General features: G+C 68.8%; 111 protein-coding genes and 2 tRNA genes (1 of these 113 only partly in view). 53 read left to right on the top strand and 60 right to left on the bottom strand.

Annotation, left to right across the window (positions count from 1 at the left end):
• Positions 1-963: the 3' end of an FAD-binding and (Fe-S)-binding domain-containing protein gene (locus ACNS84_RS10590; protein ID WP_435074836.1), read on the top strand. The gene continues 2,139 nt to the left of window position 1, outside the view; 963 of the gene's 3,102 nt are visible here — the last part of the coding sequence; the start codon falls outside the window, past its left edge; it ends in the stop codon at positions 961-963.
• 122 nt (positions 964-1,085) lie between these two features.
• On the opposite strand, the gene ACNS84_RS10585 is transcribed toward ACNS84_RS10590, so the two are convergent.
• On the bottom strand, positions 1,086-2,831 hold the full coding sequence (locus ACNS84_RS10585; RefSeq protein WP_435074835.1) for an L-lactate permease: 1,746 nt from the start codon (positions 2,829-2,831) through the stop codon (positions 1,086-1,088).
• Between the two features lie 257 nt (positions 2,832-3,088).
• Between ACNS84_RS10585 and ACNS84_RS10580 the strand changes: the two genes are divergently transcribed.
• Positions 3,089-3,259: a DUF8101 family protein gene (locus tag ACNS84_RS10580; protein ID WP_435074834.1), complete on the top strand. Its 171-nt coding sequence runs from the start codon at positions 3,089-3,091 to the stop codon at positions 3,257-3,259.
• Between the two features lie 40 nt (positions 3,260-3,299).
• Here ACNS84_RS10580 and ACNS84_RS10575 read toward each other — a convergent pair whose 3' ends face one another.
• Entirely contained in the window at positions 3,300-3,764 is a 465-nt protein-coding gene (locus ACNS84_RS10575; protein ID WP_435074832.1) for a DUF8743 domain-containing protein, read from the bottom strand.
• A 61-nt stretch (positions 3,765-3,825) separates the two neighbouring features.
• Between ACNS84_RS10575 and ACNS84_RS10570 the strand changes: the two genes are divergently transcribed.
• Together ACNS84_RS10570 and ACNS84_RS10565 are read left to right on the top strand one after the other, a co-directional pair.
• Positions 3,826-4,992: an ABC transporter ATP-binding protein gene (locus ACNS84_RS10570; RefSeq protein ID WP_435074831.1), complete on the top strand. Its 1,167-nt coding sequence runs from the start codon at positions 3,826-3,828 to the stop codon at positions 4,990-4,992.
• Positions 4,989-5,825 carry an ABC transporter permease gene (locus ACNS84_RS10565; protein WP_435074830.1) on the top strand — a complete coding sequence of 279 codons (837 nt, stop codon included), beginning with the start codon at positions 4,989-4,991 and terminating at the stop codon, positions 5,823-5,825. Before ACNS84_RS10570 ends, ACNS84_RS10565 begins: the two co-directional genes overlap by 4 nt.
• Positions 5,826-5,863: 38 nt before the next feature.
• On the opposite strand, the gene ACNS84_RS10560 is transcribed toward ACNS84_RS10565, so the two are convergent.
• Positions 5,864-6,313, bottom strand: a complete 450-nt coding sequence (locus tag ACNS84_RS10560; protein ID WP_435074829.1) for an acyl-CoA thioesterase — start codon at positions 6,311-6,313, stop codon at positions 5,864-5,866.
• A gap of 90 nt (positions 6,314-6,403) precedes the next feature.
• On the opposite strand from ACNS84_RS10560, the gene ACNS84_RS10555 reads away from it, so the two are divergent.
• From ACNS84_RS10555 to ACNS84_RS10540, 4 genes are all read left to right on the top strand, one after another.
• Positions 6,404-7,021, top strand: a complete 618-nt coding sequence (locus ACNS84_RS10555; RefSeq protein WP_435074828.1) for a uracil-DNA glycosylase — start codon at positions 6,404-6,406, stop codon at positions 7,019-7,021.
• Between the two features lie 148 nt (positions 7,022-7,169).
• Positions 7,170-7,829, top strand: coding sequence for an imidazole glycerol phosphate synthase subunit HisH (gene hisH, locus ACNS84_RS10550; protein WP_435074827.1), 660 nt, complete (start codon positions 7,170-7,172; stop codon positions 7,827-7,829).
• Positions 7,830-7,837: 8 nt separating this feature from the next.
• The gene (locus ACNS84_RS10545; RefSeq protein WP_435074826.1) at positions 7,838-9,961 is read left to right on the top strand and encodes a hydantoinase/oxoprolinase family protein; all 2,124 of its coding nucleotides are present in this window, start codon (positions 7,838-7,840) and stop codon (positions 9,959-9,961) included.
• Positions 9,961-11,613, top strand: coding sequence for a hydantoinase B/oxoprolinase family protein (locus ACNS84_RS10540; protein WP_435074825.1), 1,653 nt, complete (start codon positions 9,961-9,963; stop codon positions 11,611-11,613). Before ACNS84_RS10545 ends, ACNS84_RS10540 begins: the two co-directional genes overlap by 1 nt.
• A 9-nt stretch (positions 11,614-11,622) precedes the next feature.
• On the opposite strand, the gene ACNS84_RS10535 is transcribed toward ACNS84_RS10540, so the two are convergent.
• The 4 genes from ACNS84_RS10535 to ACNS84_RS10520 form a co-directional block, all read right to left on the bottom strand.
• On the bottom strand, positions 11,623-12,636 hold the full coding sequence (locus tag ACNS84_RS10535) for an aldo/keto reductase (RefSeq protein WP_435074824.1): 1,014 nt from the start codon (positions 12,634-12,636) through the stop codon (positions 11,623-11,625).
• Positions 12,637-12,726: 90 nt separating this feature from the next.
• Positions 12,727-14,241, bottom strand: coding sequence for a glycerate kinase type-2 family protein (locus tag ACNS84_RS10530; protein ID WP_435074823.1), 1,515 nt, complete (start codon positions 14,239-14,241; stop codon positions 12,727-12,729).
• A 92-nt stretch (positions 14,242-14,333) separates the two neighbouring features.
• The gene (locus ACNS84_RS10525) at positions 14,334-14,906 is read right to left on the bottom strand and encodes an endonuclease dU (RefSeq protein ID WP_435074822.1); all 573 of its coding nucleotides are present in this window, start codon (positions 14,904-14,906) and stop codon (positions 14,334-14,336) included.
• 7 nt (positions 14,907-14,913) lie between these two features.
• Positions 14,914-15,096, bottom strand: a complete 183-nt coding sequence (locus tag ACNS84_RS10520) for a DUF5786 family protein (protein ID WP_435074821.1) — start codon at positions 15,094-15,096, stop codon at positions 14,914-14,916.
• A 151-nt stretch (positions 15,097-15,247) separates the two neighbouring features.
• Here ACNS84_RS10520 and ACNS84_RS10515 point away from each other — a divergent pair, with 151 nt between their 5' ends.
• On the top strand, positions 15,248-15,889 hold the full coding sequence (locus tag ACNS84_RS10515) for an MBL fold metallo-hydrolase (protein ID WP_435074820.1): 642 nt from the start codon (positions 15,248-15,250) through the stop codon (positions 15,887-15,889).
• Between the two features lie 128 nt (positions 15,890-16,017).
• Here the strand turns inward: ACNS84_RS10515 and ACNS84_RS10510 are convergent, their stop codons facing one another.
• The 4 genes from ACNS84_RS10510 to ACNS84_RS10495 form a co-directional block, all read right to left on the bottom strand.
• On the bottom strand, positions 16,018-18,936 hold the full coding sequence (locus tag ACNS84_RS10510; protein WP_435074819.1) for a DEAD/DEAH box helicase: 2,919 nt from the start codon (positions 18,934-18,936) through the stop codon (positions 16,018-16,020).
• A 372-nt stretch (positions 18,937-19,308) separates the two neighbouring features.
• On the bottom strand, positions 19,309-20,718 hold the full coding sequence (gene kynU / locus ACNS84_RS10505; RefSeq protein WP_435074818.1) for a kynureninase: 1,410 nt from the start codon (positions 20,716-20,718) through the stop codon (positions 19,309-19,311).
• Positions 20,719-20,789: 71 nt separating this feature from the next.
• Positions 20,790-23,462 carry a leucine--tRNA ligase gene (gene leuS / locus ACNS84_RS10500; RefSeq protein ID WP_435074817.1) on the bottom strand — a complete coding sequence of 891 codons (2,673 nt, stop codon included), beginning with the start codon at positions 23,460-23,462 and terminating at the stop codon, positions 20,790-20,792.
• Positions 23,463-23,581: 119 nt separating this feature from the next.
• Positions 23,582-25,807: a hypothetical protein gene (locus ACNS84_RS10495; protein ID WP_435074816.1), complete on the bottom strand. Its 2,226-nt coding sequence runs from the start codon at positions 25,805-25,807 to the stop codon at positions 23,582-23,584.
• 170 nt (positions 25,808-25,977) lie between these two features.
• Between ACNS84_RS10495 and ACNS84_RS10490 the strand changes: the two genes are divergently transcribed.
• Positions 25,978-26,373 carry a hypothetical protein gene (locus tag ACNS84_RS10490; RefSeq protein ID WP_435074815.1) on the top strand — a complete coding sequence of 132 codons (396 nt, stop codon included), beginning with the start codon at positions 25,978-25,980 and terminating at the stop codon, positions 26,371-26,373.
• Between the two features lie 4 nt (positions 26,374-26,377).
• On the opposite strand, the gene hisE is transcribed toward ACNS84_RS10490, so the two are convergent.
• The 3 genes from hisE to ACNS84_RS10475 all read right to left on the bottom strand — a co-directional run bounded on the left by hisE (position 26,378) and on the right by ACNS84_RS10475 (position 27,539).
• Complete coding sequence (hisE, locus tag ACNS84_RS10485) at positions 26,378-26,704, bottom strand: phosphoribosyl-ATP diphosphatase (protein WP_435074814.1); 327 nt, start codon at positions 26,702-26,704, stop codon at positions 26,378-26,380.
• Positions 26,701-27,294: a pyridoxal 5'-phosphate synthase glutaminase subunit PdxT gene (pdxT, locus tag ACNS84_RS10480; RefSeq protein ID WP_435074813.1), complete on the bottom strand. Its 594-nt coding sequence runs from the start codon at positions 27,292-27,294 to the stop codon at positions 26,701-26,703. Before pdxT ends, hisE begins: the two co-directional genes overlap by 4 nt.
• 83 nt (positions 27,295-27,377) lie before the next feature.
• Entirely contained in the window at positions 27,378-27,539 is a 162-nt protein-coding gene (locus tag ACNS84_RS10475) for a preprotein translocase subunit Sec61beta (protein WP_435074812.1), read from the bottom strand.
• A gap of 171 nt (positions 27,540-27,710) precedes the next feature.
• Between ACNS84_RS10475 and ACNS84_RS10470 the strand changes: the two genes are divergently transcribed.
• The 5 genes from ACNS84_RS10470 (at position 27,711) to ACNS84_RS10450 (ending at position 30,567) form a co-directional block, all read left to right on the top strand.
• Positions 27,711-27,980, top strand: coding sequence for a thioredoxin family protein (locus ACNS84_RS10470; RefSeq protein WP_435074811.1), 270 nt, complete (start codon positions 27,711-27,713; stop codon positions 27,978-27,980).
• Positions 27,981-28,080: 100 nt separating this feature from the next.
• Positions 28,081-28,230: a 50S ribosomal protein L40e gene (locus tag ACNS84_RS10465; protein WP_092562207.1), complete on the top strand. Its 150-nt coding sequence runs from the start codon at positions 28,081-28,083 to the stop codon at positions 28,228-28,230.
• Between the two features lie 136 nt (positions 28,231-28,366).
• Positions 28,367-28,927: a metallophosphoesterase gene (locus tag ACNS84_RS10460; protein WP_435074810.1), complete on the top strand. Its 561-nt coding sequence runs from the start codon at positions 28,367-28,369 to the stop codon at positions 28,925-28,927.
• A gap of 333 nt (positions 28,928-29,260) precedes the next feature.
• Entirely contained in the window at positions 29,261-29,389 is a 129-nt protein-coding gene (locus ACNS84_RS10455; RefSeq protein ID WP_254922009.1) for a DUF7859 family protein, read from the top strand.
• Complete coding sequence (locus tag ACNS84_RS10450; protein WP_435074809.1) at positions 29,389-30,567, top strand: inorganic phosphate transporter; 1,179 nt, start codon at positions 29,389-29,391, stop codon at positions 30,565-30,567. Before ACNS84_RS10455 ends, ACNS84_RS10450 begins: the two co-directional genes overlap by 1 nt.
• Positions 30,568-30,585: 18 nt before the next feature.
• Here ACNS84_RS10450 and ygfZ read toward each other — a convergent pair whose 3' ends face one another.
• The 3 genes from ygfZ to ACNS84_RS10435 all read right to left on the bottom strand — a co-directional run bounded on the left by ygfZ (position 30,586) and on the right by ACNS84_RS10435 (position 32,675).
• On the bottom strand, positions 30,586-31,737 hold the full coding sequence (gene ygfZ / locus ACNS84_RS10445) for a CAF17-like 4Fe-4S cluster assembly/insertion protein YgfZ (RefSeq protein ID WP_435074808.1): 1,152 nt from the start codon (positions 31,735-31,737) through the stop codon (positions 30,586-30,588).
• Positions 31,738-31,809: 72 nt separating this feature from the next.
• Positions 31,810-32,109, bottom strand: a complete 300-nt coding sequence (locus ACNS84_RS10440) for a DUF6432 family protein (protein ID WP_435074807.1) — start codon at positions 32,107-32,109, stop codon at positions 31,810-31,812.
• A 44-nt stretch (positions 32,110-32,153) separates the two neighbouring features.
• A complete protein-coding gene (locus tag ACNS84_RS10435; protein ID WP_435074806.1) occupies positions 32,154-32,675 on the bottom strand; it encodes an archaemetzincin family Zn-dependent metalloprotease in 522 nt (173 codons plus the stop codon).
• A gap of 39 nt (positions 32,676-32,714) precedes the next feature.
• On the opposite strand from ACNS84_RS10435, the gene ACNS84_RS10430 reads away from it, so the two are divergent.
• Together ACNS84_RS10430 and ACNS84_RS10425 are read left to right on the top strand one after the other, a co-directional pair.
• Positions 32,715-33,206, top strand: a complete 492-nt coding sequence (locus ACNS84_RS10430) for a UPF0146 family protein (protein ID WP_435074805.1) — start codon at positions 32,715-32,717, stop codon at positions 33,204-33,206.
• A 64-nt stretch (positions 33,207-33,270) separates the two neighbouring features.
• Positions 33,271-34,134 (top strand): TIGR01548 family HAD-type hydrolase, encoded by an 864-nt coding sequence (locus tag ACNS84_RS10425; protein ID WP_435074804.1) that lies wholly within the window; start codon positions 33,271-33,273, stop codon positions 34,132-34,134.
• Between the two features lie 50 nt (positions 34,135-34,184).
• Here the strand turns inward: ACNS84_RS10425 and ACNS84_RS10420 are convergent.
• Together ACNS84_RS10420 and ACNS84_RS10415 are read right to left on the bottom strand one after the other, a co-directional pair.
• Positions 34,185-34,260: transfer RNA gene (locus ACNS84_RS10420), tRNA-Ile, on the bottom strand.
• 116 nt (positions 34,261-34,376) lie between these two features.
• Positions 34,377-34,449 (bottom strand) — tRNA-Asn (locus tag ACNS84_RS10415).
• A 162-nt stretch (positions 34,450-34,611) separates the two neighbouring features.
• Between ACNS84_RS10415 and cca the strand changes: the two genes are divergently transcribed.
• Positions 34,612-36,030 (top strand): CCA tRNA nucleotidyltransferase, encoded by a 1,419-nt coding sequence (gene cca, locus ACNS84_RS10410; protein ID WP_435074803.1) that lies wholly within the window; start codon positions 34,612-34,614, stop codon positions 36,028-36,030.
• 30 nt (positions 36,031-36,060) lie between these two features.
• Here the strand turns inward: cca and ACNS84_RS10405 are convergent, their stop codons facing one another.
• The 4 genes from ACNS84_RS10405 to ACNS84_RS10390 all read right to left on the bottom strand — a co-directional run bounded on the left by ACNS84_RS10405 (position 36,061) and on the right by ACNS84_RS10390 (position 38,313).
• The gene (locus ACNS84_RS10405) at positions 36,061-36,420 is read right to left on the bottom strand and encodes a hypothetical protein (RefSeq protein WP_435074802.1); all 360 of its coding nucleotides are present in this window, start codon (positions 36,418-36,420) and stop codon (positions 36,061-36,063) included.
• A 69-nt stretch (positions 36,421-36,489) separates the two neighbouring features.
• The gene (locus ACNS84_RS10400) at positions 36,490-36,846 is read right to left on the bottom strand and encodes a fluoride efflux transporter FluC (protein ID WP_435074801.1); all 357 of its coding nucleotides are present in this window, start codon (positions 36,844-36,846) and stop codon (positions 36,490-36,492) included.
• Positions 36,843-37,190, bottom strand: a complete 348-nt coding sequence (locus ACNS84_RS10395; RefSeq protein ID WP_435074800.1) for a fluoride efflux transporter FluC — start codon at positions 37,188-37,190, stop codon at positions 36,843-36,845. The genes ACNS84_RS10400 and ACNS84_RS10395 overlap by 4 nt, the downstream gene beginning before the upstream one ends.
• A gap of 19 nt (positions 37,191-37,209) precedes the next feature.
• Positions 37,210-38,313, bottom strand: a complete 1,104-nt coding sequence (locus ACNS84_RS10390) for an ATP-binding protein (protein ID WP_435074799.1) — start codon at positions 38,311-38,313, stop codon at positions 37,210-37,212.
• A 114-nt stretch (positions 38,314-38,427) separates the two neighbouring features.
• Here ACNS84_RS10390 and ACNS84_RS10385 point away from each other — a divergent pair, with 114 nt between their 5' ends.
• Positions 38,428-38,904, top strand: a complete 477-nt coding sequence (locus ACNS84_RS10385; protein ID WP_435074798.1) for a DUF7382 domain-containing protein — start codon at positions 38,428-38,430, stop codon at positions 38,902-38,904.
• A 26-nt stretch (positions 38,905-38,930) separates the two neighbouring features.
• On the opposite strand, the gene ACNS84_RS10380 is transcribed toward ACNS84_RS10385, so the two are convergent.
• The 5 genes from ACNS84_RS10380 to ACNS84_RS10360 all read right to left on the bottom strand — a co-directional run bounded on the left by ACNS84_RS10380 (position 38,931) and on the right by ACNS84_RS10360 (position 43,242).
• Positions 38,931-39,704 carry a protein-L-isoaspartate O-methyltransferase family protein gene (locus ACNS84_RS10380; RefSeq protein ID WP_435074797.1) on the bottom strand — a complete coding sequence of 258 codons (774 nt, stop codon included), beginning with the start codon at positions 39,702-39,704 and terminating at the stop codon, positions 38,931-38,933.
• Between the two features lie 76 nt (positions 39,705-39,780).
• Positions 39,781-40,473 (bottom strand): protein-L-isoaspartate(D-aspartate) O-methyltransferase, encoded by a 693-nt coding sequence (locus tag ACNS84_RS10375; RefSeq protein ID WP_435074796.1) that lies wholly within the window; start codon positions 40,471-40,473, stop codon positions 39,781-39,783.
• 180 nt (positions 40,474-40,653) lie between these two features.
• A complete protein-coding gene (locus ACNS84_RS10370) occupies positions 40,654-41,088 on the bottom strand; it encodes an Hsp20/alpha crystallin family protein (protein WP_435074795.1) in 435 nt (144 codons plus the stop codon).
• A 110-nt stretch (positions 41,089-41,198) separates the two neighbouring features.
• Positions 41,199-41,660 carry an Hsp20/alpha crystallin family protein gene (locus ACNS84_RS10365; protein ID WP_435074794.1) on the bottom strand — a complete coding sequence of 154 codons (462 nt, stop codon included), beginning with the start codon at positions 41,658-41,660 and terminating at the stop codon, positions 41,199-41,201.
• Between the two features lie 73 nt (positions 41,661-41,733).
• A complete protein-coding gene (locus ACNS84_RS10360; RefSeq protein ID WP_435074793.1) occupies positions 41,734-43,242 on the bottom strand; it encodes a stage II sporulation protein M in 1,509 nt (502 codons plus the stop codon).
• Between the two features lie 353 nt (positions 43,243-43,595).
• On the opposite strand from ACNS84_RS10360, the gene ACNS84_RS10355 reads away from it, so the two are divergent.
• The gene (locus ACNS84_RS10355) at positions 43,596-44,024 is read left to right on the top strand and encodes a gamma-glutamylcyclotransferase family protein (RefSeq protein WP_435074792.1); all 429 of its coding nucleotides are present in this window, start codon (positions 43,596-43,598) and stop codon (positions 44,022-44,024) included.
• A gap of 258 nt (positions 44,025-44,282) precedes the next feature.
• Positions 44,283-45,494 carry a threonine ammonia-lyase gene (ilvA, locus tag ACNS84_RS10350; RefSeq protein ID WP_435074791.1) on the top strand — a complete coding sequence of 404 codons (1,212 nt, stop codon included), beginning with the start codon at positions 44,283-44,285 and terminating at the stop codon, positions 45,492-45,494.
• Positions 45,495-45,617: 123 nt separating this feature from the next.
• Here the strand turns inward: ilvA and ACNS84_RS10345 are convergent, their stop codons facing one another.
• The 3 genes from ACNS84_RS10345 to folP form a co-directional block, all read right to left on the bottom strand.
• The gene (locus tag ACNS84_RS10345) at positions 45,618-46,688 is read right to left on the bottom strand and encodes an NAD(P)/FAD-dependent oxidoreductase (RefSeq protein WP_435074790.1); all 1,071 of its coding nucleotides are present in this window, start codon (positions 46,686-46,688) and stop codon (positions 45,618-45,620) included.
• Between the two features lie 99 nt (positions 46,689-46,787).
• Positions 46,788-48,224: a DHH family phosphoesterase gene (locus ACNS84_RS10340; protein WP_435074789.1), complete on the bottom strand. Its 1,437-nt coding sequence runs from the start codon at positions 48,222-48,224 to the stop codon at positions 46,788-46,790.
• A gap of 36 nt (positions 48,225-48,260) precedes the next feature.
• Positions 48,261-50,915, bottom strand: coding sequence for a dihydropteroate synthase (folP, locus tag ACNS84_RS10335; RefSeq protein ID WP_435074788.1), 2,655 nt, complete (start codon positions 50,913-50,915; stop codon positions 48,261-48,263).
• A 132-nt stretch (positions 50,916-51,047) separates the two neighbouring features.
• Here folP and ACNS84_RS10330 point away from each other — a divergent pair, with 132 nt between their 5' ends.
• The 3 genes from ACNS84_RS10330 to ACNS84_RS10320 all read left to right on the top strand — a co-directional run bounded on the left by ACNS84_RS10330 (position 51,048) and on the right by ACNS84_RS10320 (position 53,147).
• Complete coding sequence (locus ACNS84_RS10330) at positions 51,048-52,094, top strand: ABC transporter ATP-binding protein (RefSeq protein WP_435074787.1); 1,047 nt, start codon at positions 51,048-51,050, stop codon at positions 52,092-52,094.
• Positions 52,091-52,846 (top strand): ABC transporter permease, encoded by a 756-nt coding sequence (locus tag ACNS84_RS10325; RefSeq protein WP_435074786.1) that lies wholly within the window; start codon positions 52,091-52,093, stop codon positions 52,844-52,846. Before ACNS84_RS10330 ends, ACNS84_RS10325 begins: the two co-directional genes overlap by 4 nt.
• A gap of 148 nt (positions 52,847-52,994) precedes the next feature.
• Positions 52,995-53,147 carry a DUF7560 family zinc ribbon protein gene (locus ACNS84_RS10320; protein ID WP_435074785.1) on the top strand — a complete coding sequence of 51 codons (153 nt, stop codon included), beginning with the start codon at positions 52,995-52,997 and terminating at the stop codon, positions 53,145-53,147.
• An 88-nt stretch (positions 53,148-53,235) separates the two neighbouring features.
• Here ACNS84_RS10320 and ACNS84_RS10315 read toward each other — a convergent pair whose 3' ends face one another.
• The 3 genes from ACNS84_RS10315 to ACNS84_RS10305 form a co-directional block, all read right to left on the bottom strand.
• Positions 53,236-53,691 carry a pyridoxamine 5'-phosphate oxidase family protein gene (locus tag ACNS84_RS10315; protein WP_435074784.1) on the bottom strand — a complete coding sequence of 152 codons (456 nt, stop codon included), beginning with the start codon at positions 53,689-53,691 and terminating at the stop codon, positions 53,236-53,238.
• Between the two features lie 109 nt (positions 53,692-53,800).
• Positions 53,801-53,956, bottom strand: coding sequence for a DUF7560 family zinc ribbon protein (locus ACNS84_RS10310; RefSeq protein WP_435074783.1), 156 nt, complete (start codon positions 53,954-53,956; stop codon positions 53,801-53,803).
• Positions 53,957-54,047: 91 nt separating this feature from the next.
• Positions 54,048-54,683: a helix-turn-helix domain-containing protein gene (locus ACNS84_RS10305; protein WP_435074782.1), complete on the bottom strand. Its 636-nt coding sequence runs from the start codon at positions 54,681-54,683 to the stop codon at positions 54,048-54,050.
• Between the two features lie 180 nt (positions 54,684-54,863).
• Between ACNS84_RS10305 and ACNS84_RS10300 the strand changes: the two genes are divergently transcribed.
• From ACNS84_RS10300 to ACNS84_RS10280, 5 genes are all read left to right on the top strand, one after another.
• A complete protein-coding gene (locus tag ACNS84_RS10300) occupies positions 54,864-55,253 on the top strand; it encodes a helix-turn-helix domain-containing protein (protein WP_435074781.1) in 390 nt (129 codons plus the stop codon).
• Positions 55,254-55,323: 70 nt separating this feature from the next.
• Positions 55,324-57,051: a PAS domain-containing sensor histidine kinase gene (locus ACNS84_RS10295; protein ID WP_435074780.1), complete on the top strand. Its 1,728-nt coding sequence runs from the start codon at positions 55,324-55,326 to the stop codon at positions 57,049-57,051.
• 202 nt (positions 57,052-57,253) lie between these two features.
• Positions 57,254-59,368 (top strand): acetate--CoA ligase family protein, encoded by a 2,115-nt coding sequence (locus tag ACNS84_RS10290; protein WP_435074779.1) that lies wholly within the window; start codon positions 57,254-57,256, stop codon positions 59,366-59,368.
• Positions 59,365-60,426, top strand: a complete 1,062-nt coding sequence (locus ACNS84_RS10285) for a phosphotransacetylase family protein (protein ID WP_435074778.1) — start codon at positions 59,365-59,367, stop codon at positions 60,424-60,426. Before ACNS84_RS10290 ends, ACNS84_RS10285 begins: the two co-directional genes overlap by 4 nt.
• Positions 60,427-60,533: 107 nt before the next feature.
• Entirely contained in the window at positions 60,534-61,547 is a 1,014-nt protein-coding gene (locus ACNS84_RS10280) for a cell division protein CdpA domain-containing protein (RefSeq protein ID WP_435074777.1), read from the top strand.
• A 66-nt stretch (positions 61,548-61,613) separates the two neighbouring features.
• Here the strand turns inward: ACNS84_RS10280 and ACNS84_RS10275 are convergent, their stop codons facing one another.
• Entirely contained in the window at positions 61,614-62,741 is a 1,128-nt protein-coding gene (locus ACNS84_RS10275; protein WP_435074776.1) for a DUF373 family protein, read from the bottom strand.
• A gap of 110 nt (positions 62,742-62,851) precedes the next feature.
• Positions 62,852-63,571 (bottom strand): DUF6517 family protein, encoded by a 720-nt coding sequence (locus ACNS84_RS10270; protein ID WP_435074775.1) that lies wholly within the window; start codon positions 63,569-63,571, stop codon positions 62,852-62,854.
• A 218-nt stretch (positions 63,572-63,789) separates the two neighbouring features.
• Between ACNS84_RS10270 and ACNS84_RS10265 the strand changes: the two genes are divergently transcribed.
• The gene (locus ACNS84_RS10265) at positions 63,790-64,788 is read left to right on the top strand and encodes a radical SAM protein (RefSeq protein ID WP_435074774.1); all 999 of its coding nucleotides are present in this window, start codon (positions 63,790-63,792) and stop codon (positions 64,786-64,788) included.
• Positions 64,789-64,894: 106 nt separating this feature from the next.
• Complete coding sequence (locus tag ACNS84_RS10260) at positions 64,895-65,191, top strand: DUF7130 family rubredoxin-like protein (protein WP_435074773.1); 297 nt, start codon at positions 64,895-64,897, stop codon at positions 65,189-65,191.
• Between the two features lie 156 nt (positions 65,192-65,347).
• On the opposite strand, the gene ACNS84_RS10255 is transcribed toward ACNS84_RS10260, so the two are convergent.
• The 3 genes from ACNS84_RS10255 to ACNS84_RS10245 form a co-directional block, all read right to left on the bottom strand.
• Positions 65,348-65,653, bottom strand: a complete 306-nt coding sequence (locus tag ACNS84_RS10255; protein WP_435074772.1) for a preprotein translocase subunit TatA — start codon at positions 65,651-65,653, stop codon at positions 65,348-65,350.
• Between the two features lie 64 nt (positions 65,654-65,717).
• On the bottom strand, positions 65,718-67,052 hold the full coding sequence (locus ACNS84_RS10250) for an Nre C-terminal domain-containing protein (protein ID WP_435074771.1): 1,335 nt from the start codon (positions 67,050-67,052) through the stop codon (positions 65,718-65,720).
• 97 nt (positions 67,053-67,149) lie between these two features.
• The gene (locus ACNS84_RS10245; RefSeq protein ID WP_435074770.1) at positions 67,150-68,142 is read right to left on the bottom strand and encodes a transcription initiation factor IIB; all 993 of its coding nucleotides are present in this window, start codon (positions 68,140-68,142) and stop codon (positions 67,150-67,152) included.
• A 116-nt stretch (positions 68,143-68,258) separates the two neighbouring features.
• Between ACNS84_RS10245 and rnhA the strand changes: the two genes are divergently transcribed.
• Both rnhA and ACNS84_RS10235 read left to right on the top strand, forming a co-directional pair.
• The gene (rnhA, locus tag ACNS84_RS10240) at positions 68,259-68,855 is read left to right on the top strand and encodes a ribonuclease HI (protein ID WP_435074769.1); all 597 of its coding nucleotides are present in this window, start codon (positions 68,259-68,261) and stop codon (positions 68,853-68,855) included.
• A complete protein-coding gene (locus ACNS84_RS10235) occupies positions 68,842-69,510 on the top strand; it encodes a DUF7108 domain-containing protein (RefSeq protein WP_435074768.1) in 669 nt (222 codons plus the stop codon). Before rnhA ends, ACNS84_RS10235 begins: the two co-directional genes overlap by 14 nt.
• A gap of 163 nt (positions 69,511-69,673) precedes the next feature.
• Here the strand turns inward: ACNS84_RS10235 and ACNS84_RS10230 are convergent, their stop codons facing one another.
• The gene (locus tag ACNS84_RS10230) at positions 69,674-70,033 is read right to left on the bottom strand and encodes a PadR family transcriptional regulator (RefSeq protein ID WP_435074767.1); all 360 of its coding nucleotides are present in this window, start codon (positions 70,031-70,033) and stop codon (positions 69,674-69,676) included.
• Positions 70,034-70,397: 364 nt separating this feature from the next.
• On the opposite strand from ACNS84_RS10230, the gene ACNS84_RS10225 reads away from it, so the two are divergent.
• Entirely contained in the window at positions 70,398-70,934 is a 537-nt protein-coding gene (locus ACNS84_RS10225) for an inorganic diphosphatase (protein ID WP_435074766.1), read from the top strand.
• A gap of 138 nt (positions 70,935-71,072) precedes the next feature.
• On the top strand, positions 71,073-71,240 hold the full coding sequence (locus ACNS84_RS10220) for a hypothetical protein (RefSeq protein ID WP_435074765.1): 168 nt from the start codon (positions 71,073-71,075) through the stop codon (positions 71,238-71,240).
• Positions 71,241-71,251: 11 nt separating this feature from the next.
• Here ACNS84_RS10220 and ACNS84_RS10215 read toward each other — a convergent pair whose 3' ends face one another.
• From ACNS84_RS10215 to ACNS84_RS10205, 3 genes are all read right to left on the bottom strand, one after another.
• Positions 71,252-72,049 carry a helix-turn-helix transcriptional regulator gene (locus ACNS84_RS10215; RefSeq protein ID WP_435074764.1) on the bottom strand — a complete coding sequence of 266 codons (798 nt, stop codon included), beginning with the start codon at positions 72,047-72,049 and terminating at the stop codon, positions 71,252-71,254.
• A gap of 45 nt (positions 72,050-72,094) precedes the next feature.
• Positions 72,095-72,343 carry a hypothetical protein gene (locus ACNS84_RS10210; protein ID WP_435074763.1) on the bottom strand — a complete coding sequence of 83 codons (249 nt, stop codon included), beginning with the start codon at positions 72,341-72,343 and terminating at the stop codon, positions 72,095-72,097.
• Positions 72,344-72,416: 73 nt separating this feature from the next.
• Entirely contained in the window at positions 72,417-73,763 is a 1,347-nt protein-coding gene (locus tag ACNS84_RS10205) for an MFS transporter (RefSeq protein ID WP_435074762.1), read from the bottom strand.
• Positions 73,764-73,930: 167 nt separating this feature from the next.
• Between ACNS84_RS10205 and ACNS84_RS10200 the strand changes: the two genes are divergently transcribed.
• The gene (locus tag ACNS84_RS10200) at positions 73,931-74,062 is read left to right on the top strand and encodes a DUF7503 family protein (RefSeq protein ID WP_435074761.1); all 132 of its coding nucleotides are present in this window, start codon (positions 73,931-73,933) and stop codon (positions 74,060-74,062) included.
• Here ACNS84_RS10200 and ACNS84_RS10195 read toward each other — a convergent pair.
• Positions 74,045-76,180 (bottom strand): caspase family protein, encoded by a 2,136-nt coding sequence (locus tag ACNS84_RS10195; RefSeq protein WP_435074760.1) that lies wholly within the window; start codon positions 76,178-76,180, stop codon positions 74,045-74,047. The two genes, ACNS84_RS10200 and ACNS84_RS10195, sit on opposite strands and share 18 nt — an antisense overlap.
• A 188-nt stretch (positions 76,181-76,368) precedes the next feature.
• Here ACNS84_RS10195 and ACNS84_RS10190 point away from each other — a divergent pair, with 188 nt between their 5' ends.
• The 3 genes from ACNS84_RS10190 to ACNS84_RS10180 all read left to right on the top strand — a co-directional run bounded on the left by ACNS84_RS10190 (position 76,369) and on the right by ACNS84_RS10180 (position 79,508).
• Positions 76,369-77,325: a succinylglutamate desuccinylase/aspartoacylase family protein gene (locus tag ACNS84_RS10190; protein WP_435074759.1), complete on the top strand. Its 957-nt coding sequence runs from the start codon at positions 76,369-76,371 to the stop codon at positions 77,323-77,325.
• On the top strand, positions 77,325-78,527 hold the full coding sequence (locus tag ACNS84_RS10185) for a pyridoxal-phosphate dependent enzyme (RefSeq protein WP_435074758.1): 1,203 nt from the start codon (positions 77,325-77,327) through the stop codon (positions 78,525-78,527). The genes ACNS84_RS10190 and ACNS84_RS10185 overlap by 1 nt, the downstream gene beginning before the upstream one ends.
• Positions 78,528-78,602: 75 nt before the next feature.
• Positions 78,603-79,508: a ketopantoate reductase family protein gene (locus tag ACNS84_RS10180; protein ID WP_435074757.1), complete on the top strand. Its 906-nt coding sequence runs from the start codon at positions 78,603-78,605 to the stop codon at positions 79,506-79,508.
• Between the two features lie 148 nt (positions 79,509-79,656).
• On the opposite strand, the gene ACNS84_RS10175 is transcribed toward ACNS84_RS10180, so the two are convergent.
• A complete protein-coding gene (locus tag ACNS84_RS10175) occupies positions 79,657-79,875 on the bottom strand; it encodes a DUF7556 family protein (RefSeq protein WP_435074756.1) in 219 nt (72 codons plus the stop codon).
• A gap of 276 nt (positions 79,876-80,151) precedes the next feature.
• Between ACNS84_RS10175 and ACNS84_RS10170 the strand changes: the two genes are divergently transcribed.
• From ACNS84_RS10170 to ACNS84_RS10160, 3 genes are read left to right on the top strand one after another with little or no spacing between them, the layout of a single operon-like run.
• Positions 80,152-81,000 (top strand): CBS domain-containing protein, encoded by an 849-nt coding sequence (locus ACNS84_RS10170; RefSeq protein WP_435074755.1) that lies wholly within the window; start codon positions 80,152-80,154, stop codon positions 80,998-81,000.
• A complete protein-coding gene (glyS, locus tag ACNS84_RS10165) occupies positions 81,001-82,797 on the top strand; it encodes a glycine--tRNA ligase (RefSeq protein WP_435074754.1) in 1,797 nt (598 codons plus the stop codon).
• A gap of 1 nt (position 82,798) precedes the next feature.
• Positions 82,799-83,416: a dolichol kinase gene (locus tag ACNS84_RS10160; protein WP_435074753.1), complete on the top strand. Its 618-nt coding sequence runs from the start codon at positions 82,799-82,801 to the stop codon at positions 83,414-83,416.
• Between the two features lie 63 nt (positions 83,417-83,479).
• Here the strand turns inward: ACNS84_RS10160 and ACNS84_RS10155 are convergent, their stop codons facing one another.
• The 5 genes from ACNS84_RS10155 to ACNS84_RS10135 form a co-directional block, all read right to left on the bottom strand.
• Positions 83,480-84,463 (bottom strand): replication factor C small subunit, encoded by a 984-nt coding sequence (locus tag ACNS84_RS10155; protein ID WP_435074752.1) that lies wholly within the window; start codon positions 84,461-84,463, stop codon positions 83,480-83,482.
• Positions 84,464-84,533: 70 nt separating this feature from the next.
• Positions 84,534-85,472, bottom strand: coding sequence for a DUF5995 family protein (locus tag ACNS84_RS10150; RefSeq protein WP_435074751.1), 939 nt, complete (start codon positions 85,470-85,472; stop codon positions 84,534-84,536).
• Positions 85,473-85,553: 81 nt separating this feature from the next.
• A complete protein-coding gene (locus ACNS84_RS10145; RefSeq protein ID WP_435074750.1) occupies positions 85,554-86,501 on the bottom strand; it encodes an electron transfer flavoprotein subunit alpha/FixB family protein in 948 nt (315 codons plus the stop codon).
• Entirely contained in the window at positions 86,501-87,289 is a 789-nt protein-coding gene (locus ACNS84_RS10140; protein WP_435074749.1) for an electron transfer flavoprotein subunit beta/FixA family protein, read from the bottom strand. Before ACNS84_RS10140 ends, ACNS84_RS10145 begins: the two co-directional genes overlap by 1 nt.
• Before the next feature lie 105 nt (positions 87,290-87,394).
• Positions 87,395-88,702 carry a helix-turn-helix transcriptional regulator gene (locus ACNS84_RS10135; RefSeq protein ID WP_435074748.1) on the bottom strand — a complete coding sequence of 436 codons (1,308 nt, stop codon included), beginning with the start codon at positions 88,700-88,702 and terminating at the stop codon, positions 87,395-87,397.
• Positions 88,703-88,889: 187 nt separating this feature from the next.
• On the opposite strand from ACNS84_RS10135, the gene ACNS84_RS10130 reads away from it, so the two are divergent.
• A complete protein-coding gene (locus ACNS84_RS10130; protein WP_435074747.1) occupies positions 88,890-90,149 on the top strand; it encodes a DUF7094 domain-containing protein in 1,260 nt (419 codons plus the stop codon).
• A gap of 62 nt (positions 90,150-90,211) precedes the next feature.
• The gene (locus ACNS84_RS10125; RefSeq protein ID WP_435074746.1) at positions 90,212-90,748 is read left to right on the top strand and encodes a type IV pilin domain-containing protein; all 537 of its coding nucleotides are present in this window, start codon (positions 90,212-90,214) and stop codon (positions 90,746-90,748) included.
• A gap of 88 nt (positions 90,749-90,836) precedes the next feature.
• Here ACNS84_RS10125 and ACNS84_RS10120 read toward each other — a convergent pair whose 3' ends face one another.
• Complete coding sequence (locus tag ACNS84_RS10120; RefSeq protein ID WP_435074745.1) at positions 90,837-91,460, bottom strand: methyltransferase domain-containing protein; 624 nt, start codon at positions 91,458-91,460, stop codon at positions 90,837-90,839.
• A 130-nt stretch (positions 91,461-91,590) separates the two neighbouring features.
• Here ACNS84_RS10120 and ACNS84_RS10115 point away from each other — a divergent pair, with 130 nt between their 5' ends.
• Both ACNS84_RS10115 and ACNS84_RS10110 read left to right on the top strand, forming a co-directional pair.
• Positions 91,591-92,430 carry a DUF6663 family protein gene (locus ACNS84_RS10115; protein ID WP_435074744.1) on the top strand — a complete coding sequence of 280 codons (840 nt, stop codon included), beginning with the start codon at positions 91,591-91,593 and terminating at the stop codon, positions 92,428-92,430.
• A 177-nt stretch (positions 92,431-92,607) separates the two neighbouring features.
• Positions 92,608-92,877, top strand: coding sequence for a DUF7536 family protein (locus ACNS84_RS10110; RefSeq protein WP_496923257.1), 270 nt, complete (start codon positions 92,608-92,610; stop codon positions 92,875-92,877).
• A 118-nt stretch (positions 92,878-92,995) separates the two neighbouring features.
• Here the strand turns inward: ACNS84_RS10110 and ACNS84_RS10105 are convergent, their stop codons facing one another.
• Positions 92,996-93,277 carry an ArsR family transcriptional regulator gene (locus ACNS84_RS10105; RefSeq protein WP_435074742.1) on the bottom strand — a complete coding sequence of 94 codons (282 nt, stop codon included), beginning with the start codon at positions 93,275-93,277 and terminating at the stop codon, positions 92,996-92,998.
• Positions 93,278-93,623: 346 nt separating this feature from the next.
• On the opposite strand from ACNS84_RS10105, the gene ACNS84_RS10100 reads away from it, so the two are divergent.
• The 3 genes from ACNS84_RS10100 to ACNS84_RS10090 all read left to right on the top strand — a co-directional run bounded on the left by ACNS84_RS10100 (position 93,624) and on the right by ACNS84_RS10090 (position 96,124).
• The gene (locus tag ACNS84_RS10100; RefSeq protein ID WP_435074741.1) at positions 93,624-93,932 is read left to right on the top strand and encodes an EMC6-like membrane protein; all 309 of its coding nucleotides are present in this window, start codon (positions 93,624-93,626) and stop codon (positions 93,930-93,932) included.
• Between the two features lies 1 nt (position 93,933).
• Entirely contained in the window at positions 93,934-95,754 is a 1,821-nt protein-coding gene (locus tag ACNS84_RS10095; RefSeq protein ID WP_435074740.1) for a ribosome biogenesis/translation initiation ATPase RLI, read from the top strand.
• A gap of 103 nt (positions 95,755-95,857) precedes the next feature.
• Positions 95,858-96,124, top strand: coding sequence for an HAH_0734 family protein (locus ACNS84_RS10090; protein WP_435074739.1), 267 nt, complete (start codon positions 95,858-95,860; stop codon positions 96,122-96,124).
• A gap of 15 nt (positions 96,125-96,139) precedes the next feature.
• On the opposite strand, the gene ACNS84_RS10085 is transcribed toward ACNS84_RS10090, so the two are convergent.
• The 3 genes from ACNS84_RS10085 to ACNS84_RS10075 all read right to left on the bottom strand — a co-directional run bounded on the left by ACNS84_RS10085 (position 96,140) and on the right by ACNS84_RS10075 (position 97,716).
• The gene (locus ACNS84_RS10085; protein ID WP_435074738.1) at positions 96,140-96,802 is read right to left on the bottom strand and encodes an L-threonylcarbamoyladenylate synthase; all 663 of its coding nucleotides are present in this window, start codon (positions 96,800-96,802) and stop codon (positions 96,140-96,142) included.
• Between the two features lie 142 nt (positions 96,803-96,944).
• A complete protein-coding gene (locus ACNS84_RS10080) occupies positions 96,945-97,454 on the bottom strand; it encodes a redoxin domain-containing protein (RefSeq protein ID WP_435074737.1) in 510 nt (169 codons plus the stop codon).
• A gap of 1 nt (position 97,455) precedes the next feature.
• Positions 97,456-97,716 (bottom strand): glutaredoxin family protein, encoded by a 261-nt coding sequence (locus ACNS84_RS10075; protein WP_435074736.1) that lies wholly within the window; start codon positions 97,714-97,716, stop codon positions 97,456-97,458.
• Positions 97,717-97,860: 144 nt separating this feature from the next.
• On the opposite strand from ACNS84_RS10075, the gene ACNS84_RS10070 reads away from it, so the two are divergent.
• Complete coding sequence (locus ACNS84_RS10070) at positions 97,861-99,231, top strand: hemolysin family protein (RefSeq protein WP_435074735.1); 1,371 nt, start codon at positions 97,861-97,863, stop codon at positions 99,229-99,231.
• A gap of 56 nt (positions 99,232-99,287) precedes the next feature.
• Here the strand turns inward: ACNS84_RS10070 and ACNS84_RS10065 are convergent, their stop codons facing one another.
• Complete coding sequence (locus ACNS84_RS10065) at positions 99,288-100,019, bottom strand: DUF5781 family protein (protein ID WP_435074734.1); 732 nt, start codon at positions 100,017-100,019, stop codon at positions 99,288-99,290.
• Positions 100,020-100,100: 81 nt separating this feature from the next.
• On the opposite strand from ACNS84_RS10065, the gene ACNS84_RS10060 reads away from it, so the two are divergent.
• A complete protein-coding gene (locus tag ACNS84_RS10060) occupies positions 100,101-101,177 on the top strand; it encodes a WD40/YVTN/BNR-like repeat-containing protein (RefSeq protein ID WP_435074733.1) in 1,077 nt (358 codons plus the stop codon).
• 36 nt (positions 101,178-101,213) lie between these two features.
• On the opposite strand, the gene ACNS84_RS10055 is transcribed toward ACNS84_RS10060, so the two are convergent.
• The 4 genes from ACNS84_RS10055 to ACNS84_RS10040 all read right to left on the bottom strand — a co-directional run bounded on the left by ACNS84_RS10055 (position 101,214) and on the right by ACNS84_RS10040 (position 106,391).
• Positions 101,214-101,936, bottom strand: a complete 723-nt coding sequence (locus tag ACNS84_RS10055) for a queuosine precursor transporter (RefSeq protein ID WP_435074732.1) — start codon at positions 101,934-101,936, stop codon at positions 101,214-101,216.
• The gene (locus ACNS84_RS10050; protein ID WP_435074731.1) at positions 101,929-102,123 is read right to left on the bottom strand and encodes a ribbon-helix-helix domain-containing protein; all 195 of its coding nucleotides are present in this window, start codon (positions 102,121-102,123) and stop codon (positions 101,929-101,931) included. The genes ACNS84_RS10055 and ACNS84_RS10050 overlap by 8 nt, the downstream gene beginning before the upstream one ends.
• Before the next feature lie 104 nt (positions 102,124-102,227).
• Complete coding sequence (locus ACNS84_RS10045; RefSeq protein WP_435074730.1) at positions 102,228-104,696, bottom strand: efflux RND transporter permease subunit; 2,469 nt, start codon at positions 104,694-104,696, stop codon at positions 102,228-102,230.
• Positions 104,697-106,391, bottom strand: a complete 1,695-nt coding sequence (locus tag ACNS84_RS10040) for a COG1361 S-layer family protein (RefSeq protein WP_435074729.1) — start codon at positions 106,389-106,391, stop codon at positions 104,697-104,699. It lies immediately after the preceding gene.
• A 246-nt stretch (positions 106,392-106,637) separates the two neighbouring features.
• On the opposite strand from ACNS84_RS10040, the gene ACNS84_RS10035 reads away from it, so the two are divergent.
• Entirely contained in the window at positions 106,638-107,252 is a 615-nt protein-coding gene (locus tag ACNS84_RS10035) for a TetR/AcrR family transcriptional regulator (RefSeq protein ID WP_435074728.1), read from the top strand.
• A 557-nt stretch (positions 107,253-107,809) separates the two neighbouring features.
• On the top strand, positions 107,810-110,157 hold a 2,348-nt coding region (locus tag ACNS84_RS10030), incomplete at its 3' end, for a BGTF surface domain-containing protein (RefSeq protein WP_435074727.1).

The following is a 110,157-nucleotide window of genomic DNA, read 5'->3' as shown; positions in this document are numbered from 1 at the left end:
GCGATCGGGAGCGCGCTCGCGCCGGTGTCGAACGCGGCGGCGAAGCTCCCCGGCGCCCGAACCGTGATGGACGCGATCGCCGGGATCGCCCCGGACCGCGAGCTGCCGACCTTCCGCGCCGAGAGCTTCGAGGAGTGGTTCGCGTCGCGCGGCGGGTCGACGGTCGCCCCCGGCGAGGCCGCCGACACGGTGGCGCTGTTCCCCGACACGTACACCAACTACAGCTACCCGGCCGCGGGAAAGGCCGCCGTCGCGGTGCTGGAGTCGGCCGGCGTCCGCGTGGAGGTGCCGGACGACCTCGCGCCGTCGGGCCGCGCGGCGTTCTCGACCGGCTTCCTCGACGCCGCCCGCGAGCGCGCCGAGACCAACGTGGCGGCGCTCGCGCCCCGCGTCCGCGAGGGACAGTCGGTCGTCTTCATCGAGCCCTCGGACGCGGTGATGTTCCAGGACGAGTACCTCGACCTGCTCGACGGCCCCGACGTCGAGGCCGTCTCCGCCGCCGCCTTCGGCGTCCTGGAGTACCTCGACGCCGGCCGCGTCGACGAGCGCTTGGCGTTCGACGCGCCCTCGGAGTCGCTCACGTACCACGGTCACTGCAACCAGAAGGCGACGAACAAGGACCACCACGCGGTCGGCGTGCTCCGGCGCGCCGGTTACGAGGTGGACCCGCTCGACTCCTCCTGTTGCGGGATGGCGGGCTCTTTCGGCTACGAGTCGGAGCATTACGACCTCTCGAAAGCGATCGGTCGGATCCTCTTCGATCAGGTCGACGAGAGCGACGGCGAGACGGTGACGGCGCCCGGCGCGTCCTGCCGGTCGCAGCTCGGCGACCGCGACGGCGACGCCGAGAACCCGCCACACCCGATCGAGAAGGTCGCCGAGGCGGTGACGGGACCGGCGCCGGACGCCGTCGTTGAGGCGGGCGCCTCCGGAGCGACGAGCCCGTCGCCCGCCGACGACTGAGTCGCCGAGGTTGGGGAGGCGTGAGGCGCGGTACAGTGCCGTGCGGGGCTTTGGAGATGTTGGCTGTTGAGTCGGTGCTCGCTACTTATAAAAAAAGTCGCACCGCCGCACTGATCCCGCGCTCAGAACACGCCGGGGAACAGCACGTAGCTGAACAGCAGGCACAGCAGGCCGACGCCGGTCGAGTAGTACAGCAGCGGGATCATGTTCAGCCGCATCACCCGCCCCTCCTGTCCGAGGAGGCCGACCGTCGCCAGCGCGGCGACGAGGTTGTGGATCGCGACCAGGTTCCCGATGGCGCCGCCGACGGCCTGCGCGCCGACGATGATCGTCCGCGGGAGCCCGAGCTGCGTCGCGGCCTCGAACTGGAACGCGCCGAAGGTGATGTTCGAGACGGTGTTCGACCCGGCCATCGCGGCGCCGAGCGCGCCGATCAGCGCGGCCACGGCGGGGTACGCGACGCCGAGGATGTCGGCGGTCGTCTGCGCGAGCAGGACGATCATGCCCCCCACTTCGGGCGCGCCCGGATGCGAGCCGGACTGGAGCATCACCTGTACCATCGCGATGACGAAGACGAGCGCGATGAACGGCGAGACGATCTTCCGGGCGGCTTCCTTCCACGCGTCACTGACCTCCTCGCCGGACATACTGAATATCGGGATCGCGAGCACGGCGCTCACGAGCAGCCAGAAGCCCGGCACGTTCATCCACGCGACGGCGCCGCTGAGGTCGGTGCCGAGGATACCGCCCCAGTTGACGACGAAGACGTCGCGGTTGATGAAGTTCGAGATCGGTCCGACCGCGCGGGTGACGACCAGCAGGACCACGAGCAGGACGTACGGCGACCACGCCTTCAGCAGCGACATGTTCTCACCGCCGCTGAGGTCGGCCGCCTCCGCCTCGGGAGAGGCGCCCTCGTTCGATCCGTTGGACTGCCCCGGTTCGATATCGCCGACCCAGTGGTCCTCCCAGCGGTCGCGGTCGGGGAAATTCCATTCGTCGTCCGGCAGGAGGTACCCCGCGCGCAGGATGCTCAGGATGATCGCCCCGCCGACCATCGAGCCGATGAGCGACGGGAACTCGGCCGTCAGGAACCACGCGGAGATCCAGTACGGGACCGCGAAGGCGATCCCGGAGGCCAGACAGAGCGGCGCGACCTCCCAGGCCGGCGCCAGCGAGCGGTCGTCCGGGTCGCCGAAGAAGTAGACGACCATGCCGACCGCGAACAGTGGCATCACGAACCCGACCAAGGCGTGATACGTCGCCGCCCACGCCGCCACGTTGACGGAGAACTCCTGAACGGTCATCCCGCCCTCCTGGATCGCGGTGCGGGTGAACTCGACGCTCTCCATCGGGCTCTGGATCCCGACGACGATCGGCGTCCCCACCGCGCCGTACGTGACGGCGATGATGTGTCCGATGATCCCGGCGACGACCGCGGCGAGCGCCGGGAAGCCGAGTCCCAACAGGAGCGGGGCGACGACCGCGGCCGGCGTCCCGAAGCCGGCGGCGCCCTCGATGAACGTCGCCATGAAGAAGGCGATCAGCACGATCTGCACGCGCCTGTCGTCGCTGACGGTCGCGAACCCGCGGTTGATCCGGTCGAACGCCCCGGCCTCCATCAGGGTGTACAACAGCACGAGCGCCCCGAAGACGATCCAGAGAATCTCGATCGCGGTCATCACGCCCACGGCGGACGCCGCCGCGAGCCAGTTCACCGGCATGTTCCACGCGAAGTAGCCGACCCCGATCGCGGCGACCCACGCGACCGGCATGGCGCGGGTCGCCGGCCAGAGGAACCCGATCAGGAGGATCCCCGCGAGCAGAAGCGGGGTCGCGGCCACGGCGACGTCGATCCCGGTCGTCATGGGCTGCCTCCGCAGTCACTCTCGTTCACTCGATTCCGTCGACGACTCATGTCACAGGTTATCATCCACATGCGACGCGGAGTACATCACGTTCATTAATTATAAAAGGTCACTTTTTCGACCGGCCTCGTCCCGCGGGTCGTCCCCGTCCTGTGTCGCGAAAATTCCCCAGACCGATCCTTTTATCACTGATATTTTCCATATTAGGCCTTCAGGACGCTGACAACTCCCGCGGTCGCCCGTCCGACCGAGAAGTCGTGCCGCTCGCGTCACTACCTCGGATATGGACCGCAACGAACAAGCTCCCGCTGGGCGACCGCCGCGACCGGCTCCGACACGGTTGCCGAGAAGCGAGCGCGGCGCTCTCCGACGGCGCCCTCGCGGCCGCCTACGCCGACGCGGCCGCGGCCCGCCTCCCGAGCGAGTGAGTCGGGTGGCGGCGTCGAAACCGGCCGTCTCGCGATCCGTTCACTCCGTCCCGTCCGCCCGCGTCGAGAGCGCCGAGAGCGTGGCGGCGGCTCGCAGGTCGTCCACCGTGCAGTACCACGCCCCCCGCACTCCGTTCGCGTCGTTCTCGACCGGCGAGTCGAGCGGGACCAACTCGTCGAACTCGAAGACGACGACGACGTGCTCCTCCGAGAAGGGGTCGATCAGCGCCGCCCAGTCGGTCTCGTCCATCGGTCCGGGCTCGCCGCGGGTCTGCTCGGCCCGGTCGACGACGCGGGCGTAGTGGGTGATCGCCGACACCGGCGCGGTCCGGTAGAAGGCCATGTACTCGAAGTCGGCGCGGGTGCGGTCGTACGACCGCGGCGCGGGGTAAAACCCCTCGCGACAGCGCTCGAAGGTGTCCCGCCGGGTCGCGACGACGCAGACCCGCGCGTCGCCGGGCGCGTCGTCGTCGGGCGCGTCCGCGGCGAATCGGTCCGAGTCCATCGGCTGTCTTCCGATAGGCATCGGACGCGGGTATATCCGCGCTCGGCACGTATCGGAGATAATGCCACGCAGCGCGGCGAGCGGCCGTGAGGATCCCCGCGAGCGCGACGACGCCGGAGCGAGCGGCGACCCCTCGGGCCCCCCGGCGCTCGAAATCGAACGCGTCTCGAAGCGGTTCGGGAGCGGCGAGGAGTCGGTGCTCGCGGTCGACGACGTCAGCCTGACCGTCGAGCGCGGCTCGATCGTCGGGCTCCTCGGCCCGAACGGCGCCGGGAAGACGACCCTGATCAAGTGCGCGCTCGGCATCGTCCTCGCCGACGCCGGCACGGTTCGGGTGTTCGGGACCGACGTGGGCGACGGGCGCCGGGCGGCGTACGCCGACGTCGACGCGATGTTAGAGGGCGCTCGCAACGACTACTGGCGGCTCACCGTCCGCGAGAACCTGCGGTACTTCGCGACGATCGCCGGCGTCGACCCCGACTCGGTGCGGGCCCGGCACGACCGGCTGCTCGACCGCCTCGAACTGACCGACAAGGCCGACACACCGGTCCGAGAGCTCTCTCGGGGGATGAAACAGAAGGTGTCGCTGGCGAGCGTGCTCGCCGGGGGCGCCGACCTCGTCTTCCTCGACGAGCCGACGCTGGGGCTCGACGTGGAGAGCTCTCGGACCCTGCGCCGCGAACTCCGCCGACTCGCGCGCGAGGAGGGGCTCACCATCGTCCTCAGCAGCCACGACATGGGGGTCATCGAGGACGTCTGCGACCGTGTCGTGATGATGTCGAACGGGCGGATCGTCGCCGACGACACCGTCGCGGCGCTCCTCTCCGGGACCGAGCGCGACGTCGTCCGCGTCGTCAGCGCCGACATCGACGACGCGGTCGTCGCCACTCTCAGAGCGTCGTTCGACGTGCGGTCGGTCGAGGCCGGTCCCGACGCGAGCGACCCGACCAGCGTCGAGGTCGCCGCCGGGGGTGACGCCCTGTACGACCTGATGGACGCGCTCCGCGAGGCGGGCGTCACCGTGGAGAACATCGGCACGGTGCGTCCCGAGTTGGAAGACGTGTTCGTCGACCTCACCGGGATAGAGCCGGGCGGAGGCGGAGCGGTCAGGAACGGTGCGAGTGCGAACGGGGCGGTCGGGTCCGGAACGGCCGGGACCGGAACGGCCGGGACCGGAACGGCCGGGACCGATCGCCCCGAACCGGAACCGACGGGGCGGTCGTCGTGAGCCGGGACGCCGAGTCGGCGACCGCCGTTGAGGCCGCCGACCCCGACGAGGAGCCGCGTCCGGCCACCTACTTCCACCTCGCGCGGGCCGTCCTCTACCGCGAGTACCTGATCTTCGTCCGCTATCCCGCGAACGCGATCGGAGGGATCGTCGTCGCGCTGTTCTTCTTCGGCGTCCTCTTCTACGGCGGACGGCTGCTGGCCGGGCAAGCGCTGACGGACTCGCTTTCCGGGATCATCGTCGGCTACTTCCTGTGGACGCTGTCGGTCGGCGCGTACTCGTCGGTGTCGAGCGACATCGGCAGCGAGGTGCAGTGGGGGACCTTGGAGCGGCATATCACCACGCCGTTCGGCTTCGCGCCGGTGGCCCTCTTAAAAGGAGTCGCAAAGGTGATCCGGACGTTCCTCACGAGCGCGGTCGTCCTCGCGGTCATGCTGGTGCTCACCGGGACGCGGCTCAGCCTCGACCCGCTCACGGTGATCCCCGTCGCGGGGCTCGCGATCACCTCGGTGCTCGGACTCGGCTTCGCCGCCGGTGGCGTGACGGTGCTGTACAAGCGGATCGGTAACTGGCTCAACCTGCTGCAGTTCGGGTTCGTCGTGCTGATCTCGGCGCCCGCCCTCGACGCGCCGTGGACCCGCGTTCTCCCCCTGGCGCACGGGAGCGCGATGCTCCAGCGGGCGATGGTCGACGGCGTCCGGCTGTGGGAGTTCGGGCTCGCCGACCTCGCGCTCCTCCTCGCCGTCGCGGTCGGCTACCTCCTCGGCGGCTACGTCGTCTTCCACTACGCGACGCGGCGGGCGCGGCGCCTCGGCGTGTTGGGCGACTACTGAGTCGTCGATGCCCAACTGCTGAGGCTCGTCGCCTCCTCTCAGCGGTCATCCTCCGGCTCGCCCGCGAGCGCCTTCTCGCGGAGTTCCCGGCAGCGGTCGCCGGCGACTTCCAGCTCAGGCACCGGCGTCGGGGTCCCGTCGGCGTCGACGGAGACGAACACGAAGTACGACTCCGTCGTCAGCTCTCGCTCGCCGGTTCGGGGTGACTCGCGGAACGCGCGGATCCGGGTGCGGAGGCTCGTCCGGCCGACGGCGTACACGTACGACTCGACGATGCAGGTGTCGCCCTGTGGCACCGGTCGCTTGAAGTCAAGTCCGTTTATCTTGGCCGTGACGCACGTCTCGCCCGCGGCGCGCATCGCCGACATCGCCCCAATCTCGTCCATCCACTTGACGACGTTGCCCCCGTGGGCCGACTCGTAGTTGTTCGTGTGTGTCGGCTGGACCCGCTGGCGGTTCTCGATGTAGGTGTCGCTGACGGTCGGCATGACGGACCCAGGCCCCTGAGGGGCATAGGGGCGTCGCCCGGCCCGGTCGGAGCGAACGGACTTATGTCGCCCCCGACCGGATCGGATCGCATGACTGAGAACGGGGACGCGCTCGACGCCGACCTCCGCGTGCCGTCGTGCGAGCGCTGTCCGGCGCTCGTCGAGTCGCGAAGCCAGATCGTGGACGGCGTCGGCCCCACGGACGCCGACCTCCTGTTCGTCGGCGAGGGGCCGGGCGCGAACGAAGACGAACAGGGGGAACCGTTCGTCGGGCGGTCGGGTGACGTGCTCGACGAGGCGCTGCGCGACGCCGGCCTCGCGCGGGCGGACGTCCGGATCACCAACTGCGTGCGCTGTCGACCGCCGGACAACCGCGACCCCACGACCGAGGAGCTGGCGAACTGCCGCGGTCATCTCGAAAACGAAATCGACCGACTCGACCCCGAACTGATCGTGACGCTGGGGAAGGTGCCGAGCGAGCACCTGCTCGGCCGGTCGGTGGCCATCACCTCGGAGTCGGGCGACGTCGTCGACGCCCGGATCGCCGGCGGATCGCGTCGCGTGCTGCTCTCCGTCCACCCGGCGGCGACGCTGTACGACCGGAGCCAGCGCGACGGCTTCTTCGCGACGATCGCTCGGGCGAGCGAACTGAGCGGCGTCGGCGGGGTGACCGACGGGAACGGCCAGTCGCGGCTCGGCGACTACTGAGCACCTGGGCGACCGAGAGCGACGGTCGGGGGGAGTCGGCTACCGATCCGACCGCCGGGTCGCTGGTCGCGCGTCGCGGCCGGGTCGGTGACCGGCGTCCGACCGTCACAAGGGAAACCGCTTTTTCGGTCCCCCTCGCAGGGGACGTATGAGCACTTTCGAGCCGCCCGCGGAGACGCTGGCGGACGTCGTTCTGGTCGACTACGGGCTCGGGAATCTCCGGTCGGCGACCCGCGGACTGGAGCGCGCGGGCGCCTCGGTGGAGATCACCGACGATCCCGAGGCGTTCGCGGCCGCCGACGGCGTCGTCCTCCCCGGCGTCGGCGCGTTCCGCGAGGGGATGGATAACGCCGGTCCGCTGCGCGAGGCGCTGACAGACCACGCCGAGTCGGGCCGCCCCCTGTTCGGCATCTGTCTCGGCATGCAGATGCTCCTCACGTCCAGCGAGGAGGCCGACCACGAGGGCGAGGGCGAGGTGACGGGTCTCGACCTGATTCCCGGCACCAACGTCCGGTTCGACGTCGACCGCAAGGTCCCGCACATGGGGTGGAACGACCTACACGTCGAGCGCGACCACCCGCTGGTCGAGGGGGTCGACGGCGAGTACGCCTACTTTGTCCACTCGTACTACGCCGCGCCCGACGAGCCGAACGCCGTCGTCGCGACGGCCGACTACGGCGTCGACTTCCCGGCGGTCGTCGCCAACGAGGCGGGCAACGTGTTCGGCACGCAGTTCCACCCCGAGAAGAGCGGGGAGACGGGGCTCCGGATCCTCCGAAACTTCGTCGAATACTGCGCGGAGCAGTAGCGTCCTGCATGGTCGACGAAACCGACCCCGTCCGGATCGGCGTCGACGTGGGCGGCACGTTCACCGACGCCGCGCTCGTCGTGGGCGACGAACTCACCACGGCGAAGGTGCCGACGACGACTCCTCAGCACGAGGGCGTCCTCGACGGCGTCCGCAAGGCCTGCGACGCGGCCGGGATCGATCCGGCCGCCGTCGACGCCTTCGCGCACGCTACTACCGCCTCTGTGAACGCCCTCTTGGAGCGCGACGGCGCGCGCACCGCGCTCGTGACGACCGCCGGCTTCCGCGACGTTCTAGAGATCGGTCGGCAGACGCGACCGTCCCTGTACGACCTGCGAGCCGAGAAGGCGCCCCCGCTCGTCCCTCGACGACGGCGGTTCGAGGTCGACGAGCGCGCGACGACGGAGGGGACCGAGCGGGCCGTCGATCCCGAGTCGGTCCGCGACCTCGCCGCGGATATCGACGCGAGTGACGCCGAGTGCGTCGCCGTCTCGCTGCTGCACGCGTACGCGCACCCGGAGAACGAGACGACGGTCGCCGCGCTCCTCCGCGAGGAGCTGGACGTCCCCGTCTCCGCCTCCCACGACGTGCTCCCCGAGTTCCGCGAGTTCGAACGCACGTCGACGACCGTGGCGGACGCGTACCTGACACCGGAGCTCGACGCCTACCTCGGGCGCGTCGTCGCCGGCGCCCGCGACCTCGGGCTCCCCGCGCCGCGCGTGATGCGCTCGAACGGCGGTGTCGCCGACGCGGCCACGGTTCGCGAGAACGCGGTCACCACGGTCCTCTCCGGTCCGGCGGCGGGCGTCGTCGGCGCGGCCGCGGTGGCCGGCGGAGAGACGCTCGGTGGCGATCCGGGGGTAGATGCCGACTCGGCCGCCGGCTCCGCCGTCACCTTCGACATGGGCGGGACGTCGAGCGACGTGAGCCTCGTGCGCGACGGACGCGCCGAGCGCACCGCGGAGACGACGATAGCGGAGGTCCCCCTCCGCACGCCGACGGTAGACATCGAGACGGTTGGTGCGGGCGGCGGCTCGGTCGCGTGGACCGACGCCGGCGGCGCGCTCCGCGTCGGCCCGGCATCCGCCGGCGCCGATCCCGGCCCGGCCTGCTACGGGAAGGGCGGGACGGAGCCGACGGTTACCGACGCCGACGTGCTCTTGGGGTACATCGGGCCGGACGCAGCGCTGGGCGGCGACCTCACGCTCGACGTCGACGCCGCCCGCGAGGCGCTCGCCGACCTTGCGGCGGCGGCCGACGTCGCCGGAGCGGGAGACGTCGACGCCGCGACCGCGGCCGCCTGCGGCGCCCACCGCGTCGCCAACGCGACGATGGCGCGAGCGATCCGATCGGTCACGGTGGAGCGCGGCCGCGACCCCCGCGCGTTCGACCTCGTCGCCTTCGGCGGCGCGGGACCGATGCACGCCGCCGCGCTCGCCAACCGCCTCGACATGGACCGGGTGGTCGTCCCCGGGTCCGCCGGCGTGCTGTCGGCGTACGGGCTACTCGCGGCCGACGAGGCCCACGACGCGGCCCGGACGGTCCGGTTGCCGCTGGCCGACGCGACCGCGGCCGACCTCGACGACGTCTTCACCGCGCTGACCGAGCGCGTCCTGGACGACGCCTCCGACCCCGCGGCGGCCCGCGTCGACCGCGCGGCCGACTGCCGGTACGCCGGACAGAGCTTCGAGTTGACCGTCGACGCCGGAGCGGAGGCGACCGACGGGGCCGACGGGGTCGAAGCCACCCCCGCGCTCGACCCCGATTCCCTCGCGGAGCGCTTCGCCGCGGCGCACGAGCGAGCGTACGGGTACCGGCTCGACGCTCCCGTCGAGGCCGTCACGCTCCGGGTCACGGCGACGGTCAAGGTCGAGGCGCCGACCGTCAGCAGGACCGGGGCGACCGACGCCGAACAGGGGAATCGAGCGGTCGTCTTCCCTGACGAGGGAGCGGTGACGGCGACCGTGTACGACCGGGACGCGCTGGCCCCCGGCGCGACGCTCGACGGCCCGGCGGTGCTCGCCGGGACCGAGAGCACGACGGTCGTCCCGCCGGCGTGGGCGGGTCGCGTGCGGCGGGACGGAACGGTCGTACTGGAACGCGACGCGGCCAGGTCCGGGGGTGAGAAGTGATGACCGGCGCGGACGACGCCCCGGCCCCCGCCCTCGATCCGGTGACGCTGGAAGTGCTGCGGAACCAGTTGGAGGGCGTCGCCGAGGAGATGGGGCAGGTGCTGATACGCGGCGCCTACTCGCCGAACATCACGGAGCGTCAGGACTGCTCGACCGCCCTCTTCGACGCCGAGGGGCGGATGGTCGCGCAGGCGGAGCACATCCCGGTCCACCTCGGCGCGATGCCCGAGGCTGTCGCGGCAGTCCGGGAGCGCGACCCGAAGCCCGGCGACGTGTTCGCCCTCAACGACCCGTTCACGGGCGGGACGCACCTCCCCGACGTGACGCTCGTCTCGTCGCTCTCGCTCGACGGCGACGTGGTCGGATTCGCAGTCTCCAGAGCGCATCACGCCGACGTCGGCGGGATGGCGCCCGGGAGCATGCCGGCGGGCGCCCGCGAGATACAGCAGGAGGGACTCCGCATCCCGCCGCTCAGGCTCGTCGACGGCGGAGAGCGCGTCGACGACGTCCTCAACCTGATCTTCGCGAACGTGCGCAACCCGGCGGAGCGGCGCGCCGATCTGGAGGCGCAACTCGCGGCCAACGAGCGCGCGGGCGACCGGCTCCGCGAACTCGCGGACGAGCACGGTCGCGACCGACTCGAACGCGCATTCGACGCCGTGATCGACTACTCCCGCGAGCGGATGACCGCAGCCATCGACGACCTCCCGGACGGGACCTACGAGGCCGACGACGTCCTCGAGGGCGACGGTGTCACCGACGCCGACCTCCCGATCCGAGCCGCGGTGACGGTCGACGGCGGTTCGCTCGCGGTCGACTTTGCGGGGAGCGCGCCGCAGGTCGACGGGAACTGCAACGCGCCGCTGGCGGTTGCGAAGAGCGCGGTGTACTTCGTCGTTCGCTGCGTGACCGACCCGGAGATACCGCCGAACCACGGCTGCTACGAGCCGGTTTCCGTCTCGGTCCCCGAGGGGTCTATCCTCGATCCGGACCCGCCGGCGGCCGTCGTCGGCGGGAACGTCGAGACGAGTCAGCGCGTCACGGACGTCGTGCTCGCGGCGCTCGGCGAGGCCGTCCCCGACCGGGTGACCGCGGGGAGTCAGGGGACGATGAACAACCTCACTATCGGTGCGCGCGGCGGTGCGGAGTCGTTCACGTACTACGAAACGATCGGCGGCGGCTTCGGCGCACGCCCGGACGCCGACGGGATGGACGGGGTGCAGGTCGGCATGACGAACACCCTCAACACGCCGGTCGAGGCGATGGAGGCGGCGTACCCGCTCCGCGTGGAGCGGTACGCCTTCCGCCCGGACAGCGGCGGCGACGGGCGCCACCGCGGCGGGCTCGGTCTCGAACGTCGCGTGCGGATCGAGACGGCGGCGACCGTCTCGCTGTTGACGGAGCGGCGCCGTCACGCCCCCGCCGGCATCGAGGGAGGCGCGTCGGGCGCCACCGGTGTGAACCTGATCGACGGCGACCCGGTCCCCGCGAAGACGACCGTCGACGTGGACTCGGAGACGACGGTCACGGTCCGGACGCCGGGCGGTGGGGGCTACGGCGACCCAAGCGAGCGCGACCCGGCAGCGCGGGAGCGCGACCGCGCGGACGGGAAGGCGAGCGAAGCGGGAACGACCGAAGAGCGGGAGAACTGAGGGCGGGCCTTACAGCCCGTCGTACGGGCCGGGCTTCGCGGCGGTGAGGCGCTCGACCTGCTCGTCCGAGAGGTCGATCGACGCGGCCGCGAGGTTCTCCGCGAGCTGGTCGACGGTGCGGGCGCCCACGATGGGCGCGGTGACGCCGTCGCGGTGGGCGAGCCACGCGAGCGCGGTCTGCGCCGGCGAGGCGTCGACCTCGTCGGCGACGGCGTCGAGCTCGTCGTGGACGTCGAAGTTCTCCTCGGTGAGGTACGCCTCCTGGAAGCGGCTCGACTCGGCCGCCTTCGACTCCTCCGGGAAGTCCTCGTCGCGGTCGTACTTCCCGGTCAGGAAGCCCTGTCCGAGCGGGCTCCACGGGGAGAGGGCGAGGTCTTGTTGGCGGGCGAACTCCAGATAGTCCCCCTCGACCTCGCGGTCGACGAGGTTGTAGCGCGGCTGGAGCACGGTGAACGGCTCCCACCCCTCGCTCCGAGCGATCGCGTTGGCGCGGGCGACCTTCCAGGCGTTCGGGCGGAGCGTCGACGCTCCGATGTAGTGGACCTTGCCGGACTCGACGAGCCCGTTGAGGGTCTTCATCAGCTCACGGGCCGGCGTCTCGTCGTCCCAGCGGTGGATGTAGAGAACGTCGACGTAGTCGGTGCCGAGCCGGTCGAGGAGGGCGTCGACGCGGTGACGGACGTTCTTCCGGTTCGTCCCGCGGCTGTTCGGGTCGCCGTCGCGGATCTGCCAGTACACCTTCGAGGCGACCGTGTAGCGCTCGCGGTCGCGCTCGGCGAGCCAGTCGCCGATCCACCGCTCGCAGTCGCCGCCGCCGTACACGTCGGCGGTGTCGATGTACCGGCCGCCGGCGGCCTCGTAGGCATCGAGCAATTCGTGGGCGCGGGCCTCGTCGATCTCCACGTTCCCCGCCTCGGTCACGCGGCCGAACCGCCACGTGCCGAACTGAAGCTCGCTCGTTCGGAGGCCGGTCCGACCGAGCGGGACGGTGCCGAGGTCGATGTCGTCGAGTTCGGGCGTCATCTATCCGATTGTTGTCGCGGTCGCCGCAAAAACCCACAGCAATCGAATGCGACGCGTGAACGACTCGCACGCGACGGGCCAGGGCTCCGTCTACGGCTCGTCCGTCCGGTCGGGTGCCCCGATCACGAGCACGCGCAGATCGTTGACGTTCGTCCCGGTCGGCCCCGTGCGGAGCAGCGCGCCCGCCTCGTCGAGCAGGGGGTAGACGTCGTGCCGGTCGAGGGCGTCGCGGGCGGCGTCCGGGTCGAGCGTCGTCGCGTCGACGATCCCGCCCGCGGCGTCGGTCGGGCCGTCGATCCCGTCGGTGTCGGCGCTCGCGACGACCACTCGCGGGGCGTCGCGCTCTCGCCGCCCGCCTCCCGCGTCGCTCCCGCCGAGCGGTCCCTCCGCCAGCGCGAGGCCGGCGCTCGCCGCGAACTCCGCGTTCGGCCCGCCCGTCCCGTCAGCGTCGCCGAGCGTCACGGTCGTCTCGCCGCCCGAGAGCAACACGGCCGGCGGCTTGGCAGGCGATCCCCGGGCCGCGCACTCCTCCGCGATGGCGGCGTGGGTGGTCCCGGCGCCCCTCGCCTCCCCCCGAACTCCCGCGGCGAGCACCAGCGACTCGTACCCGCGCTCCGTGGCGGCGGCCGCGGCCGCATCGAGTGCGGTTCGTCCGTTGCCGACGACGAACGCCCGAGCGCGCTCGAACGCCGGGTCGTCCGCGGTCGGCGTCTCGGCGAGTTCACCGTCCGCGCCCGCTCGGAGTCGCTCGCGGACCGAGGTTGGCGCGTCGAGGTCGTAACGGTCCAGCACCGCCAGCGCCTCCGCGTAGGTGGTCGGATCGGGAACGGTCGGCCCACTCGCGACGGCGTCGAGCGGGTCGCCGATCACGTCGCTTATCGCGAGCGTGACGACGGTCGCGGGCGCCGCCGCACGCGCGAGCAGGCCGCCCTTGACCGCCGAGCAGTGTTTGCGAACCGCGTTGATCTCGTCTATCGACGCGCCGGAGGCGAGCAGTCCCTCGGTCAGTTCGCGGAGGTCGTCCGGAGTGATCGGGTCGGCGGGCGCCGCGAGCAGCGCGCTTCCGCCCCCCGTGATAACGGCGAGCACGAGGTCGCCCGGCCCGGCGCGCTCGGCCAGATCGAGCACGCGTCGCGCGCTCTCCACGCCCTCGTCGCTCGGGAGGGGATGGTCGCCGGGAAGCACCTCGACTCCCGGCGGAGACGGTCGGCTTCCGGGATCCTCGGTGACGACGACCCCCTCGTCGATCCCGCGGTCGCTCCCCTCGAACCTCTCGGTGAGCGCGGCGGCGACCTCGGCGGCCGCCTTCCCCGCGCCGAGCAGCGCCACGCGGTCGTAGTCGACGAGGTCGTACTCACCGACAGCGTCGGCGTCCGCGCCGGTCTCGACCCCCTCGATCCGGAGAACTCCGTCGCGCACCGAGACGGCGCTCGGGATCAGTCGATCCGGTCTCGCGGCCGCGATCCCGGCCGCGAGGCAGTCGAGGGCGACGCCGTGACCCGGCGTCCGAGCGAGGCGCTCGCGGTCTCGGAACGTCACTCCCGTCGCGTCGCCCGGCGCGCGGTCCTCGCCCACATCGCCGTCCGGTCCGACGTCGTCGTCCATGCGGCGGTCGTCGGCTGCGAGCGACATATATCCGGCGCGGGCGAGAGCGCCCGGGGCGGCGAGGCAGCCGGGACGGTGGGTCGTCGGCGACGTCACTCCGCGGCGATCGCTTCCCGGTGCGCGCTCGCCGCCATCGCGGCGATTCGAAGCGGCTCGGGGCGACGGAACCCGTTGCGAACTCCGTCACGAACGGCGGCGGCCGCGCGGTCGCCGTCGAGTCCGACCGCGCGGACGAAGAGCGGGTTGCCCGCGCGGTCGTCGTCGTCGAGTTCGACCTGCCTGCGGGGCGGAAGCGACCGGTAGACGTCGAGCCGGCGGTCGAGGTCGTCGCCGTCGAACGCCTCGCGGAGTGCGGGTTCGAGCCCGGGACTCGTCTCGTAGCTCACGGCGTAGACGGGGCGGTCGATGGTCTCGTGAAGCCGGCGCAGGTCGAGAAGGTTGAACCACGCCGGGGCGACGCCGGCGCAGGCGACGTGACGGACGTCCTCGCGGCCGAGCGCGTCGAAGAGGTCGATCACGGCGTCGGTGGCGTCGGTGCCGCCGACGGTGCAGCGCTCGAACGCAAGCCCGTCGAGGGTCCCGTCGGATCTGACGACGGCACCGGCTACGCGGCTGATTCGGTCGCCGTCAGAAAACGCGATGCCGAGCGTCCGGCTCGGCGCCATCCCTCCGTCAGTTCTCCTCTGCTTTGATGTCTTGGAGCCGGTCGAGAAGCTCGTCGTTGGAGGCCCCTGGCTCGTAGTCGACGGATCCCTCGTGTACCTCTTCGGCCGCCTGGACTCCGTCCTCGTCGTCGAAATCCGCGTCCAGGTCCTGGTTCTCCTGTTCGGATTCATCGTAACTTCCGAAGCCCATATGTGCGTGAGACTAACAGGGCAGGAGTCATAAATCCCCGGTTGCGATCGGTTTCGACGGGGTCGGCGACGCCTGCGTCGTCTCGACGGCGACGAGACTCCGTCTCGCCGCGGCGTACACGTTTTTAGGTCGCGACCGCCCTCGTACGTGTATGGAGCCGATCACCGTCACCGCTGACGCGGAGGAGTTCACCTGCAACGCGTACCTCGTGCCGGGCGAGGCGCCGACGTTGGTCGACGCCGGAACGATGCCGGGCGTCGACGACGTCATCGCCGACGCCCTCGCCGACGCCGGCGTCGAGGAGTTAGACCGGGTCGTGTTGACGCACCAGCACCACGACCACGTCGGCCAGCTCGACGCGGTGCTCGACCGCTTCGACGCCACGCTTTACGCGAACGCCTCGCACCCGCGGCGCGACGTGGCGATCGTCGACGGCGACGATATCCTGATCGGCGACGAGCCCTGCGAGGTCGTCGAGACCCCGGGTCACGCCGACGACCACGTCGCGTTCGTGGGTGAGGAACGGATCTACTCGGGCGACGTGGTCGTGTACAACGACGGCGCGTTCGACGACGGCTCGTTCGGTCGGACGGACATGGCGGGTCAGTCGCGCGAGGACCTGATCGAGAGCCTCCACACGATCCTCAACGTGCTCCCGGACACCGTCGAGGCGATGTATCCCGGTCACGGCGACGTCTACCGCGCGAGCGAGGGGTCGGACACGGTCCGCGAGGTCATCGAACGCGCGACCGAGCGCGCCGAGCGACGCGAGCCGAAGTACCCGGACGAGTAGACCGCCGCTCTCGAGGTCGACTTCGGCGATCATTTATAAGTGGACGCGGTGGTGCGCGCTCGTGGATTCGGCGCTGGTCACCGCATCCACGAACAGGTATCACGAACCGACTGCACCGCCGCCTCGATCTAATCCCAGAACGACTGCGTCCGCGCGTACTCGCGCTCCTGTCGGAGCACGTCGCGGTAGAACTCGTCCTCGTCCTCGCGGAGTTTGTTGATGATCCGCGCGGCGTTGTGCGGCCCCACGCCACGCGCCGCCAGCGCGATGACGGCTCGCTTCCCGTGCGTCTGGACGAGGCTCGCGGCGCGGTGGGCGCGCTTGGTGCGCCGCTCCTGCTCCTCGTCCTTCTCGGTCGCGCGAACCGCCGTCACCGTCTCGTCGTCCCACGGGTTCAGCGCGGCGACGCGGGTCGACCCGCAGTCGGGACACTCCGGCTGGTCGGGGACGCGTCGGACCTTCGTCGTGCGCCGCCAGTCGGCGCAGTGGAGGCAAAACAGGATCACGCGGTCGTTGCGGATGCGCTCGCGAATCGTCTCGATCACGTCGGCGTCGGCGTTCTCCGGGACCAGGAACTCGGTCCCCGCGGAGCGCCCGGCCGTGCCGAGAGGGGTGCGCTCGCGGGCGATGTCGAGGTCGAGCGCGCCACGCTGTATCTCCTCCAGTACGGTCGCGGTCTCCGCGACCGCGAGGTCGGCGTGGAACACCTCGCGGAGCGCCTCGTCGTAGACGGGCGTCCCCTCCAGCGCCGCGAGTAAGCGGTCGCCGCCGAATCGCCCTCTCCCCTCGCGGTAGCGCTTAACCGAGCCGAACTTCGCGGCGACCTGCGCGAGCGTGAACTTGAGCGCGTCCGAGTTCTTCAGGGCGAGTTCGAGGTACGCCTCCAGCCGGTCCGGATCGGTCGTCTCCAAGACCTCGCGGAAGACGCCCGGGCCGACGCCGCCGGGCACCTCGAACTCGATCCGATACGGGTCCACGTCCATCCCGACCGACGAGCCGGCGCGCTGGCCGACGAGCGCCGCGAGCAGGCGCGCGAGCGTTTCGTTGACCTCGTGGCCGAAGGCGGCGTTGACCGCGACGGTGCGGGCGCTCCCCTCGATCACGACCCGGCGGTCGGTGGGGACCGGGTGGCCGGCGTCGACGTGGTCGACGACCGGTTTCAGCGCGGCGGCGACCGTCCCCTCGTCGGTGGGGTAGCGCTCCGCGAGGTCGCCCGCGACCGCCTCGGGGGTCGACCCCGCTGAGAGCGCCTCCGCGGCCTCGCCGCGGATCCGCCCGACCTCCTCGGCGACGGGTTTCGGGACCGGAATCTCCTGGCCGATCCACGATGGCACCTCGCCCGCGGGGTCGGCTATTGGCGTGACGTTCACGCGCTCCTCGTCCTCGTCGACCTCGGTGATGCGCCACATCTCGCCGCGCTGGATGAACGTCTCTCCCGGGCCGGCGAAGTTGACGACGAACCGCTCGTCGAGGGTGCCGATCCCCCGCCGCGAGGACATGTCGTACACGTCGTAGGTGGACTCGTCCGGGATCATCGAGAGGTTCGCGTAGAAGTACTGCCACGTGCCGCCCGATTTTTCAAGGGTGTCCGACTCCTCGTCGAGCCACAGCAGGCGGTTGCCGTCGAGTTCGCGGACGACCTCCTGGAACTGCGGCTCCGAGAGGTCCCGGAACGGGTAGGCGCTCGTGACGACCTCGTACGCCACCCGGGCGTGGACGTCGCCCTCGTCCATCACGACGCCGACGATCTGGTTCGCGACGGTGTCGAGGCTCCCGTGATGGATCGCGGCCGGCTCGACGAGTTCGGCGTCGGCACGCCGAGCGATCGCGAGCGCTTCCAGCGTGTCGTCGCCGCCCTGCGTCACGACGGTCCCCTCCGAGATCAGATCGCGGCGGTGCCCCGCGCGCCCGACGCGCTGGAGCAGGCGGGCGACCTCGCGCGGACTCCCGTACTGGACCACGTGATCGACACGCCCCACGTCGATGCCGAGTTCCATCGAAGAGGTGCAGACGAGGCCGTCGAGGTCGCCCGACTTGAACCGATCTTCCACGTCGATCCGGACGTCCTTCGAGAGCGATCCGTGGTGGACTTCGATCTCGGTCGGGTCGTCGACCGCCCCGCCTTTCGCCTCCCGGGCCGCGAGCGTCTTGAACCGCGAGCCGAGCGCCTCGGCGGTCTGTCGCGTGTTGACGAAGATCAGGGTCGACTCGTGGGCGGCGACGATCCCCCGGATCGTCCTGACGTGGCTCGCGGTGGTCTCGTCGACCGCGAGCTCGCCGGCGAGGGTCGCGTCGCGGTCCGTGATCTCCGGGTCGAGCACGCGCACCTCGGTCCGCGTCCCGGCCGCGACCTCGACGATCTCGAACTCGCGGTCGCCGGGCCGGTCGGGATCGCGCTTTCCCGACCCGACGAGGAACTTGCCGACCTCCTCCGGGGTTCCGACCGTGGCGGAGAGCCCGACACGCTGGAAGGGTCCCGCGACCCGCCGGAGGCGTTCGAGTCCGACCGTGAGTTGGGCGCCGCGCTTCGCCGAGGCGAGCTCGTGGACCTCGTCGACCACGACGTGCGCCACGTCTTCGAGCGCGATCCGCATCTTCGATCCCGTCAGGATCGCCTGGAGGCTCTCCGGCGTCGTGATGAGCACGTCGGGCGGGTCGTCGGCCTGCTTGCTCCGCTCGTACTGCGTGGTGTCGCCGTGGCGCACCGCGACCTCGACGTCGAGCCGGTCGCCCCACCACTCCAGCCGGTCCATCATGTCGCGGTTGAGCGCGCGGAGCGGGGTGATGTAGAGCGCCGATATTCCCTCGCGGGGCGGGTCGCCGGGCGAATTGCGGGCGTTGACGATCGCGTCGAACACCGGGAGCATCGCGGTCTCCGTCTTCCCGGTGCCCGTCGGGGCGAGGACGAGGGCGTTCCGCCCCTCAGCGAGCGGCGGGATCGCCTCGCGCTGGGGTTCGGTGGGGGTGGAAAAGCCCTGCTCGGAGAGCGCTTCGCGGACCTCGCTCCCGAGGTGCGCGAATGCGTCCATGCCCGACGGTTCCGCCATTTTCTGATCGTCGGACGTTGGGCGCTCGGGCGATTAAGCCCGTCGCTATACGTGGTTTGTGTATTACTGGCCGGTGGCGATTCGTCTCCCTGTGGCTCTCGAACGACTGTGGGAAGTACCAACGTGCCAGCTGCTCGTTTATAAGTGAGTGCTGGTGGATCGGCGGCACCCGTCTCCACAGCCCCAGCGACCCTTTGCGTCCCGCCCACCCGCACAGCAACAGCACCCTCGCGCCTCCCCAGCCTCGTCAGTCGCCCTCCGCGTTGCTTCGGGCGACTGACTCCCTCGCGCACGCTCCTCGCGGCCGCCATGGGCGGCCACTCGGAGGCGCGCGCCGTCGCGGTTCTATTTATAAGTAGTTTCCCTCCGCCGCTACGTCACGCCCCCCTCGTTCGTCGCGTACTCCTCGTGAGCCCCCGAGTCGAGGATCGCCTCGATCTCGTCGACCACCTCCAGCACGTCGGCGAACGAGGTGTACGGCGCGGCCGGACACACCCGGACCACGTTCGGCGGCCGGAAGTCGACGACCACGCCGCGCGATTTGAGGGCCGCGCTCAGTCGCTTGGCGTCGGGGTGTTCGAGGGCGACGTGGCCGCCGCGGGCCGCGTGTTCTCGCGGCGTTCCGACCGAGACCGCCGGGAGGCGGTCGTCGATCAGCGCGATCAGGAAGTCGGTGAGCGCGAGCGACTTCTCTCGGAGCCGGTCGATGCCGGCCTCTCGCAGGAGTTCGATCGATCCCTCCAGCGGCGCGGCCGCGAGCAGCGGCGGCGTGCCGATCTGCCACGCGCCGGCGGAGTCTGCTGGGGTGTACTCCATGTTCATCTCGAACTGCGTCGCCTTCTCGTGCCCCCACCACCCCGCCAGCGCGGGCGTGAGCCCGTGGTGGCGCTCGGCGACGAACAGCGCGCCGATCGATCCCGGCCCGGCGTTGAGGTACTTGTAGGTACACCACACCGCGAAGTCGACGCCGGCCGCGCCGAACGCGTGTGGCACCGCGCCCGCCGAGTGAGCCGCGTCGAAGCCGGCGTACGCGCCCGCCTCGTGGGCCGCGTCGGCGATCCGATCGACGTCGAACAGCTGGCCGGAGCGGTACAGCGCGGTCGGCATCCACACGATTCCCACGTCGTCGTGCGCCGCCAGCGCGGCCTCGATATCGCGGGGGTCGATCGTCCGCCCGTCTCGGCTCTTGACCACTCGAAGCTTCTCGTCGGGGTCGATCCCCCGCTGGCGGAGTTGGGCGCGGATCGCGTAGTGATCGGAGGGGAAATCGAGTTCGTTGACGAGAACGGCGGGCTCGACGCTCCGATCCCACTCGCCGTCGGCCCGGTCTACCCCCTCTCGCTCCGGCCCGTTCCCCGCCAGCAGTTCGTCGAGGAAGGTGCCGATCAGGGTGTGGATGTTGACGGTGATCGAGTTTCCGACGACGACCTCCGCGGGCTCGGCGCCGACGAGCGGCGCGAGCGCGTCGCCGAGTCGCTCCCCGACCGAGAACCACGGCGGATCGGCGTCGGTCCACCCCGCGATGAGCCGGTCGCGCCACTCGTCGACGACGCGGTCGAGGCTCGCGAGGGCGGCGTCGCTGGCGGGGCCGAGCGAGTTGCCGTCCATATATAAAACGTCGTCGGGCACGCGGTACCGGTCCGCGAACGCGGAGAGCGGGTCGGCGTCGTCGAGGTGAGCGGCGAGAACGGCGGGGTCGTCGACATCGCGCGCGTCGCCGTCGCGCTCGCCGCCGGCCGAGCCGTCGAGGGCGGCGCGGGCGGGGGCGTAGGGGTCGTCCATATCCGATCGGGTGGCGCCGCTGACTAATCGCTTCCGGGCCGTCGGAGCCGTTTAAAAGGGAACGCGGGTCGCTACTCGACGATGTCTATCGCGGGCCGGCCCGGCTCTGCCTTCCGGACCACGCTGTCGTCGGCGTCCGCGGCGCGCTCGACGCGGACCGGGGCGTCGAACTCGCGCTCGATAAGCCATGCGGCCGCTCGCAGAGCGTCGTACTCGTCGCTGGCCGAGAGGGTGTCTCGAAGCGCCTCGCGGTTCGCCTGCAGGTCCTGTCCGTACGAGGCGGCGTCGTCCCCCTGCTCGCGGATGTGCGACTCCTGCATCAGCTCGGAGATCAGGTTGTCGGCGTCGCTGTCGATCGCGATCGAGAGGGCGTCGTACTTCCAGTCGGGCGCGACGACGACGTCGATCCGCTCGGGGTCCTCGATCCCGGCGACCTCGACGATGTCGCGCACGTCCTCGCGGGTGTTCGCCACCAGCCGGCGACGCTTCTCGACCGTCTCGCGATCGACCGCCGCGGTCGGCCAGTCGGCCTCGACGACGAACCCGTCGCGGCCGAGCGTGTCCCACAGCTCCTCGGCGAGGTGCGGGACGACCGGCGCGAGCAGACGCACGGCGACGTCGAGCCCGCGCTCGTAGGTGGCGGGGTGCGGGTCGGTGTGCCCGCGGTAGCTCCGCAGCGTCCCCACGAGGTCCTGCGCCTCGCGGAGCGCGACGTTGAACGTCAGGTCGTCGTACTCCGTGCCCGCGATGGCGACGGCGGCGTCGATCTCGTCGGCCACGTAGTCGTCGACCGTGTCACGCTCGGCGCCCGCGTCCGCGGTCTCCGCCGCTCCCGCGGCGTACCCCTCGACGAGGTCGCTCAGCCGCGAGAGGAACCGATGAGTGGACCTGACGCCCTCCTCCGACCAGTCGAAGTCTCGCTCGGGCTGTGCGGCCTGCATCATGAACAGGCGGGCCGTGTCGGCGCCGTACTCGTCGACGATGCGCTGGGGGGAGACGACGTTCCCCTTCGACTTCGACATCTTCTCGCCCTCTAGCTGAACCATCCCCTGCGCCAGCAGGTTCGTGAACGGCTCGCGGTGGTCCAGCCCCTCCTCGTCGGCCAGCACCTTGGTGAAGAACCGGGAGTACAGCAGGTGCATCACGGCGTGTTCGATACCACCGACGTACTGGTCGACCGGCATCCAGTCGTTCGCGCGGTCCAGGTCGAAGGGCGCGTCGTCGAGGTCCGGCGAGACGTAGCGCAGGAAGTACCACGAGGAGTCGACGAACGTGTCCATCGTGTCGGTCTCGCGGGTGGCCGGCTCGCCGCAGTCGGGGCAGGTCGTCGCCTTCCACTCCTCGGCGGCGTCCAGCGGGTTCCCGGTGGTGTTGATAAACTCGGGCAGTTCGACCGGCAGGTCCTCGTCCGGGACCGTCACCGGCCCGCAGTCGTCGCAGTGGACGACCGGGATCGGGGTGCCCCAGTAGCGCTGGCGGGAGATGCCCCAGTCGCGAAGCTGGTACTGCGTGCTCTCCTCGGCGCTCTCGATGTCCTCGGTGAGCCGCTCGCGGGCCGTCTCGCTGTCGAGGCCGCTGTACTCGCCGGAGTTGATCACGACGCCGTCGTCGGTGAACGCCGCCTCGCTCACGTCGGGTGCCTCGGGGACCGTCTCGCCGTCCCAGTCGTCCGGTTTCGGCGCGACGACCGGCTCGATGTCGACGCCCATCTTCGTCGCGAACGCGTGGTCGCGCTCGTCGTGGGCGGGCACCGCCATCAGCGCGCCCGTCCCGACGTCCGAGAGGACGAAGTCGGCGACGAAGACCGGAATCTCCTCGCCGGTAGCCGGGTTGGTGGCGGTCAGGCCGGTCTCGACGCCGTTCGGCTCGTCGCCGTCGGGGTCGGCCTCGTGGTCGATGAACTCGCGGACCGCGTCGTCCTCGGCGGCCAGTTCCTCGCTGATAGGGTGGTCCGGCGCGAGCGCGAAGAACGTCGCGCCGTACACGGTGTCGACGCGGGTGGTGAACGCCTCGACGGGACCGTGATCCTCCACGGTGAAGTCGAGCGTCGTCCCGTACTGGCGGCCGATCCAGTTGCGCTGCATCTGACGGACCGAGTTGGGCCATCCCTCCAGGTCGTCGATGGCCTCCAGCAGTTCGTCGGCGTACTCGGTGATTTCGAGGAACCACTGGTCGAGTTCGCGGGCCTCGACCGGGGTGTCACAGCGCCAGCACAGTTCGGCGTCGCCCTCGACCTGCTCGTCGGCGAGGACGGTCTCGCAGGAGGGACACCAGTTCACCTCGGCGTCGCGCCGCTCGACCAGCCCGGCGTCGGAAAAGCGGGTGAACAGCCACTGGTTCCACTTGTAGTACTCCGGGGTGCAGGTGGTGATTTCCCGGTCCCAGTCGTAGCCGAATCCCATCGACTTCATCTGGCCTCTCATCGTGTCGATGCAGTCGAACGTCCAGTCGCGGGGGTTGGTGTCGCGCTCCTTCGCGGCGTTCTCGGCCGGGAGGCCGAACGCGTCCCACCCCATCGGGTGGAGCACGTCGTCGCCGCGCATCCGGCGGTACCGGGCGTACGCGTCCGTGATGGTGTAGTTGCGGACGTGACCCATGTGGAGCTTCCCGGACGGGTACGGGTACATCCCCAGCACGTACGTCGGGTCGTCGGCCTCGTCCGGCGTGTGATACACGGAGGCGTCGTCCCACGCCTCCTGCCACCGATTCTCGACCGTGGTGTGGTCGTAACCCTCCTGAGACATCTGCTTATATACTTCTGGTCGGTTCGGCGTCGTATAGCTTTCCATCCAGTAGTGGAGGGTGGCACGCGGAGTCCCGAGCGCCGGACGCGCCGGCAACGCGGCGCGAACGGATCGACCGCCTACAGCTTTCCGGCGTTCTGCGCCTGTTCGACGCGCCGCGTCGCCTGCTCCACCCGCTTCCCGGTCGCGTTCGCGAGTCCGGGCGGGAGCCCCTCCCGCGCCGCCGCGAGCCGCTCCTCGATCCGGGCGATCCGGTCGGCGACGTTCGCCAACTGGCGCTCCGTCCCTTCGCCGTCGCCCTCGCGGGCGCGCTCCTCGGCCCGCCTCGCGGCCTCGACCGCGGCGGCGAGGGCCCGTTCGAGTCCGTTTATGGCGTTCGTCGAGCCGTCGTTCGAACCGTCTTCGCTCCCGGAGCTTCCCCCGCTCTCGCCGGTGGAGCCGCTTCCGTCGTCATCGCCGCCGTCGCCGTCGTCGGTCTCCGCGGCCACGGTCGCGACCGCGGCGCGGGTCTCCTCGGCCACATCGGCGACGTACCCCGCGAGGGAGGCCGCCCCGGTCTCCGGGCGCTCGATCCGGATCGGATCGCCCCCGTCGCCCGACTCGTCTCCGCCCCCCGCTCCCGGCGGGTCCGGGTTGACGCGGTACGCGCCCACCTCGTCGTCGGCGTCGCGGACCTCGGTCGTGTACGCCCCGCCGGCGTGGACGTACACCGCGTCGCTCCCCTCGACCGCGGAGTCGTAGATACGGCCGGCGAAGTCGTCTTCCACCGCCGTCCGGGTCACGTCGGTGTCGCTCTTCGCGTCCGAGAGCTCGATCTTCCGCGCGTTCTCGCGGGCGACGAGCGGAATCTCGCCCTCGGCGCCGGCAGCGGTTATCGGCTCGTCCGCCGAGACGGTCAGCGTTTCGCTGTGGGGGGTCTGCCCGGCGCCGTTGACGGTCAGCCGGTGGTCCCCCTCTGGGACCCCGTTCGCGACCGCGACCCCGCCGGCGAACGTCGGGACCGCCTCGGGGTCGCTCTCGATTAGGACGACCGACTCGACGGTCGACTTCGTCGTCGTCAGTCCCTCGCCGTCAGGCGCGTCGTCGCTCTCCGTCGCCTGCGTGACGCGGGCGACGACCGCGTCGAGCGCGCCGGCGGCCTCGGCCCCGAACGACTCGTCGTCGCCGATGACGTCGTACCGGGCGGCGAGTTCGGCGCGGTGGTTCCCGGCGGTGATGTCGAGCGCGGGGTTCTCGTAGCGCGGCTGCTCCCACGGGACGCCGGTGGTCGTGATATGGCTCGCGACGGCGTCCTCGACGACCTCGGGGACCGCGAACTCGAAGCTGAGTTGCGGCCCGGTGAACGCCGAAATATCCTCCAACTCGGCGGTCTCGACGAGTTCGTAGCCGATCACCTCGTCGACGGTGTCGTTCGCCAGCGGGTCCTCTCTGTCGGCGTGTCGGAAGGCGATCCCCGTCTCTCGGAGGGGGAGATCCGTCGGCGGCGACCGCAGCGCGTCGAGCGACCGAATGGTCAACGCGCCGTCGACGAGGGACTCCTCCGTCACCGACGGGAGGTCGGGGTGCTCGTAGATGGGCGCCCCCTCGTATTCGGGAACCACGAAGGGAAGCCGGGCGCCCTCGTCGCGGGGGAGCCCGTACGCGATGGGGATTCCGAGGAGGTCCTCGACGGTGTCGATGGTCGTGTTCGTGATGTCCGCGAGCAGCCCGTCCGCGCCGACGCGCTGGAACCGGTCGATGTCCTCGTTGAGCGAGAGGGTGCTGGAGTGCGACCCCAGTTCGGGGAGGACGCGAGGGATCGCGTCGGGATTCGGGTCGAGGTACTCGTTGTTCGGGACGCTCCGGGAGTGCGAGCTGGCGACGTACAGTTGGGGCTCGCCGGTGTCGAGGTCGACGAAGACGTGGAGCACCTCCCAGTCGTGCCAGTGGAAGTTCGCCGTGAACTGGTCGAACGCGGAGTAGAGCCAGAACTGGACGACCGCGAGCGACGACTCCTCGTACCGGACCCCGTTGTAGAACACGGTGGGGTTCGGCGGCTCGCCCGCCTCGTCGTATCGCTCGTGGTAGCCGTCGAACGCCGCGAAGCCGTCGACGACGGTCTCGCCGTCCGCCTCCGACGCGTACGGGCGAGGGTCGGTCGGAAACCACGGCTCCGCGGTGTCGAAGTACAGCGTCGGCGCGAACCGGGCGGCGAGTTCGTCGAGGCGCTCGGCGTCCAGTTCGGTCGTCGGGGCGTCGTTTGGCCCCGAGCCGGAACAACCGGCGACCGCGGCGGTCCCCGCGCCGGCGAGCGCCCCGAGGACGGTCCGCCGGTCTACCGGCCGACGGTCGAACTCCTCCGTCACGCTCTTCCCTCGTCGATCCGCGCGATGCGACTCTGTCGAACTCGTGGTTCGGGACCCATTTCTCAGTGTAACAGACACATCGAGGAATAAGTCTTCTGACGGGGCCGGGCAGGGCTCTCGGGTCGGACCGCGGCGCAAGGTATTTTCGCTCAGCCGCGCCACATCATGGTATGGACGGGAAGAAGGCCCTCTACTACGCCGTGATCGCGCTCGCGGTCCTGATCGGCGTCAGCGTCCTCGTCTCCGCCGTCTCTGCGATCCTGAGCATCGCGTGGGCGGTGCTCACCGGCGTCGTCACGCTCGCCGTGCTCGCCGGGCTCGTCTACGTCGCCTACCGAGTCGGTGCGTGGGTGTTCGGGGGCGACGACGCGTCCGTCGACGCGGACTCGGTCGGCGCCGCGTGGTCCTCGTCGACCGGCAGTGCCTCGGAGAGCCGGCAGGACCGGCTTCGGCGGCAGTACGTCGAGGGGCAGATCGGCGAGGAGGAGTTCGAACGGCGGATCGCCAGCGAACTGGAGGCCGAAGCGCCGGACGAGATAGACCGGGAACTCGAACGCGAGCGGTAGGCGGTCAGAAGCGCTCGCGGAGCTCGTCGCGGAGGTCGTCGAGGTCGAGGCCCTTCATCGAGAGCAACACCAGCAGGTGGTAGACGAGGTCGGCGCTCTCGTAGGTGAGTTCGTCGAGGTCGTCGTCTTTCGCCGCGAGGATGGTCTCCGTGGACTCCTCGCCGATCTTCTCTAAGACGGCGTTCTCGCCCTTCTCGTGGGCGAACAGCGAGGCGGTGTACGAGTCGTCGGGCAGCTCCGCCTTCCGCGACTCGATGGTAGCGAACAGCTCGTCGAGGACAGCGTCGTCCGCCGTCTCTTCACCCTCGTCGCCCGCGTCGGGGTCGCTCACGCGACCACCTCGCGCTCGGGGAAGAAGGCGAGGTCGTGGATCCGCGGGTCGTCGGTGAGCTCCGGGTGGAACGCGGTGGCGACGATCGGCCCGTCGCGCACCGCGACCGGCCGACCGTCGACGGTCGCGAGCACCTCGACGTCCGCGCCGACCTCGTCGATGAGCGGCGCGCGGATGAAGACGGCGTGGAACGGCTCGTCGAGCCCGTTCATCGGGATCTTCGCCTCGAAGGAGTCCTTCTGTCGCCCGAACGCATTGCGGTCGACGGAGACGTCGAGGAGCCCGAGTGCGTCCACGCGGTCGTCCTTCGCGTCCCGCGAGCAGACGATGAGCCCGGCGCAGGTGGCGAGCACGGGCTTCCCGCTCGCGACGTGGTCGCGGATCTCCGCCGCGATCCCCTCTCGATGGATCAGCCGCGAGATGGTCGTCGACTCCCCGCCCGGCATGAGGAGGACGTCGCAGTCGGGCACGATGCCGGCGTCGCGGACCTCGACGACCTCCGCGGGTTCGTCGTGAGCGGCCGCGGCGTTCCGGACGGCGGCGGCGTGCTCGGCCACGTCGCCCTGTACGGCGATGACGCCTGCTTTCATGTCTCGGGCTCCGTCGGGGACGGGCAAAAAGGGCGCGCTACGGGGCGGTCGGGAGAGTGCGATCGGCCGGCCGACGCGGGCCGTTACGCGACAGTCAGCGAGAGGATCTGCACGAAGACGCCGAAGAGGACGCAGAACGCGAGGACGGTCTTGGGGTTGATCGCGATCGCGTCCCGGTCCTGCGTGTCGAAGTAGCGGACCAGTCCCGCACTGGACATCAGCCCGCCGGAGTTGGAACCACTCATACCGAGAAGTGGTCCGCGCGGCGTTCTAAACGTTTCGCTCGCGGTCGACGCCCCCCGCTCGCGGTCGGTGCAGACGGGTCAATCGCACCACACTCACGGGCCGCGACGGCCCTCGATCCTCACCGCGTGGGAAACCCTTATGCGCGGTCCGACGGTAGAACCTGCCGGATAATGACTGTTCGACTGCTGGATTTTCACGCTGACTGGTGCGGCCCGTGTAAGACGCAGGACCCTATCCTGGAGGAGATCCAGGAAGATCTCGGTGACGCCTTCGAGCTGCAGAAGGTGAACGTCGACGAGGAGCAGGACGTCGCCAACCAGTACCAGGTCCGATCGCTGCCGACGCTCATCGTCGAAAACGACGACGGCATCGTGGACCGGTTCGTCGGGGTCACCCAGCGCGAGGACATCGAGGCCGCGCTGTCCGAAGCCGGCGCCTGACGAGCGACGCCCGCGACCCGGTCCCGAACGTCTGCCTATGGGGGCCGGACCCGCAGACACGTCTCGCAACCTTTTACAGCGTCCCCGTGACAGTAGCAGTATGGCCAGTTTCGACGCCGCGGAACGCCGCAACCTCGACCGGCAGATCTGCATGCGCTGTAACGCCCGCAACGCTCCCGATGCGAAGCGCTGTCGCAAGTGCGGCTACAAGAACCTCCGCCCGAAGGCGAAGGAACGCCGCGCGACGTAAGCGATCGCTCCGCGGCCGACGTTTTTCGAACCCGAATCGCTCCGCGAGCCGTGCGTCCGTTCGGTGCTTGCCCGACGCCTGCCCGGTGCTCACGGTGGGGCGCGTTTGTTAAACCGAACGGGCACGGACGGCGAGTATGCTCGTCGTCGTCTCCGACACCCACGCACGCGAGGAGTCGAAGCTTGAGGGCCGAACCGCGGAGGCGGTCCGCGCGGCCGACGTCGTCGTTCACGCCGGCGACTTCTACCGCGAACCGGTGCTCGACGCGTTTGACGCCGCCGCGCGAACTCTCCGCGGCGTGTACGGTAACAACGACGACGCCGCGATACATGACCGGCTACCGGAGGTCTGTACGGTCGAGTACGCTGGCGTGCGGTTCGCCGTCACACACCGCCACCGCAGCGGAGACACGGGGCTGGTCATGCTCGGTCGCGGCCGAGACGCGGACGCCGTGATCTGCGGACACAGCCACCGCCCCCGATTCGACGACTCTGGCGGACTGCCGATTCTGAATCCGGGGAGCCACGCCCAGCCCCGGGGGAACCGACCGGCGCACGCCGAGTTGGAACCGGTCTCGGGGCGTGACACGACGGACGCCGACTCCGACGCGGACGACCGGCACACGGCGACCGCGCTCGCGGGGCGCCTCGTCACGCCGGACGGCGAGGTGTTCGAGCGCTTCCGGATCGAGCCGTGAGGTCCGAGTCGTGAGGTCCGAGTAGTGAGAGCCGGCCCGCGAGAACGGGCCGCCCGCTGCGGGAGAGCGCGGACGGAATGTGACGCCCCGCGAACCGCGTTGACGGCGCAAGACGGCCGGTGAGGCAGGGAAGGAGCCACTGACCGTCGACGAACTCGTGCTCGACGAGGGGAGGGATGTGAGTGAGGGCCGAAGCGGGGGTCGCGCTTTCACGTTCCGTCGGTGCTTGCTTATACCTCGCTGAGGCACAAACGAGCGCTTTAGTCACCGTCGATTCACGGCTGCGGACGTGGCTGCCGAAACGCCTAACTCCGTTCCGACGGATTCGACTGTATGCTCTCGGTGGAACCGCTGTTCGTCATCATTCTCGTCGGCCTGCTCGGGCTCTTCTTCTTCGGATTCCTTCTCGTTCGTCGAACCCTGACCGGGCTCCGCGAAGGGTACGAGGACGGTCAGCGGTAATGGCCGTCATCACCGTCCTCACCCTCGGCGTCGCCGGCGCGGCGAGCCTCTTTATGGCCTGGTCGATCGGCGCCGGGTCGTCCGGGTCCACCCCCTTCGCGCCGGCCGTCGGCGCCAACGCCATCTCCGTGATGCGTGCCGGCCTGGTCGTGGGCGTGCTGGGACTGTTCGGCGCGATGCTTCAGGGCGCGAACGTGACCGAGGCGGTCGGTACCGAACTGATCGGCGGCGTCACGCTCACCGCCGGCGCGGCCATCGTCGCGCTGGTCACCGCCGCCGGACTCGTCGCGCTCGGCGTGTTCGCGGGGTATCCGATCGCGACCGCGTTCACCGTCACCGGCGCGGTCGTCGGCGTCGGCCTCGCGATGGGCGGAGACCCCGCGTGGCCGAAGTACCGGGAGATCCTCACGCTGTGGGTGCTCACCCCGTTCGTCGGCGGCGGCATCGCTTACGCCGTGGCGCGCTCGCTGATCGGCGAACGCCTCCCCGAGCGACCGCTCACCGCGGTGCTCGCGGGGCTCGTCGGCGCGATCGTCGCGAACGTCGGGTTCGCGCTGCTGGGGCCGCCGGGCGAACAGGCGTCGCTCTCGACGGCAATCGGTCCCCAACTCGGGATCGGGTCGATCGGCACGCCCCTCGTCACGGCCGTAGTGGCCGCGACCGTCACCGTCGCGGTGTACCTCGACCTCGGCCGCGACCGGGAGGGGGCCCAGCGGCGGTTCCTGCTGGCGATGGGCGGCCTGGTGGCCTTCTCCGCCGGCGGGTCGCAGGTCGGCCTCGCTATCGGCCCGCTCGTGCCCCTGTTCGTCGGTGACGCCGGCATCCCGCTGTGGGCACTGCTCGTCGGCGGCGGCGTCGGCCTGCTCGCTGGCTCTTGGACCGGGGCGCCGCGGATGATAAAGGCGATCTCGCAGGACTACGCCTCGATGGGGCCGCGGCGGTCGATCTCCGCGCTCATCCCCTCCTTCGCGATCGCCCAGACCGCGGTCGCGTTCGGGATCCCGGTCTCGTTCAACGAGATCATCGTCTCCGCGATTGTCGGCGCCGGCTACGCCGCCGGGGACGCGGGCGTGAGCCGGGCGAAGATGGGGTATACGGTGTTCGCGTGGATCGGTTCGCTCGTCGGCTCGCTCGCGCTCGGCTACGGGATCTACTCGCTGGTACGGATCGTCAGTTAAGAGACCGGTGCCCGCCGGCTACTCGGACGCGTACGACGGGACGCGTGCGGAGCGCGCGCTCCCGTCGACGAACGGGAGATCGGCGCGCGTCGCCGCGATCTCGTCGCCGTCGACGCGCACGGCGACCGAGTCGAGTTCGGCGTCGTATCGGACCAGCGCCAGCGCAATCGGGTCGCCGGAGGCGGGCCCGACCGCCGCGCGGGTCACTTCGCCGACCGCCTCGTCACCGGCGAAGACGGCCGCCCCGGGGGTCGGCAGGACCTCGTCGTACCCCTCCGGGTCGGCGTCGCCGTCGATCTCGGCGGTCACGTCGGCGAGCCCATCGAGCGCGAGTCCAACGAGTCGGCGGCTCGGTCGGCCCTGATTCTCGACGCGGGAGACGACCTCTTGACCGACGTAACACCCCTTCTCAAAGTCGAGGGCGTTGCGGAGACCCAGGACGTTCGGCACTGTCCCCTCCAGTTCGTACTCGAAGAGCGGCGTGCCGGCCTCGGCGGAGAGCGCGTCCCACGTCCGGTAGCCGAACGTGGCCGCGTTAAGTCCGCGGTTGATCAGCGTGTCGAACACCTGTTCGGCGTCGTCGGCCGCGCAGACGATCTCGTACCCCTCTTCGCCGAGGGGGGCGTCGGTCGCGATCACCGTGACGCCGGCGTCGACCATCGCGCCGCGCACGAACGAGAGCGGCTTCTCCGGGGCGCCCGGTCCGCCGAGCACCGAGGCGACTTTCTCGGTCGACTTCGGACCGTGGACGCCGAACACGCCGAACTCGTCCGAGGCGTCCTCGATCGTCACGTCCTGGATGAACACCTTGCTCGACCAGTCCTCGGCGACGGCCTCCGTGCGCTCGGGCGGCAGGAAGACGAGCAGTCGCTCGTCGGCGTTGTACACGTACATGTCCGTCTCGATGCCGCCCTGCGGGTCGAGCAGGAGCGCGTACACCCCCTGACCGTCCTCGGTCGGAACGCGGTTGGAGACGGCGTTGTCGACGAACTCGACGCGGTCGTCGCCCGCGATTGTGAGTATCCCGTACCCCATCTCGATCGTGCCAACGACGTTTCGGACCGCCTTCCCGACGCGCTCTGGCTTTCCGTAGTGGTCGACCACTCGGCGACCGCCGCGGTCGCGGTACGTGGCGCCGTGGGCGCCGTGCGTGCCGGAGACGAGACTCATGTCTGAATGGAGGTCGGGGAACGGCAAAAGGCCGCTGGGTTTCGACGGCGTTGCGGCGGGTCGATCGCGGGCTTACAGTCCGAGTCGGTCGCGGATCGTGTCGACGAGCCCGCCCGGCGGATCGTCGTCCGGCGCGTCGGGGTCGGGGATCACGCGTTCGTGCGCGTGGACGCGGACATGCTCCTCGCTCTCGACGGTAATGAGCGAGTCCGCCTTGAGCGACGACAGCGACTCCTCGACGGCGTCGATGTCGGCGTCCACGGCCGCACGAAGCTCCAACACCGTCATGCCCTCGTCGCCGCGGTCGACGAGCGCGTCCAGCAGCGCGACCTCGACGTCGGGACGGTCGCGGTATTTCGGCTTTGCGGCCATGGGCGTTAGTTGAACAGGACGGGGTTTACCTCTACCGGCGATCCCTACCGTACCAGCCGAGAGCAGGTGCCACAGAGGTTCTCCTCTTTGACGTCGACCTCGCGGACGGTCGGTGAGAAGGACATCACGCACTTGCTGTTGTCGCAGTGTTCCAACCCGAGCGTGTGGCCGATCTCGTGAACCACTTCCTTTCGGACGCGGTCGGCGAACACGTCGACCGCTGGTTTCGTGGACACGCCGCCGTCGGAGGACGTGCGGAGCCGGTGGGTCGAGATCACGGAGCCGTTCCCGTTGAGATACGCCAGCCCGAACACGTAGTTTCGGCGGCGGTAGTACAGGTCTTGAGGAGTGATTCCGATGTTCTTCTCGCCACCCCCGACCCGGCTGACGGTCTCGATAAGATCCTCGGCGCGGTACTGGTCGCGGCCCTCGTCGTAGGCGGTTTCGGGGATCGGCTGATCGTCGTGGATCGTGACGTCACAGTCGTACACCGATCGGAGCGCAGCGGAGGCCTCCCGTTTCACGCGGGGGATGACCTCCCCGACGGGAACGATATCCACGAGCATGGAACGACTTTTGACCGCCGCAGTCATAAAGCCCGCGCCGTGGTATCTCGCTCCCGTCAGGCGCTCGTCGAAGAACTCGCCCAGTACGATCGACTGTTGGAGATCGGTATCGGGAACCGCCCGACGGTCGCGCGCTCGCTCGCCGACCGCGGTCGCGAGGTCGTCGCGGTCGACGTCGCCGTCGGCGAGCGAACCCGAGCGGCCGCCGACGAGACCGACGAGGCGATGATTGCCGGCTCGCTGCGCGCCGTCGAGGGCGACGTACTCGTGCTCGCGGAAGCCGCGAACGACGAGCGCGGAGGCGGAACGGGGCTCGGCGAGTTCGACGCGGTGTACGCCTGTAACCTCCCGGCCGAACTCCAGCGCCCGACGGTGGCGCTCGCAGACCGCCTCGACGCCGCCTGCCTGTTCACGACCCTCGGCTTCGAGGAGCCGACGGTATCGGTCAGTCGGCGGTCGCTGCCGGGAACGACCGTCTACGTCGCCCGCGACGGGTTCAGAGGGCCCGACGCCTCTGATCCCGGTCGGTGACGGTGTTCCGGCCGAAACAGCCGCGAACCCGAACGTTCTTTCCCTCACCTGCCGGCGTACGGGTATGCAGGTTGACGCAGTCGTTCTCGACATCGACGGCGTCCTGGTCGACGTGGCGGACTCGTACCGGCGAGCGATACTCGAGTCCGTCGACAGGGTGTGCGGTAAGACGATCGACCGCGACGCGGTGCAGTTGTTCAAAGACGCCGGCGGATTCAACAACGACTGGGAGTTGACGGACGCGGCCGCATTGTACGTGCTCGCTCGCCGCGAGGGACTCGAGATGGACGTCGCGACGTTCACGGACCGGATCGCTGCGGCCGGCGGCGGGCTCGGAGCGGCGAAGGAAGTCGCCGGCGACCTCCCGCGCGTCGCACAGGCGCGGGTCCGCGACCAGTGGGACACCGAGCGCCTCCGCGACACGTTTCAGGCGCTGTACCTCGGCGAGGAGCTGTACCGCGAGCTCGAAGGCGGCGAGCCGCCGCTGTCGGCGCCGGGGTACATCCACGACGAACCGACGCTCGTCGACCCGGAGACGATCGCCGACCTGACCGCACGGTTCGACGTGGGCGTGCTGACGGGGCGGCCCGCCGCCGAGGCGGAGATTGCCTTAGAGCGCGTCGGCCTCTCGGTCCCCGAAGACAAGCGGTTCACGATGGACGACTGGGAGGAGGGGAAGCCCCATCCGCGGGCACTCGTCGAGCTCGCGGAGCGGTTCGACGCTGAGCGCGTCGCCTTCGCCGGCGACACCCTCGACGACGTTCGGACCGCACGCAATGCCGACGAAGCGGACGCTGAGCGCGTGTACTACGCTATCGGGGTCCTCACGGGCGGCTTGACCGGCGAGGAGGGACGTCGGAAGTACGCTGAGAACGGAGCTGACGCCGTCGTCGACGACGTGAACGAACTGGTCGAACTGCTGGAGTAGGCGGCGATCCGGTCGCGACAGCGGCTCGCAGAGCGGTTTTCCGGGGAGAATGGGCCTTGCCGGATTTGAACCGGCGATCACTCCGTTATGAGCGGAGGGCTTTGAGCCAGACTAAGCTAAAGGCCCGTAACTCGGGGTAACGGGGACGAACCCTTTAGCGTACCGAATTCACCCGATCACGAAGCGGCGATACGCGACCGGCCGATCGGACCATTATCTACGGGGGTGAGGAAACAGACAGGCGCCGAAGCCAGGACTCGAACCTGGGACCGCCTCGTTAACAGCGAGGCGCTCTACCAACTGAGCTACTTCGGCTCGATTCAGGATACTCGACTGGTTTTGATAGGGCTTTCGTTTCCGCCCGACTCGGGTGCGACGGACCGTCCGGCCGCGTCAGGTCGCCGGCGGCCGTTTCCCAGGCGGACCGGCGCACCCCGCGACCGACACGCTTTCGGCCGGACCGCGTGAGATCCGGCCATGGACGATCCCGAATCGGGCGATTCCGAGGTCGACGAACTCGACTCGGTGCTCGCCCGCGTTCGCGACCGGGTCCTTCCGGACCCAGCGGAGCGCGCCCGGCTCCGGGCCGTCGCGGACGAACTCATCGAACGCGCCCGCGACGCCATCGCCGACCTCCCCGTGGCGGCCGACGTGGTGCAGGTCGGATCGACGGCCCGGGGCACGTGGGTCTCCGGCGACCGCGACATCGACCTGTTCGTCCGGTTCGACGCCGACCTCGGCCGCGAGCAACTGGAGGAGTACGGGCTCGCGGTCGGACACGCCGTCCTGCCCGACGGCCACGAGGAGTACGCCGAGCACCCGTACGTGAAGGGAACGTACGAGGGGTTCGACGTCGACCTCGTCCCCTGTCACGACGTGGCGGCCGCGAGCGACCTCGTCTCGGCGGTCGATCGGACGCCGTTCCACGACGCGTACCTCTCCGCGCGGCTCGACGACGACCTCGCCGCCGACGTCGTGCTCGCGAAGGCGTTTTTAAAAGGGGTTGGCGCGTACGGCAGCGACCTCCGCACGGAGGGGTTCTCGGGCTACCTGACGGAGCTGCTCGTGTTAGAGTTCGGCGGGTTCGCCCCGCTCGTCGAGTCCGCTCGGAACTGGCACCCCCCGATGGAGTTCGACCCGGAGGGCCACGCCGCGGAGACGTTCGACGACCCGCTCGTCGTCGTCGACCCCACGGACCCGACTCGGAACGTCGCGGCCGTCCTCTCGGCCGCGAACGCCGCCCGCTTCCAGCACTACGCCCGCGAACTGCTCGCGTCGCCCCGCGAGGCGCTGTTCGAGCCGGACGAACCCACCCCGCTCGATTCGGCGGACGTCCGCGAGCACCTCGATAGGCGGGGGACGACCCCCGTCGCCGTCGTCTTCGATGCCCCGGACCTGGTCGACGACCAGCTGTGGCCTCAGCTTCGGCGCTCTCTCGACGGTATCGTTCGCGGGCTGGACGCGCACGGGTTCGACGTCTTGCGCGCCCAGGCTATGGTCGGCGACGACCGACCCGACGACGATTCGACCGACCCCGTCAGCGCCGCGCTGTACGCCGAGTTGGAGGTCGCCGAACGGCCAACGATCGAGCGCCACGAGGGGCCACCGGTCGCCGTGCGGAAACACGCGGCGAGCTTCTACGAGTCGTACGCCGACGACGTCGACCCGGAGACGTACGGCCCGTTCATCGACGGCGATCGGTACGTCGTCGAGCGGGAGCGGGAGTTCACGACGGTGCGGGCGTACCTGGAGAGCGACGCTGCGGACCGCGTCGCACTCGGCGCGCAGATCGATCAGGCGTTCGCCGAGCGCGACGTGCTGGTCGGCGACGCCGTCGCGACGCTGGCGCCGACGTTCGGGACGACGCTCCGCGAGTTCTACGAGCCCCACCCGTGAGCGCGGTCCCGGCTCGTCACCCTCGGGATGTCATCCCGAGATGCGATCCGAGACCAGGTACACGAGGACGATTATCGCGACCAGCACCGCGCCGACCGCGGACGTGAACGCGGCGACGCGCGGGAAGACGAGCCAGAAGGCGACGTAAAACGAGAACCCGAACGCGAGGAGCCCGACGATCACGACGCCTCGGGTCGGGTTCTGCACGGCGGCGACGAACACCCGCTGCGGCAGCGAGAGGTCGCCGAACGACGGCGCGTCGTCGCCGAACGCACCGGTCGAGGCTCGGGAGGCCGCGTCGCCCGCATCGGGGTTCGCAGGGTCCGGACCGCAGGCTCTGCGATCGGTGTCGGCGCCTCCGTCTCCCCGGCTCTCGGCCTCGTCTGTCACGCGTGGTGATACGTCACGGTGACCCCTGTACCTGTCGCTCTCGGGCGTCGCGTCGGAGGGACGGCGGCGTCACACGAGCGCGCCGACGAGCGCCGCTCCGGCGAGGAACGCGGTCAGCGCGGCCAGCAGATTCACAGCGGCGAACCCGGCCGCGACGCCGCCCTCTCCGTCGGCCGCGGTCGACACAGTCTCGACGGCGAACGACGAGAACGTCGTGAACGCGCCGCAGAACCCCACCGCGACGAGCGCGGTCGCCGCGTCACCGATCGGCGCCGCAAGCGCGACACCGAGTGCGAGGCTGCCGAGCGCGTTCACGGCGACGACCGATCGGCGCCCGTCGATCCGGAGCCCGACGACGTGTCTCGCCGTGGCACCGAACGCCCCGCCGACGCCCACGAGCGCGACCGCGAGGAGCGGGTCGGTCACGACCGCCCCCCGAGCCAGAGCCCCGCGACCGCGGCCGCGAATCCGACCGCGTAGCTCGCGGCGACGTACGCACCCCCGGAGAGCCCACCGAGCGCGACCGCGTCGCCGACGAACGTGCTGTAGGTGGTGAACGACGACAGCGCCCCGGTGCCGACGAACAGCTGCATTCGGGTCGTCGTCGCGCGGGACACCAGCACCCCGAGCACGAACGATCCGACGCCGTTGACGACGAGCGTCCCGGCGCCGGTGGGGTCGCCGACGGCGACGTCGACGCCGTACCGGGCGACGGCGCCGAGGAATCCGCCGCAGGCGACGAGGAGGAACCCGAACGGCGTTCGTTCCATGCAAACGCGTCGCCGGGCGTCACCTTGGGCCTTCGGGCTCGGTCGCGCCCGCGGCGTCCGCGTCGCTTGCCCGCGGGCTTCCGCCGCCGTGCGGTGTCCGTCGCTCGCGGACCCGGACGGTGTGGGCCGTTTCGGTCGCGTCGTCGACGACGAGCGCCTCACCGGTGCCGGTCGGGAGCCGGTCGGCGAGGTCGCCGGCGAGGTACGTCGCGTCCGCCTCCGCGAGTCGGGACACGTCGCGTTCGGCGGTGAGGCGGTGACAGACCAACAGGTCCGACTGAGAGACGGCGACGCTCGGCAACGCGCCGGGGCGCTGTGTCGCGCAGACGAGCGAGACGCCCGGTGCGCGGCCGCGGGTCAACAGCGTCCGCAGCGCGGGGTCGGCGACGCCGTCGAAGAAGGCGTGCGCCTCGTCGACGAGCAGCCACGGGAGCCGATCGAGGGTTCCGTCGACTCGAGCGTCGTACAGCCCGCGAGCGACCGCTCTGACGACGGCGGCCGCGGCGGCGTCGGGGGTGCCGGCGAGGTCGAGCACCGTGGGCGAAGGGCCGTCCGCGAAGGACGCGACCGCCGGCGCGTCGGCGTCGAACACCCCCCACGACGCCGCGAGTCGCAGGTGGTTCTCCGCGGCCCGGCGCGCGTCCGTCGGCGCATCGGCCCCGCCGACGCGCTCGCGAAGGTCGGCTATCGACGGGACGTCATTCCCCGCCTCCGGGGCCGACTCGCCCGCTGCGTCGGCGACCACCCGCCACACCAGCCCGCCCGGGCCGCTCGTCGGGTCGAGACCGAGCAGATCGGGCCACGCCGCGGCCGGGATTGCCGTCGGGCGGACCGACGGGTCGACCACGCGAGCCCCCGCGTCACTGAGTCCGTCGAAGACGCCCATCGGGTCGACGACGACGGGTGCGACGCCTCGGACGTCCGCGAGCCCCTCCGCGATGACGCCGAGGGTATACGACTTCCCGGTGCCGCGCTTCCCGAAGACGACGCCGGCGTGCGGGCGGTCCGCGTCGACGCCGACCGCGGCGCCGGCGCTGCCGTCGCGCGCGAGGAACGAGCCGAGGCGGACCGTCGGGAGCGCGGCGGCGCGGTCCCGTTCAGTCTCACGGCCGAGTACGTGCATAGCGTCGGTGGTCGCGGCATCACGCAAAAGGGGCTGGAAGAGGGGACGGACGCTCCGCAGGGACGCCCCCAGACAACCGATCGTTTATCAGTGATACCGCGGCCAGCGGGGCGTATGTCCGACTCGAAACGTGACGGACGCACCGCGAACAAGCGATCGTTCCGCACGGACCGGCGAGCGATCGAGGGGTTGCCGGTCAGGCTGGTGATCGCCCTCGTCGTCGGCGTCGCCAGCCTCAGTGTGATGATGGGGATGATCGGAGATATCGAGGGGCTCGCGGCGACGGAGGTCGACGCACAGCCACAGCCCGAGGTGACGACGCCGGGAGAGCAGTCCATCGACGTCGCGGTCCTCGACCCCGACGGGGCACGGGTCGCCGACGCCACGGTGATCGTCCGCAGCGGGTCGGCGCAGATCGACGGGGTCGCGACGGCGACGACGAACGAGGAGGGGGTTGCGACGGTCGACGTCGCGCCCGAACTGGGGCCGAACCAGCCGGACGGAACGCTCACGGTTGAGGTTAAGCCGCCGGCCGAGGGCGACTACGTCGACGAGCGAGAGAACACGGCTGTGCTCGTCGTCGAGGAGTGACAACGTGACGACTCGGCAAAATCCGCTCAGAGGCGGTCGTCCCAGTCGATCCACTCCTGCTCCCAGCCGTGTCGCGCGAAGTGTCCCTGATCGGCTCGTTCGGCGTCCTCGCGGCGCGTCCGGTTCCGTTCCACGCCGTGCTGCTCTCCGTCGACGAGCATCGGACGCAGACGAGCCGGCCCGGCGGTTTCGACGGTCCGAAAGCCCGCCGGAGCGTCGTCGTCCGGCTCCGTTGCTCCGTCCGGCGCGGCCTCTATCGCCGCGACGGTCTGGACCGCGTTCCCCCGTGGGTAGACGATCCGGCCGCCCTCAGCAAGCTGTTCCGTGAGTGCGCGCGGCGGCTCGAGCACCGCCGCCTCCAGGAGAATCCGATCGTACGGCGCGTACTCCCGGAGGCCGTTCGCGCCGTCGCGTCGGTCGACGAGAACGGCGTCGTAGCCGGCCGCGGAGAGGTTCGACCGCGCCAGCGACACCGCTTCGCGGTCGATATCGACCGCGTGTACGTGTCTCGCGCCGGTGATTTCGGCGATCATCGCGACCGAGTAGCCGACGCCGGCGCCGACCACGAGGACGTCGTCGCCCCCCGCGGCGTCCAGCGCGGTGATCAGCCGAACCGCCGTCGCCGGCGCGAGGACGCGCGTCCCGGCCTCGTCGCTCGCGGCGTTCGCGTACGGCGAATCGTCGACGAACGTCTCGCGTGGGACCCGTTGGAGGGCGGTCAGCACGTCGGCACCGAGTGGCTCGCCGAGTTCGTATTCGAGCCCCTCGATCATGTCTGTCCGCAGCGACGCCTCGTCCATGGTCGGACTCGGTGCTCGGTCGTCTAAAACCGCTCGTTCGTCGCGGCGCCGAAAGCCGTTAGCGCATCGGCAGCCGTTAACGCATCGGCACGAACCGCACCCCGCCGTGGTCTTCCCGGTCGACGCCGTCTTCGCGAACCGTCAGGCGAACGAGCCGCTGGCTCCCGCGACCGAGCAGACCGCCGCCGCCGACCGGCGCGACGATTCGGCCGCCGGGCCGAACTTGCTCGACGATCGGCTCGGGAACGCCGCCGGTCGGCGCACAGGTCAGGGACGCCGCGTCGAACGGTGCCTCGTCGCGGAACGCCTCGCGGCCGTCGCCCGATCGGACGGTCACGTCGAAGCCGAGCCGGTCGAGGCGCTCGCGGGCGTCGGCGGCGAGTTCGGGGACGTACTCGGCGCTGTAGACGTCCCCCGGTCCGACGAGATCGGTGAGGACGGCGGCGTGATACCCGCAACCGGTGCCCACTTCGAGGACCCGGTCGCCGCGTTCGACGTCGACGAGGTCCGCCATCACCGCGACCATGTGCGGCGCGCTGATCGTCTGATCGTGACCGATCGGGAGCGGGCGGTCGGCGTAGGCGTGCGCGCGATGCGGCTCGGGTACGAACTCGTGTCGGGGCACGGCGCCGATCGCCGACAGCGTCCGTTCGCTCACGTCCTGCGTCTCGCGGAGCCCGTCGACGAGGGCTCGGCGGTCGGCCGCGAAATCGGTGTCTCCGCCGCCTCCCGTTTCGTCTCCGCCGCCCGGTCCGTTCGCGTCGATCATGAGTAGTCATAGCACGGTGTCGGTGGAGAATGTGTCGCCGCGGAGGGTATGTACTATCGAAAAACGACTGTCGGAGGGAGATTTGGAGGGTTGAGGGAGGGTGGAGAGCGGATCGAAGCGAGAGGGGAGAGAGATATTGTTGGTCAACCGTTCGCTCTCGGAACGGCGCTCGTTGGGTCGCTACTCCACGTCGATCCGGTGACTGTCGTCGACGTCGGCGGTGGCCTTGGGAAGCGTCACTGTGAGGACGCCGTTCCGGTATGTCGCGCTCGCGTCCGCTTCGACGACCGAAGAGGGGAGGTCGACCGTGCGCGTGATAGACTCGTGGCGCCGCTCGCGTCGGAGGTATCGCCCCGCGTCGCTCTCTTCGGCTTCTTGATCGTCGTGCATCGTCTCGTCACGCTCTGCGGTGATCGTTAGCTGGCCGTCCGCGGCACGAACGTCGATGTGCTCGCGGTCGTATCCGGGCAGATCGGCCATGACGAGGAATTCGTCGTCGTATTCCGCGATGTCGACATCGGCTGTCCGCCGACCCTGTCCCCACGCTCGGTCGCCGCCGAACGGGCCGCGGCCGAAGAACTGCTCGATGTCGTCGAAGGGAGTGGATCTGTTCATGATATTCACCCTTAGAAAGGGGCTGTGAGCTATTAAACACGGATGGACGGTGGCTATCTCGTGACACGGCCGGCCGGAGACCGGACGGATATCCGGGCGGGCCTTCTCGCTCAACTCACGTCGATGCTGTGGCCGCCGCCGGTCTCGGAGCGCTTCTGGAGCGTGACCGTGAGCACGCCGTTCTCGTACGAGGCGGTCGCGTCGTCTGGCGTGACGGGCTCGGCGAGGGGAATTCGCCGCGAGACGGACCGCGAACGGCGCTCTCGGCGGTGGTATTGGACGTCGTCCGAATCGTCCCCGTCGACTTCGACGTCGCGCTCCTCTTCGCGGCTCGCCGTGATCGCGAGCGACTCCTCGCGGAGTTCGACGTCGATGTCGTCGTCTTCGAAGCCGGGGAGGTCGGCGAGGACCGTGATCGACTCGTCGTCCTCGAGCACGTCGACCGCGACGTCGCGGGCGCCGGGTAACTGGGGTGCGTCGGGCGTGCCCAGCGTGCCGCCCAGCTCCTCGAACTCTCTGCCCATCCGGTCGAGCAGTTCCTCGATTTCGGTGAACGGATCGCGTCGTGTCATACAGGACAGGATTCGTAGCGGAGCGACTTGAACGTAGGGGCGAGCGCGGAGCCCGCACACCCGCTCCCGAACGCTAGAGGAACGGTCGCCAGTAGTACGGACTCACGAACCCCTCGATGACCGCGGCGACGGCGATCAACAGCCCGACTCCGACCAGCACCCAGAACGCGTTTTCGAGCGCGTCGGCGAACTCAGCGCGCGAGCGCCGCCCGCGAAGCGTCCGCCACGAGACGATCCCGAGATGGACGCCAAGCGCGCCGGAGACGAACAGCGCCGGGATTTCGAGGAGTCCGTGGGGGACGACGAACGCCGCGAGTGCGACGAGATTCTCCTCCAACGCGGCCACGGCCCCGAGCGCGAACCCGTTGAACGCGATCGACGAGAGCGCCGGAATCACGAGCGCGACGCCCGCGAACGACGTCGCGATCGCCACCGTCCAGTTGTTCCCGAAGAAGGTGAGCGCCGCCACAGGGGGAATGTGCCCGACGAGCCGCGACTCGATCGACGTCGTGACGCTCCCGACGAACGGGTCCATGGCGAGCCAACCGAGCACGCCGAACCCGACGCCGACGACGATGACGAGCGCGTGCAGCCCCGGTGTCCGGCCGACGAACGCGGTCATCTCGCGCCAGCCGCGACGGACCCCGCCGGTGAGTTGCGATCGGACGGCCGCGTCCGGCGAGGCGAGCGGATCGACGGCGCCGCGGTAGTCACCGTAGAGGATGGTTTTGAGCAGGTCGAGCGCCGGCGCGGCGACGACCACGCTGACGAGCGCGACGACCGCACCGCCGCCGAGGAACGCCAACGCCGAGGCGGCCGACGAGATTCCGACGAGGACGCCGACCGCGACGACAAGGTACGCGGCGGCGTTCACCGGATTCGACCGAACGAACCCGCCCGCGCCCTCCACCGCGCCGACCGCGCCCGCGTCGTCGACGACGATGGCGGCCGGCGCGAACGCGAAGACCGCGCGCACGAGAACGAGCGCGACGAACCCGACGAGGAGGACGACCAGCGTGGCCGCGGCTCCGAGGAACGGGTTGACGACGAACGCGCCGCCGATCGCGAGTCCTCCGAGGAGGAAGACGCCGAGCCAACAGAGAAGCTCCGCGACGTAGATCCCGAGGAACGTGAGCCAGCGCCCCCGGACGCCTGCGATGCCCGCGGTGAGCCCGCGATCGCTGCGGAGGCGAGCGACGACGGCCGACATCTGCCCGGCCGACACCGCGGCGTAGGTCACGATGGCGATAGCCACCGTCACAGCCGTCCCGGCGAGGAGGAGGGCGACCGCGGTCGGCGACGCGAGCGGTTCGAGCGCCGGTGCGAGCGACTCGCTCCACGCCTGCAGCGCCTCGGGGTCTTGCGTGTTCGGGGGCGTCAGATCGGCTCCCCCGAGCGCTTCCCGGGCGACCGCGAGCCGGCCGGTGAGCTCGAAGTGGACGTACACGCCGGCGAGCGCGGCGAACAGCCCGACCCGGGCGATGACGGGGACCGCCGTTCCGAGGAGGTAGAACGGGATCAGGTCAGCGGGGCGCCGCCGGAGGGTGGAGACCGTGGCGGAGACGGCGGATGACAACTCCATGTGGGTCTGTTCGACCGTCCGACACTTAACCGGTCCGTGTCTCGCAGACGCTGCGGCTCAGTCCGTCGTCCGCATCGTGGTGCGGAGCGTCTGCACCGTCAAGACGGGCCACTTGAGTGCGAACACACGCCGCCAGATGCCTCGCAGCCGCGAGAGGTCCATGTACCGTGGGGAGGGCCGTGTACCGATTTTACGTGTCGGAGGCGGTCCGGACCGTCGGGGTCGGGACCGTCCACGTCGCTTCCGTCGGGTCGGGACCGTCCGAGTCGCTTCGCCGCCGCCGGCGCCGTCAGCGCCGTCGCATCATCGGTGAGGGCCCGAAGCTTCAAGCGTGTTAACGGCCCACACGACCTATGGACGTCTTCGTGTACGGGACGTTGACCGGACCGGAGCGCGTCGCTGCGGTGCTCGACTCGTACGTCTTCGTCGGCCCGGCAACGCTCACGGGGCTCCGGGCCGTGGAGGGTCGGTTCCCGACGCTCGCGCCCGGAGGAGAGACGGCGGGTCGACTCCTCCGAACCGACGAGACGGCCGCGCTCGACGAGTACGAGGGGGTCGACGACGGACTGTACTGCCGCGTCAGCGTCCCGCTCGACGCTCCGGCGGGCCATCCGGACCGCGCGGCCCTCTACGTGGGGGACCCCGACCGTCTCGACGCGGATGTGACGTGGCCGGACCTGACGGAATCGGACGGATCCTCGGGCGTCGACGACGGATTCGCGCGGCGGGTCGCGGCGTACCTCGAGCGAACCGACGTGCGGGTGCGACTGACCCCCGAATAACCCGTCTGACAGAGGGATGACGGCACCGCAGTCGTGCGGTTTCACTTTCGCTCCGCTAGCCCCACCTTTTTATATTCACTCTGCTTACGTTGACTTGCACGTCACACGCGTGCATTCCCCCCTTTCACAGACCGTGAGCCGTTCGCTCGTCCGTTTGATCCCCCTCGCCGCAGAGCCGTCGGTCCGCCGTCCGGCCGCGGCGGCACCGAGACGGATCGGACCGGAACCAATTAGCGGTCGGCGCGGCGACGGGACCGTATGATAACACTCTCCGACGTCGAGGCGGCCCGCGGGCGCGTCGAGGGCGTGGCCCGGCACACGCCGCTGGAGCGGTCGCGGACCTTCTCCGAAATGAGCGGCGCGGACGTTCGACTGAAACTGGAGAACTTCCAGCGCACCGGCGCGTTCAAGATCCGCGGCGCGATGAATCGGATCGCGACCCTCTCCGAATCCGAGCGCGAGGCCGGTGTCGTCACCGCGAGTGCGGGGAACCACGCGCAGGGCGTCGCCCTCGCGGCCCAGCGCGCCGGCGTCGACGCCACCGTCGTGATGCCGAAGTTCGCGCCCGTCTCGAAGGTGAAGGCCACGCGGGGGTACGGGGCGAGCGTCAGGCTCGAGGGCGTCGACTACGACGAGGCGCAGGCGGCCGCCCACGAACTGGAGCGCGAGGAGGGCCGAACGTACGTCCACGCCTTCGACGACCCCGTCGTGATGGCCGGGCAGGGAACGCTCGGGCTGGAGATCGCCGAGGACTGCCCCGAACTCGACACGGTCGTCGTCCCGATCGGTGGCGGCGGGCTGATCTCGGGCGTCGCCGTCGCGGTCAAAGAACGGCTCTCCGACGTGCGGGTCGTCGGCGTGCAAGCCGAGGGTGCGGCCTCCGCGGCGAAATCCCTCGAAGCGGGCGAAGTGGTGGAGATCGACAGCGTCGACACGATCGCCGACGGGATCGCCACGCGTTCGGTCGGCGAGCAGACGTTGGGAGTCATGGCGGAGTACGTCGACGAGGTGGTCGCCGTCGACGACCGCGAGATCGCCCTCGCGCTCACGCTGCTCCTCGAACGATCGAAGACGCTCGTGGAGGGCGCCGGCGCGGTCGCACTCGCGGCCGTCCTCTCCGAGGCGTTCGAGTACGACGACGGCGAGACCATCGTAGCCGCGCTCTGCGGCGGGAACATCGACCTCAACCGACTCGGGACCGTGGTCCGCCGGGGACTCGTCCAGATGGGGCGGTATCTCAAGATCACGATCGACCTGAAGGACCGACCCGGGGAACTCGAGCGCGTCTCCAGTATCGTCGCGCGCACCGGCGCGAACGTGTACGCGGTCCACCACGATCGCACCTCCCGCGACGTGGCCGTCAACGCCGCCGAACTCGAACTCGAACTGGAGACCGACGACGCCGAACACGCCGCCGACATCGTCGACGCGCTCGAAGCCGACGGCTACGAGGTCGAAATCGAGTCGTAGCGCGAGCGGCGGGCACTTATAAAGACGGGACGGTAGCAGCGGTCCGCTCGCCGTCTCTCACTTATAACTGCTGAAAACGGGACCGAGCGTTTCTTTATAAATACCCGCTCCGGCGAACGGTTCTCAGTCGTCTGCGGCCGCGGCGTCGACCTCAGCCTCGTACAGTTCGCCGGCACGCTCGCGCTCGGTGAGGTACTCGTCGGCGTCGAGCGCGGCCTTCACGCCCATGCCGCTCGCGGTCGCAGCCTGCTGGTAGTGGAAGTCGACCACGTCGCCGGCGCCGAAGAGGCCCGCGACATCCGTGGCCGTCTGACCGCCGCCGCGACCGCCCTTGGTGATCAGGTACCCCTCGTCGTCGGTCTCGATCCCCGTTCCCTCCAGGAAGTCCGTGTTCGGCGTGTGGCCGATGGCGAAGAAGACGGCGCCGACGTCGAAGTCGTATTCCTCGACCTCGTCGGCGGTTGCGGGGTCCTCGAGCCTCTCTTTCGGATGGCCGTCCGGGTGTTTCACGAGCGTCACGTGGTCGATGCCGTTCTCGGGCGTGCCGTGGATCTCGGTGAGCTCGGTGTTGAGGAGCAGTTCGATCTCTCCGGACTCGACCTTCTCCATGGTGCGGTCAATCCAGACGTCCTCCGCGCGGAACTCCTCGCGGCGGTGCGCGATGTACACCGTGTCCGCGAACTTCGTCAGGAAGTTCGCCTCCTCCATGGCCGCGTCGCCGCCGCCGACGACGAGCATGTCTTCGCCGCGGAAGAAGGCGCCGTCACAGGTCGCGCACGTCGAGAGTCCGTACCCCATCAGCTCGTCCTCGCCGGGGACGCCGAGCGTCCGGGCGCTCGCGCCCGAGGCCGCGATCACGGCGTCGGCGGTGTAGACGTCGCCGTTCGTGAGCTCGACGCGGAAGTGACCCGCGGGCTCCTTCGAGACGTCCTCGATGATCCCGTTGCGGGCCTCGGCGCCGAACTTCTTCGCCTGCTCTTTCATGTTGTTGATGAGCTGTGGCCCGGAGATCCCCTCGGGGAAGCCGGGGTAGTTCTCCACGTCGGTGGTGAGCGTGAGCTGACCGCCCGGCTCGTCACCCTCGATGAGCAGGGGGTCGTTGTTCGAGCGCGCGGCGTAGATGGCCGCGGAGAGCCCCGCGATCCCGGTGCCGGCGATGATGAGTCGACGGTGGTCGACAGTATTGTCAGTCATGTACCGTACTTCGCCACCGCGAAGTATGTAGGTTGCGCCATCGGACGCGGCCGACGGACGACCGCCGGAGGACACCTCGTCCGGCCGCGAATCGGTCTCTCAGCCGATCGGGAACTCCGGCACCGTGTTCACGGGCTGGGCCGGGGCATCGTCGAGCGCCTCGAAGAACCGGCCGGAGACGAACGCCTCGACGACCCCCGACAGCGACTCCGACTCCGAGACCTCCTCCAAGATGCCGAGCGGGACCTGCGCACCGGCCATGGTGGCGTGGCCGCCGGCGGAGCCGACCGGGTCGAGCGCGTCTCGGAGCAGTTCGCCCACGTCGAGGTCCGCGCCGCGCGACCGCGCCGAGGCGTAGATCACCCCGTCCTTGTAGCCGTAGACGAACGTGACGGTGATCCCGTCCATATCGAGGAGGCGCTCGGCCGCCTGCGCGAGGGTGTCTCGGTCGCTGATCTCACCGACGCAGGACGCCACCGTGGAGCCGCGCACGTCTCGTCCCTCGATGGCGCTCGCGAGCACCCGGAGGGTCTCCTGACTCACGCTCGGGCTCTCGACGCGCTCGAGCGTCGACTCGTCGGCGAGCGGCGACAGCGACGCCGCGGCCTCGAAGTCCGGGATCGACGTCAGCCGGGTGAAATCCTTCGTGTCGACGCGGATCCCGTACAGGAGGGCGGTCGCAAGCTGGCGGTCGGGCTCGATGCCGAGCCGCGAGAGGTACTCCTCGATCAGCGTGCTCGTCGCGCCGACCTCCGGTCTGATGTCGACGAACGACCCCGCGACCGGCCCGCGAGGCGGGTGGTGATCAACGACGATGTCCACCGGGTGTTCCTCGGGCAGGCTGTCGTTGATGCCCGCCCGCGAGTGGTCCACGAGAGCGACGCCGTCGTAGTCGTCGAGGTCGATACCGTCGAACGTGGACAGCGAGAGGTTGAGCAGGTTCACCATCGCGCGGTTCTCCTGGTGTGCGATCTCACCTCCGTAACAGGCGTCGGCGGGGACGCCGAGGGCGTCCGCAACCCGCGCCAGCCCGAGGGCGCTCGCGATGGCGTCCGGGTCCGGGTTGTCGTGGGCGACCACGAGCAGGGGGCCGGAGAGTTCGCGGAGCGTCGACAGTAGCCGCACCGGTCGCTCCTCGCTGTCGGCGCCCGTCGCGTGTCGGACGCGGGCGACCATCGCCTCGACCGGGTCGACGACGCGGTCGGCGACCGCCTCCAGCGCCGACCGCTGTGAGGCGGTCGGGTCCGTTCCGACGTGCGCGACGATCATCGCATCCGGGTATCGGCCTCGGGCGGCCTCCGCGGCGGCGACGTTGCGAGCGGGGTCGTCGCTCGCGATCAGCACGACCGACGCGTGGTCGGGGTACATCGAGGCGTCGGTCGGATCGGCCTCGACGGTGGTGACGTTGCGGTCGCGGAACGTCGACACCCACCCCGTGTCGTCGGTGATAGCGATAAGCTCGCCTCGCTCTTGGCGGGTGCGTTCGACGAGCGTGTTCCCGACCGCGCTACAGCCGAGCAGCAGACGCCGGGCCATACCGATGTGACGGGGTGCGAAAGGAAAACGCTGCCGTCATTCGTCGGAGATGTCCTCCGCGTGGGCGCCGTCCCGCCGATCCGCCCCGTTCACCGCGGCGGCCACGTCGACCGCGGCGCGGTTCTCCGCCACGTCGTGGACTCGGACGATGTCCGCCCCCCGATCCGCCGCGAGCGCGGTCGCGGCGACGGTGGCGTGCTCGCGGTCGTCCGGGGCGCGGTCGACCGCGCCGAACATCGATTTGTGCGAGTGGCCGACGAGCACCGGGCAGTCGAGCGCGGCGAACTCCCCGACGCGGTCGATCAACTCGAACGCCTCGGCCGCCGACTTCCCGAAGCCCAGTCCCGGGTCGACGATCACCTTGTCGCGGTCGATCCCGGCCGTGTCGGCGAGCGCCAGCCGTTCGCGGAGCGACGCGATCACGTCGCTCACCACGTCGTCGTACTCGGGATCGTTCGACGGGTCGACCGGCGCGTCGAGGCTGTGCATCAGGACGACCGGGCAGTCCGCATCGGCGACGACCTCGCGCATCTCGGGGTCCGCCAGTCCGGTCACGTCGTTGATGACGTCCGCCCCTGCCTCAAGCGCCGCCGTCGCGACCGGCGCCTTCCGCGTGTCGACCGAGATCAGCACGTCGCCGTCGGCGACCGCCGGCACCGACTGTATCGCCTCGATCGTCGGGACGACGCGATCGATCTCCTCCGCGACGGGGACCGGCTCCGCACCCGGTCGGGTGGATTCGCCGCCGACGTCGACGACGTCGACGCCCGCCTCGACCATGCGCTCGACGCCCGCGACCGCGTCTGCCAGCGCCTCGTGGCGCCCGCCGTCGTGGAACGAGTCCGGCGTGACGTTGAGTACGCCCATCACGGCCGTGCCGTCGGTCCACGGGTAGTCCGGGCCGGAGTCGCCTCCGGATTCGACCGCGACGCCGTCGCGCTCAAGCCGGCGAGCGATGTCCGCGGCGACGCCGTCGAGCCCGGTGCCCTCCCGAGCGCGCATGCGGTCGAGCAGGTCCCGGTACTCCGCGATCGTCGCGCCGAGGGTGACCGGGACTTGCTCGCCGTCCGGAACGCGCCCCTCTCCCGCCCCGAGTCCGCCGATCACCCCGTCGCCGCCGGCCTCGCGGACCGCGGCCGCGACGCGCTCGGCGCGGTCGCCGCGCAGCCGAAGCGCGAGGACCCGGTGATCGATCCCATCTGCCAGGATCGCGGCCCCGTCGGGCGACACCCCGCCCGCATCGAGCGCACGACGGGCGTCTGCCCCGGCTCGTTTCCCCGACTTGCCGACCGATCGCGGCGTCACGGTTCGAAGCCGGGCCGCCCGCGCCTCCGCGACCGCGAACAGCGACCCGAGGAGCAGCACGCAGTCGCCCGGGTCGGCGCGAGCGACCGCGTCGTCGAGGGCGGCGGCCACGTCGTCGCCGACGGTCACCCCGTCGACGCCTGCCGTCCGGAGCGCGGTCGCGAGCACTTCAGGATCCTCCGCTCGGTTGAGCGCCGGCCGGCAGGTGACCGCCGAGGCGGCGTCGGGAAGCGCGCTCGCGGCGCCCGCGTGGTCCTTGTCGTGCATCGCCCCGTAGACGAGGTGGAGGTCGTCGTAGTCGTACTCGTCGAGCGTCCGAGCGAGCGTTTCGCAGGCGGCGGGGTTGTGCGCGCCGTCGAGCACCGTCAGCGGCGCGGTGTCGATCACTTCGAACCTCCCCGGCCACGTCGCTTGAGAGAGTCCGTCGCGGATCGCGCTCTCCGGGAGGGGGTCGGCGGCCTCACTCTCGACCCCGTCAGCGTCGGATCGTTCGCCCACCGCCGCCGCAGTCCGTCGGGCCAGCGCAACGGCGACCCCCGCGTTCGTCGCCTGATGGTCGCCGACGAGCGGGATCCGGTAGGTGCCCGCGAGTTCGCCCGCGAGCGTCACCTCGGCGTCGGTCGGGCTCACCCGCCCGTCGTAGGTGACTGAGAGCGCGGGCGCATCGCCGTCATCGCCGTCGTCGCCGTCCGCATCCTTCTCGCCGTCCTCCCTTCGCTTCGCCCTCGCGACCGTCGCGACCGGCGCGCCGGCCTCGGCGGCGACCTCGCGGACGACGTCGAGCGCCTCGCCCTCGCAGGCCGTCACGAGGGGCGCGTCCGGCTCGGCGATCCGGGCCTTGGTGCGGGCGATCTCCGCGACCGTGTCGCCGAGGACCGCGGTGTGTTCGAGCGAGACGTTCGTCACGGCGGTCGCGACGGGGTCGACCGCGCTGGTCGCGTCGTACTCGCCGCCGAGGCCGACCTCCAGCACGGCGACGTCGACGTCGCGGCGCGCGAAGTCACGGATCGCCATCGCCGTGACGACCTCGAAGAAGGTGAGCGGCTCGCCGGCGGCCGCGCGCTCGACGAGCCACGGCTTCGCCTCCTCGACGAAGTCGACGATCGCCGCCTCGGTCATCTGGAGCCCGTCGACACGGACCCGCTCGGCCAGCGCGGAGAGGTGCGGCGAGGTGTAGAGGCCGACGGAGAGCCCGGCCTCGCGCAGGATCGATTCGGTCATGCGCGCCGTGCTCCCCTTCCCGTTCGAGCCGGTCACCTGCACGAACGGCACGTCGTCTTCCGGGTTGCCGAGTCGGTCGAGCAGCGCCTCGACGCGCTCGGTCCCCGGCCTGACCGAGAAGCGGCGGAGGTCGAAGAGGAACGCCGCCGCCTCGTGGTAGTCCATGTCCCGTGGGTCGGCGTCGCGTCGCTTAGGCGTAACGGACCGGGTCGACGCCGGCGGTTCCGGGCCTCCTCCGATCGCGGTTCGGCGGCCGCGAAGAGCAACTCTTAGGCGCGCGCCCGACCGATCGAACCCATGAACGAGACAGCGGCCGCGACGACGTCCGCGGCCGACGACGCCGACGGCGGCGCGGTGCTCGTCGGGGAGCGCGTCCGGCGGTCGTACGGCGACGTCGTCGCGCTCGACGGGGTCGACCTCCGCGTCGAGGCCGGCGAGGTGTTCGGGCTCATCGGCCCCAACGGCGCCGGCAAGACCACCCTCGTCCGCGCGCTGACGGGGACCACTGACGCCGAAGGCGACCTGCGCGTGTTTGGCGTCCCGCCCCGTGAGGTCGATCCGCAGCGAATCGGCCTCCTTCCGCAGTCGTTCGACCCTCCCGAACGACTCACGGCGCGGGAGCTGGTCGACTACTACGGCGGGCTGTACGACGAGGCCCGCGACACGGAGTCGGTCCTGCGGGACGTGGGCATGGCCGACGACGCCGACGCGTGGTACGAGACTCTTTCGGGGGGGCAACAGCGCCGGACCTGCGTCGCGACTGCCATCGTCAACGACCCCGACCTCCTCTTCCTCGACGAGCCGACCACCGGGATCGACCCGGCGGGCCGGCGGTCGATCCACCGCCTGATCGAACGGCTCGCCGACGGCGGCACGACGGTCTTCCTCACCAGCCACGCGATGGACGAGGTCGAGCGCCTCGCCGACCGCGTCGCCCTTCTTCGGGATGGCGCGGTCGTCGCCGTCGGCCGACCGGAGGAGTTGATCGCCGAGCACGGCGGCGCGCCCCGGTTGGACGTGAGCCTCGACGGTCCCGCGAGCGAACGGACCGCGGCGCGCGTCGGTGACCGCCTCGCGGGCGGCACCGCGGTCGAGTCGACCCGCGACGGACTCCGGATCCGCGGCGTTCGACCCGAGGCGATCGGCGACGCGGTCGACGCCCTTGACGCGGTCGGGGTCGCCTTCGAGTCGCTCGCGTGGTCCGAACCGTCGCTGGAGGACGTGTACCTTCGGCTCACCGGCGAAGAGTACTCGCCGCGAGAGGAGGTAATCCCGACGGCGCACAGCGACGGCGGCGACCCCGACGACCCCGACGCCGCAGTGCCGGACGGGGGAGACCAATGACGCGAATCGGTCGGATCCGTACCGAGGCGACGGCCGCGGCCCGGTCGTTCCTCCGCCGCCGAACGGCGGTGTTCTTCACCTTCTTCTTCCCGGTGATCCTCGTAGTGATCTTCGGCGCGTTGGTGCGAACCCAGCCGACCGGGGGCGGACTGTTCGCAGAGCCGGCGGGGTACTACATCCCCGGCTACCTCGCCGTGGTCGTCCTCTTCACCCCGCTGTCTCGGGTCGGCTCCGAGATCGCCCGACATCGAGACGGGGGTCGGTTCGAGAAGCTGGCGACGACGCCGCTCTCGCGGGCGGAGTGGCTCCTCGCGCACACGCTCGTGAACGTCGCGATCATCGGCGCGGCGAGCCTCCTGATCTTCGGGCTCGTGCTCGTGGTGACCGACGCCGATCCGGTCGTTTCGCCGGCGCTCGCCGCGTTACCTCTCTTCGTCGCCGTCGGCGTCGCGCTGTTCTGCGGGCTCGGAGCGGTGCTCGGCGCGCTCACGGACTCGCAGGACGGCGTGATCGCCGCGAGCAACACGGTCGCGCTCCCGCTGCTGTTCCTCTCGGAGACGTTCGTCTCCCCCGACCTGCTGCCGGCGTGGTTCCGCCCGGCCGTCGCCGCCTCGCCGCTGACGTACTTCGCGCGCGGGACGCGGGCCATCGTCCACGAGCCCGGCGCGTGGGTCGGCGACCTGGTCGTCCTCTCGGTCCTCGCCGTCGCGTTCCTCGCGCTCGGCGCATATGCGGTCCCGCGGACGGACTGAGACGCGCGGAGGTCGATGCAGACGACGGCGTGCGGCGTCCCGCTCGGAGGGTCGAAAGCGAGCGAACGGTCGCACGGTCGGGCCGATAGTCGGCGAAGCCGGTCATTTATATCGCCTGGTGTCCTCCCGGCGAGACGAGAGAGGGCCAGTGTTGACCACCGTTCAATTCACGTGTTCGGACTGTGCGCAGACAATCGAGGTCAACGAGGAGATGCGGAAGACGATCCTCGAGACGGGCTGTCCGGTCTGTACGACCAGCGTCACTGAGACCGACTTCTCCGGCGACTTCGGCGACGCGTAGCGCCGCATCGTCGGTCACCAGCGAGACCCTTCGGTACACGTTCAGTTTTCACTCACCTTCCGGGACAGAACCGATACCCGCCGACCGGTTACTCGTCGTCGCGGTCGACGACGACGGTCCGCCCGGTGAGTCGGTCGGGGACGAATCGATAGAGGTTGATGTCGAGGTCGGGTTTGCCGTCCGCCCAGATTTCGAACAGCGGACGGCGGGTCTCCCCGTACTGCGAGATGGTTTCGGGCGTGAGTTCGTCGAGGTCGACCCGGCGCAGCGTCCCGACGCCGACGACGCTGCCGTACGCGTCTCCGTTCTCTTCGTACACCACGATCCGCGCTTTCGGGCTCGACGCGAGGAACTCGCGCTTCTCGCTGTCGGGCGTCGAGACGAGTCGGAGGAAGGCGTCGCGCGACTCTTCGTCGAAGCCGTAGGAGATCGGGATCGCGTACGGGGTCTCTTCGCGTGCGAGCGAGAGTACGCCGGTCTCGTGTCGCGAGAGGAACGCGTCGACCTCCGCGTCGGTCATCTCGACCTCGCTGTTCATCGCCATACACCACGAGTCGGCGTACGCCGGGATAAAGGATACGAGACGGATCGTCCCCTGACGACGGTGCGGAGGCGTCCGGACACCGAGGGAGGCGGCGCGGACGGGGACGCCGCTACGCGGTCTGCGCGTCCACGATGTCGCTCTCCGTGACGGGCTCCCTGCAGACGACGCAGCCCGCGTCGAGCAACGTCGCCCGCATGGCGTCGTCCACCTCGATTGATCGACGACACTCCGGGCAGACGAAGGTGTGGGTCCCAGGGCTCGTCATAGATGCGGGTACGGTACAGACACTCATGAAGGATGGTTCGAATTCTTGCAGTTTCGGAATCCGATCAACGGCTCCGATCGCTCGCTGTCGCTCAGTCCAGCAGCGAGGAGAGAATCTTCCGCTGAGCGGCCGCGATGTGCTCGCTGAACGTCGACCGATCGATCCCGAGCGACTCGGCGACCTCGCCCGCGTTGGCCCCTTTGGGGTGATCGAAGTAGCCGGCGTCGTAGGCGGCGGTGAGGACCTCGCGCTGACGCTCGGTGAGGTCGCTCCGGTCGACGGTGACCAAGTCCGACTCCTCGGGTATCGAGGACGATTGCAGGAGTCGCAGCACCTCCATGTCGGAGGAGGCTTCCCGAAACGCGTCGAGCACAGACCGGAGCGCTGGGAGGTCGGTCGCGTGGAACGTCACGAGGAGTCGGCCGTCGCGGATCGTCAGTTCGGTGATCGGGAGCCCGTGGCGGTCGAGCACCGAGAACGGCGAATCCTCGGCGGGCACCGTTTCAAACCGGTAGGCCGTCTTGGGGCCGTAATCGAAGACGACGTCGACCCACTCGGGGACCGACAGGTCGGCGTCGGCGATGAACTCGAACACCGCGATCCCGCCGGTTTCGTTCGGCGCGCTTCGCGAGACGCTGTAAATCGGCGTCGACCCGTCGATGACTCCGTCGAACGGCGACGACGCTCCCGCCGGAAGCGATACCTCCGCTCTGATGCCGGATCCCATCTGCGTCCGACCGTTCTCGCCCCCAGTCAAAACGTTGACGCCGTGGGACTCCCCGCCTGCGGTCGGGGGCCACGGCGGGAGACAACGCGGTCCGAACGAGGCCGGTTCAGCCGGATGCTTATAAAACACCCCTCATATGCAGGGTCGGGATTCGGGTGGATAGCGACGTAACCTACATCCATGAAGCGACAGGCCTCGTACGCGACCGGACCGACGACGGTGACCGAAGGCGACGAGACGCTCGACGCGACCTTCGACGCCCTCGCCGACCCCGACTGTCGAGCGATCCTCGGCGCCGCCGAGACGCCGATGACGACGAGCGAACTGGCCGACGCCTGTGACATCGCGCTGTCGACCGCGTACCGGAAGGTCGAGCGCCTGAGCGAGACGCCGCTCCTGCGGGAGGGCGTCCGCTTCGACCCCGACGGGGACCACGCCGCCGAGTACACGCGCGGGGCCACCGACGCGGCGATCGAACTCGGCGACGACGGCGTTACGCTCACCGTCGAGGACGAGGCGACGGAGCCGATCGCCGCGGTCGCGGAGACCACCGGCGTCTCCGCCGACTGAGCTGAACGAGATTCGGTTCTGATAATCGGCCGGGCAGGCTTATCACTCTCCTTTGGAGAGTCCGGACTGTATGCGCGATGGACCGGACCCTGAAATCCTCTTGAACCTCACTCAAGACAAGGTCGCGGTTCTCGATGACGACGGGAGTTACCGGTCCCTGAACGCGGCGACCGTCGATCTGACCGGATTCGACCCGGACGAACTCGTCGGAACTGACGCGTTCTCGCTGGTTCACCCCGAAGACGAAACGCGGCTCCGCGAGGGGTTCGCACGGATCGTCGCCGGCGAACTGAAGCCGGACGATCCGATCGAGTACCGCTACGCGACCGCCGACGGCGGCTGGGTGTGGCTGCGGACGCAGGTCCACACGCCCGAGTCGACTGGGGTGGACGGTTACGTGTTGACCTCCCGCGACGTCACCCGAGAGGTGGAGTCGCGCCGGCGGCTGGAGACCATCGCGTCGGCGTCGACGGACGTGCTCTGGATGTTCTCTCCGGACTGGTCAGAGCTGCTGTTTATCAGCGGTGCGGTCGAGGGGGTGTACGACGTTTCGACGGAACGTCTCCGACGGGACCCGCAGGTGTTTCTCGACTCGATCCACTCCGACGACCGGCCGTACGTCGAGCAGGCGATGAGACGGCTCTCCGCCGGTGAGTCGATCTGCATCGACTACCGGATCGGGCAAGCCGACGAGACCACACGCTGGGTCCGAGTCCCCGGCGAACCGGTCGTGCGGAACGGCGAGGTGGTCGCCGTCACGGGCTTCGCTCGCGACGTCACCGAGGAGTACCGCCGCGACCGACAGCTCGCCGTGATGGACAACCTCCTCCGTCACACGATCCGCAACGACATGAACGTCGTCGACGGCACCGCTGAACGGATCGCCGACCGCGTGGCGAGCGCGGCGGCGTTCGACCCCGAAGCGTGGACGACCGCCGACGAGGACGCTGACGACGACGACACGGCCCCGCCGTGCGCCCCGACCGAACTCGCCGAGTTCGGTGCGGACCTGGTCGAGCACGCTGAGACGATACGGCGGATCGCCTCCGATCTGCTGACGACCGCTGAGAAGCAGCGCGGCGTCATCGACCTGCTCCGTCAGCGCGGCTCGCCGCAGTCGGTGGCGATTGCGCCCATGGTCGAGAAGGGACTCGACATGGCCGTCGAGGATTTCGGCGGGGCAGACGCCGTCAACGTCAGATATCGGGACCCTGACGGGCCCTCCGACGGCGAGGTATCGGTCGATGGGTCGGGCGACGGCGAGGCCGTCCCGACCGTTTCCGTCTCGTACTCCCGGGACGCACGGGCGTTCACGCACCCGGAACTCGACTACGCGATCGCCGAACTCGTCGAAAACGCCATCGAACACGCGGAGTCCACGCCACGCGTCCGGGTCGATGTGACCGAGACCGCGGAAACCGTCGAGATCTCGATCCGCGACAACTGCCCGCCGATTCCCACGGACGAGCGGTACGTCATCACCGACCGGTGGGAGATGGACGACCTGCGACACACCGGTGGGATGGGGCTGTGGCTCGTGTACTGGGTCGCGAAACGATCCGGCGGCGACCTCTCCTTCGACACCCACTCGAACGGGAACGTGGTCACGCTCGTCGTCCCGAGCGGCGGGCGGGACGCGAACGACGCCGAGCGCACGGTGACCGACTCACCGACCCAACCGCGAACGGTCGCGGCCCGCGCGAACGGCGGTGGCGACACCGAGAGAAGCGGCGACACCGAGAGTCGGGACGTCGCCGGCTCGAACGCGGGCGGCGGGGAGGGACTGAGCCCGGAGTGACCGAGGGTGCGGATCTCGCGGATCTCGTGGACCTCGCAGACCTCGAAGACCTCGCGGATCCCGAATATTTCAGTGATCGGTCGCCGTCGTCGGCGCTGCGCTGATCGATTCTGTGACTTCCAGATCGATCGTTCGTGATTGACTCGACTCGCGAACGCAATCCCACCGATCTTAAACATCCGGTTCGCGTAGTTGCACATTGATGGGTACGCTCAATGAGCTGTTCGACCCGGATCGGGTCGCCGTCGTCGGCGCGACCACTCGCGAGGGGGCCGTCGGTCGCGCGGTCACGTCGAATCTGCTCGACGACTTCGACGGCGTCACCGTTCCCGTCAACCCGAACTACGACGAGGTGCTCGGGACGCCGTGCGTCGACGAGGTGGCCGACGCCGACGCCGACGTCGCCGTGATCGTCGTGCCGCCCTCGATCGTGTTGGACGCGATCGAGGCGTGCGGCGCGGCGGGCGTCCGGAACGTCGTCGTCATCACCGCCGGGTTCGGCGAGACGGGGGAGGACGGGGCCGCGAGGGAGCGACGCCTCGCGGAGATAGCCGACGAGTACGACCTCAACCTCGTCGGCCCAAACAGCCTGGGGATTATGTCGACGCCCTCGGGCATGAACGCGACGTTCGGCCCGGAGAACGCGCTCCCCGGCGGACTCTCCTTCATGAGCCAGTCGGGCGCGTTCGTCACCGCGGTCCTCGACTGGGCCAACGACAACGGGATCGGCTTCAAAGACGTCGTCTCGCTCGGGAACAAGGCCGTCCTCGACGAGACCGACTTCGTCGATCACTGGGGGGCCGACGAGGAGACCGACGTGATCATCGGCTACCTCGAGGGGATAGAAGACGGCCGCGAGTTCATCGAGTCCGCCCGCGAGACGACCCAGGACACGCCTATCGTCGTCGTGAAGTCGGGGCGGACGAGCGCCGGTGCGCAGGCCGCCTCCTCGCACACCGGCACCCTCGCCGGCTCCGACAAGGCGTACGAGGCCGGCCTCGATCAGGCGGGCGTCATCCGCGCCGAGTCGGTCGACGAACTGTTCGACTCCGCCGGTATCCTCGGGAGCCAGCCGCTTCCGGACACCGACAGCGTCGCCATCGTCACCAACGCCGGCGGCCCCGGCGTGATGGCGACCGACGCCGTCGGCGACGCCGACCTCGACATGGCGTCGTTCACCGCGGAGACGAGCGACGCGCTGGCCGAGTCGATGCCCGAGGAGGCGAACATCCACAACCCGGTCGACGTGATCGGCGACGCCGACGTGGAGCGGTTCCGCGAGGCGCTGGAGATCACCGTCGCCGACGACAACGTCGGGGCCGCCCTCGTGCTGGCCGCTCCGACGGCGACGATCGATTTCGCCGACCTGGCGGACGCCATCGAGGCGGTCAGCGAGGAGATGGACGCGCCCGTCGCCGCCTGCTTGATGGGCGGCGACCGGACCCGCAAGCCGAAACAGCAGCTACAGGCGAAGGGAATCCCCTGCTACTTCGACCCCGCCCGTGGGATCGAGAGCCTCGCGACGCTGGCGGAGTATCGCGACGTCAAGGACCGGGAGTACGCCGACTCGATGTCGTTCGACGTCGACCGCGAGCGCGCTCGCGAGATACTCGAAACGGTGCGCGACCGCGACGACAACCGCCTCGGCGTGGAGGCGATGGAGCTGCTCGACGCGTACGGGATCGCGACGCCGGCTGGCGAAATCGTCGACTCACCCGAGCGCGCCGCCGCAGTCGCCGGCGACATCGACGGGGACGTGGTGATGAAGATAGTCTCGCCCGACATCCTCCACAAGTCCGACATCGGCGGCGTCGCCGTCGGCGTCGCGGACGAGGACGTCGCCGACACCTACGAGGACCTGATCACCCGAGCGCGTAACTACCAGCCGGACGCGACCGTGCTCGGCGTGCAGGTGCAGGAGATGGTCGACTTGGAGAACGGGGTCGAGACGATCGTCGGCATGAACCGCGACCCGCAGTTCGGACCGTTGCTGATGTTCGGGCTCGGCGGCATCTTCGTGGAGGTGATGGAGGACACGACATTCCGCGTCGCGCCCGTCTCGGAGCCGGAAGCCCGCGAGATGACCGAGGAGATCCAGTCGGCGCCGCTGCTCCGCGGTGCCCGCGGCCGCGCTCCGGTCGACGTCGACGCTGTCGTCGACACGATCGGACGGCTCTCACAACTGGTCACCGACTTCCCGGCCATCCTGGAACTCGACATCAATCCGCTCGTCGCACTGCCCGACGCTGACGGCGGCACGAACGCCGCCGCCGTCGACGTGAGACTTACGGTTGACCCGGAGGAACTCAACTCATGACAGACACACCCACGACACTCGTTACCGCGACCGGAGAAGGCGTCGGAAAGACAGCGATCACCATCGCGCTCGCGCGGCTCGCCGCCGACCGCGACCGCAGCGTCGGCTACATGAAGCCGAAGGGGACGCGGCTCCAGTCGAACGTCGGCAAGACGCTCGATCAGGACCCAATGCTCGCTCGCGAGGTGCTCGGGCTCGACGCCGAGATGCACCAGATGGAGCCGGTCGTCTACTCGCCGACGTTCGTCGAGGGTGCGATCCGCGGCACCGAGGACACCGACGCCCTTCGCGAACGGGTTCGCGAGGAGTACGAGGGATTGGCCGCCGACCGCGACCACATGTTCGTCGAGGGCGGCGGCAACTGGACCACCGGCGGGGTCGTCGACCTGACCGACGTCGACGTGGCCGAACTGCTCGACGCGCGGGTGGTGCTCGTCGCGGGGTACGGCTCGCCGAACGACCTCGACGACGTGCTCGCCGCCGCCGACGCCTTCGGCGACCGGCTCGCGGGCGTCGTGTTCAACAAGGTCTCCGACGACGCGTTCGATTCGCTCGACCAGGACGGGATCCCGTTCCTCGAATCGAAGGGGATCACGGTGTTCGGTGCGATCCCCCACGAGAAGGAGCTCGCGGGCGTCACCGTCGGAGAGCTTGCCGACGAACTCGGCGCCGAACTGCTCACGGACGCCCCGACCGACGGCTTCGTCGAGCGCTTCCTCGTCGGTGCGATGGGCGGCGACGAGGCGCTGCGGTACTTCCGGCGCGCCCGCGACGCCGCCGTCATCACCGGCGGTGACCGCGCGGACGTCCAGACCGCGGCGCTCGACGCCTCCGGCGTCGCGTGTCTCGTCCTGACCGGCGGCCACCGACCCTCCGGTGCGGTGCTCGGCAAGGCGGCCGACGCGGGGAAGCCCGTGCTCGCCGTGAACACCGACACCGTCACCGCGATCGATCGCGCCGAGGGGATCGTCCGCAGCGGCCGGACTCGGGACGCGCGCACCGTCGACCGGATGGCCGAACTGCTCGACGCGCACGCCGACATCGACGCGCTGGTGTAAGCGAGACCCCGTCGGCTCCCTCTCCGCCCCCCGTTTTCGCCGTCGCGTCGGCCGCCGGGGGCGAGCGTCTGACATACTGTTTTCACGGAGGACCACGTAGCCCAGCTATGACCAGTCTCTCGGAGACGTACGGTGGACGAGGGCGCTCCGAGACTGACCCGCGTCGGGTCACTTTGGGGGTGGGCGCCTTCGTCGCCGGAACGCTGCTGCTCGTCGCCGGGATCCTCGTCGCCGCGGAGGTCGTCCTTCCGAGCGGCTACAGCTCCGGCACGGCCCGGCGGCTCGGCGGTATCCTCGGCGGCGTCGGCGTTCCACTGCTGTTGCTCGGCGTGATGACCGTCCTCCCGGCGGACCGTAACACGCGCGCCGCCGCGGTCGTCGGGGCGGCCGTCATGTGTCTCGGCGTCGCGCTGTTCGCGTACGCCTACCCCTACCACTGGGTCGGCGGGCCGCGTCCGGAGCTCACGGACCTCACGCTGCCGACCGCGGGGCTGTACTTCGTCGGCGCCGCGACGACGATGTGGAGCGTCTTCGTCGGCGTCGTCAACTTCAAGACGCGGAACGACCCCGGCGGCACCGTCACGATGGAGGTGACGCACAAGGGCGAGACGAAGATCATCGAGGTCGGCCGCGACCAGGTCGACGGAATGGGCGGCGTCGGTCTGCTCGGTGGCGTCCCCGACGGTGAGGTGGAGACGCAGACGAACCGACCGGAGAACACCGGTCGAACCGACGCGCCGACGGGGAACGGCTCGCTGTCGGGCGCGGAGTTCGGTGACTCGACCCCCGCTGCCAGTACAAACTCGCCGGGGAGCGCCTCCGGCGGGAACGCGAGCGGGTCGGCCGGCCTGAGCGACGGCGGCGAGACCGACACCGACCTCCGGTCGCCCCTCGACGACGCGGGGCCGGCGAGCGGGCAGTCCGGCCCGTCCGGGCCTGCAGGGTCGACACCGGACGATCGGTCCACCGCCGCCGCGCGCGACGGCCCCGGCGACACGTACTGCGGGAACTGCACGCACTTCGACTACGTCCGGACCGACCAGGGAATGCAGCCGTACTGCGACCATCACGACGAACTGATGGACGACATGGACGCCTGCGACCAGTGGACGCCGCGGTAATCTCTGTAATCTCTCGACGGGCGTTCACTCGACGACACCGCGCTCCGCTGGAGTCGACACCTCCACCTATCCGCTTTTTCGCTCGCTGACGCCCGCCGCCGACGGGAGCTGTGACTCCGCGACGGCGAACGCGAGCGTGCTCAACACCGCCGTGAGCGTCCCCGCCGCGAGCGCCAATGCGAGATCCGGGAGCCCCAGCGAGGTGACGCCCGGCGCTTCCGGCAGGAAGAACCCCGAGACGGCGTACAGCACGACCGCGATGGACAACACGTAGAACGGGGCGTTGAGGTACCGCCACCGGAACCGACCGCCGAGGTACTCGTCGGTGATCTGCCCGAGGCTGGAGGTGACGCCGGCGACCGCCAGCCACTGGACGAACCCGTGGACGAACGCAGCGACCGTCACGCCGGTCGTCCCCGATCCGTCGCGAACCGCGTTGACGGTCTCCACCGTCTCCAGTCCCTGGACGCCGCCGACCACAATCAGCGCGAGCGCGACGACGTAGGTGACGAGGGTGACCCGCCCGGTGTACAGCACGTTCCGCACCCTCGAGGCGGCCCCGTCGACGCTCTCTTCCAGCCCGAGGCCGCGGAACAGCGAGTAGAGACCGACGAGCCCGGAGAGGATTCCGAGGACCGCCGCGCCCGCGACGTCAAAGAGGTTCGCGACGACGACCAGCGGGTAGATGAGGAGGAGGACGCCGAGCGGGACCAGGATCGTCCCGCGGGTCTCGGGGTCCGCGAGCACCTGCTTGATCGTGTAGTAGAGCGATTCGAGGTCCTGGGCCTGCCGAACGACGACGCGACGCATCCCGTCTATCGGCATCCGCGAGCGGATCACCGGGAGGACGGACTCGTCCTGTGCGCCGTCGGTGATCACCACGGCGGAGACTTCCTCGCCGGTCGACAGCTCGGCGAGGACGCGGTCGACCTCCTTCCCGACCGCGCGGTTCGCCTTCACGTCGGAACCGTCTATTCCGGTGACTGCGGCGACCTCGACGGCCTCGCCGGCGGCTGCCAGCTCGTCGTGCACGTTCACGCCCTGAAAGAGGACGTTCACGTCCGAGTCCTCCGGGTCGGCGGTCGCGAGCGCGACGGCGGCCTCGGTGACGTTCTCGGCGCCGATCACCGGGGTGGGGATCCCAGTCTTTCGGCCGAGGTCGTCGTCGAGGTCGACGCAGAGGACCAACAGCATCGTCTGACGCTATGCGAGGCGCCGGGATATGTTTTCGGCTCGGGGACGGCGGGTGATTGCGTCTCGATTCTTCACCGCGTTGCTCTCCGACCGTGGTTCCGATCGACCGCTCAGTCGTCGCTCGGCGCGGGCTCGTGTTGAATTCCGTTCAGCATCCGGCGGACGTTCTCGCCGTCGCCGAACACCGCCGGGTACGCAGCCAGCGGCACCACGTAGTCGCTGCCGACCTCTATCGCCTCGGCCACATGGAACTCGAGTTCGACGCTCACGCCAGTCCCCTCTATCTCCCCGTCGGCCGAGTACACGACGACGCCCGCGTCGGTGTCGAGGATTTCGGTCGAGTACTCCGAGCCGCGTTCGAGGTCGCTCACGCCCTCGTAGCGGTCCACGATCAGCTGCGCGCGCTCGTTGTCGTCGAGCTCTCCGACGGGGTTGAACGCCTGCCCCAGCACCTCGACGCGCGGGGTCGTCAGCACGGCGAACACCGCCGCCTGATACCGCTCTCCCAGTATCTCGACCGCCTTGTCGTACTCCGCGATCCGGCTCGTCACCTCCACTTCTTGGGTCGATCCGGCCACTTCGAACTCGCGGGTCTGGACGTCTTCGGTCACCTCGTTGAGCTCGTAGCCGCTCTCGGCGAGCGTCGCGTCCGCGACGGTTGCGGTGCCCGCCGTGAACTCAACCGTGTCGCCGGTCGCGAGGTCGAGGGCGGTGCAGCCAGCGAGGCCGGCGAGGCCGACCGCGCCGCCAGCGGCAAGCGCGCGACGACGGGTGAGGCCGTCGTTCTCGGTGGACTCGGACGACTCGTCTGCGATCGGTGCATCGCTCATGGCTCTCGCTCGCGTCCCCGGTGGTACATGCTTTGTGTTCGTTCGTCCGGCGGGATCGACGAGCGCCGTCGTCGTCCCCGACATCTGCCGAACGCGCCGAACGGGCCGGCGGCGGCAAACGCGACGCCCGCGACGACCTCGATGCCCGCGTGACAACAGTTCTCCCGGCGATACGGAGTTCGGACGCTTTTTGAGGCCGCGGCTGGTAGTAAGGGTAGATGATCTCCAAGGGCTGTGAACAGTGCGCCAAGGGCGGCAAGATGGTGCTGTTCGTCTACGGCTACTGCGACCAGCGGGACTGCTTCTACTGCCCTCTCGGAGAGAACCGGAAGAACGTCACGGACGTGTACGCCAACGAGCGGAAAGTCGAGTCCGACGAGGACGTGATCGAGGAGGCCAAGCGTATGAGCGCGCTCGGAACCTCGATCACCGGTGGCGAACCGCAAGAGGCGATGGCGAAGACGACGCGCTACCTCGAACTGCTGAAAGACGAGTTCGGCGAGGACCACCACACGCACCTGTACACCGGTATCCCGGGCGGGCGCGAGAACATGCGCCGCCTCTCGGAGGCGGGCCTCGACGAGATCCGTTTCCACCCGCCCCTGGAGCTGTGGGGCGACATGCACGGGACCGAGTGGGAAGAGATCCTGTATATCGCCCGAGAGGAGGGGCTCACCCCCGCCTTCGAAATCCCCGGCATCCGCGCCGAGTCGGAGTTCCTGGAGTTCCTCGACGAGGGCGCCGCGGAGTTCTGCAACATCAACGAGTTCGAGATGTCCGACGGCAATTACCGCCGAATGCAGGAGGAAGGGTTCGAACTGCAGGAGGGCCACATGTCGGCCGTCGAGGGGTCGAAGGACGACTCGATAGTCTCCGAGATGGCGAGCCACGAGAAGGTGTACTTCTGCACGTCGGTGTTCAAGGACGCCGCCCAGCACCGGAACCGGCTCAAGCGAATGGCGAAGAACATCCGGCGGGAGTTCGACGAGGTGACCGACGACGGCACGCTCGTCTACGGGAAGGCGTTCGCCGACCCCGAACGCTTCGAGGCGCTCGGCGTCCCCGAGGAGTTCTACACCGTCAAGTCGAACCACGTCGAGGTCGCGTGGTGGCTGTTAGAGGAGATGGTCGAGGGCGGCGACCTCGACCGCGGCGAAATCGTCGAGCAGTACCCGACCGCCGACGGAACCGTCGTCGAGCGGACCCCCGTGGCCTGAGCGGGCATTGTTACTCGGTCCTTTCCCCGTCGCGTCGGCGGTTCGCCCGCCGCGTGGTGTGTATTCGCATGTCATACTTATGTGGGATCGGCCCGTACTCGCGCGTATGACCTCCGAAGAACCCGTATTCGCCGACGTGAGCATCGGACAACCGGTGTACGACGAGGACGGCGACAAGCTCGGATCGGTCCGCGGCGTCGACGACGACGGCTTTTACGTCTCCTCGCCGTCGGGATCGGCGTCGTTGACCCTCACGGACGCGCGCGACCTGTTCGGGACCGCCTACGTGATGTGGCGCTGCTGGGAGTGCGGCGAGATGGGCGAAATCGGGGCGGAGCTTCCGGCCAACTGCCCGAACTGCGACGCGCCGCGTGAGGAGTTGTACTACTGGGTCGAAGACTGACAGCGGGCACGGACGCCGGCGTCGGTCACACTGATCGGCGCCGTGTTGGGTACTCTTGACCCTGGAGCGCCGCCGACAGCTGCAGATACGCGAGCGCGTCCTCGGTGCCCTTCTCCGAAGCCCCGACCGCTCGGGGGCACAGGTCACCCCATTCGGTCATAACCGATCGTCGCCGTCGCGTTCGTCCTGCTCGTCCGGTTCGTCCGGTTCGTCCGGCTCATCCGGTTCGCCCGGCTCGTCCGACTCGTCGCCCATCCTCTCACGGAGGCGTTCGACCTCCGCCTCCAGCTCCGCGATGCGGTCGGCGTCCGCCTCCTCGCCGTCGGAACGCAGTCTGAGGTACAGCACCACGCCCGCGATGACGACGACGGGGACGCCGAAGAGCAGCACGAGGACCAACAGGAGGATCACGAGTTCGGGAGCGCCGGGGACGCCGCCGAACGCTGGGAGTGCGGGAAGCATGAGACTGTCATCTCGGCGGCGCGACTAAAACGGATCGGGCGCAGGAAACGCCGCACTTCCGTCCTCACTCAACGTCGACGAAGTCACCGAGATTCGCCTGCAGGCCGGCCGCGAGCGTCGACTTCCGACGGAGTCGACCGAGCGACACCGGGAGGTGCTCTGTGACGCCGCGGACCGCCTCGCCGAACGTCTCCGCGGTGCCGCATTCCCCTTCGAAGGCGTTCCGGACGGCCTCGCGCACCTGCCAGACGCCGACCGGCCCCCAGTAGTCGTCGGAGACGTGGCGCAGGACGAGTGCCTTCGCCTGCCGCCCGCGGTCGTTGAGATGTTCGAGCACGCCCAGCCGGGCCGCGTAGTAGGCGCCGGCCGTCTCGTCCACGTAGCCGGTCCGCCCCTCGCGCCCCTCGCTGGCGGCCGAGAGGGAGACGCCCGACTCGGGGTCGGGGTTCCAGATCGACCCGGGAGATTTCATCTCGACGAGTTCGTACTCCCACCGTCCCGGCACCAGAATCACCCAGAAGGCGTTCCCGAGGTACTCGTTGCGGTGGACCTCGATCCGGTCGACCGTCGGGTTATCGCGGATCGAGCCGCGGAGGAACTGCCCGACCGTGTCGTCGACCGCCGTGATCGACCACCGCGTCGGGACGAGCCGGCGATTCTCGCCGCGCCCGAGCGCGCCAGCGGAGAGGATGGTGTTGATCTCGTAGACGTCGAACCCACGGCGGTAGAGGTACGTCATCGCGCCCTCGGCGCGCCAATCGTCGTCTTCGAGAGTCTTCTGCACCGGTCGCGGGACGTGCGGGTTCTCGCCGAGTTCGGCGGTGCGGGCCGCCGCGCGCGGCCCGGTCGGCGTCTTGATGTCCTGCGTCCCGACGTCGAAGTCGAGGTCGGGCCGCCCGTCGAGCCCGATCTCCACGTCGACCGGCCGGTCGGCGATCGCGACCTCGCGCTGCACGCCGAGCCACCCGTCCCAGGCGTCGTGGACGCTGGCGGCCGCGTTCACGCCGTGGACCGCCCCGCCCCCCGCCCCGTTCGCGCTCGTGCCGACGTCTCTGACGTCGACCCCGCGCGCCGAGTTGAGCAGGCTCGTCCGGCGGTCGAACACGTCGGAGATGGAGACGCCCTCGTCGTACCACGCCGCGGAGGTCTCGAACGTGTCCGCGCGCTCCTCGCGACCGACCGGCGAGAGCAGCCCGGTCGACACGTTCGGGTAGTTCGAGCGGCCGACGAAGATGGAGGGCGAGACGCTGCCGACCACGGCGTCGTCGGAGACGTGCTCGTCGAACCGCCGCTCGAAGGAGTCGAGGTGATCGAGGATGCCGTAGTCCTTCTCGCTCGCGAGGCGCCGTCGCTCGGCGCGCTCGTTCGCCTCGAACTCGATGAACTCGTCGAGCCGCATTCGGCCGAACGTTGACGCCCCGGCGGCTTGAACGTTGCTGGCGGACGGCGCCGTTTAAAAAGGGTGGTGGAGCGGAGAGCGACGCTCCGCCGGCGGCTTAGCTGTGGATCCCCATCGCTTCGATCTGCTCTTGGTACCGGTTGCGGATGGTGACCTCGGTCACCTGCGCGACGTCGGCGACCTCGCGCTGGGTCTTCTTCTCGTTACAGAGCAGCGACGCCGCGTAGATGGCGGCGGCGGCGTATCCGGTCGGGGATTTCCCGGAGAGCAGGCCCTGCTCGGCGGTCGTCTCGATGATCTCGTTGGCCTTCGACTGGACCTCCTCGCTCAGTTCGAGTTCGGAGGAGAAGCGTGGGACGTACTTCTTCGGGTCGACCGGGCGCATCTCCAGACCGAGCTCCTGGGAGATGTACCGATACGTCCGACCGATCTCCTTTCGTTCGACCCGGGAGACGTCGGATATCTCCTCTAAGGACCGCGGAATACCCTCTTTTCGGCAGGCGGCGTAGAGCGCGGCGGTGGAGACGCCCTCGATCGATCGGCCGCGGATCAGGTCTTCGTTGAGCGCCCGTCGATAGATGACGGAGGCGACCTCGCGAACGGAGCGAGGAACGCCGAGCGCGCTGGCCATGCGGTCGATTTCGGAGAGCGCGAACTGGAGATTGCGCTCGCCGGCGTCCTTCGTCCGAATGCGCTCTTGCCACTTCCGCAATCGATGCATCTGCGACCGCTTCTTCGAGGAGATGGAGCGGCCGTACGCGTCCTTGTCTTTCCAGTCGATGGTCGTCGTCAGCCCCTTGTCGTGCATCGTCTTCGTCGTCGGTGCGCCGACGCGGGACTTCGACTGCCGCTCGGAGTGGTTGAACGCCCGCCACTCCGGGCCGGGATCGATCTGTTCCTCCTCGACGATGAGTCCGGTCTCCTCGTGAATCAGTTCGCCGTCCGCGGTCCGCGTGAGTTCCTCCGGTTCGAAATCTTCGGGGTCCAATTCGTCGACGTCACCTCCCTCGGCGTCGGTTTCAGTCTCGTCGGCATCCTCGTCCCGCACACGCTGCCGGTCGTGATCCCGTTGCCGGGTTGGCCGTGTCATCGCATTTATATGCTACCTAAATGGAATGACTTAAAATTTAGTGAGGGTGCGAAACTGTTCGACCGGGTCGGTCGCGACGGACAAGGCTTTGACGCGCCGTCGTTGACGACGAACGAATGCCGACGATCGACTGCGATCCGGCGACCGCGCGAACCCGTTTGGAGGACGCCGGCGTCCAAATTGAGCCGGGAAACACCGCTCACGAGCGGTGGCGCGCCAAGCGAGACGGGGCGGTCGCCGTCGCGTACGAGAACAAAGTCGTCGTACAGGGGAGCGACCCGACCCGCCTAACGAATCTCCTCCGCGAGGGCGGCGGCCGTGCACACGTTTACTTCGACGGCGCGTCCCGCGGGAACCCCGGCCCCGGCGCGGTCGGCTGGTGTCTCGTCACGTCTGACGGCGTCGTCGCCGAGGGGAGCGAGCGGATCGGGCGGGTCACGAACAACCAGGCCGAGTACGCCGCGCTGATCCGGGCGCTCGAAGCCGCCGACGAGTTCGGCTTCGAGGCGATCGACGTCCGTGGCGACTCGGAACTCATCGTGAAGCAAGTGCGCGGTGAGTGGAACGCCAACGATCCCACACTGCGCGAAAAGCGTGTTCGCGCTCGGGAGCTGTTGGCCCGATTCGACCGGTGGTCGATCGGTCACGTTCCGCGAGAGATAAACGCGCGCGCCGACGATCTGGCGAACGAGGCACTCGATGACGCGAACTAACGAAGAACCGCCGGAGTGGGCGAAAGAACGGGCACGAGAGGTGATGGCCGCCGAAAACGACGGCGACGCCACCGAGGATGACGCCGCCGAGGACGGTCGGGTCCCCGACGTGCCGGTCGAGGTCGTCGACGAGGCTGAGCGGCTCACGCGGCTCGCCCAACGCACCGAGGACGACGCGGCCGCCGCGTTCTATCGAGAGCGTCGCGACGACGTCGTCGCGGGCCACGACTACGTCCCGCGGCTCCGCGAGGACGACGACACGCTCGTGCTGTATCCCGATGAGTGGATGGAGGACGGAACGGTCCAACTCGATCAGATCGAAACCACGGATCGGGCCGTCGAGGTCTCCCTGTCCGGGCCCGGCGATGCCGACCGCTACCGGGAGATAGCTGCCTACAACGAGGCGGTCGCCGACGCGGTCGCCGACGCGCACGCGGAGGTGCACGCCGACACCGCTCGCAGCTTCGCGGCGTTCATGAGCAACCACTACGTCCGCGCTGTCGACGACGCGACCCTCGAGGTGCGCGAGGAGTTCCGCGAGGAGTACCTGCCGCGGAACGGCTGGCCGACCGACGAGCAGCTCGCCGTCGTCGAGGAGTCGCTGTCGGTGATCGAGACCACCGCTGCCGACGTCGACGGACCGGAATCGTCGTAATCGACTGCCGGAGCATCGCTTTCATCGATCGGGTGGACCCCATCGACCACGGCCGAGGCGGCGGCTCCGCTCAGCGGGTCGAGGGTGCGCGGTTTTCACCGCGCGTGTGTGCCAAAATTTGTGTTCGTCCTGTCTTCACTTCGTCTCCCGGTCTCCGCGAACCCTACTCGTTGAGGAGCGCGCGGATCTCGTCGGCGCGCGTCTCGTCAGTCACGAATCGGTCGAGGACCCACTCGAGTTGGCCGAGGACCGCGTCGTGGCCGGCCTCGGTCAGCTCGTACTGATTCGTCCGCTTGTCGAGCTCGCTCTTCTCGACTAACCCGTCCGCGACCAGATCGTCGAGGTTGGGGTAGAGCCGACCGTGGTTGACCTCGGAGCCGTAGTACGACTCAAGCTCGCGTTTGATCGCGAGCCCGTACATCGGCTCCTCGGAGAGTATCGCGAGGATATTCTGTTGGAACGCCGTCAGGTCTGACGCCGCCTTCGATGCCTCCGCATCAGTGACCGCTTGTGCCTCTGACATAGATAAGTGAAGGGAAGCCGAACATATAACCTTTCTCAACGTTTGTTACTGTTTAATTATCCAAGTTAGGTACGATCGCCCAAAACACGTACAAGACGGACACTGAAGCCTTGCAGGCACCGATACGAGTCTATGGGCTCTCTGGACGATCATCGGCCGATTCAGCCATTATGCGACGATCTCACGGCCGAACCGTGCCGTTCGGAAATATATGATATTCGAGTAACCGATAAATTCCGCCGGAAACGCGATCTGAGAGCGAGGCGCGACGGCGGCGACGTCGTCGCTCCCGCCGGTTCGTTGCGGGCGGGCGACGCGGGGAACCCGAAAGGGCTTTGTCACGTATGGACCGACTGTGGAGCACATGGTGAATCTCTGGGAAGACCTCGAGACGGGTCCGGACGCGCCCGACGAGATCTACGCGGTCGTAGAGTGTCTGAAGGGAGAGCGGAACAAGTACGAGTACGACAAGGACGTCCCCGGCGTCGTCCTCGACCGCGTGCTCCACTCGAACGTCCACTACCCGTACGACTACGGCTTCATCCCGCAGTCGTACTACGACGACGGCGACCCGTTCGACGTGATGGTGCTCGTCGAGGACAAGACGTTCCCCGGCTGCATCGTCGAGGCGCGCCCCGTCGCGCTGATGAAGATGGACGACGACGGCGAGCAGGACGACAAAGTGATCGCGGTGCCCACCGAGGACCCCCGCTTCGACCACATCGAGGACCTCGAGGACATCCCCCAGCAGATCCTCGACGAGATTGACGAGTTCTTCTCGACGTACAAGAACCTCGAAGCCGGGAAAGAGGTCGAAACCCTCGGATGGGAGGACAAGGCGACCGCGAAAGAGGCGATCGAACACGCACAGGACCTGTACGCCGACGAGTTCGGAGCGTAATCCGAAACTGCGAGTTTAGAGCGTAACTCGAAACTTCGAATCCGGAGCATAACCCCGAAACATACGTTCCCGCGGCCGGGATGCGTTATGCACATGGGTAATTTTTAGTCGGATCGCGGCCTACAGACTGGTAGAGCCATGAGTACACGCACCCCGTCCGTCGGTATCGATCATCCGACGGTCGTCCCCACCAACTTCGACCCAGAGGGACGCGACGGCGACCCCCGCGACCCCGTCGAGCGTGACGACCCTGACGGCGACACCGACGAGTCCGGCGCGGGCTCCGACACCGGGCGCCGGGCGTAGCCGCCGGCGAGTCAGACGTTCTCGACGACGGCCGACAGCCGCTGCGCGTCGTCGACGAGCGAGTCGAACCGGTCGTCGACCCACTCGGCCACCACCGGGTCCGTGGACTCCAGCACGCACCGGGGGTTGTTCTGTCGATCGTACGCCGTCACGCAGGCGACGCCGTCGCACTCGAACAGGCCGTACTCGATCGGTTCGGGTGAGACGTACACGGTCGCGCACTCATCGTCGAGCGCCCGGTCGGTCGCCGGTCCGAAATCGGAGACCGACGCCTCGAGCACGTCTTGGTCGATGACGAGTTCGATCAGCGAACCGTCGTCGAGCGCGGCCGCGGCCGCTCGGTTGAACTGCTGGACGACGACCGGCGAGACGGCGCGGATCTCGGCTCCGTTCGCCTCTCGAAGGAGTCCGGTGAGCCGATCGACCACGGCGAGCGGGTTCTGCTCCGTCGCGACGGTCAGCTCTCCGGTGCCGATCGCCTCGGCGGGAAACCCGGCGTTCACACGCTCGAGTTCGGCGGCGAAGCGGCCGTATCGGTCGGCGAGTTCCACCTCGTCCAGCAGTCGCTCGTACGCGTTGTACACGCGCTCTCCTGTCGGCGTCACGTGGTAAACGGCGTCCCGCTTGACCACCCAGTCGCGTTCGCGAAACCCGCCGAGGATCCGCTGAATCGTCGTCCGGGTCGCGTCGACGGTGTCCGTCAGATCCGCCGGACGACGCGGCTCCCGCCGGAGTGTCCGGAGAACGGCGACCCGGATCGGCGATCCGGCGAGATACTGTGCCCCGTCGTGTCCCCCATCGGACGTCATCGTGTCACCTGTGGATACGGATACCCCACGCTTAATCGTACCGCGTCACGGGCGGTGCTGGAACGAGACGACCGTGCCGATGGTGTCGGAGCCGTCGATCGCCTCCGTGCTTACGGTGACACCGACGACCGCGTCGGCGCCGAGCGCCTCCTCTATCACCGCGCGGAGCGCGTCCGGTTCGGCGCCCTGTTGCAGCACCGGCACTCGAACCTGCCGTCGGTTGACCGCGATATCTCCGAGATCGTACTCGGTGTGCTCGAATGCGTCCCGTATCGCGGCGTCGATGTCAGTCATGTGAGTGTGTTCGCCCGTTGATTGTAAAAAGTGACCGGGGGGAGACGCGTCTCGGTGGAGCGGACGCGCGATTTCAAGCGTACGCGTCGTACTCCTCGCCGAACAGCGCGAAGTAGGCGACGCCAACGAGGCCGACCGCGCTCGCGAGTCCGAAGGCGACGACCGGGTCGCCCGCGACGGCGACCCCGGTTTCCGGCACCGAGAACCCGCCGTAGATCAGTCCGCCGAGCGCCGCGCTCGGGATGACGATCGCATTGCGCAGGAGGTAGTACGACCCTGAGACCCGCCCGCCCGTGTCGCGCTCGGCTGGGCCGACGATCAGCGCCTTGTGCGCGGGGAGCCCGGCGAATCGAAGCCCCGAGAACGCGAACAGCGCGACGACGAGCGGCGCGGTCAGCGGCGTGTCGGGCGGGACGCTGATGAGCAGCACCGGGAAGACCGCGTACACGAGGAAGCCGAGCGTGACGACCGGCTTGAGTCCCACCCGTTCGGCGATCCGGGCCGCCGGCGGCATGGAGACGAGTGCGACCAGCATTTCGATCGCCAGCAACACGCCGAAGAAGGCCGCCGGAGACAGCGAGAGGGGGCCGACATCGAGTCCGACCTCGAGGTACTGCGTGATCACGATGACGAAGAAGACGTACACCATCCCGTTCGCGAAGCGCACGAGGGTGTCGCCGACGAGCAGCGGGCGGAGTTCGGGCGGAAGACTCCGGAGGTCGTCGATCACCTCGCTCATCCCTTCGAACTCCTTCCCGAGCGTGTCCTCGCTGGCGTCGTAGAGGACGTGTTGGAGCGCGGTTGCGGCGACGCCGAACAGCAGCGCGACCGCGAGCACGTACTGGAAACTCACGGCGAAGTCGCCGAACAGCTCGATGATCCCCGCCGCGATCAGGGGGCCGATCAGGAACGCGGTCCGGCGGAACACCTCGGTGCTCGCGAACCCCCGAGCCAGCCGCTCCGGCGGCACCGACTGCTTGACGATGGCGAACGTCGCGCCCAGCCCGAACGACTTCCACGCCTGCGCGAGGAAGAGCCCGACGAAGATCCAGATCCACGGCTCGAAGACGACGCCGCCGACCGTGACGGTCCCGAGCGTCGGCGCCGCGAGCCACACGCCGAACCCGAGGCACGACAGCAGCCCGAACAGCGTGAGCGCCACGCGCGACCCGATCCGGTCCGAGAGCCGGCCGCCCGGGTACGGGTACACCGCGCCGATGACGTTGCCGACGGTCCCGAACAGCCCGATGACGAACGCGCTCGCCCCCAGCGCGGACATGTACTCCGGGACGTACCGATTCGTCATCTGGAATCCGAGGCTGAACGCGAACATCGCGAGCGACAGGACGAGCACGTCCCGCCGCAGCGAGAAGAACTGACGGAACGGGTCTACCGAGTCGACGTCGTTGTTCTCCTCCATACCGGTAGCTGCAACGAACTGTCCTTTAACGCACCGGTGGTAAACCCGACCCGAGACGTCGACGCCGTTCTGCGGGTGATAATTTCTATTTTAATAATATTCAAATATCGACAAGTAGTTGCCGAGAAACAATGTGTGATTTAATTACATGCGATATCTTGTGTAATATGCACGAAAGTGTTGCAGAATACGTGGCAGAGCACCCGAAGATGGCCGGCGTCCTGTTCACCGCGCTCCTCCTGCTGACGCAGGCGGCGCCCGCGTCGGCGGGCGCGCTGGCGTCAACGGCCGGTCCCTGATTCACCAAATTCATCGCTCCAAACTAGTCCAGCAGGCGTGAAAACTGGAAGTACCTCGAGATTTAGGAACTTTTGTAGTTGTAACTTACTAACGTCATCTAGATCAATCTCTCCGGGAACATAGTAGTTAGATGTCTCAGATGTTGTATTCGGTGTTGTCATCGTTCCAGAACCGTAGGGGCCATTCGGATATACATTGACTGAAAGGTTCCACGGTGGATCCTCGTTATGTATATTGACGACAGCAGCCGCCCCGCTCTGGCTCTGACAAATCGTCGTCCCGCCGTCGCCGACGACGATGTACTGGTGGCCGGTGATCAGTTCGCGCTTCGCGACGTGGAGCGCGGTGCGGAGGTTGAAGCCGCCGTTCATCAGCCGGGCGATGATACGCCCGAGCTGGGTGGCGGGGGAGTTCGCCACGTCCGAGAGGGTGACGATGCCGCCGCGGGAGCCGCGGTGGACGAGGGCCTCACCCTGGCGGTAGGACTGGCAGGCGTTGAGCAGGAAGGCGCTGATGCCGACGTCGAGGTCCTCGTCGGTCAGGTCGAGGTACTCGTCGGTACACTGCATCCCGCGGTCGTCGACGTGGCCGACGTAGTGCAGGAAGTCGACGTCCGACTCGAGGACGTCGCGCATCTCCGCGCGGGTGAGGTCGTGGCGCACGTCGATGTCGAACTGCACCATGTCGCGGATCCCGTACAGGTCCGCGACTTCGCCCTCCTCGCGCATCTGCTCGTCGTTGCAGACGACGAGCACGGAGATCCGCGACTGTTCGACTGCGCCGGCTTCCAGCCGGCGGTGGTACGCGTCGAGGGTCGCCTTGTTGGCGTCGATCGGGACGCCGTCGCCGACCCACGCGTGCTCGACCGTGTCGACCGGCTCCGGTCGCACAAAGTCGGCTGTGGCGGGCACCGCGTCGCGGTCGGCCGAGGCGTCGGCGCCGCGGACGGGCTCGGTTCCGGCGCTGCCCCGAACGAACTCGTTCGGGCCGAGCGTCGCTGACCGTGGAGTCGTGTCGGCGTGAGGACCGCGGAAGAATCCGACGCCGCCCCCGTCGCCCGCGGTTACGGGTGTGGCCGTCTCCGGAGAGCGGACGACCGACAGCTCACCGGCGACGAACGGGAGCATCTCGATGTTCTCGGGGTCGGGCCGCACGTCGGTCGTCAGCGTCCACTGCGGGAGTTCGGGCTCGACGCGCTCGAACGGGATCGCGAGGTATTCCCCGAGGCGCTCCGCGAGCGGGAGGTCGTACAGCCGCTTCCAGTCGAGGTCGATGTCGGTCGTCTCCCGCTCGTGGAGGTCGACCGGGTAGAACCCCTCGGTGCGGGCGAGACAGTCGAAGTGGAACGACTGCCGGAGCACCTCTGCGGTCCGTCGCTCGAAGTCGGGCGCCAGCGGGTGGCTCCAGCCGTCGCCCTCGATCCGAGGCGCGTCCCCGGGGACGACGTCGGCCGCGAAGTAGTACGCGAGCGAGACGACCGGGTACAGGTACTCGTACGCGGGCGGGACGACGATTCGGATCCCGGAGTCGAGCGGCTCGATCCGCTCTGGCACACGAAGCTCGTCGCCCGGCTCAATCAGCGGCGGGTGGCCGCGGAGGGTGGGAAACGACCGCTCCGGGCTCGTCGTCTGGAGCGCGGAACCGAGCAGCGAGACGGCCTCCATCAGCGACTCCGGATCCGTCGGCGTGGTTATCGTCCCCGCGGGGACTTGGTGAAGCGAGCGAACTCCGAGCTGAACGTCTGTCGCTCCGTCGAAATCTATCCGAGTGGAGTGCTCCGTCGTCGACACTGAGAACGCGGAGTCGAACGTGAGGTAGAACTTGGTCGGTGCGGGGTCGATCCCGACGTGGTACCGGCCCGGCGCCATCGCGTAGTCGTCTCCACGGGTGAGGAGGGTCCCGTCGCTGGCGCGCGTCTCGACGATGGTGACCCGGGGGATCTCAACCGACGCGGTCTCGATCGTGACGCTGGCGTCGACGGGGAAGTAGTGTGCGGCTTCGGGACTCGCAACCGGTTCGACGGCGCGGTCGGTGTACACCTCGAACTGGGTGTTCTCGATGTGGTCCGTGACCGTGAGTCCGGCGTCGTCCGCCAGTGGGTCGATGTCGATGCTCATGTGTGGATGCGCCCGGCTGACGGGGGACGGAACGCCGGGCACTGCACCCGCCGATCCGTGCCCGGCCAAAAAAGCTGGGCGAACGCGGTCTTCGGTACCGGTTCCTCGGCCGATGCGGCGATAAAGCTTGTGTCGGTGGATCGCCGCGGACCGAACGGATAAAGGGGTGCCCGGTCCACATTCGCGTAATGATCACGCTTGGAACGGCCCGCGCCCCGCCGGGCGAGATGGACACGGGCCGTCTCGAAGTGGGCGAGACGCGGGACGGGAGCCCCGTCCGACTGCCCGTCGCCGTCATCAACGGCGCGACGGACGGACAGACGCTGTACATGCAGGCGGTGAGCGACGGTGACGAACTCAACGGGTTAGGCGTCGTCAACCGCGTCGTCCCGCGGATCGACCCGACCGAACTGTCCGGCGCGGTCCTCGTCGTCGGCATTGTCAACTACTTCGGCTTTCAGGTGGCGGAGCATCGGAACCCGATCGACGACCGCAAGATGAACCGCGGGTACCCCGGCAACGAGGATGGGACGACGAGCGAGCGCATCGCCCACGCGACGTTTCAGGCGGCGAAGCGCGCGGATTTCATCCTCGACCTCCATCAGGGGTCGACCAGCCGGATGATAAACGAGACGCGGGTGCGGTGCGGAATCCGCCACCGTCTCCACGGCGACTGCCTGGAGCTCGCGAAGGTGTTCGGCTGCGGGCACGTCCTCGATATCAAGGGACCGGACGGTCAGCTCGCGCGGGCCGGTCCCGAACACGGCATCCCGACGATCGACCCCGAACTCGGGGGCGCGGTCGGCTGGGATGAGGAGTCGATCAGATACGGCGTCGACGGCGTGTTCAACGTGCTCCGGCACTACGGCTTCCTCGACGGCGACGTCGACCTCGAACGACAGCATCGGGCCCGCGGATTCGACCAGTACGGGTCGCCTGCGGGCGGGCTGATCCGGTTCGAGCGCGAACTCGGCGAGCGCGTCTCGGCCGGCGACCTCCTCTTCGAGGTGACGGACACCTTCGGCGAACTGAGGAGTCGCGTGACCGCCGACGACGACGGCATCTTCTGGCGCACCCGACGGCTCCCGCAGGTCGCCGCCGGCGAGTACGTCTGCTCTGTCGGCACCAACGTGGACCGCTACTGATGCCGACCGACGGCGACCCGGCTGGAACGGGCTCGGAGGAACTGAAATCAGACGGTGCGGACGCGACGCCGAGGCGGCTCTCGTGTTCCGACTGCGGGCGGATCGTCGCCGACCGGTGGCGCTGCGAGTGCGGCGGGCCCCTGAACTTCGCCGACCCGCCGATCCCGGACCGACCCGTCCCCGATCCGACCGAGATGGGGTGGCTCGCCGCCCGCGACGGTCTCTGGGCGTTTGCGGCGTTTCTCGCGGTGGGCGACGATCACGCCGACCGAGTGACGCTCGGCGAGGGGACGACGCCGCTCGTCGACGCGGGCGACTGGGACGCCGCGTTCAAACTCGAGTACGTCTTCCCGACCGGCTCGTTCAAGGACCGCGGCGCGACGACGACGCTCACGCGCGCTCGGGAACTCGGCGTCGACCGCGTCGTCGAGGATTCATCGGGCAACGCCGGCGCGGCGATCGCGACGTACGCGGCCCGCGCGGGAATCGACGCCGCGGTGTACGTGCCGGCCGACGTCAAGGAGTCGAAGCTCCGCGCGATCCGCCGCGCGGGAGCGAAGCCGGTTCGCGTCGAGGGGAGCCGGGCAGACGTGACCGACGCCTGCGTCGCCGCGCTCGACGGTGAGGGAGGATCGGCCGGTGGGGCCGGCGGCGCCTGGTACGCGAGTCACGCCTGGAACCCGGCCTTCTTCGAGGGGACGGCTACGGTCGCCTACGAGATCGCCTTCCAGCGGGACTGGGAGGCCCCGGACGCATTCGTCACCCCGCTCGGGCATGGCACGCTGTTCCTCGGCGCGTATCGTGGGTTCCGGCGGCTCGAACGCGCCGGGTGGATCGACTCGGTCCCGCGGCTGTACGGCGCGCAGGCGGCCGGAGTCGCCCCGATCGTCCGGGACCTCCACGGTCCCGAGGCGGCCGACCCCGACGGGCGCGTCAACGCGGCGGCCGACGGGATCCAGATCGCGGAACCGGTGCGGCGCGCGGAGATCCTCGACGCCATTGCCGACACGGGGGGCGACGCGCTCGCGGTGACGGAGGCGACCGTGGAGCGCGAACTCGACCGACTCCACCGCGCGGGCTTTTATACCGAACCGACCTGCGCGGTCGCGCCGGCCGCGCTCCGAGCCCTCCGTGAGCGGGGGGCCATCGCGCCGGACGACGACGTGGTCGTCCCGCTGACTGGCAGCGGATTGAAGGGCTGACGGCGCCGGTTTGGTCGCCGGCGGTCAGGCGGCGCCACCGTCACGCCTTTTCAAGAGCGCCCCCTGTATCCGTGCATGAAGGTCCTCGTCTACGGCGCCGGCGCGCTCGGCAGCCTGATCGGCGGGCTGTTGGCACGGGCGCACGACGTCACTCTCGTCGGCCGCGATCCGCACATGCGGCGGGTCCGCGAGGACGGACTCCGGATTGACGGGGAGATGGACGTTCACGTTCGCCCGCGGGCGCTCACCGACGGGACGAACCGCGCCGCCGACCTCGCCGTGGTCACCACGAAGGCCTACGACACGGACGCGGCGGCACGGGCGCTCGCGACCGGCGAGTACGGTGCGGTCTGCTCGCTCCAGAACGGGCTCACGGAGGAGCGACTCGTCGCCGCGCTCGAACCGACCGTGCTCGCGGGCACCGCGAGCTACGGCGCGCTCCTCGCCGAACCGGGGCGAGTGACGTGTACGGGCGTTGGCGAGGTCGTCGTCGGCTCGCTCGCCGGCGGCCGAGACCCGGTCGCGGAGCGCGTCGGGGCCGCGTTCGACGAGGCCGGGATCGAGACGACGGTCGCCACGGACATGCCCCGACGCCGGTACGAGAAACTCGCGGTCAACGCGGGGATCAACGGCCCGTCGGCGCTCGCGCGCCTCTCGAACGGCGCGACGCTCGACGGGCCGGGCGGCGAGGTGGCAAGGGAGGCGGCTCGCGAGGTCGCCCGGGTCGCACGCGCTGACGGCGTGGATCTCCGCGAGGACGAAGCGGTCGCCGCCGTCGAGCGCGTCGCCGCCGAGACCGCCGCCAACCGATCGTCGATGCACGAGGACATCGCTGCCGGGCGCCGGACCGAGGTCGACGCGATCTACGGCGCCGTCGCCGACCGGGCCGACCGCGTCGGCGTCGCGGTGCCGACGTGCCGAACGATCGCGTCGCTCATCCGCGCGTGGGAACTCGGGGAAGGGGTTCGCGGACAAGACTGACAGAGGGGGTCCGGACTGACAGAAGGGGTCCGGACTGACAGAGGGGTCCTGACTGACAGAAGGGGCACTGAAGACTGGACTAGCCGAAACTGAGCCGGACTGCGTTTGAGAGGTACGACGAGAACGGAGACGGGAACCGACTATCGAGTCAACACCACTCTTCGAGGATGGTGGCGTGCGTCTCGTCCACGGAGACCCACGCGTTCTCCCGCGAGACGTCCGCGATCACCAGCTCCGATCGCGACGCCGACGAGTCGATCGACGCCATCACGTCGGGCGAGTCGTCGTTGAGCGTCGGATCCGTGGGCAGCGCCGTCCGACGGTGATCTGGGTCCGGGTCGTCCCAGGGAGTGGAACTCCGTGACATGTATGGTAATTACTCACAGGCGGTATAAACGTTCCGAACCAGTGCCGACTGTCGTCAGCAGATACCCCGTTCGAGTAGCAGAATCGACGGCCGAAGTTCGCTGTCGCCGTCGATCGAACGAAGATCGGCCGCCTTAGCCGTTGATACGGCGAACGAGTCGGATCGCTGTCTCGTCACCGTCTCCCGTCCGCCCTCTGAAGGCGACCGCCGAGCGCTTCCGTGCCGCCGTCGGTCACCTTCGCAGTATACAAGAGGTGCCACGCTGAATGACGGTGCATGAACGTATCAGACGCCATGACGCCGCGGTCGGATCTCGTCGTCGTCGAGATTCCGGGGAGCCGGAACGACGTGCTGGAGTACATCCAGGAGTTCGGCTTCTCCTCTGTCCCCGTCGTGAAAGACGTCGACGGCGACGAGGTGTACCGCGGGCTCGTCACGCGAGACGATCTCATCGAGCAGCCCGACGAAGACCAGCTCGCGCTGCTGATGCGCGAGGTTCCGACGATCGACGCGGACGACGACATCGTCGACGCGGCGGCCACGATGGTCGCCGAGAACTCCCGCCGGCTCCCGGTCCTCGACGGCGACGAACTCGTCGGCATCCTCACCGTCACCGACGTGGTGCGGGCGATCGCTCGCGGCGAAATCGACGGTGACACCGCGGTCGGTGGGCTCGCGACCCGAGCGGTCAACGCCACCCACACCGAGACCCCGCTGACGGTCGCCGAGCGCGAAATCGGGCTCGCGAACGTCCCGTACGCCGTCGTGCTCGACGATGACGCCGCGATCGCGGGCATGCTCACCGAGGTCGACGTGCTCGAAGTCGCCCGCGTCGTCGAGGGCGAGGCGAGCACTGGCGACTCGATCGCCGAGCAAGACTCCGAGTGGTCGTGGGAGGGGATCAAGGCGACCGGTGCGCGCTACCTCCCGACCCGAAACGTGGAGATCCCGGCGGAAGCGGTCCGCCACTTCATGACCGAGGATCTGATCACCGTCAGCGGCACCCGGACGGCCAAGCAGGTCGCCCAGGAGCTCATCAGCAACGACATCGAGCAGGTCCCTCTGGTCAACGGCACCGACCTCGACGGTATCGTGCGCGACATCGATCTGCTGGAGGGCCTCTAGATGGCCGCGGACGACCTCGTCGAGCTGGCGAAGCGGCGCGGCTTCTTCTTCGGCTCGAACGGCGCCTACGGGGGCACCGCCGGTTTCTACACGTTCGGCCCGGAGGGGGCGGCGCTGAAGCACAACCTCGAGGACGCGTGGCGCGACCGGTTCACGCTCCGCGAGGGGAACCGCGAGATTGAGGCGCCGACGGTGATGCCGGAGGCCGTTTTCGAGGCGTCCGGCCACCTGGAGGGGTTCGACGACATGCTCGTCGCGTGCGGCGAGTGCGGCGAGTCCCACCGTGCCGACCACCTCGTGGAGGCCGTCACCGAGGTCGAGGACGCCGAGGCGCTCCCCGGCGAGGAGGTCGAGGCGCTCATCGCCGACAACGATATCGCTTGTCCCTCGTGTGGCACCCCGCTGGCGGGCGAACCGGTCGAGGACTTCAATCTCATGTTCGCGACCGACATCGGGCCGGGCGACGGTCACCCCGGCTACCTCCGCCCGGAGACGGCGCAGGGGATCTTCGTCGAGTTCCCGCGGCTGAAGGAGTACGCCCGCGGTAGTCTCCCGTTCGGGATCACCCAGATCGGCCCCGCCTACCGCAACGAGATCTCGCCACGCGGGGGGCTCCTCCGGCTTCGCGAGTTCACGCAGGCCGAGCTGGAGCAGTTCATCGACCCCGAGGAGGACGAACCTCCGCTCGACCGCGTCCGCGACGTCGATGTCCGACTGTACCCGGCGACCGAACAGGAGGCCGACGACGGCGAGTACCTCCAGACGACCGTCGGCGAGGCGGTCGACGAGGGGGTCATCGGCTCCCCGTGGGTCGGCTACTACCTCGGCGTCGCGAAGGAGTGGTACGAGCGCGTCGGCGTCGACACCGACCGGTTCCGGTTCCGCCAGCACCTCGCGGGCGAGCGCGCCCACTACGCGGCCGACTGCTGGGACGCCGAGAGCGAGGTCGACGGCGACTGGATCGAGATCGCGGGCTTCTCGTACCGGTCCGACTACGACCTCTCGAAGCACGGTGAGTACGGCGACGACTCGTTCACCGTGTTCAAACGCTACGACGAGCCGAAGACGGTCGAGCGCGCGACGGTCGACCCGGACATGTCCGTCCTCGGCCCCGAGTTCGGCGGCGACGCCGGCGCGGTCGCAGCGGCCCTCGAAACGCTCGCGGAGCGCGACCCCGACGCCTTCGACGCCGACACGGTTGAGGTAACCATGGGCGAGGGCGACGAGGCCGAACGCCACGTGGTCGACGTCGATGTCGCGAACTTCGCGGTCGAGGAGACCACCGAGAGCGGCGAGCACATCATCCCGCACGTCGTCGAGCCGTCGTTCGGTGTCGGGCGCACCGTCCAGACGCTCCTCGCGCACGGCTACCGCGAGGACGAGGTCGACGGCGAGGCGCGGACGTACCTCTCACTGGAACCCGAGATCGCGCCGCAGGACGCCGCAGTGTTCCCGCTGGTGACCAACGACGACCGCCTCGTCGACCTCGCCGACCGGGTCGCGAGCGACCTCCGCGCGGCTGGACTCGCGGTGGCGTACGACGACTCCGGCTCGATCGGGAGGCGCTACCGCCGACAGGACGAGGTCGGCACGCCGTTCTGCGTCACGGTCGACCGCGACGGGATCGAGGGCGACGGCCCCGAGACGGTCACCGTCCGCGAACGCGACTCGGCGGCGCAGGTTCGAATCCCCGCCGAAGAGCTCGCCGGCGAACTGGCAGCGCTCCGCGCGGGCGACTCGTTCGACGCTCTGTCGGATCGCTATGAGAGCGTCGTGACCGACGTCGAAACCAACTGACGTGGCTCTCCCGGCGACGGCGTGGCGCGAGCGCGTGGAGTTCGAGCGGCGGCTGGTCCACTCCGGCGGGACCCTTTATCCGGTACCGTACCTGCTCGGCTGGTTCACGTGGACAGAGACGCGCTACTTCCTCGTGGCCGCCCTCGCTGTCGTTCTCGCGCTGGAGTTCCTCCGGCTCGTCGTCGGGCTCGACCACGCTCTCTACCGGAAGCTCACCCGGGAGTACGAGTCCGATGCGATCGCCGGCTACGCGCTGTACCAGGTGAGCATGACTGGCGCGGTCCTCTTCTTGGAGCCGACGCTGGCGATCCCGGCGATGTGGATGCTGTCGGTCGGCGACCCGATCAGCGGTGCGCTCGGGGACAACGACGCCACGGAGGCGAAACGGCCCGCCGCGTGGGTCGCGATGCTCCTCGTCTGTTTCGGGCTCGCCGTCCCGTTCACGGTTCCCGCGTACGGGGCCAACGTGGGCGTCATCGTGGCCGTCTCCGGCGCCGTCCCGGCGGCCGTCGCCGACGGGCTCCCGCCGATCATCCGCGGGGTCGCCGTCGACGACAACCTCACCATCCCGCCCGCCGCTGCCGGCGGGATGCTTCTCGCGCTCGCCGTGGTCGGATAAGGCCGACTCGCCGGCATCATCGAGCCACCGCGGGTCGTCCCGTTTGGACCTCCGCCGGCCGCGCTACTCCTCGATGGACAGCGACGCGAGCAGCGACTCCAACTGGACCTGCTCGTTGGCGCCCTCGGCGATCCGGTAGTCGGCCTCGCCGATCCGTTCCATCAGCGCGACCGCCTCGCGCTCGCTCAGGTCGAACTCCCAGACGGAGCGGTGGAGTTGGTCGATCACGTCGCCGCCGGCCATCCCCGTCTCGGTGAGGAGCGTGTCGAGCGTCGCCCGCGCCCGCGAGAAGTCGCCGTTCAAGGCGTTCGTCACCATCGACTCGATCTCCTCGGGCCGCGCCGTCGCCGTGATCGCGTACACCGCCTCCTCGTCGACGACGTCGCCGGTCGTCGCCGCCGCCTGCAGCGAGTTGATCGCGCGGCGCATGTCGCCGTCGGCCGCGTACACGAGGGCGTCGACGCCCTCATCAGTCACCTCGATCCCCTCCGCTGCCGCGATTTCTCGGGTCTGGGCGGCGACGGCGGCATCCGAGAGCGGCGAGAACCGGAAGACGGCACAGCGCGACTGGATCGGGTCGATGATCTTCGACGAGTAGTTACACGAGAGGATAAAGCGGGTGTTGTCCGAGAACTGCTCCATCGTCCGGCGGAGCGCCGACTGGGCGTCGTCGGTGAGCGAGTCGGCTTCGTCGAGGAACACGATCCGGAAATCGCCGCCGAACGACGAGCGCGCGAACCCCTTTATCCGATCGCGCACCACGTCGATGCCGCGCTGGTCGGAGGCGTTGAGCTCTAAGAAGTTGCCGCGCCAGTTGTCCTCGCCGTAGACCTGGCGGGCGATGGCGGTGGCGGCGGTCGTCTTTCCGACGCCGGCCGGCCCCGAAAACAGCAAATGAGGGATATCGTCCTGCTCGATGTAGCTCTGGAGCCGTTCGACGATGTCCTCCTGCCCGTGAATGTCGTCGAGCGACTGCGGCCGGTACTTCTCGATCCAGATCTCCCGACCGGTCGCGGTCGCAGCCTTCTGCTCGTCGGCCTCACTCATGCCGGATCGGAGGGTCGGCGGGGTGATAAACGAACCGAGAACGGGTCGCGGTCGGACCGCTCTTCGCTCCTCACATCCGCCGTCGAATCGCCTCGCGGAACGCGGCCACGTCGACGTCGGCCGCCGCGGCCCGCAGGGGGCTGCTCGCACCGGTGTCGGCGTCACGGTCGATCCCGAAGTCGGGCGCGATCAAGACCGCCGCGGCGCCCGTCGCGACGGTCTCCGTCCGCCAGTCGACGTACGGTTCGCCGGCCCACGGCGGGAGGTCGGCGCGCAACACGGCGTTCCGCCACGCGAACTCCCGGCTTCCTTTCAGTCCGAGCAGGGCGAGTCGGTCGTCGAGCGGGTTGAGCAGTCGGTCGACTCCGTCGATTTCGACCGCGTCGTAGGTCTCGATGAGCGCGTCCTGCACCCGCTGGACGAGTCGAGTGAGGACGGCGTTTATCCGGTCGTGGTCGGCGCGCTTGGCGTCGCGGTCGGGACCGATGCCAACGTCGCCGAGCGTGTACGTCAGGTCGTAGGTGATGTGTGCGTTGATGCCGAGCAGGGCGTCCTGCGCGACGAGCGTCTCGCCCCGAGCGGCGGCGGCGAAGGCGATCAGCCACGCCCGCGGCAGCGACTCGAACGCCCGGCGCTCGAAGGCGACCAGCGCCCCACGGTAACGCTCGGCGAAGGCGACGAGGTACGACGCAGCCCACTCCGGATCGATGAACGCGCCGTCGTCGATGGCGGTCCGAACGGTCGCCGTCATCCGGCTGTACACCGTGAGAAACACCGAGCGTCGGTCCCCGCGCTCCCGGAGATACGACTCGGTCCGCGCCAGCCGCTCGTCGACGTCGTCGACCGACACGAACTTGCCCGAGACGAGATCGAGAAGGTCCGGGTCGGGCTCCTCGTCGGCCAGCGACGCGGCGAGGGCGTCTGTGTCGACGTCCGCCGTCCGCCGGACGCCGGCGAGCAGCGCTCTCGCTTCTCGAACGGTCGGGACGGTCGTGCGGAGCGGTATCATCGTGGCGTGACGGTGATCGTCGTCAGAACGGCCGGTACTCCGCCGAACTAGAAGAGTGTTGCCGCCGGCCCGCGACGCCGCTTACGCGAACTCGTCGACGAGCGCGGGGACGACCTCGAACAGGTCGCCGACGATGCCGTAGTCGGCGATGTCGAAGATGGGGGCGTTCGGGTCGGTGTTGATCGCGATGATCGTCTCTGCGCCCTTCATGCCGGCGACGTGCTGAACTGCGCCGGAGATGCCGACCGCGAGGTACACGTCAGGCGTGACGACCTTGCCCGACTGCCCGACCTGCCGGTTCTTCGGAAGCCACCCGTTGTCGACGATCGGTCGGGAGGCGGAGAGGGTCGCGCCGAGCGCGTCCGCGAGCTCCTCGACGAGCTCTAGGTTCTCCTCCTCCTCGATGCCGCGGCCGACGGAGACGAGCACGTCGGCGTCGGCGATGTCGACGTCGCCGCCGCCAACCTCCTCGAAGCCGGTGACGCGTGCGCCGGACTCGGAGAGTTCGACGTCGACCGATTCGACCGTCGCGTCGCCGACGCCGTCCGCGGGCGCCCACTCGCCGCCGCGGACCGTGAGCACGTGCCGGTCGCCGTCGACATCGACGGTGGTCTCGACCTTCGATCCGTACATCTCTCGGGTGACCGTGAGACCGCCGTCGTACTCGAACCCGATAGCGTCCGTCACCAGCGGCAGCCCCTGGTCCTCGGCGACCGCGGGCGCGTAGTCGAGCCCGTTGACGGAGTTCGGCATCACGACCGTGGCCGCGTCCGTGCGATCGAGCAGGGCGGCGACCGCCGTCTGGTAGACGTTGTGGTCGAACTCCTCGCCGTTCGCGACGGTGTGGATCGCGTCCACGCCCTCACGGTTCACATTCTCGGCGAAGGAGTCGACGTCGCCGGCGATGACGGCGACGTGAAGGTCGCCGTCGTACGCGTCGGCGAGCTCGCGACCGGCCGTGATCGCTTCGTAGGAGACGTCGCGGAGCTCTCCGCGGCGGTGTTCTGCGACGACGAGCACGTCGGCCATCAGGCGCCCACCCCCTTGTCACGCAGGACCTCAGCAAGGCGTCCGGCGGCCTCGCCGGCGTCGCCCTCGATCATCTCGGCGTCGGACTCGCTCTCCGGCTCGTACATCGACGTTATCGTGAGCGCGCTCTCGACGTCCTCCGCCGTGAGGCCGAGGTCGCCGAGGTCCTTCGCGTCGATTTCTTTCCGCTGGGCCTGCCGGATTCCGCGGAGGCTCGCGTAGCGCGGATCGTTGAGCCCCGTCTGTACGGTCAACACCGCGGGGAGGTCGACGTCGGTCAGCTCCTCGACGCCGCCCTCCAGTTCGCGGTGGACGTGGGCGACGCCCGCATCCGCGTCGACGTCCAGATGGTTGACGACCGCGGCGTGCTCGAAGCCGATCCGCTCCGCGAGCGCGACGCCGGTCGCGCCGAACCCCGTGTCGGCGGCCTGGACGCCACCGAGCACGAGGTCTGGCTCCTCCGCTTCGACGACGGCTTCGATCGTCGAGACCTTCGACGCCACGTCGGCGAAGCCGGATTCGAAGGCGTCGTCCCAGACGCGGACCGCTCGGTCGGCTCCCTTCGCGAGCGCCATCCGGATCGTCTCCTCGGCGCGCTCCGGGCCGACGGTAACGGTGACGACTTCGTCGGCGATGCCGGATTCGGCCAACTGGACCGCGGCCTCGACCGCGTAGTCGTCCCACTCGTTGAGGTCGTATTCGAGGTCGGACGCCGCAATGTCTGTCCCCTCTATCGCGAAGTCGTCGTTCGCCTCCGCGACTTCCTTGACGGTTACCAGAACTTTCATGATCGATACTCGGTCGGTCACAATGTAAGGGTTTTCGAAACGCATCACTCGGCGCGTAGCGTCGGCACGAGTGGTCGTCCGATTCGATCCCTGCGTCGACGCGCGCTACCGTCGGTCGCGGTCGGCATCACCGTCGCCGTCGTCGTCACCGCCGTCGTCACCGTTCGCGCCGTCGTCCGCCTCATCGGAGAGCGAGATCAGGTTTTCGCGGCCCAGTCGGAGCTTCTCGACACGCTCCTCGTCGGCCATCGCCGACAGGAGCTGCGAGACCTTCGCGTCGGACCAGCCTGTCTCCGTGACGATGTCCGCCTGTCGCATCCGCCCGCCGTTCTCGGACAGGAGGCGCTCGACCCGTTCCTCGTCGGAGAGGAGCGAGAGGTCCTCCTCGGACTCCGATTCCGTCGCCGACTCCGCGCCGGGTTCCGCCTCTGGGTGGGCGGACGCGGCCGTGCTCGAATTCGCGCCCGCGTCGGCGCCGGGCTCCCGACGACCGCCGTCACCGCTCCCGTTCGCGGTCGTCGCGCCGGTCCCGTCGCGCCCACGCCGCCGATATCCGATGACACTCCCGGCGATGAGGAGCGCGGCGACCACGATGGCCGCGGCGAGCAGCTGCCACGGCGGCCCGACCGCGCCCGCCGGTGCGTAGACGACGACGACGCGTTCGCCCTCGGCGAACGTGCGCGGCCCCTCGATCGTCACGGCGTTGTCGCGTATCTGGACGGTCGAACCGGGGGTTCCGGTGACGGCGTACCCCTCGGGGGTCGCGATCTCCAGGGTCTGTCCCTCGCCGAGTGATTGAAGCCAGGTCCCGTCGGGCGTCGTCAGTGCGTCACCCAACACGAGGTTCTCGCCGTCGGTGTCGAGGAACGCCGTCCAGACGAACGTCAGCCGGAGTTCGCCGACGGCGACGGTGTTCTCCTCGGCGACGTCGAATCCGGACGGGTCCTCGTGGACGGCTACCTCGCGTTCGACGGACTCGATCCGCATCGTCCGATCGACGTTCCGACTGGCCTCCCGCGCGAGCCCCTCGAACAGCGCCGGGTCAGGACCGGCCTCGCCGTCGAGGAATCGCTCGCCGACGGTCTCGAACGCCCCGACCTCCGTCTCGTCGGAGAGGGCGTACCTGACCGACACCTCCCACTGCGCGTCGCGGTCCGACGTCGGCTCGATCCGGATCCGCGTCGCCGTGTTCGGGTTGAACTCCGATTCGATCTGTCCGGTCGGGGTCCCGACCGCTTCGCGCGGCGCCGTAATTGAGAGCTCGCCGGCGGTCGACGTTCCGGGTGACTGGTCGCCGAGGACGAGCGGCGGGGACGCCGCGGCCGCGGCACCGGCCACCGGCGCCAGGACACCGCCGACGAGGAGGAGGGCGAACAGCGAGACGAGAAGGACGCGAGACGGGGAGTTCCGCATGCAGGTCAGTTCTCACGTGGCCCGGCCAAAACGCTTTCCATAGTGTGTTTCCCGACCGAAATAACGCGCTCCTCGGTCGGTTCCTTTGGTCCGGCGCACGCATCGACCGCTCCGACGACGCCTCGTCGCCGTTCGACGCGACGGCGTTGAGGTGGGTTTTTCATACCGGGACGCGAACGACCGCGTGATGAGAGCCCTCCCCGTCGTCGTCGCGATCCTATTGCTCGTTCCGGTCGCGGGGACGACAGGCCCCGTTGCTGGGTCCGGATCGCCGCCCGCCGTCGAGGCTCCCGAACCGGTCCAGCCGCAAACCGGCGTTTCACAGGTCGATACGTCGAGCCTCACCTTCAGAACGCTTTCCGCGCCCGCGGAGGCAGACGCGAGAGTCGGCAGCGCCTCCCGCGGTGCGAACCTCGGACCGGCGCTCTCCTTCTCGGTCGACGACACCGGCGCCGCCATCGAAACCGCGGCCGTCGTCGACCGGATCGAGAGCGCAGAGACGAGCACGGAGCGGCAACAGCTGATCCTCGCGGCGCTCAGCCGCGTCGAGCGCGACGAAGTGAGCCTCCACAGCCGCCAGTCGGCAGTATTCAACGCGCACGCATCGGGCAACCTCTCCGACCGAGCGCTCCTCGACGAGTTGGTCCGCATCTCCGCCACCGCCCGCGAGTACGACGAGCGGCTCGAGGTGATCGACGCACTCGCCGAGGAGACCGACGGCTTCAGCTCCCCGACGCGGCTCGACGAGCTTCAGGTCGCCCTTCAGGTGTACGAGGGCCCCGTCCGCGACCTCTCGCTCTCGACCGCTCGCGGGGAGGTCTCGGCGGCCGAGATTCACGTGGAGTCGACCGAGGACTCTGTGACGCTAGCCACGATCATCGACGGCCAGTACGTCCGCGAGACGTTCCGCAACGACCGCTGGGACCGCGGCGGTGGCCCAATCAGCAACGACGCCGCGATAAACGTGACGACGGCGTCGTACCCCGAAACGGCGGCGCTTCGGGAGCCCGACGCGTTCGGGGCTGGCGCGGTCCAGCGGATCACCATCCCGCACGACTACGGAACGCTCCGAACCTTCGTGAGCGGCGGGACGGAACAGGTGTTCGTCGAGCACCAGCGAATCGACCTCGACACGTTCCCCGACACCGAGCGGGTCGTCGAGAGCGGAGACGGATTCAACGTCTCCGTCGAACGGAGCTACGCCGGCGGACCGGTGATCGTGACCGTCCGCGACGAGGAGACGGGCGAACCCGCCTCGGACATCACCGTCACCAAAAGCGTCGGCGACGGCGACAGCAGAGCGATCGGCGCCACGAACGCCGACGGGGTCGTCAGGACGCTCTCGCCGGCGGAGTCGTACCGCATCACCGTCGTCGACGAGCCGCGCGTCGTCGTCATCGACGAACTGAGCCCCATCGCGACACCCCGGCTCGTCGACGACGAGTAGCGCGGCGACGAACGGCATCGCTCGCCCTCGGCTTTTTATCCGATACCGCGACCAGTCGCCCCATGCCTCTCGATCGCTCACCGCCGCCCTCACGTTCACCGTCGCCTCGGAACGCCCCGGACGCGGGCCACCGCTCCGACCGAGCGCTCGCCCCGGTCGCCGGGGTCCTCCTGCTCGCGATCACCGTCGTCCTCGCCGGCGGCGTCGTCACCGTCGCGCTCGGCGCGCCCGCCGACACCGTCGAGCCGGCGCCGACGACGTCGCTGTCGCTGTCGGCGACCGAGGACCGGATCGCGCTCTCGCACCGCGGCGGCGACGCCCTCAACGCGAGCGAGTTGGCCGTTCGCGTCACCGTCGACGATGAACCGCTCGCTCGCCAGCCGCCGGTTCCGTTCTTCTCGGCGACGGGGTTCAGACCGGGGCCGACCGGCGCGTTCAACGCCGCCAGCGACGACGAGTGGCGCGTCGGCGAGTCGGTGTCGTTCAGGGTCGCCGGCACGAACGACCCGGTCCTCAAACCGGGCCGCACGGTCGTCGTCGAACTCTCGGTCGACGGACGACCGGTTGCGACGCTGGAGACGGTCGTCAAGCCGACGTAGACGAGTGGCCCGAAAGCGGCGAGCGGTCCGAAGGAGAGAAGCGGTTCGAGAGATCGGAGCGGCCGACGCCTCCCGCCGTCCGCGCGAGCTACTCCTCGGGGACCTGTGCCACCGTCGTGATCGCCCGTGGGCTCCGCGGTGACGCCTGCTGGATGTGGTGGTCGAACGCTTCGTACCCAGCCGCCTCGAACATCCGGTCGGCCTCCTCCTCGTCGTAGAACAGCATGATCGCATCGGCGACTCGCTGGAGGACGCGGTTGTGCGGGTAGTCGGGACCGACGACGAGCACCTGTCCGCCCGGCTTCGCGACGCGGCGCAGTTCGCGGAGGCCCTCGACGGGGTTCGGCCAGTATTCGATCGAGCCCGACGACCAGACGACGTCGAAGGTGTCGTCGCGGAAGGGGAGGCGCTCGGCGTCGCCGCGGTAGAAGTTCACCCGGTCGTGTTTACCGAACTTCTCGAACGCCTTCTCCATCTGGTGCACGCTCTGGTCGAGTCCGTGGACGTCGTCGGCGTGTTCGATCAGTCCCTCGGTACCGAACCCGGTTCCGCACCCCACGTCGAGCACTTTCGGGTCGTCGCCGAACTCCAGCCAGGAGAGCGCCTCCGAGCGCATCTCCTCGGTCCAGTTGAACCGGTTGACCTGGTCATACACCTTCGAGAGGTACTTGTAGAACAGGCGGGCGTTCGACTTGTTCTCGAGGATCCCCATTTGCCGTTCCGTAGGTCCGCCCGCCCCATAACGACACGGATCCGCTACTGCGGCGGGACGGCTCGATGCCAGTACTGGCGCCGTCGACCCGGTCCGACCCGCTTATCCGGCCGCCGGCCGATCCACGGGTATGGACCCGACGACGACCGGCCGGTTTCGCGTGCACGACCGGCGGCCGCGACCGGAGATCGAGAGCGGCTCCGTCGACGGCACCGAGGAATCCGTGGACGCCGCGAGCGACGAGGCGACCGACGACGCTCCGGAGGAGTTCGTCCTCGTCGAACTCCCCGACGGCCCCGTCGACCCGACGGCGCCCGACGCCGCGGAGCAGTTCGACCCTCTGTACGCCACTGCCGAGGGGTACGAGGGAGACCTCGCCGAGCGGGTGGCGTCGCTGGAGCCCGGCTACGTCGTCGACGCGACGTTGGCGTGGACGGACGCCTCCGCACGGCTCGTCGACGTCGACGTCGTCCGTGAGAGCCGATTCCGGTTCGTGGACGACGTCGAGGGGATGTTCGAGGCGGCGGTGGAGACGTGGGACCGGATCCGCGCCGAGGGGGAGGCCGTCGGCTCGATAACGACCCGATCGAACGACGGCGAGCCGAACGGCGCGTTGTACCTGTTCGCCGACGCGCCCGGCGGCGACGCCTTCGCGGACCTCCGGGCGGGGCGGCTCCCGATCGAGCCACTCGTCGCGCGCGTCAACGAGTCCCGCGAAGACGACCGGCCCCGGGAGGTGTTCGTGCTGCGACCCGCTGCCCACGACTTCGTTGCCGTGTACGTCGTCTTCGACCGCGACGGCGTGCTGGCACAGACGGTCCGGGACACGTACGACATCGGTCCCGGACTGGCGGCGGGCCTGGAAGCCGGCGAGTTCGAGGCGGCGAAAGCGGACGACGGTCGGGACGACGACGATGACGGTCGAGACAACGACGACGAGGGCGGATTCGACGCCCTCGACCGTCTGTAACCTCCTTTCCGACGCTCACCGCGATTATAGCCAGTCCCCGCTCGAGTCGACTCGCCCGTCGTGCGTCTCGTCGTTGCGAACGGTGGCGATGACCGGAATTCACGCGGTTCCGGAGGCTCTTTGCGCGCCGGGCCACTACGGCTCCCCGTGACCGACGACAGTTCGACCAAGCCCCCGATGCTCATCCTCCTCGAGTCGCTGGCGTTCTATCGGAACGTCCGGATCGGTCTCGTCGCCGGCGTGGGCCTCGCGCTCCTCCTGTATCTCGTTCGGGCCCTCGAACTGCTGGGCCCCGTGATCGACACCCGAGAGTATCCGCTGTTCGGGCCCGACGTCTGGTTCCTGTTCCTGGCGTTCGTGCTGGCGGCCACATCCGCCCTGCTCGTCGCCATCGTGCTCACGATTGCGGAGGCTGTGCGGGGCGCCGGCGACGCGCCCGCGGAGTGAGCAGATGGACGCCGATACCGCGGTCGCGGAACCGACATCGACAGCGTAAGTTCGACAGTCCGTTTCGTCGGCGCAACCGATCAGGAGGGTACGGAGGGCGAAGCGGTCGGGATCGGATTCAGTCGGCGGTGCAGGAGGCGTCGCTCTCCTCGCCGGTGAACTCCTGTGCGGGTTCGGTGAGCTTGTAGAGGTTCTGTCTGGCATCCGCGAAGTAGACGTCCTCGTCGACGACGTCGATCCCCTCCAGTCGCTCGAGGGCGTACCGGACGGTTCGTGCCGACAGCATCGACTCCTCCACGATGCCCTTCTGCGTCAGCGGGCCGTTGTACTCGAGCACTTTGAAAACGAGTTTAGCGCTCGGCGGGAGGTCGTCGAGCCCCTCCGTTTGGGATGCTTCCATTGTTACGATCCGAAACCGCACACCGTGATAAATGTTGATGGCTGACTCCCTCAATCTCGGCATTTTCACCAAGAATACGGCATTTATTGCTGGTATATGCGGCAAGATGCGGCAGTATTTTCCGCAGACTGCCCGATCGACTGACCAGTCAGTCAGCGATTCGGCTCGCGCGCGCTCTTCGTCTGTCCGTTCAAACCGAATCGACCGACACGGTTCGGGTCGTCCGACGCGACCGGGCGTCCGCCCGCCCATCGCGTCCGGCGCGTCGACTGCGTTCGGTACGTCCGCTCGATCGCTCGACCGGCGGAACGAACGGCTTTTCACGGGCGCTCGCGGATCCGTTTGTATGAGCGACGACTCGGGCATAACCGGCCACACCCGGAGCGTGGTCGTCACGACGATCTGTAGTCTGGCGGGGATCGCCGCCGGCGTCGTCTCGGCCGCCTACGTGGGCACCGACGTGGCCGCCGCCCAGAGCACCACGATCGTGCTGGTCCTCGGCGCGTTCGTGCTCGCCCAGTTCCCGCTGTACAAGATCATCGGCGTCGGCGACTTCGGCGTCAAAGACAACCTCTACGTAGCGTTCCTGACGTTCACGCTGTGGTTCATTAGTTACACGGTGCTGGCGACGTCAGGCGTGCAACTGGTGGCGTGAGATGGCGGACGACAGCATCGCCGTGGTCGACTTGGACCGGTGCCAGCCCGACCGCTGTAACTACGAGTGCGCGAACTACTGTCCGCCGAACCGGACGGGAAAGGAGTGCATCACCGAGCGCGGTCCGGACACGGTCGAGGGCGACCCGGACCAGATCCACATCTCCGAGGATATCTGTCTCGGCGAAACCTGCGGGATCTGCGTCGAGAAGTGTCCATTCGACGCGATCGAGATAATCAATCTCCCCTCGGAACTTGACGAGGAGCCCGTCCACCGCTACGGCGAGAACGCGTTCTCGCTGTACGGGCTCCCGACCCCGGAGCCGGGCAACGTTACCGGCATCCTCGGCCCGAACGGGATCGGGAAGTCGACGGCGGTCCACGGGCTCGCCGGAGAGATGATCCCGAACCTCGGCGACCACGAGTCGGACGCCGACTGGGACCGCGTGCTCGACCGCTTCCGCGGGACGGGCTTACAGAACTACCTCAAATCGCTGAAGGAGGGCGACGTGAGCGTCTCCCGAAAGCCGCAGTACGTCGACCAGATCCCCAAGCAGTTCGACGGCAACACCCGTGAGCTGTTGGCGCGCACCGACGAGCGCGGCGCGCTCGACGAGCTGATCGAGCGGCTCAACATCGGTCCGGTGATGGACCAGGACATCGACTCCATCTCCGGCGGGGAGCTCCAGCGCGTCGCCATCGCGGCGTGTCTGGCCCGCGACGCAGACTTCTACTTCCTCGACGAGATCACGCCCTACCTCGACATCGGCCAGCGAATGATCGTCGCCCGACTCATCCGCGAACTGGCCGACGACGACGACGCCGAGCGCTCGATGCTCGTCGTTGAGCACGACCTCGCCATCCTCGACCTGCTCGCCGACACCCTCCACGTCGCGTACGGGGAGCCGGGCGCGTACGGGGTCATCACCGACCCCAAGTCGGTCCGCAACGGGATCAACGAGTACCTGAAGGGGTATCTCGACAACGAGAACATGAGGATCCGCCCCTCTGCCATCACTTTCGAGGAGCACGCCCCCCGCGTCGCCTCCCGGAGTGAGACCCTGATCGAGTACCCCGATCTCTCGAAGTCGTACGGCGACGGCGAGTTCGAGCTTCAGGTGGAGGCCGGCGCGATCAACCGATCCGAGGTGCTCGGCGTCGTCGGCCCGAACGGGATCGGGAAGTCGACACTCGCGAAGCTGTTCGCGGGCTCGCTGGAGCCCGACGAGGGGTCGCTCGACTTCGCGCTCGACATCGCGTACAAGCCGCAGTACATCGAGATCGACCAGCCGATGCGCGTCGACGCGTTCCTCTCGTCTATCACCGACGAGTTCGGCAGCTCCTACTGGAACACGGAAGTCGCCCAGCCGCTCCAGTTAGAGCGGATCATGGAGCAGAACCTCTCCGACCTGTCGGGCGGGGAGCGCCAGCGCGTCGCTATCGCGGCGTGCCTCTCGAAGGACGCCGACCTGTACCTGCTCGACGAACCCTCCGCCCACCTCGACGTCGAACAGCGCGTCCGCGCGACGACGGCCATCCGTCGGTACGCCGAGAACCACGACGCGACCGTGATGGTGATCGACCACGACATCTACATGATCGACCTGCTGGCCGATCGCCTGATGGTGTTCGACGGCGAGCCGGCCGAGCGCGGTCGAGCCACGCCGCCGCAGGACATGCGCGACGGCATGAACGAGTTCCTCTCCGACCTCGACATCACCTTCCGTCGCGACGAGCGCACCGGACGTCCCCGGATCAACAAGCCGGGATCGCAGCTCGACAGCAAGCAGAAACGCGACGGCGAGTACTACTACTCCGGCTGACGAGACCTCTTTTCGGCGGTCGACCGCCCACGGCCACGGCGCGTTCCCGCGGTCGATCGACCGTATCGAAGCGATTAAGCACGGAACCCGCAAACGACGGGGTATGCAACACCTCATCATTCGCGGCGACCCCGGAATCCGGCGGGATGCGGTGATCCAGTACGACGGCGAGGAGCTGGTCTGCTTCGGTATCAACGTGCAGGGCGGCTGGCACGGCCCGGACGAGCCTCAGCTCTGGTGTACGGTCGGTAGCGAGGACGAACGCGAGGCGTACGACAAGCGCGAGTACGTCCCCCACTGGCTCGACGTCGACGCGGTCGACGCCGAGGAGATAGAGGTCCTGAGCGAGAAGGGCGAACTGGCCGTCTGAAGCCGCTCTCTCCTTTTATACCGGCGGATCGTCAAGCCACGCCTCGATAGCGCCGGCCATCGCGCCCCGGCGGTGGATCGTTCTCGCCTCCGGGTCGACGACGGTGCTCTCTGTGCCGGGCGTCTCGCCGTCGTCGATCACCGCACCGACGCCGTCGCGGATCCGATCGTCGAGATCGGTGAGGTCGGTGACGCTCCCGGTTCCGGAGATGTTCGCGCTCGTTGCGGTCAGGGGCCCGGTCTCACGGAGGAGCGCCCGCGCGAGGTCGTGATCCGGCACGCGGAGGCCGACCCGGTCGCTGCCGGCGGTGAGCGCGTCGGGGACCGCGTCGCCGCGCTCGACGATGACGGTCACGGGCCCGGGGAGGAACGCCCGAGCGAACGCGACCGCGAACTCCGTGGGCCGGGCGTACCGGAGCGCGCGGTCGACGCTCGCGACGCCGAGCGAGAGCGGATTCGATCGATCGCGACGCTTCAGGGCGAACACGCGTTCGACGGCGTCGGGGTCGAGCGCATCGCCACCGAGCCCGTACACCGTCTCCGTCGGGTAGACGACGAGCTCGCCGTCGGCGACCGCCGCGGCCGCGCGCCGAACGTCGTCTCGGCGGCTCGCGGCGTCGCGTCCGGGGTCCGGCTCGGATCCAGAACGAGGCGTCCCGTCGTCGGTGTCGTCTCTCACGTCCGTTTGTTCGGTCGCCGTTTAAAAAAGGATGACGCGTATCGGCGGTGCCGTCGCACGGCGGGCCGTCGAGGCGGAAGTCGGCGTCGGTCGACGGCGGATCGACGAGCGTCCCGATCGACGAGCGGTCCGATCAGCGGGCTCAGTCGACGAGCTGGTCGATCGCGTCGTCGATCGCGTCGGCGTCGGGGAACTCGGGATGCTCGCTCGCGACCCACGCGTACTCGACGGTGCAGTCGTCGTCGAGGAGGAACACGGCCGGACGCGACTCGGTGATCCCGGTCATTCCGTCGATGTCGTGAGCGACGCCGTACGCCTCGATCACGCCCGCACCGGGGTCCGAGAAGATTCGCACACCGTCGCCGCGGTCAGCAATCAAGCGCTTGTGGGCGTACGGCGTCGAGATCGACAATCCCAGCACGTCGAGGTCGTCGGCCCAGCCGTGGTCGTCTATCGTGTTGTACAGGTACGTCCCCTGGAACGTACCGTCCATCGGGTGGAAGACGAGGAGCGTCGGCCCTTCGACGACATCGGAGAGCGCCCGGTCTTCCCAGTACTCCTCGTTCACCAGCGGACGGGTGAAGTCGGGCGCCGTGTCGCCCTCGTCGACGTGGTCCGTCTCGGGCAGGCTCACGACGTCGAAGTCGGGCATCTCAGGCACCCCCTTCGCCGTACGTTCCTTCCAGATACTCCACGATATTCGCACTCTCGGACATCGTCACGCCGGTTTCGCGGTCGACGATCGCCGGGACGCTTCGGGCGCCGGAGACGCGCTTGACGACGTTTCGCTCCGAGTGCATCGGCTCGACGTATCGGGACCGGTACTCCAGTCCGAACCGGTCGAGCGTCCGGACGACGCGCTCGCAGTAGGGGCACGCCTGCAGTCTGTACAGGGTGATCTGTGGCTTCGTCATGCGCTAGGCTTCGACCGCGGGACGTGTAATCGTGTCGGCCGCGGCACGCCCTGTACCACCGGACCCCGCTCTCGATTCGTTGGGTCACCAGTCGAACGGTCGAAAGTAATCCTTTAACCATCAGCCGACGGATGTCGACTGTACATGGGCTTGTCGTCGAGCACGCTGCCGGCCGATCTGCTACAGCTGCCGCTGCCGGGGGAGAACGCGGTGACGGTTCTCGGCGTTCTCGCCATCATTACGCTGATCGGCCTCTCCGCGTTCTTCTCTTCGTCGGAGATCGCGATGTTCTCGCTGCCGCAACACCGCGTGGACAGTCTCGTCGACGAGGGCGTCCGCGGCGCGAAGACGATCCGCGACATGAAGGAGAACCCGCACCGGCTGCTGGTGACGATCCTCGTCGGCAACAACATCGCCAACGTCGCGATGACCTCCATCGCGACCGCGCTGTTCGGTTTCTATCTCTCCAGCGGGCAGTCCGTCTTGGCGACGACGTTCGGGATCACGACCCTGGTGTTGATCTTCGGCGAGAGTGCACCCAAGTCGTACGCCGTCGAGCACACCGAGTCGTGGGCGCTCAAGATCGCACGGCCGCTGAAGCTCTCGGAGTACGCGCTGTATCCGCTCGTGGTGCTGTTCGACTACATCGTGAAGGGCGTCAACAGTATCATCGGCGGGTCGGCGGCAATCGAGTCGACGTACGTCACTCGCGACGAGATCCAAGACATCATCGAGACGGGCGAGCGCGAAGGCGTCATCGAGGAGGAGGAACGGGAGATGCTCGACCGCATCTTCCGGTTCAACAACACCATCGCCAAGGAGGTGATGACGCCCCGGCTCGACGTCACCGCGGTCGCGAAAGAACAATCCGTCGAGGAGGCGATCGAGACCTGTATTCAGGCCGACCACGAGCGCGTCCCCGTCTACGAGGGGAACCTCGACAACATCATCGGGGTGGTGACCGTGCGCGACCTGGTCCGCGAACTGCGCTACTCCGAGGGTGAACCCTCCTTAGAACGGGTGGTGAAGCCGACGCTGCACGTCCCCGAGTCGAAGAACGCCGACGAACTGCTCGCGGAGATGCAGGACAACCGCCTCCAGATGGTCACCGTCATCGACGAGTTCGGCACCACCGAGGGGATCATCACCCTGGAAGACATGGTCGAGGAGATTGTCGGCGAAATCCTGGAAGGCGACGAGGAGGCACCCGTCGAGTTCTTGGAGGAGAACGTCGCGGTCGTTCAGGGCGAGGTGAACATCGACGAGGTCAACGAGATTCTCGGGATCGATCTCCCCGAGGGAGAGGAGTTCGAGACACTCGCCGGCTTCGTGTTCAACCGCGCCGGTCGGCTCGTCGAGGAGGGCGAGGAGATCGAGTTCGACGGGGTCCGCATCCGCATCGAGCGCGTGGACAACACCCGAATCATGTCGGCGCGCGTGACGGTTCTGGACGTCGAGGACGGCGGTGACGGTGAGGTCGGAGAGGCCGAGACGCCGACCGACGACGCGGCGTAGACGGGGTTATACCACAGCTTCGTCCGCGGTGCGAAGACGACTCGCCGACCCCTATCTCACACCGCGTACGCCCGCGCGGCGCCGACGAGTGCCTTCCGGTAATCACTCTCGGTCGGGTCTGGGCCGAGCGCGAGGAAGCGCTGCTTGAAGGCGTCCACGTCGACCGCGTCGGTGTCGCTCCCCGCGGCGCGCGCGAGGTCGTAGATCCGGTGATCCGGACCGGCAATGTCGTGGCGCTCGACCAAGGCGAGGGCGAACGCGGCGTTGACCGCGGTTATCTCCGGGTCGGCGACGGCGGTCACGGGCGGGGAGCCGTCCCGCGAGATGACGGGGCGGTCGGCGATCGCGGCCGCGAGGGTGGACTCCAAGAAGCCGAGGAGCTTGTCGGCGGGCGCGACGGAGAGCGTGATGTCGTCGGCGTAGATGTCCTTCATGTGATTTGCTATCTGGTAGCAGTGAGCGAGCTTGCGGCGCTCGACGCGCTCGCCGGCGAGCCCGAGGTATAACGCCTCCTCTGTCGACTGCACGTGGGACGCGTGGCCCTCCTCGTAGCGGGCCATGTGCGAGAGCTCGTGGACTGCCAGCTCCCGGGCCATCGCGCTGGTGGCGGCGCGCTTCGAGACGTTGAGGACGTGGTAGCCGTCGTAGTGGCCGGCCCACGTCCGCTCGTCGGGGTCCTCGCGCACCTTCACGTGGACGGGGTCGGCGAGCGAGCACTCGGTCTCGAACAGGTCGGCGGCGCCGAGAAACGGATCGGGGGGAACATCACCCTGCACGCGAAGATCCATGCTTATCTTTCACATGGTGGCGGTCAATAAGGCTCTTGCGGCCCTCGAAGGCTTTTGCCGCTGGGCGCCGACCTCCCAACAATGTGCGCACGCCTCTACGCGGCTTACGACGACGGACTTCGAGTCGTCGACACCGAGACGGGCGACGTCTCCGTCCGACTGGCGGACCGCGCGGTCGAGTGCCTCTCGGTCGTGCCCGGCGACGAGCGGAGCGACGCGATCCATTCCGCGGCCGCCGATGCCCGCCTGCTCGTCGGAACCTTCGACGCCGGCTTGTTCCGCTCAGTCGACGGCGGGGAGACGTTCGAGCGAGTTGCCGCCGAGACGCTCGGTCCGGGCGGGTCGGGTCCGGACGCAGTCACCGCGGTCGCGACGAGCCCGCACGACCCGTCCGTCGTCTGGATGGGTACGGAGCCCTCGCGGGTCTATCGGTCGACCGACGGGGGGGAGACGGTCGACCCGGTCGAGGGACTGACCGACGCCCCCTCCGCCTCCGAATGGTCGTTCCCCCCGCGTCCTGACACCCACCACGTCCGATGGATCGAGCCCTGTCCCGCCGACCCGGAGCGGTGGTTCGTCGGCGTCGAGGCGGGGGCGCTCCTCGTCACGCCGGACGACGGGGAGACGTGGGTCGACCGGCCGGACGGCTCCCGACGTGACAACCACGCGCTCGCGACGCATCCGGACGCGCCCGACCGGGTGTACGCCGCCGCTGGAGACGGGTTCGCCGAGAGCCGCGACCGAGGCGAGTCGTGGCGCGTCGTCGACGCGGGGCTCGATCACGGCTACGTCTGGGGGATCGCGGTCGATCCGGGTGACCCGGAGACGGTCCTCGTGAGTGCGGCGTCGGGCGCGATGGCGGCCCACCGCCGCGGCGAGGCATACCTCTACCGGCGGACGACGGGCCGGAACGACGGGAACCGAGAGGACGGCGGTCAGTCCCCGGCCCCGCGCTTCGAGCGACTCGACGACCGGGGTATCCCCACGGGCGAGGGGACCTACCGGGCGGTCCTCACGAGCGGACGCGCCGCCGGCGAGGTCTGGGCGCTTCACAACGCAGGACTGTACCGGACCGACGACGCCGGCGGCTCCTTCGAGCGCGTGCCGGCGGACCTCCCCGATCACGCCGCGCGGGCGCTGGCGGTCGCCGGCGACTGACGGGCGAGGTGGAGGCGTCGGAGAGGCTGGGGCCGCTCACTCGCGAACCGCGCCCACGACGAGGTAGACGACCGGCGTGTCGAGGACGGCGATTGCGAGTTTGAGGAGGTACTGGCCGACTCCGAGCGCGAGCAGGAGACGCAGCGATCCGGGGTCGCCGTTCCCCAGCGCCAGCGGCGCGGCGTAGAACGCAACGCCGACGAAAATGGCGGTGTCGAGCGCTTGGCTCGTGGCGGTGGAGGCGATGTTGCGCAGCCACAGCAGGCGCTCACCGGTGCGGTCGCGGATCGCGTGGAAGACGAACACGTCCCAGTTCTGGCTCACGACGTACGCCAGCAGGCTTCCGGCGACGATGTTCGCCGCGGGGCCGAGCGCGGTGTCGAACGCGGCCGAGACCTCGGGGTTCACGCCCGGCGCGGCGAGGGTGGACCACACCAACGCGAGCACGAGGAAGTTCGCGAGGAACGCGACGTTGACGACCACCTGCGTCGCGCGCCGGCCGTACAGCTCCGCGTAACAGTCAGACGCAAGGAAGGTGAGCGCGTACGCGAGCGCGGCGCCCGGCAGAACGATCTCGGGACCGACGATAGGGAGGGCGAACGGGAGCGGGAGCGCGAGCACCTTCGCGGCGGTGAGCTGCGCCGTCACGAGCGCGACGACGAACAGGGTGATCAGCCCGACCGCCGCCACCGCCGACCGGTCGAGAGGGTCGGTCGCGAACGGGCCGTCGGTCCCGGCGGGTTTCGCTCGGCTACTCATCGCTCGCCTCGCCGTCGGCGGAATCGAGTCGGTCGTGACGCGCGTCGATCTCGTCGAGCAGATCGAGCGTCTTGCGGACGGACGCGCGGACGGCGTCGCTGCGGTTCACGAACTTCCCGTCGTCGCCCACGTGCCCGTCGAGGTCGTCGAGCAGTTCGCCCGGTATCTCGACGCTTATCTTCGGCATACCGAGCCGTCGCCTGCGGACTCACAAGAGCGTTCGTAATCGAGGGCCGGCCGGAGCGCCCCTCGTCGCCGTCACGGCCCCGCGCCGTCGTGGCAGGTCGCGGGCTACGCCTCGGCCGCGCGGCCGACGCGGGAGCCACGGTTCTGGAACCGGTCCCACAGGAACAGCGCGGGCGGGAGCGCCACCACCGAGAGGACGAACGAGTAGATGACACTCAGCGCGATCAACAGCCCGAAGTCGCCGAGGACGGGCGTGATGGCGAGCGCCAGCGCGCCAGTTCCGAGCGCCGTCGTGAGCATGCTGCCGGTGAGCGCGCCGCCGGTGCCGGTCAGGGTCGTGCGGAGCGAGGCGGCGACGTCGTCGCTCTCTTTGAACTCGTCGATGAACCGGGCCGTGATGTGGACCGAGTAGGCGATCCCGATCCCGATCGCGATAGAGAGGATCGTCGCCGTCAGGGCGTTGAGCGGGAGCCCGAGTAGCCGCATCGTCCCCACGAGCGACGCCACGGCGATCACGATCGGGAACACGTTCACGATCCCGAGCAGGGGCATTCCTTCCAGGATGCCGTAGGTGATGACGAGGAACACCCCGGTCAACACCACTGCGAGGATGAGCCCCTGGATCGCGGACTGGAAGATGATCCCCGTGATCGCGTCGAAGACGACGATCTGGCCGGTCGCGGTGGCCGCGTAGCGGAACCGCTCCGCCTGCTGTGACGCGTCCGCGGCGATCTCACTCTGGGTGGCCCCGCTCTCGACGGTGTACTCGATCTGCGCGCCCCGTCTGTCGTCGGTGATGTACTGGGAGGCTCGCTCGCCCGCCGGCGAGTCGAACAGCTCCGCGTAGATCCGGCCGAGGTTGCGGTCGGGGATCCCGTTGCCGTTCCGGTCGTTCCGCGCGACCAGCGCCGCGAACTCCTCGTCGGTCGCGGCGTGCGACCGGATCACTGTCACGATGCTCGTCGTCTCCGCGCCACCATTCGGGCCGACGGCGAGCGTCTCAGGGGGATTGGCGTTGGGCTCGGCGAGCGCTTCGAGCGCGTGGTCCTCGCGTAACGATCCTTCGACGAATATCGTTATGGTGGCGTCCTGACTCGCCGCGAAGTTGTCTTCGAGCAGGCTCAGCGTCTCGGTAACGGTGTACTCGCCCGGAGCGAACGGCGCCGGGATGTACTCGACGTATCCCGGCTCCTCCTCGGGCGGGAGGAAGTCCTCCTGCTCGAACGTCGTGTCGATGCCCGCGCCGTACGCGCCGAGTCCGGCGGAGGCGACGACCAGAATCACGATGAACACCGCGGGCGCGCGCTCGCCGACGGTCACGGAGACGGACAGCAGACGGCCGAGCGCGGACCCCTCCGAGGCGATCGGCGTCGAGCCGAACTCGGGGACGCCGTACCGCTCGCGGAGTCGGTCGATTTCGAGCTTCGCCGCCGGGAGGAACAGTCCGAATATCAGGAACGTGAACACGATCCCGACCGCCGAGACGAGCCCGAGGTTTCGGATCGGATCCAGATCGGAGATGACGTTCGCGCCGAAACCGAACACCGCGGTGACGGTGACGATGACGAACGCGATCGCCAGCTGGTTCGCCGCGATCCGCATCGCGGGCACGGCGTCGTATCCCTTCACCGTCTCCTCGCGGTAGCGGTTGACGAAGTGGATCCCGAAGTCGACGCCGACCGCGAGCAGCAACACCGGCACCGCGATCTGCTGCTGGTCGAAGGGGATCCCGGAGAGGCCCAAGAACCCGAACGTCCAGATCAGCGTCATCAACAGCGAAAACAGCCCGAGCGCCAAGTCGATCGGGTCACGGTAGGCGATGACGAGGAAGCCCAGCAGCAGGACCACGACGATGGGCATGACGATCAGCAGCGAGTCGCCGATGATCTGGCCCGTCTCCGCGTTGATGATCCCGCTCCCGAACACGCGGACGTCCGCCGGCTCGTCCTCGGCGATCGCCTGTACGTCGGTCTGGAGGCCCTGCGTGTCGTCGAATCCTCGCGGGACGTCGTGGACGAGGACCGTGACGGTCGTCGACGCCGACGCGTCGTTCGGGTTGAAGTCGTCGGAGACGACCGCCGCGAACTGCTCGTTCTCGCTCAGGCGGCGGACCGTCCGCCGGATCTCCGTGTCGGTCGCCGACTCGACCGCCCGCCGCTGGGCCGTAGGCGTCCGCGCCGTCGGATCGAGCGCCTGCGCGACGATAGTCGCGGGGCCGTTCGCGGTCTCGACCCGGAGCTGTTCGCGCTCGTCGAGCCGCTCTAACAGCCGGAGCATCGTGAGCAGCTCCTCGCGGTCGAGGACGTTCGTCCCGTCGTGGATCAGCTGCGTGCTCACCGGATCGGCCGCGAACGGCTCGGCGAACTCCCGCTCGATCTGATCGAGCGCCTCCTGTTCGGGGAGGTCCTCGGAGAACCCGCCCGTCGCGTCGGTCTGCGTCTCGACGGCGGTCATCCCGCCCGCGAAGATGGCCGTGGCCACGAGGAACAGCGCGACGATGACGCGCGGTCGCGTGACGATCACCTCGTTGAGCCACGAGACGCCGGCCTCGATCTGCTCGCCCGCTCGACTCATCTATCGTCTCCGGTAGGCGTACACGCCGGCGCCGAGCACGACGATGACGGCCAGTGCGCCGAGTCCGAGCCCGATCGGGAACCCGCCCTCGCTCGCGACGACGCTGATCGGGATCCGGGTCGTATCCGACAGCTGGCTGTTTCCGTTCGCGTCATCGTACCTGAAGTCGAACGAGACCGGGTACGTCTTCGCGGTGGCCGACTCCGACGCCGTCAGGTCGAAGGCGAGCGTCGTCGACTCGCCCGGTTCGAGTACGGCGACGAATCCCTCGTCGTCGTCGCTGTCGAGCGGCGAGTCCGCGAACAGCCGCGCCTCGACGTTCTCGACCGGCTCGTCGAGGTTGTTCGTGACCGTCACCTCGAGGGTGCGCTGGCCGCCCGCCTCGATCTCGCGGTCCTCGACCGCGAGTTCGAACTGCTCGCGCTCCGCCTGGACCGCGTACACGAGTTCGAGGTCCTGGTACGCGCGCGCTTCGAACTCGGCGTTGCGGTACTGCACCACGATGTCGGCGGTGCGATCGATCGCCTTCGCTTCCTCGCCGATCTCGATCGGGAGCCGGAACTCGCCGGACTCGCCCGGCGCCAGCGTGCCGACGGCCACCGACCGCTCTATCGGGATCACGTTCGCGGAGCCCTCGGTGAACTGCACGACGACGTTGCGGGCCTCGTTCGGCCCATCGTTCGTCACGGTCCCGATGATCTCGCCCTCCTCGCCGACGTAGAGGTTGGACTCGACGTTCCCGACCGAGAACCGCTGTTCGGGGCCGGGGACCACGCCGGCGGAGATGCTCTGATCGGCGCGCTGTAGCCCCTCGCTCGTCTCGAACTGGACGCTCCCGCGCAGGGCGTACTGGCGGACGGGCGCCCCCGGCGCGAAGCCCACGTCGTACGTCACCGTCGCCGTCTCGCCCGGCGCCAACTCGTCGATCCGAGCGGCGTCGCTCGCGCGGTCACCGAACGTGAGACCGCTGCTCGCGGACTCGAGGACGACGGTCGCGTCGCGGGCGGTGTCGGCGCCGACGTTCTCGATCTCGGCCTCCAGCGTTCCCGCGCCGCCGATCCGGGCGTCGGTCGAGACATTCACGATCTCGAACCGGGCGTCGTCGGAGATCCGCACGTCGACCTCGGCGTCGACGGTCTTCTCGCGGTCGATGGTGACGCCGCCGGACTGCTGGTAGGTGTACGAGTACTCCAGTTCGACGTCGATCTCGTAGGTGCCCTGCTCGACGTTCTCGGGGACGTTCACGGCGAGCGTCGCCTCTCCTGGGCGGTTCTCGGTGACCGATCCGATAGCGAGGGTCCCGGTCTCGACGTCGATCGGAGTGCCGCCGGCGTCGGCGGTCACGCGAACGTTACGCGCAGTAGTAACGATCGCACGCGTGTCTCCGTTGCCGATGTCCATGTCGCCGTTGTTCGAAATCTGGAGCGTGAGCTGGTTTGTCTGTCCGGGGGTGAGCGTGGCGCTCGGGGTCGTCACGGTCAGTTCGGGGGCGCCTCGGACGAACACGTCGTCGGTCTGGAGCGGCGTCGTTCCAGCGGTCACGGCATCTGCGCTCGGTGGCGCGGTCGCCGTGGCCGCGTCGAGGCTTCGTGCGGTTCCCTCGCCGGTCGACCCCGCCCCCGCCGCGAACCCGGCCGTCCCGCTCGTTACCAGCGCCAGTACCACGACCACGACGAGAACTGTGTTGCGTCTCATGCTGAATCGAACGTCGCGGCGGCGTCCCGCGGCCCCGCATCGGGGGTCGGACGGTCCGGATACGGCGTTATGCCGACGTCGCGGCTCCGCGTCGGCCGATCGCGTCGAACCGGGCCGGGCGTCGCCGCCGCGCGTTTCACATCCACACGTGAACCCACGAATCAATAACGTCTTTGTTTTTGAATTCGTAGCGCCGGATATGAGCGTTTATCGACCGGTCGGTGACGACGGGTATGAGGACGAGCGATGAGCGGGTTCTCCGACGCGGAGCGCGAGCAAATTCGAGCCGAACTCGTCGCGGCGGGCCGAGAGCTGTTCGAGCGGTTCGGCTTCGAGCGCACGCGAATAAAGGACGTGACAGACGCGGTCGGGATCGGAACGAGCACCTTCTACCGTTTTTACGACTCGAAGGAGGCGTTGTACGTCGAGGTGCTCGTCGCGGAGCGCGAGGAGTTGGAGGCGGCGATCGCGGAGGCGGTCGCGGCGGCGGACACGCCCCGCGAGGAGGTGCGCGTCCTCCTGAAGACGACGCTGCGGGAGGTGCGGTCGAACCCCCTCATCTCCTCGCTGATCGTCGACGGGGAGCTCCGGGCGTTTCAGGACCGGATCGCCGACGCCGAGGGCGATGAGGGGATCTCCCCGGCGGCGACCGGCTCGAATCTCCCCTTCGCCGCGCGGTGGGCAGGACTCGACGCGTTTCGGTACGACGACCCGCAGCTGATCGACGAACTGTTCGTCTCGCTCGTGTTCACCGCGCGCTCGCGGAACGCGCCGATCGGCGCCGACAGCGATGAGGCGTACGAGCGCGTGGAGGACGCGCTGATCGAGACCATCGTTGACGGGCTGTTCACGGACGGGTAAGCAGCGCGAGAACGGTTCTTCTCTTGTAAACTCTGGCTGCGGCGTCGGTCACGAAAACGCGTTAAACACGTATTAACCGGAACGAGACGCGTTCTAACCCCTGCCTGTCGAGGCGGGAACGCTAAGCGGACCGGCAGGTAGCCGGTTTAAAACGGGCCGCACATCCGTGCGGCCGAGGTCGCAGACGACGTGGACAGACCCTACCAAAGAAACTGTTCCACGTCGCCTGAGGGATGTTAGGTGTCCATTTCAGCGTAGTTACGAAGAGTGTATAATCATTTCGGTCAGAAACCTCAGGAGAGCCCCCATTTTGAATTCGACCGTCTGAGCGCCTCTACGCCGATTGTGACTCGTTATCATGCCGTTAATACCCCACAAAGCATATATATTGACCACCTATAGAGCAAGACGCAGACCCCTATCCAAATGCGATACCGATCGCGAGTAATTCGCGTCAAGTCCGGCTGCGCCTTCGAAGCAGTGTTGGTCGACGACGACCGGGCGAGTAAGACGGGGACAAAGCAGGGTGTCGCGACGCAGACAACACACAACACACAATGACAAACGACACAAACACACGTACGAAGGCCAATGCGGTCTTCTTCGCGGCGGTCATGGTTATTTCCATGGTCGCGGTTGGTTTTGCTGCTGCCCCTGTGGCTGCAGCGGACACTACCGACGACTACGACCGCAACGCAGAAGCGACCTCTGGTCTGACGCTGTATCAGGGCCAGGAAGTACTGTACAACGTCTCTGGAATTGACGGGGACGTTGAACTCCGGACTGTCGACACGAGCGGGGACAACCCGAAGGTCGGCAATCTCCAACAGGCCCTTGACAGCGGGACCGGTAACTACTCAATCGTTGACACTGGCGGGCTCAACGCTGGTCAGTTCGTGATTACTAACAAGACGACTGGCGAGACAATCAACACCGGGACGAATGGGAGCGACATTCGGCTCGAGGTTGTGGTGCAGGACCTCACAACCGAATTCGACGAGGACACGGTTGGAAACGATGGCGATGACGCAACCGTTGACTACGAAATTTCCTCAAATGTTCGTAACAATTACACTGTAAACGTTGAGGCCAGTGGTCTTGATGAGGAGGATCTCGAAGCCATCTTTAGTGACCAGTACACCGACGATGTAACGGACACTGTCGGTGACGGTGACGGTGATTACGACGAGTACGATCTCGCTAGTTACCGCCGAAATAACGGTACGAACGCCTCTATTTACGCTCTCAACAGTGAAGACGGGTACATCACCCTCTTCCAAGGTGAGAACTCCTCGCACTCGCTGAACTTCACCGACATTGACGCCGGTGAGTACGAGTTCGAAGTCTCCTCAGTTGACTCGACGGCTACGGATTCGGACAACATCACCGTGGAGGATGTTGGTGACGGTGACGTCAACATCGAAGAATCCAGTCTGAACACTGCGCAGGGTGACAACGTTGAATTCACCGTCACGGCTGAAGGCGCTGCGAATTCCGGAACAGTTGTCATCGGTAACGAAGACGACTTCGGTTACCAGGCGAATGTATCGATTGACGACTTCGGTGACGACGATCAGATCACGCTGAAGTTCAACACGTACACTGCAGGTAACCTCTCTGGTGCCGATGAGCCCGTCAGCGTTGTTGACACTGGAGACGACGATGATGACATCACCTTCGATGGTGAGACCGATCTCGATAACATCCTCGCCACTGGTGACTACGACATCTCGTCGTCTGCTTCGGGTGACGTCAGCACTACGCTGGACTCGTCTGACGACGTCGCGACGCTGTTCATCGAGGAGCGCTCGACGGACGGTATTCAGACGTGGACCACTTCCGACGCGACCGCAAGCGACATCGTCGACGCTGATGAGGACGAACAGCTCGATGTGCTCACGACCGCCGTCGAAGACGGCGCCGTGACGCAGACGAGTGACTTCGCGCACGGTGACACGAGTGTCCACCAGATCAGCGCGAGCGGCCTCGAAGGCGCGCTCGACTACGCTGTTCAGAACGGCACTGCCAATGAGGATGACGTGAGCACGCAGCTCGCGTACCTAGCTAACAACAGCTACAACGAACTCAACGGCGACAACGCGATCGAGTTCCGGCTCCGCGAGACGCGCGCGAGCGCAGGACCGAACACAGACCGTACGACGGTCTCTCTAACGGACTCTAGCGATTACGATGTCGTTGTTGACGAAGAGAACGATGTCTACTACGTGGTTCTCGACACTTCGAACCTTGACCTGGAGAACGACGAGGATTACTCGTTCGATGTTGAGTTCACGGTGCAGGACCAGCGCCTCCTCAACCCGGACGAGGATGTTGATCAAGAAGAGTTCGAAGACTCGTACACCACCGTCTCGGCTAACATTAACATCGCCGAGCGGACGGCTGACTTCGACCAGGATCCGGTTCAGGTGACTCCCACCGAGGGACAGAACATCACGGGTACGACGAACGTGGCTCCCGGTACGGAGTTCACTGTTCGCGCCCGCTCCGCCACCGGTACGCAGCCCTCGTTCGTCAAGACTAACGACGAAGTGACTGTCGCTGCCGATGGTACGTGGGCAGCTGAATTCGACTTCAGCGACACGTCCGTTGGTAACGAGTTCACGCTCAGTCTCCAGCAGCTTGGTCTGAACGACGCTGTTGAGGCTGACGGTACGGTTGTCGAGCAGGTTGAGGAAACCTCGACCTTCGAGGTTTCGGACCTGAGCCCCGCTGAGGCAACTGTGACGGCCGGCGACACGATCGACGCCTCGGCGACGATCGAGAACACCGGTAACACTGAAGCTACCAAGACCGTCGAGTTCACGGTTGACGGTGAAGCGGTCGCCAGCGAAGACGTGACGCTCGCAGGCGGCGAGTCCACCACGTTCGAGGCTTCGATCGACAC

This window comes from Halorubrum wangae (genome assembly GCF_051194135.1).
Lineage (GTDB): Archaea > Halobacteriota > Halobacteria > Halobacteriales > Haloferacaceae > Halorubrum.
The sequence above is the reverse complement of the archived record's forward strand: the minus strand, read 5'-3'. Positions and strand labels throughout refer to the sequence as shown.

Coding starts and splice junctions, on each gene's coding strand:
- ACNS84_RS10110 (WP_496923257.1), top strand. CDS start 92,608: ATGCTCATCCTCCTCGAGTCGCTGGCGTTCTATCGGAACGTCCGGATC.
- ACNS84_RS10200 (WP_435074761.1), top strand. CDS start 73,931: ATGCACGAAAGTGTTGCAGAATACGTGGCAGAGCACCCGAAGATGGCC.
- ACNS84_RS10360 (WP_435074793.1), bottom strand. CDS start 43,242: ATGGAGTTGTCATCCGCCGTCTCCGCCACGGTCTCCACCCTCCGGCGG.
- ACNS84_RS10355 (WP_435074792.1), top strand. CDS start 43,596: ATGGACGTCTTCGTGTACGGGACGTTGACCGGACCGGAGCGCGTCGCT.
- ACNS84_RS10230 (WP_435074767.1), bottom strand. CDS start 70,033: ATGTCAGAGGCACAAGCGGTCACTGATGCGGAGGCATCGAAGGCGGCG.
- ACNS84_RS10470 (WP_435074811.1), top strand. CDS start 27,711: ATGACTGTTCGACTGCTGGATTTTCACGCTGACTGGTGCGGCCCGTGT.
- ACNS84_RS10375 (WP_435074796.1), bottom strand. CDS start 40,473: ATGATCGACGCGAACGGACCGGGCGGCGGAGACGAAACGGGAGGCGGC.
- ACNS84_RS10435 (WP_435074806.1), bottom strand. CDS start 32,675: ATGCTCGTGGATATCGTTCCCGTCGGGGAGGTCATCCCCCGCGTGAAA.
- ACNS84_RS10210 (WP_435074763.1), bottom strand. CDS start 72,343: ATGACTGACATCGACGCCGCGATACGGGACGCATTCGAGCACACCGAG.
- ACNS84_RS10115 (WP_435074744.1), top strand. CDS start 91,591: ATGGACCCGACGACGACCGGCCGGTTTCGCGTGCACGACCGGCGGCCG.
- ACNS84_RS10330 (WP_435074787.1), top strand. CDS start 51,048: ATGAACGAGACAGCGGCCGCGACGACGTCCGCGGCCGACGACGCCGAC.
- ACNS84_RS10255 (WP_435074772.1), bottom strand. CDS start 65,653: ATGCTTCCCGCACTCCCAGCGTTCGGCGGCGTCCCCGGCGCTCCCGAA.
- ACNS84_RS10285 (WP_435074778.1), top strand. CDS start 59,365: ATGACAGACACACCCACGACACTCGTTACCGCGACCGGAGAAGGCGTC.
- ACNS84_RS10055 (WP_435074732.1), bottom strand. CDS start 101,936: ATGAGTAGCCGAGCGAAACCCGCCGGGACCGACGGCCCGTTCGCGACC.
- ACNS84_RS10095 (WP_435074740.1), top strand. CDS start 93,934: ATGGCGGACGACAGCATCGCCGTGGTCGACTTGGACCGGTGCCAGCCC.
- ACNS84_RS10135 (WP_435074748.1), bottom strand. CDS start 88,702: ATGCGGAACTCCCCGTCTCGCGTCCTTCTCGTCTCGCTGTTCGCCCTC.
- ACNS84_RS10380 (WP_435074797.1), bottom strand. CDS start 39,704: ATGGACGAGGCGTCGCTGCGGACAGACATGATCGAGGGGCTCGAATAC.
- ACNS84_RS10245 (WP_435074770.1), bottom strand. CDS start 68,142: ATGACACGGCCAACCCGGCAACGGGATCACGACCGGCAGCGTGTGCGG.
- ACNS84_RS10070 (WP_435074735.1), top strand. CDS start 97,861: ATGGGCTTGTCGTCGAGCACGCTGCCGGCCGATCTGCTACAGCTGCCG.
- ACNS84_RS10280 (WP_435074777.1), top strand. CDS start 60,534: ATGACCAGTCTCTCGGAGACGTACGGTGGACGAGGGCGCTCCGAGACT.
- ygfZ (WP_435074808.1), bottom strand. CDS start 31,737: ATGAGTCTCGTCTCCGGCACGCACGGCGCCCACGGCGCCACGTACCGC.
- ACNS84_RS10080 (WP_435074737.1), bottom strand. CDS start 97,454: ATGCCCGACTTCGACGTCGTGAGCCTGCCCGAGACGGACCACGTCGAC.
- ACNS84_RS10370 (WP_435074795.1), bottom strand. CDS start 41,088: ATGAACAGATCCACTCCCTTCGACGACATCGAGCAGTTCTTCGGCCGC.
- ACNS84_RS10150 (WP_435074751.1), bottom strand. CDS start 85,472: ATGATACCGCTCCGCACGACCGTCCCGACCGTTCGAGAAGCGAGAGCG.
- ACNS84_RS10050 (WP_435074731.1), bottom strand. CDS start 102,123: ATGCCGAAGATAAGCGTCGAGATACCGGGCGAACTGCTCGACGACCTC.
- ACNS84_RS10180 (WP_435074757.1), top strand. CDS start 78,603: ATGAAGGTCCTCGTCTACGGCGCCGGCGCGCTCGGCAGCCTGATCGGC.
- ACNS84_RS10190 (WP_435074759.1), top strand. CDS start 76,369: ATGATCACGCTTGGAACGGCCCGCGCCCCGCCGGGCGAGATGGACACG.
- ACNS84_RS10395 (WP_435074800.1), bottom strand. CDS start 37,190: ATGGAACGAACGCCGTTCGGGTTCCTCCTCGTCGCCTGCGGCGGATTC.
- ACNS84_RS10140 (WP_435074749.1), bottom strand. CDS start 87,289: ATGAAAGTTCTGGTAACCGTCAAGGAAGTCGCGGAGGCGAACGACGAC.
- folP (WP_435074788.1), bottom strand. CDS start 50,915: ATGGACTACCACGAGGCGGCGGCGTTCCTCTTCGACCTCCGCCGCTTC.
- ACNS84_RS10270 (WP_435074775.1), bottom strand. CDS start 63,571: ATGAGCGATGCACCGATCGCAGACGAGTCGTCCGAGTCCACCGAGAAC.
- ACNS84_RS10385 (WP_435074798.1), top strand. CDS start 38,428: ATGTCCGACTCGAAACGTGACGGACGCACCGCGAACAAGCGATCGTTC.
- ACNS84_RS10530 (WP_435074823.1), bottom strand. CDS start 14,241: ATGGACGACGACGTCGGACCGGACGGCGATGTGGGCGAGGACCGCGCG.
- ACNS84_RS10475 (WP_435074812.1), bottom strand. CDS start 27,539: ATGAGTGGTTCCAACTCCGGCGGGCTGATGTCCAGTGCGGGACTGGTC.
- kynU (WP_435074818.1), bottom strand. CDS start 20,718: ATGGACGACCCCTACGCCCCCGCCCGCGCCGCCCTCGACGGCTCGGCC.
- ACNS84_RS10340 (WP_435074789.1), bottom strand. CDS start 48,224: ATGGCCCGGCGTCTGCTGCTCGGCTGTAGCGCGGTCGGGAACACGCTC.
- ACNS84_RS10265 (WP_435074774.1), top strand. CDS start 63,790: ATGATCTCCAAGGGCTGTGAACAGTGCGCCAAGGGCGGCAAGATGGTG.
- leuS (WP_435074817.1), bottom strand. CDS start 23,462: ATGTCTCAGGAGGGTTACGACCACACCACGGTCGAGAATCGGTGGCAG.
- ACNS84_RS10155 (WP_435074752.1), bottom strand. CDS start 84,463: ATGAGTGAGGCCGACGAGCAGAAGGCTGCGACCGCGACCGGTCGGGAG.
- ACNS84_RS10490 (WP_435074815.1), top strand. CDS start 25,978: ATGGACGGGAAGAAGGCCCTCTACTACGCCGTGATCGCGCTCGCGGTC.
- ACNS84_RS10235 (WP_435074768.1), top strand. CDS start 68,842: ATGACGCGAACTAACGAAGAACCGCCGGAGTGGGCGAAAGAACGGGCA.
- ACNS84_RS10090 (WP_435074739.1), top strand. CDS start 95,858: ATGCAACACCTCATCATTCGCGGCGACCCCGGAATCCGGCGGGATGCG.
- ACNS84_RS10065 (WP_435074734.1), bottom strand. CDS start 100,019: ATGGATCTTCGCGTGCAGGGTGATGTTCCCCCCGATCCGTTTCTCGGC.
- ACNS84_RS10205 (WP_435074762.1), bottom strand. CDS start 73,763: ATGGAGGAGAACAACGACGTCGACTCGGTAGACCCGTTCCGTCAGTTC.
- ACNS84_RS10045 (WP_435074730.1), bottom strand. CDS start 104,696: ATGAGTCGAGCGGGCGAGCAGATCGAGGCCGGCGTCTCGTGGCTCAAC.
- ACNS84_RS10440 (WP_435074807.1), bottom strand. CDS start 32,109: ATGGCCGCAAAGCCGAAATACCGCGACCGTCCCGACGTCGAGGTCGCG.
- ACNS84_RS10425 (WP_435074804.1), top strand. CDS start 33,271: ATGCAGGTTGACGCAGTCGTTCTCGACATCGACGGCGTCCTGGTCGAC.
- ACNS84_RS10250 (WP_435074771.1), bottom strand. CDS start 67,052: ATGCGGCTCGACGAGTTCATCGAGTTCGAGGCGAACGAGCGCGCCGAG.
- ACNS84_RS10125 (WP_435074746.1), top strand. CDS start 90,212: ATGCCTCTCGATCGCTCACCGCCGCCCTCACGTTCACCGTCGCCTCGG.
- ACNS84_RS10390 (WP_435074799.1), bottom strand. CDS start 38,313: ATGCACGTACTCGGCCGTGAGACTGAACGGGACCGCGCCGCCGCGCTC.
- ACNS84_RS10305 (WP_435074782.1), bottom strand. CDS start 54,683: ATGGGATCCGGCATCAGAGCGGAGGTATCGCTTCCGGCGGGAGCGTCG.
- pdxT (WP_435074813.1), bottom strand. CDS start 27,294: ATGAAAGCAGGCGTCATCGCCGTACAGGGCGACGTGGCCGAGCACGCC.
- ACNS84_RS10175 (WP_435074756.1), bottom strand. CDS start 79,875: ATGTCACGGAGTTCCACTCCCTGGGACGACCCGGACCCAGATCACCGT.
- ACNS84_RS10515 (WP_435074820.1), top strand. CDS start 15,248: ATGGAGCCGATCACCGTCACCGCTGACGCGGAGGAGTTCACCTGCAAC.
- ACNS84_RS10185 (WP_435074758.1), top strand. CDS start 77,325: ATGCCGACCGACGGCGACCCGGCTGGAACGGGCTCGGAGGAACTGAAA.
- ACNS84_RS10060 (WP_435074733.1), top strand. CDS start 100,101: ATGTGCGCACGCCTCTACGCGGCTTACGACGACGGACTTCGAGTCGTC.
- ACNS84_RS10040 (WP_435074729.1), bottom strand. CDS start 106,391: ATGAGACGCAACACAGTTCTCGTCGTGGTCGTGGTACTGGCGCTGGTA.
- ACNS84_RS10365 (WP_435074794.1), bottom strand. CDS start 41,660: ATGACACGACGCGATCCGTTCACCGAAATCGAGGAACTGCTCGACCGG.
- hisH (WP_435074827.1), top strand. CDS start 7,170: ATGAGCACTTTCGAGCCGCCCGCGGAGACGCTGGCGGACGTCGTTCTG.
- ACNS84_RS10315 (WP_435074784.1), bottom strand. CDS start 53,691: ATGGCGATGAACAGCGAGGTCGAGATGACCGACGCGGAGGTCGACGCG.
- ACNS84_RS10535 (WP_435074824.1), bottom strand. CDS start 12,636: ATGACGCCCGAACTCGACGACATCGACCTCGGCACCGTCCCGCTCGGT.
- ACNS84_RS10325 (WP_435074786.1), top strand. CDS start 52,091: ATGACGCGAATCGGTCGGATCCGTACCGAGGCGACGGCCGCGGCCCGG.
- ACNS84_RS10465 (WP_092562207.1), top strand. CDS start 28,081: ATGGCCAGTTTCGACGCCGCGGAACGCCGCAACCTCGACCGGCAGATC.
- ACNS84_RS10145 (WP_435074750.1), bottom strand. CDS start 86,501: ATGGCCGACGTGCTCGTCGTCGCAGAACACCGCCGCGGAGAGCTCCGC.
- ACNS84_RS10300 (WP_435074781.1), top strand. CDS start 54,864: ATGAAGCGACAGGCCTCGTACGCGACCGGACCGACGACGGTGACCGAA.
- ACNS84_RS10585 (WP_435074835.1), bottom strand. CDS start 2,831: ATGACGACCGGGATCGACGTCGCCGTGGCCGCGACCCCGCTTCTGCTC.
- ACNS84_RS10105 (WP_435074742.1), bottom strand. CDS start 93,277: ATGGAAGCATCCCAAACGGAGGGGCTCGACGACCTCCCGCCGAGCGCT.
- rnhA (WP_435074769.1), top strand. CDS start 68,259: ATGCCGACGATCGACTGCGATCCGGCGACCGCGCGAACCCGTTTGGAG.
- ACNS84_RS10540 (WP_435074825.1), top strand. CDS start 9,961: ATGACCGGCGCGGACGACGCCCCGGCCCCCGCCCTCGATCCGGTGACG.
- ACNS84_RS10525 (WP_435074822.1), bottom strand. CDS start 14,906: ATGGCGCCGAGCCGGACGCTCGGCATCGCGTTTTCTGACGGCGACCGA.
- ACNS84_RS10510 (WP_435074819.1), bottom strand. CDS start 18,936: ATGGCGGAACCGTCGGGCATGGACGCATTCGCGCACCTCGGGAGCGAG.
- ACNS84_RS10035 (WP_435074728.1), top strand. CDS start 106,638: ATGAGCGGGTTCTCCGACGCGGAGCGCGAGCAAATTCGAGCCGAACTC.
- ACNS84_RS10460 (WP_435074810.1), top strand. CDS start 28,367: ATGCTCGTCGTCGTCTCCGACACCCACGCACGCGAGGAGTCGAAGCTT.
- ACNS84_RS10310 (WP_435074783.1), bottom strand. CDS start 53,956: ATGACGAGCCCTGGGACCCACACCTTCGTCTGCCCGGAGTGTCGTCGA.
- ACNS84_RS10290 (WP_435074779.1), top strand. CDS start 57,254: ATGGGTACGCTCAATGAGCTGTTCGACCCGGATCGGGTCGCCGTCGTC.
- ACNS84_RS10275 (WP_435074776.1), bottom strand. CDS start 62,741: ATGCTGTTGGTCCTCTGCGTCGACCTCGACGACGACCTCGGCCGAAAG.
- ACNS84_RS10520 (WP_435074821.1), bottom strand. CDS start 15,096: ATGGGCTTCGGAAGTTACGATGAATCCGAACAGGAGAACCAGGACCTG.
- glyS (WP_435074754.1), top strand. CDS start 81,001: ATGGCCGCGGACGACCTCGTCGAGCTGGCGAAGCGGCGCGGCTTCTTC.
- ACNS84_RS10120 (WP_435074745.1), bottom strand. CDS start 91,460: ATGGGGATCCTCGAGAACAAGTCGAACGCCCGCCTGTTCTACAAGTAC.
- ACNS84_RS10570 (WP_435074831.1), top strand. CDS start 3,826: ATGCCACGCAGCGCGGCGAGCGGCCGTGAGGATCCCCGCGAGCGCGAC.
- ACNS84_RS10260 (WP_435074773.1), top strand. CDS start 64,895: ATGACCTCCGAAGAACCCGTATTCGCCGACGTGAGCATCGGACAACCG.
- cca (WP_435074803.1), top strand. CDS start 34,612: ATGGACGATCCCGAATCGGGCGATTCCGAGGTCGACGAACTCGACTCG.
- ACNS84_RS10215 (WP_435074764.1), bottom strand. CDS start 72,049: ATGACGTCCGATGGGGGACACGACGGGGCACAGTATCTCGCCGGATCG.
- ACNS84_RS10075 (WP_435074736.1), bottom strand. CDS start 97,716: ATGACGAAGCCACAGATCACCCTGTACAGACTGCAGGCGTGCCCCTAC.
- ACNS84_RS10195 (WP_435074760.1), bottom strand. CDS start 76,180: ATGAGCATCGACATCGACCCACTGGCGGACGACGCCGGACTCACGGTC.
- ACNS84_RS10555 (WP_435074828.1), top strand. CDS start 6,404: ATGACTGAGAACGGGGACGCGCTCGACGCCGACCTCCGCGTGCCGTCG.
- ACNS84_RS10345 (WP_435074790.1), bottom strand. CDS start 46,688: ATGACTGACAATACTGTCGACCACCGTCGACTCATCATCGCCGGCACC.
- ACNS84_RS10455 (WP_254922009.1), top strand. CDS start 29,261: ATGCTCTCGGTGGAACCGCTGTTCGTCATCATTCTCGTCGGCCTGCTC.
- ilvA (WP_435074791.1), top strand. CDS start 44,283: ATGATAACACTCTCCGACGTCGAGGCGGCCCGCGGGCGCGTCGAGGGC.
- ACNS84_RS10220 (WP_435074765.1), top strand. CDS start 71,073: ATGAGTACACGCACCCCGTCCGTCGGTATCGATCATCCGACGGTCGTC.
- ACNS84_RS10295 (WP_435074780.1), top strand. CDS start 55,324: ATGCGCGATGGACCGGACCCTGAAATCCTCTTGAACCTCACTCAAGAC.
- ACNS84_RS10170 (WP_435074755.1), top strand. CDS start 80,152: ATGAACGTATCAGACGCCATGACGCCGCGGTCGGATCTCGTCGTCGTC.
- ACNS84_RS10450 (WP_435074809.1), top strand. CDS start 29,389: ATGGCCGTCATCACCGTCCTCACCCTCGGCGTCGCCGGCGCGGCGAGC.
- ACNS84_RS10100 (WP_435074741.1), top strand. CDS start 93,624: ATGAGCGACGACTCGGGCATAACCGGCCACACCCGGAGCGTGGTCGTC.
- ACNS84_RS10545 (WP_435074826.1), top strand. CDS start 7,838: ATGGTCGACGAAACCGACCCCGTCCGGATCGGCGTCGACGTGGGCGGC.
- ACNS84_RS10575 (WP_435074832.1), bottom strand. CDS start 3,764: ATGGACTCGGACCGATTCGCCGCGGACGCGCCCGACGACGACGCGCCC.
- ACNS84_RS10560 (WP_435074829.1), bottom strand. CDS start 6,313: ATGCCGACCGTCAGCGACACCTACATCGAGAACCGCCAGCGGGTCCAG.
- ACNS84_RS10225 (WP_435074766.1), top strand. CDS start 70,398: ATGGTGAATCTCTGGGAAGACCTCGAGACGGGTCCGGACGCGCCCGAC.
- ACNS84_RS10130 (WP_435074747.1), top strand. CDS start 88,890: ATGAGAGCCCTCCCCGTCGTCGTCGCGATCCTATTGCTCGTTCCGGTC.